We start from the raw sequence: 115343 nt of genomic DNA, 5'->3' as shown, positions 1-115343 counted from the left end.
GGGTGCAACAGGATCAATTGGGATCCAAACACTCGAAGTGATCAGGGAGCATCCTGAGGAGTTCGAACTCGTTTCCATGTCTGCGGGCCGGAACATTGTGCTCTGCAGGAAAATCATCCATGAGTTTCAGCCAGAACTAGTTTCGGTACAGGAAAAAGAGGATGCCGACCGGTTAAAGTCAGAATTTCCATCAGTTAAAATAGTGTATGGACTTCAGGGTCTTGAAGCAGCAGCAGTTTTCGATAAGGCTGATGTTCTAGTCAATGCAGTGCTTGGAAGTGTAGGATTGAAGCCAACACTAGAAGCAATTCGATCAGGCAAAACGATCGCAATTGCCAATAAGGAAACACTTGTCACTGCTGGTCATATTGTTATGGAGGAAGCAATACGAAATAACGTGACGATCTTGCCAGTGGACAGTGAGCACTCAGCAATCTTTCAGGCACTGCAGGGTGAGAAAGAAAAGAATATCGAACGAATCATCCTTACAGCCTCGGGTGGAAGCTTTAGGGACCGGACAAGAGAAGAATTGCATGGGGTGACAAAATCAGCTGCTTTGAACCATCCGAATTGGTCGATGGGAGCAAAAATAACGATTGATTCCGCGACTATGATGAACAAAGGCTTAGAGGTTATCGAAGCGCATTGGCTATTTTCTCTTCCATATGATGCCATTTCGGTTCTGCTCCATCAAGAGAGTATTATCCATTCGATGGTAGAGTTTCATGATACTAGCATCATCGCCCAACTCGGTACGCCGAATATGAAAGTGCCGATTCAGTATGCTCTTACCTACCCAGACCGGCTGCCGCTTTTGTCAGGAAAGAGATTGAACCTGTCTGAAATCGGAAGCCTTCACTTTAAGGATATGGACTTGAACCGATTCCGCTGCCTGAAATTTGCTTATGATGCCGGTCGGGCAGGGGGAACGATGCCTGCGGTGATGAATGCGGCAAATGAAGCCGCGGTTGCTGCCTTTTTACAGGACAGAATCTCTTTTCTCCAAATTGAAGACTTAATAGAGAAAGCAATGGAACATCATATCATCATAGGAACTCCTGACCTCGAAACCATTCAAGAGGCGGACAGAGAGACAAGAAACTATGTGAATTCGGTAATATAAAAGAGAGTTTTACAAAGTTGATTTTATCCTTAAAAAAGGTGGTTTGCTAATTTGAATACAGTTATTGCATTCATTGTCATTTTTGGTGCCCTCGTATTCTTTCATGAACTTGGTCATCTGATATTCGCAAAACGGGCAGGCATCCTTTGCCGGGAGTTTGCGATTGGTTTTGGGCCAAAAGTGTTCTCCCATAAGAAAAATGAAACGGTTTATACGATTCGTCTCCTGCCTATCGGCGGTTTTGTGAGAATGGCTGGCGAAGACCCGGAAATAATAGAAATCAAGCCTGGGCACAGAGTGGGTTTGCTTTTAGAAAAGAATGAAGTGCAAAAAATTATCCTTACGAACAAGGAAAAGTATCCTGATGCAAGAATTATTGAAGTGGAAAAAGCAGATATTGAGCATGAGTTGGTGATAAAAGGATATGAAGAAGGCGAGGATGACAGCCTGCTGAAATCCTATCCGGTCAGCAAAACTGCGGTGATTGTTGAAAATAATACTGAAACACAAATTGCTCCATATGACAGGCAGTTCGCTTCCAAAACACTCGGACAAAGAACCATGGCAATCTTTGCTGGACCGATGATGAATTTTATCCTTGCTATGGTGGTTTTCATCATCCTTGCTTTGTTCCAGGGGATTCCTTCAAATGAGCCCGTTCTTGGGAAGCTGACTGCTGACGGCAGTGCCCTTAAAGCGGGGCTGCAAGAAGGGGATGTAGTCAATAGCATTGAAGGTTCAGAAGTTTCTAGCTGGCAAGATGTTGTTGAGATCATTCGTAAAAATCCCGGGACTGAACTTGATTTCTCAATAAACCGTCAAGGACAAAACTTGGATATGCCGGTGACACCTGAAGTGAAAGACGTCGAAGGGCAAAAAATTGGCTTGATTGGTGTTTACAGTCCTGTTGAAAAATCACCAATCAAATCAATCTCATATGGCGTAAAAGAAACGTATTTCTGGACAACCGAAATTTTCTCGATGCTAGGAAAACTCCTGACAGGCCAATTTTCGATTGACGCGTTGTCTGGTCCGGTAGGAATTTATGTGTCCACAGATACTGTTGCTAAGTCTGGGATATTTTATTTAATGAAATGGGCGGGAATCTTAAGCATCAATCTTGGGATTATGAACCTGCTTCCATTTCCAGCTTTAGACGGCGGAAGGCTGACATTCTTTGCAATTGAAGCGCTCAGAGGAAAACCAATCGATAAGCAAAAAGAAGGAATGGTCCACTTCATTGGTTTTGCGTTATTGATGCTTCTGATGCTCGTCGTCACTTGGAACGATATTCAACGGTTTTTTCTGTAATGTAACATTGTGTAGCAAAGAAACTTCCTGCCCGAAAATTTTCGGTCAGGAATGTTTTTTCAAAAAACGATGAAAAATTCATAACGAGGTGTAAATTAAGATGAAGCAAAGTATGTCGTTTATTCCTACTTTAAGAGAAGTGCCAGCTGACGCAGATGTAAAAAGCCATCAACTTTTGCTAAGAGCCGGATTCATCCGTCAAAATGCTAGCGGTGTTTATACATACTTGCCTTTAGGGAGAAAGGTTCTGCAAAAAGTAGAGGCAATCATCAGGGATGAAATGAACCATGCGGGAGCGGCTGAGCTGTTCATGCCCGCGCTCCAGCAAGCGGAATTATGGCAAGAATCAGGTCGCTGGTATTCTTATGGACCGGAATTAATGAGATTGAAGGACCGGAACGACCGGGAGTTTGCCCTCGGTGCCACTCATGAAGAAGTCATCACCAGCCTTGTACGCGATGAAGTAAAGTCTTATAAGCGTCTGCCGCTAACGCTTTACCAGATCCAAACGAAATACCGTGATGAAAAACGACCAAGATTCGGTCTCCTTCGCGGCCGCGAATTTATTATGAAGGATGCCTATTCTTTCCATGCATCGCAGGAGAGTCTCGATGAGGTATATGAGCGCATTTTTCAGGCGTATTCCAATGTGTTCCGACGCTGTGGATTGAATTTCCGAGCGGTCATCGCTGATTCGGGTGCAATGGGAGGAAAAGATACTCACGAGTTCATGGTCCTTTCGGATATTGGCGAAGATACGATCGCTTATTCGGATACGTCCGATTTTGCTGCTAATATTGAAATGGCACCAGTGACTGCTGTTTACGAAAAGAGCAGCGATCCGGCTAAGGAGCTGGAGAAAGTCCGCACAGAAGGCAAGAAGACAATCGAAGAAGTTTCGAGCTTCTTGAATGTCGAAGAGAAAGATTGTATCAAGTCTCTGCTGTTCAAAATAGATGATCGCTTTGTGCTTGTTTTGGTACGTGGGGACCACGAAGTGAACGATATTAAGTTGAAAAATTATTATGGTGCTGCTACCGTCGAATTAGCCGATACGATTACAACAAAAGAAATACTTGGATGCTCTGTTGGCTCCCTTGGTCCAATCGGAGTGGATGGTGTCGAGGTACTTGCAGATTTAGCGGTGGAGGCAATCGTAAATGGAGTATGCGGAGCTAATGAAGAAGATTACCATTATACAAATGTCAATCCTGATCGTGACTTAAAGGTTTCAACCTACACGGATCTTCGCTTTATTAAAGAAGGAGATCCATCCCCAGATGGACAAGGAACCATCGTGTTTGCAAAGGGAATCGAAGTAGGCCATGTATTCAAGCTCGGCACAAGGTATAGTGAATCGATGAATGCTGAAATTCTCGATGAAAATGGAAGGTCAAAGCCTATGATCATGGGTTGTTATGGGATAGGCGTTTCCCGTACAATGGCTGCAGTTGCTGAACAATTTAATGACGAAAACGGACTAGTGTGGCCGACGAATATTTCGCCATTTGACGTCCATCTAATCGCTGTGAACACGAAAGACAATGCTCAAGCAGAATTGGCTGAAGCGCTGTATTCCAGCCTCCAGCAGGCTGGGATGGAAATCCTGTTGGATGACCGACAAGAACGCCCTGGAGTGAAATTTGCGGATGCTGACCTCATTGGTTTGCCGATAAGAGTCACGATCGGAAAAAAAGCCAGCGAAGGAATCGTCGAAGTCAAAATCCGCAAAAACGGTGAAATGCAAGAAATACACAAAGATGACCTCGCGGATACATTAAAAAATATGCTCAAAGAACTATAAACAGAAAGCGGATCCTTTCATTAGGATCCGCTTTTTGGTGTTTATTAGGAGTTTCCTGCAAGCGTGATAGTCAATGTGCCCAGAATCCTTTTCCTATTGGAACACCAAAATGAAATATCAAACACAGGTAACGGCACAAACATTTTATGGTATAATAACCATTGCTATTAATCACTTAATAAAAAAACTAGAATCACTTTTAACGGGCTTTTCGTCCCGATAGATATTTCAAACTAGATGGGAGAGAAAAAATATGAGTGATCTTTCGTCAGGGAAAAAAGCAAGGTTTCAGCTCCTGCTGCAACAGTTGCAGCTTACAGAAGATGCCATTGTCACCCAGTTTCAAAATGCGCAAATTGACAAGGTCATAATAGAAAAGCAGGCAAGAAAATGGCATTTCTTTTTCCAGTTTGAAAGAATTATTCCTTGTTCGCTGTTTAGTAGCTTCGCAGGAAAATTAGAGCAGACTTTTTCCCACATTGCAAAAGTAGCATACTCGGTAAAAGTATTGGACCAGGCCATTAGCGAGCAGCACATCCTTGATTACTGGAAGCTGTGCATCAAGGAAATCGATGGAATTGCACCGCCATTGTTAAAGCTGCTGAATGAACAGGTACCGAAAATACAGGGGACAAAGATCCTTCTTACAGCCAGGAATGATGCAGAAGGACTAGCCCTTAAAAGGAAATATGGAGGGATGATTGCTGAGATCTACCAAGGTTTTGGATTTCCGCCATTGACGGTGGACACTGTTGTCAGCAGTGATCACACTTCGGATGAATACGAACGATTCTTGAAGGCAAATGAGAAGGAAGATCAGGAACGCGGATTGATGGCGATGATGGAAATGCAGAAAAAGGAAGCGGAAAAAGCCCAGGGTGATGGGTCAGCTCTCGATGGGCCAGTAACCATCGGACTAACAATCAAAGATGATGCCGATTTCCGCAAGCTGGAGGACATTGTTGATGAAGAACGCCGCGTTGCTGTTGAAGGATATGTATTTTTTGCTGAGACAAAGGAACTTCGCAGCGGCAGAACGCTTCTAACATTTAAGATTACCGATTATACCAGTTCCATCATCGTAAAAATGTTCTCACGAGACAAGGAGGATGCTGCCCTATATCAGCGCATTTCAAAAGGGATGTGGTTAAAGGTAAGAGGAAGCATCCAAAATGACACCTTCGTTCGTGATCTTATCATGATTGGGAATGATGTGAACGAAATCAAACCAAAAGGAAGAATCGATTCTGCCCCAGCAGGCGAAAAAAGAGTCGAGCTGCACCTTCATAGTCCGATGAGCCAAATGGACGCGGTCACTCCTGTTAGTGCCCTTGTCGCTCAGGCAGCCAAGTGGGGCCACAAAGCGGTGGCAATTACCGATCACGCAGTTGTCCAATCTTTCCCAGAAGCATTCAGTGCCGGAAAGAAAAATGACATTAAAATCCTTTATGGTGTGGAAATCAACCTTGTGAATGACGGGGTGCCTATTGCCTATAATGAGGCGCATAGATTGCTTGCAGACGCTACGTATGTTGTGTTTGACGTTGAAACAACCGGGTTGTCCGCTGTATACGATACGATCATTGAACTAGCAGCCGTAAAAGTGCGCGGCGGCGAAATCATTGACCGGTTCGAATCGTTTGCGAATCCGCACCATCGATTGTCGGCAACAACAATTAACCTGACTGGTATTACGGATGATATGGTCCAAAATGCCCCGGAGATAAGCGAGGTTTTGAAAAAATTCCATGAGTGGGCAGCTGAGAGTATTTTAGTTGCCCATAATGCCTCATTCGATATGGGCTTTTTGAACACCGGCTATAAAAAAATCGGAATAGGAAAAGCTCCAAATCCGGTAATCGATACACTGGAATTGGGCCGTTTCCTGTACCCGGATATGAAGAACCATAGGTTAAATACCCTTGCAAAAAAATTCGATATTGAATTGACACAGCATCACCGTGCAATTTATGATGCCGAAGCGACAGGGTATCTATTGTTGAGAATGTTGAAAGATGCAGCGGAACTGGGACTGGAATACCATAATCAGCTTAACGACAACATGGGGAAGGGGAAAGCTTTCCAAAGAGCGCGTCCATTTCATGCTACCTTGCTTGCGAAAAATGAAATTGGTATGAAAAACATTTTCAAGCTTGTTTCCATTTCACATATTGATTATTTTTACAGAGTGCCAAGAATTCCGCGATCGTTGCTGAACAAGCATCGTGAAGGCATCCTGATAGGTTCGGGTTGCGACAAAGGAGAAATTTTTGAAGGCATGATGCAAAAAGGCCGGGAAGAAGTCGAAGAAGCAGCGCAGTTCTATGATTATCTAGAGGTCCACCCGAAAGCGGTTTATGCCCATTTGCTGGAGCTGGAATTAGTCAGAGATCAGAAAGCACTAGAGGATATCATTGCCAATATCGTCAAGCTTGGTGAAAAGCTGGATTTGCCAGTAGTTGCTACAGGGAATGTACATTACTTGAATGAAAACGATAAAATATATCGAAAAATTTTAGTAAATTCCCAAGGCGGCGCTAATCCGCTAAACCGTCACCAGCTTCCTGACGTTCATTTCAGGACCACGAATGAAATGCTGGAGGCCTTTGCGTTTTTAGGAGAGAAAAAGGCAAAAGAAATCGTTGTCGAAAATACGAATAAGATTGCTGATAGGATCGAGGTCATCAAACCGATAAAAGACGAGCTTTACACGCCGAAAATTGAAGGCGCGGATGAAGAAATGCGCAGCATGAGCTATGAAATGGCTCGCAGAATCTACGGGAACGAACTTCCAGAAATCGTCGAAGCACGCCTCGAAAAAGAGCTGAAGAGTATTATAGATAATGGTTTTGCTGTTATCTATTTGATTTCCCATAAACTAGTGAAAAAGTCATTGGATGATGGGTATCTCGTTGGTTCACGAGGTTCTGTTGGATCTTCTTTTGTAGCGACAATGACGGAAATCACCGAGGTAAATCCGCTTCCGCCGCATTATGTATGCCCTAAGTGTAAGAAGTCCGAGTTTTTCAATGATGGCTCAGTTGGCTCTGGGTTTGATCTTCCAGACAAGGATTGCCCAGATTGCGGGATCAAATATAAAAAAGATGGCCATGATATTCCGTTTGAAACCTTCCTAGGGTTTAAGGGCGACAAAGTTCCGGATATCGACTTGAACTTCTCGGGTGAATACCAGCCACGTGCCCATAACTACACAAAAAAGTTGTTTGGAGAAGATTATGTGTATCGTGCCGGAACAATCGGTACGGTTGCTGATAAAACGGCTTATGGTTATGTGAAAGGCTATCAGAGTGACAATAACCTGCATTTAAGAGGGGCAGAAATCGACCGACTCGCATCTGGGTGCACGGGAGTAAAACGAACAACCGGGCAGCACCCGGGCGGAATCATTGTTGTTCCAGATTATATGGATATTTATGACTTTACGCCGATTCAGTTTCCTGCAGATAGCAACACGTCCGAATGGAAAACAACTCACTTTGATTTCCATTCGATTCACGATAATTTATTGAAACTGGATATTCTTGGTCACGATGACCCGACAGTGATTAGGATGCTCCAGGATTTAAGCGGGATCGATCCTAAAACCATACCAACCGATGATCCGGAAGTCATGAAGATTTTCAGCGGAACGGAATCGCTTGGTGTGACGGAGCAGCAAATAATGTCAAAGACCGGCTCACTTGGTATTCCGGAGTTCGGCACTAAATTCGTTCGGCAAATGCTTGAAGACACGAAGCCGACGACTTTCTCCGAGCTCGTGCAGATTTCCGGCCTTTCCCATGGTACGGATGTATGGCTTGGAAATGCCCAAGAATTGATCCATAACCATACTTGTAACCTTAGTGAAGTGATCGGTTGTCGTGATGATATAATGGTCTACCTAATTTATCAGGGTCTAGAACCGGCATTCGCTTTTAAGATTATGGAATCTGTCCGTAAAGGGAAAGGCCTGACGGATGAAATGGAAGAAGAAATGCGCAAAAATAAAGTGCCGGAATGGTATATCGATTCTTGTAAAAAGATCAAGTATATGTTTCCTAAAGCTCACGCGGCTGCCTATGTTTTGATGGCAGTCAGGATTGCGTATTTCAAGGTTCACCATCCGCTTATGTATTATGCGGCCTATTTTACAGTTAGGGCAGATGATTTTGAGGTGGACGCTATGGTTCGAGGTTCTGAAAGTATTCGATCGGTCCTTGACGAAATCAATACGAAAGGGCTTGATGCTTCAACAAAAGAAAAGAACTTGATGACTGTTATGGAACTGGCGCTAGAAATGTGCGAACGCGGGTATGAGTTTGCGAAAGTAGATTTATACAAGTCAAGTGCAACGGAATTCATTATTGAAGGAAATAAATTGATTCCGCCATTCAATGCAATCCCAGGTTTAGGTACGAACGCGGCATTTAATATCGTCAATGCGCGTGAACAAGGAGAGTTCCTGTCAAAAGAAGACCTCCAGCAGCGCGGAAAGATTTCAAAGACCATCCTGGAGTATCTCGATAACCACGGCTGCCTGGAAGGAATGCCAGATCAAAACCAATTGTCCTTATTCTAATATCGTACGAAAACGTTCCGTTCGCCTTCGGTTGCAATAAATAGCAGGTTATGTTATATTTTTATTGGAAATACTAAGGATAACTCTGGCAGAGGAGAGTGGGGCAACCCGCTCTTTCTTGTTTGTTAAGCACTTTTTTGTGGAAATTTAACCAAAAATGTAACGGAATGTTATGTCTAAGGAGGGATTTTATGAGCAAGGTTACAGAAACAGTGGAAGAGCTAGTAACTCCCATCTTAATGGAAAACAACTTAGAATTAGTAGACATCGAATACGTCAAAGAAGGGAAGAACTGGTTCCTGCGCGTATACATTGATAAGGACAACGGTATTGATATCGAGGAATGCGGCATCGTCAGTGAACGCCTTAGCGAGAAGCTTGATGCCATTGATCCAATCCCGCATAACTACTTTTTGGAGGTTTCCTCACCTGGTGCTGAACGCCCTTTGAAAAAGGAAAAGGATTATCAAAATGCCATCGGAAAAAATGTCTTTATCAAGACGTATGAACCGATAGATGGAGAAAAGGCGTTTGAGGGGATATTGACCGATTATAATGGTGAAACCGTTACTGTGGAAGTGAAGATCAAAACCCGTACGAAAATAATTCAACTACCTTTTGATAAGATTGCCAGCGCAAGGCTTGCAGTCACTTTTTCATAATCTGTCCAGTAAAATCTTTAGTCATTAGTGTAAAGGCAATTTTGGATTATTCTCGGGTTACATAGTCCCAAAGAAACCTTAAAAAGAGGGTAGTAAAAAAAGGGGGATTCATATCTCATGAGCAGCGAATTGTTGGATGCTCTTACAATTCTTGAAAAAGAAAAAGGAATTTCCAGGGATGTTTTAATTGATGCCATGGAAGCTGCATTAATTTCTGCGTACCGTCGTAACTTCAATCAGGCCCAAAATGTTCGGATCGACTTGAATTTAGGAAGTGGTTCCATGCGTGTTTTTGCCAGAAAGGAAGTAGTCGATGAAGTCTTTGACCCGCGCCTGGAAATTTCACTGGAAGATGCACGGAAAATCAATCCTAATTATGTAGTAGAAGATGTAGTGGAACTCGAAGTCACACCAAAGGACTTCGGACGGATTGCGGCTCAGACTGCCAAACAGGTTGTCACTCAGCGTGTTCGTGAAGCTGAAAGAGGAATCATCTATTCAGAATTCATCGATCGGGAAGAAGATATTATGACGGGCATCGTCCAGCGCCAGGATCCAAAGTTCATCTATGTGAGTCTTGGCAAAATCGAGGCGATCCTGCCAGCGAATGAGCAGATGCCAAATGAACATTATAAGCCTCATGACCGCATCAAGGTTTTTATCACCAAGGTTGAAAAAACCACAAAAGGTCCACAAATTTTCGTTTCCAGAACCCACCCGGGGCTGTTAAAGAGACTTTTCGAAATTGAAGTACCTGAAATTTATGACGGTACGGTTGAAATCAAGTCAGTTGCACGAGAAGCAGGAGACCGTTCAAAAATCTCTGTCCATTCTGATAACAAAGAGGTGGACCCAGTAGGTTCATGTGTTGGTCCGCGCGGAAATCGCGTTCAGGCTGTCGTAAATGAGCTTAAGGGTGAAAAAATAGACATCGTTAAATGGTCTGAGGACCCAGTTGTATTTGTGGCAAATGCATTGAGCCCTTCAAAAGTTCTTGATGTCCTAGTCAATGAAGCAGAAAAAGCAACAACGGTAATCGTTCCAGATTACCAGCTATCACTTGCAATTGGCAAACGCGGACAAAACGCGCGTCTTGCCGCTAAGCTTACTGGCTGGAAAATAGACATCAAGGCAGAAACCGAGGCAAGAGAGATCGGGATTTTTCCACGAGACAATGAGCCGTTGTTATCTGCTGATGATGACTATGAAGAAGACTTCGATTAAGGTGAGGTGAATGATCGTGAACAGCCGCAAAAAGGTTCCTATGCGAAAGTGTGTCGCAACCGGTGAAATGAGGCCGAAAAAAGAACTAGTTCGCATCGTTCGCTCAAAAGAAGGAGAAGTATCAATCGACCTGACTGGGAAGAAGTCAGGACGAGGAGCTTATCTTTCAAAAGATAAACAAGCGGTGGTTTTAGCAAAGAAACGAAATATATTGTCCAAGCAACTTGAAACACAGGTGGACGATGCAATATACGATGAGCTGATTGACCTTATCGAAAAGGAGAGCAGATGATCCTGATGAACGCAAATCAATGGATGTCACTGCTTGGTTTAGCCAATCGAGCGCGGAAAATCATTTCAGGAGAAGAGCTTTCCGTCAAGGAAATCAGAAGCGGGAAAGCGAAACTCATTTTGCTTTCAGCGGATGCATCCGCAAATACTACAAAGAAGATTACCGACAAGTGCAAATCCTATAACGTTCCCTGCAAGATGGTTCCAGACAGGTTTCAGCTTGGCAAGGCGATTGGAAAGGATGCCCGTGTTGTAGTAGCCCTGTTGGACGAGGGCTTTGCAAAAAAACTGTTGACGTTGCTCGATTAATTCTAACGGGGGTGAAAATATGAGTAAAACACGCGTTTATGAATATGCGAAGAAGCATGATTTATCGAGTAAAGACGTGATTATAAAATTAAAAGAAATGAATATTGAGGTTTCCAACCATATGACTACTATTGAAGAAGATACGATCAAGAAGCTGGATGCAATCTACCAAAAGAAAGATCCAAATCAATCAGCTCAGAAGCCAGAACAAAGCCGGCCGAAGGCTTCTCAGGGCAGCAACCAAGGTCAGAACCGTAATCAGAGCCAAAGACCAAGTCAGGGACAAAAGTCAAGCCAAGGTCCAAATCGCAATCAAGGACAAAATCAGCAACGCAACCAAAATGGTCAGGAGAAACCACAACTTAAGACAACCGCAAGCGCATTTTCTGATGATGAGCGCCGTGCGACAACTCCTGAAAAGGTAAAAACTTCGGCGGCAGCTAAAAAGCCTGGTAATTCTCAGCCGTTCAACAAGAACAAACAAAACAACAGAAACAAAAATCAGCAGAATCAAAATAAAGGAAGACAAAACCAACAGCAGGTACAACAACAGCCGAAAAAAGTAAAAGAGCTACCAGTAAAGATTACTTTTACTGAATCCCTTACAGTTGCTGAACTAGCCAAGAAATTGAACCGTGAGCCTTCCGAAATCATCAAAAAGCTCTTCATGCTTGGTGTCATGGCAACGATTAATCAGGAACTAGAAAAAGATGCAATCGAGTTGATCGCCACCGATTATGGCGTCGAAGTAGAAGAGGAAATCAAGATCGATTCAACAGACCTTGAAGTGTACTTTTCGGAGGATGAGGCAGATTCCTTGGTTGAACGACCGTCCGTTGTTACCATTATGGGCCATGTAGACCACGGGAAAACAACACTGCTTGATTCTATCCGAAATACGAAAGTGACAGCAGGAGAAGCCGGTGGAATTACTCAGCATATCGGTGCCTATCAGGTTGAAGAAAATGGCAAGAAAATTACCTTCCTGGATACCCCTGGCCATGCTGCGTTCACTACGATGCGTGCACGCGGTGCGAAAATTACGGATATTACCATTCTGGTTGTCGCCGCAGATGACGGAGTAAAGCCGCAGACTGTCGAGGCAATAAACCACGCGAAAGCGGCCGAAGTGCCAATCATCGTTGCAGTAAACAAGATGGATAAACCAACTGCAAATCCAGATCGCGTCATGCAAGAATTAACAGAGTATGGACTTGTACCGGAAGCATGGGGCGGAGAGACAATCTTTGTACCAATCTCGGCATTGACAGGGGAAGGAATTGACAGCTTACTGGAAATGATTCTTCTTGTCGGGGAAGTGGAAGAATACAAAGCTAACCCAAACAGAAATGCAATGGGTACTGTAATCGAAGCACAGCTTGACAAGGGGCGTGGCTCCGTGGCAACCCTGCTTGTCCAGAATGGCACATTGAAAATTGGAGATCCGATCGTTGTTGGGAACACGTTTGGACGTGTGCGTGCCATGGTGAATGACTTAGGCCGTCGCGTAAAGGAAGCAGGACCTTCCACTCCTGTTGAAATTACAGGATTGAATGATGTACCGCAGGCCGGTGATCGCTTCGTCGTGTTTGAAGACGAAAAAACGGCACGCCACATTGGTGAAAACCGTTCACAGCAGGCATTGCAGGCACAGCGCAGCGAAAAAACACGCGTGAGCCTCGATACATTGTTTGAACATATGAAACAAGGGGAAATGAAAGACCTAAATCTAATTATTAAAGCTGACGTCCAAGGGTCAGTCGAAGCACTTGCTGCGGCATTGCAGAAACTCGAGGTTGAAGGTGTAAATGTAAGGATCATTCACACAGGTGTCGGTGCGATCAATGAGTCTGATATCACCCTTGCAGCAGCTTCAAACGGTATCGTTATTGGTTTCAACGTACGTCCGGATAATAATGCAAAACGTGCTGCTGATTCTGAAAAGGTTGATATTCGACTCCACCGGATTATTTATAAGGTGATCGAAGAAATCGAATCAGCGATGAAAGGAATGCTTGATCCGGTTTATGCAGAAAAAATCATTGGCCAGGCTGAAGTCCGCCAGATTTTCAAGGTATCAAAAATCGGAACGATTGCAGGTTCTTATGTCACTGATGGAAAAATCACTCGTGACAGCGGTGTTCGCTTGATCCGTGAAGGAGTTGTCATTTTTGAAGGGCAGCTTGATGCGTTAAAACGATTCAAGGATGATGCGAAGGAAGTAGCTACTGGTTATGAATGTGGGATTACCATTAAAAACTTCAATGACGTCAAGGAAGGCGATGTTATTGAAGCATATATCATGGAAGAAGTGGAACGTTAATGATAGTAGGCTTAGCAGCCTGTGAGTGCATCATATATGATGCTCATTCTCTAAAAGAAAAGAGAGCTGTACTGCAGCGGATTATCACAAGGCTGAAGCGAAAATTTAATGTCTCTGTTTCCGAAGTTGAGCATCACGATGTCTGGCAGCGGACAACAATTGCGGTTGTAGCTGTTTCAGCATCTAAGGTATCGACCGAAAGGGAGCTTCACAATGCCTTGAAAATGATTGATTCTTTTCCAGAGATCGAACGTACCATCACCGAAATAGAATGGCTTTGATTAATGAGGTGATTAAAAATGGGTCATAGAGTAAATCGTGTTGGCGAACAAATGAAAAAAGAGTTAGGGGATATCATCAGCCGAAAAATCAAAGATCCGCGAGTAGGTTTTGTAACTGTGACAGATGTCCAGGTTACAGGAGACCTGCAGCAGGCGAAGGTTTATATCTCTGTTTTAGGAGACGAACAACAGCGGGAAGATTCGCTTAAAGGGTTAGCGAAGGCAAAAGGTTTCATCAGGACAGAAATTGGCCAGCGAATCCGCCTTAGAAAGACACCGGAGCTGATCTTTGAATTTGATGAAACAATGGCGTACGGAAATCGCATCAACTCACTAATCCATGAGCTGCACAGAGAAGAGCAGCTTGGAGAAGAAGAGCAAGAGAAAAAAGACACGGATTAAAGACAGTATAGTCAAGAAACTTGATCCGATTAAAATGGATAGACAACCCGTCTATCCATTTTTTTCGAATTTATATACTACGTAAGGGGGAAAGGATATGGAAGGAATTCTGCCTCTTTTTAAACCAGCTGGAATGACTTCGCATGATTGTGTGTTTAAGCTTAGGAAGCTGCTAAAGACGAAGAAGGTTGGCCATACAGGCACTCTAGATCCAAATGTAACCGGAGTACTGCCCATCTGTGTCGGCAAGGCAACGAAAATAGCAGAATACATCACAGATGCAGGAAAAGCCTATGAAGGGGAAGTTACCCTCGGGTTCACCACTACCACAGAAGATGCTTCAGGAGAAAAAGTGGAAGAAAAAACAGTAGACCGGCTGATTGCAAGACAGGAAATCGAAAAGATTCTCCAATCACTCGTTGGCGAAATCCAACAAACTCCACCAATGTATTCTGCAGTAAAAGTCAATGGGAAGAAACTTTATGAATATGCAAGAAAGGGAATTGAAGTGGAGAGGCCAACCAGGAAAGTAACGATATACAGCATGGAGCTGCTTGACGAACGAACTGCTTTTGAAGGAGAGCAGGTCAGTTTTAAATTCCGGGTTTTATGCAGCAAAGGCACCTATATTCGGACATTAGCTGTTACAATCGGTGAAAAATTAGGGTATCCAGCGCATATGTCTTCATTGGTTAGAATTCAGGCCGCTTCGTTTTCACTAGCTGACTGCTTTACCTTCGAACAGCTCGAAGAAATGGAGAAGGAATCAAAGCTCGAAACCGCTCTGTTCCCTTTGGAGACTGGTATTTCTTATTTGCCGAAAAATCGCATTAATGATAAAGTAGCAGAGAAAGTGAAAAATGGGGCATTGCTTCAAATTCCGAAAGAACTGGAAGGAGAAGAAGGCCCAATTGTCGTGGAAACAGAAGACGGAAAAGCGCTCGCCATTTACAGGGCACATCCAACTAAAAACGGAATGATGAAACCTGATAAAGTATTGAGAAATGAGCAATAGCTTTATTGCTCCAATAAATACAAAATCAGTGATGAAAAAAAGTCCTGATGAAAAGAGCAGCTTGGTCAGAAAAGGTGAATGAAATCGTGGAATTGATTAGGCTAAACCATCCTCATGGGTATAAAATAGAAGACTTTCCGGCAATGGCCATTGCCTTAGGCTATTTTGATGGTGTTCACCTCGGCCATCAGCAGGTGATCATGGAAGCGAAAAAAGTGGCCAAAACAAACGGAATCAAGAGTGCAGTAATGACATTTGATCCCCACCCTTCCGTTGTGCTCGGTAAAAATGTCCAACATATCGAATATATCACCCCATTAGAAGAAAAGGTACGATTGATAGAAGAACTGGGGATCGATTATTTATTTGTGATCACCTTCACAACTGAGTTCTCTGGTCTATTGCCTCAACAATTCGTCGACCATTATATTATCGGACTGAATGTCCAACATGTCATCGCTGGCTTTGATTACTCATATGGTAAGATGGGCAAGGGAAATATGGAGACAATCCAATTCCATTCCAGAGCGAAATTTCATTTTACTGTCGTTTCTAAACTGTCGACTTCGGAAAATGAAAAGGTTAGCTCTACGTTAATTCGCGGATGCCTGAGAGATGGGAAGGTGGATCAAATGCCACACCTGCTCGGGAGGTATTATACAACAACAGGGATTGTGATAAATGGGGAACGTCGAGGACGAACGATTGGGTTTCCTACGGCAAACGTTCAGATGGAGGAAGACTATATCCTCCCGCCAATAGGTGTCTATGCTGTGAAAATCAAGGTTAATGGCAAATGGCATGAAGGGGTGTGCAATGTAGGCTATAAACCAACCTTCCACGAGGAGAAAAACGCAAAACCATCGATTGAAGTTCATATCTTCCATTTCAGCAGAGAGATATATGGAGAATCAGTCATCATCGAATGGCACCTCCGACTCAGAAATGAGCAGAAATTCGAGGGGATTGAACAGTTGGTTGCCCAAATTGAAAAAGATAAACGAGAAGCAATCCTCCACTTTGAAAAAAACAAGGGTTAAACTTGCTTTTTGTCGTAAAAAGAGGTATTCTTATTATCGTATCAAATACAAACCGTTGCTTGGCAAGTCGAGTCACCGACGCTTGCTAGGAAACAGGGGATTACTAATTGGAGGTGAATCGGATGGCAATCACGAAAGAACGTAAAAATGAACTGATCAACGAATTCAAGACTCACGAAAGTGATACTGGATCTCCAGAAGTTCAAATCGCTGTCCTGACTGCAGAAATCAACACATTGAACGACCACTTGCGCGTTCATAAGAAGGATCACCACTCACGTCGCGGTCTTTTGAAAATGGTAGGTAAGCGTCGTAATCTTCTGACTTACCTTCGTAACAAGGATGTTGCTCGTTACCGCGAGTTAATCAACAAGCTTGGTCTACGTAGATAGTCTGTAAAAGCGGGATTTATCCCGCTTTTTTATTAGGGAATTTTTTTTGAGTGTACATAACATTATATTGTTAGTAAGCGCTTTGTTTTTGGCAAATACTATAACATAAAAGTTTCTTTTGGACAGGCATTTGGTTGTCGAGATTCATCTTATTGTTATAAATCAGACTATGTGATGTTTCCAATAATTATCCCACCCGGGTTGCAAATCTGGTTGGATTTTCATGTTAGAGAGGGGTATAAATGTATGGAACAAGAAAAACAAAGTTTTTCCTTTGACTGGGCAGGGCGCAAGCTTACTGTCGAAATAGGACAGCTTGCTAAGCAGGCAAATGGTGCCGTCCTTGTCCGATACGGAGATACTGCTGTATTAAGCACAGCAACTGCATCAAAAGAACCGAAAAATTTAGATTTTTTTCCTTTAACGGTTAATTACGAAGAAAGACTGTATGCGGTAGGGAAAATTCCGGGTGGCTTTATAAAGCGTGAAGGACGCCCAAGTGAAAAGGCAATCCTTGCCAGCCGCTTGATTGACCGCCCGATCCGTCCATTATTTGCTGAAGGTTTTCGCAATGATGTCCAGGTAATCAGCATTGTCATGAGTGTGGACCAAAATTGTTCCTCCGAAATGGCAGCAATGTTTGGGTCATCCCTTGCACTCTGTGTTTCCGATATCCCTTTTGAGGGACCAATCGCTGGTGTAACAGTTGGAAGATTGGATGGGAACTTCATTATCAATCCTTCTGTTGAAGAGACTGAAAAAAGCGATATGCATCTTATTGTTGCAGGTACAATGGATGCAATTAACATGGTAGAAGCAGGTGCTGATGAGGTTCCTGAAGAAGTAATGCTTGAAGCAATCATGTTTGGACATGACGAAATCAAGCGTCTGATTGCTTTCCAGCAGGAAATTGTCGCACAAGTAGGCAAGCAGAAGCGCGAAATTACTCTCTTTGAAATAGATAAAGAGTTAGAAGCAGAAGTTCGCACAATTTGCGAACAAGACATGCTTGCTGCAATTCAAGTTCAGGAAAAGCATGCTCGAGAAGACGCAATCAAAGAAGTGAAAAATGCTGTTGTTGCTCGATTTGAAGAGCAGGAAGCTGATGCAGACCAGATGAAAATGGTGAAACAAATCCTTGATAAAATTGTCAAAGGGGAAGTACGCCGTTTAATTACCGAAGAAAAGGTACGTCCAGATGGGCGTAAAGTTGATGAAATCCGCCCGCTTTCTTCAGAAGTTGGCCTGCTTCCGCGCACGCACGGTTCCGGTTTATTTACAAGAGGGCAAACCCAGGCGTTAAGCATTTGTACACTTGGAGCAATGGGCGATGTTCAAATCCTTGATGGCCTTGGAATTGAGGAAGAAAAACGTTTTATGCACCATTATAATTTCCCGTTGTTCTCCGTAGGGGAAACGGGACCAATACGCGGTCCAGGCCGACGTGAAATTGGGCACGGTGCTCTTGGAGAACGTGCACTTGAACCTATCATCCCGAATGAAAAAGACTTCCCATATACAGTCCGGCTTGTATCAGAGGTTTTAGAATCGAATGGATCCACTTCACAAGCTAGTATTTGTGCAAGTACCTTAGCTTTGATGGATGCTGGTGTCCCTATTAAAGCGCCGGTAGCTGGCATTGCTATGGGTCTGATTAAATCAGGCGAGCATTACTCCGTTTTGACAGATATCCAAGGAATGGAAGACCATTTGGGCGATATGGACTTCAAAGTAGCTGGAACAGCAAAAGGGGTAACAGCATTGCAGATGGATATCAAGATCGATGGGTTGTCTCGTCAAATTTTAGATGAAGCATTACAGCAGGCAAAAAAAGGTCGTATGCAAATTCTAGAATCAATGCTTGCGACGATCAATAAACCACGTGAACAGCTATCCGAGTATGCTCCAAAAATCATTACTATGTGGATCAAACCGGATAAAATACGGGACGTTATTGGACCAAGCGGAAAACAAATTAATAAAATCATCGAAGAAACCGGTGTGAAGATTGATATTGAACAAGATGGAACGGTGTTTATTGGTTCAGTGGACGAGGAAATGATCCAAAGGGCCAAGAAAATCATTGAGGATATCGTTCGCGAAGTTCAAGTTGGGGAGATGTATCTTGGCAAAGTCCGCCGGATTGAAAAGTTTGGTGCATTTGTGGAACTATTCCCTGGCAAAGATGGTTTGGTCCATATTTCTGAACTTGCAGAAGAACGAGTTGGAAAAGTGGAAGACGTATTGAAGCTTGGCGATGAGCTGCTAGTCAAGGTCACGGAAATTGATAAACAAGGAAGAGTAAATCTTTCACGCAAAGCCGTATTGAAAGAACAGCGTGAAAAAGTTGAAAAACAATAAATTCCAAATGAAAAGATACAAAAGGCCGGGGACCCCCCGGCCTTTTGTATTGCAGTGTCGTTCTACCTTGTCCTTCTGCTTCATAAAGTAAAATAAGGCACTCTCTTTGATGAAAAGCTTTAGAGGCCTAACGGAAGGGGAGGCACAAAAAATGAATGCAAGAAAAATTGCGTTGGTTTCTGTCATGCTGATCACAGCCTGGACAATGGTTAATAATCCAATTTCTCACACATATGTATCAGACCTGAAAACGGAAATAATCGCTGTTTCAGGACAGCAAGACGACTTGCTGGCAGAAATAGAAAAAAGGGCAAAAGAATATGAAATTGAACCTTCTAACGCAAGAATTGATCCGGTCTGGAAGGCAGTTCCTGGCTATAATGGACGAAAAGTCGATGTGAAAAAATCATACGAAAAAATGAAAAAGGATGGAAAATTCAAGGTTGATCAACTCGTCTTTGTTCAAGTGCCGCCAAAAATTCATCTAAGTGACTTGCCGCCTCAGGCTATCTACAAAGGGCATCCCGATAAACCGATGGTCAGTTTTATTATCAATGTCGCTTGGGGAAATGAGTACCTTTCCGAAATACTGGCGACATTAAAAAAACATCATATTACCACAAGTTTTTTTTTGGAGGGCAGATGGGTAAAAAATAATCCAGGGATGGCGAAAATGATTGCCGATGCAGGGCATGAAATTGGCAACCATTCCTTCACGCATCCGGATATGAAACAACTTTCTGCCGCTAAAATAAATGAAGAAATTAGCAAGACGGATGAAGTGATAGAAGCAGTGACAGGAAAAAGAACTAAATGGTTTGCACCGCCAAGCGGCTCCTATAAGGACGAAGTAGTTGACATTGCTGCGGCCCGTAGTTTAGGTACCGTAATGTGGAGTGTAGATACAATCGATTGGCAGAAGCCTACCCCGGAAAAGCTGATAAGCAGAGTGATGGGAAAGGTTCACAATGGAGCACTAATCTTAATGCATCCTACCGAGCCGACTGCATTGTCGCTAGACCAATTAATTACCGAAATCAAGGGGAAGGGTTTGCAAATAGGGACGGTATCAGACATGTTAAGTGAAAATCGCATCCTCCCGGTAAAAAATATGAAAAAATAGCGTTGTATTTGGAAAAAGTAAGTTAAATGAACTATACTTAGTAAATGCAGTAGGTATAGCAGCAGGTACCAGAGGAGGAATAGAATGATAAAGAAATATACATGCCAAAACGGTGTAAGAATTGTTCTGGAAGAAATCAAAACAGTTCGATCCGTAGCAATAGGTGTTTGGATTGGGACTGGATCCCGAAATGAAAATCCTGAAAACAATGGGATTTCTCATTTCCTTGAACATATGTTTTTTAAAGGCACCAAAACCAGGACTGCCAGAGAAATTGCTGAATCATTTGACAGTATCGGTGGTCAGGTGAATGCCTTCACCTCGAAAGAATATACTTGCTATTATGCGAAGGTGCTGGATAACCACGCCCAATATGCTCTCGAGGTATTGGCGGATATGTTCTTTCACTCTACTTTTGACTCTGAAGAATTGAATAAAGAGAAGAATGTAGTCAATGAAGAAATAAAAATGTATGAAGATACGCCGGATGATATCGTCCATGATTTGCTAAGCCAGGCGATATACGGCGAGCATCCACTTGGTTACCCAATCCTTGGTACCGAAGAGACGCTTCAAACCTTTACCGGAGAAAAATTGGAGCAATACATGCATGATATGTACCGCCCGGAAAATGTAGTCATATCAATTGCTGGGAATGTCACAGAATCGTTCATTAAAAATGCTGAACAATTCTTTGGAGCTTACGAAGCAAGCAAAGAAGAAATGGAATATCTCAAACCGAAATTCCATGCGAAACAAATTTCTCGCAAGAAAGAAACGGAGCAAGCCCATCTTTGCCTTGGATTTGAAGGTTTGCAGATCGGACATTCTGATGTATACAACCTGATTGTCTTGAACAATGTGCTCGGCGGCAGTATGAGCAGTAGGTTATTCCAGGAGGTCAGGGAACAGCGTGGATTAGCCTATTCCGTATTTTCCTATCATTCTGCATACCGCGATAGCGGAATGGTGACAATTTATGGCGGAACCGGTGCAAATCAGCTGAATGTTCTTTATGATACAATCCAGGAGACACTTCATAAGCTCCGTGCAGATGGCATTACAGAAAAAGAACTTAATAATAGCAAAGAGCAACTGAAAGGCAGTTTAATGCTAAGCCTTGAAAGCACAAACAGCCGCATGAGCAGGAATGGAAAAAATGAACTTTTACTTGGAAGGCATCGCTCTCTTGATGAAATCGTCGAACAAATCGATCAGGTGACAAAGGAACGTGTAGACGGTATCGCCAATAAAATTTTCACTGACCAGTTTTCCATATCGCTTGTCAGCCCGAGTGGCGAACTGCCAACCATTTAATCAAACTAGCAGCAGCTTTTTGAATAAGCTGCTGTTTTTTCTATTCTAAAAAAGAATTCGTAATGATACATATAGGATAAGGACAAAATGACGAGGAGGAGGGTTACCATGAAGCTGAGTGAACTTGGAGGCAAAGAAATTGTGGACGTGAAAAAGGCGGAAAGGTTAGGAGTACTCGGTCAGACAGATTTGGATATTAACGAGAGAACCGGTCAGATAGAAGCGTTGATCATCCCATCATTAAAATGGTTTGGCCTACGTAAGCAATCCGGCGAGGTAAGGGTGCCGTGGAAGCACATTAAAAAAATAGGTGCAGATATGATCATCATCGATATACCGGAAGAAGAGTGAAGCGGGCATAAATGTCGGCTTATTTTTTTTGCAAATAACAAGCTAATTGGGTTTTGTGTATTTGGTTGTTGGTGCTTTTAACTCACCTATTCTCGATTGAATACATATGATGTGTAAGTAGTTCGTGTTGAATAGAAATTAAGCCAGGATTAATGGAAAAGAAGGTGATTGTTCTCATGCTGACCGAAATGCAAATCGCGGTTATCGGCGGTGATGCAAGACAGCTGGAGATTATTCGCAAGCTAACAGAGCTTGATGCAAAGCTTTCTTTAATAGGCTTCGAGCAATTGGACCATGCATTTACAGGTGCCTCAAAAGAAAAGATAGAGGAAGTTGATTTTTCCGTTCAGGATGCTTTGATCCTGCCTGTTCCAGGAACCAGTCTCGATGGTCAGGTCGAAACCATATTCTCCAATGAAAAAGTAGTTCTCGTACAAGAAATGCTTGAACGGACACCAGAGCATTGCACAGTTTATTCAGGTATTAGCAATGCATACTTGACCGGAATTGCCAAGCAGGCAAACAGGAAACTAGTCCAGCTTTTCTCCCGGGATGATGTCGCCATCTATAACTCTATTCCTACGGTGGAAGGAACAATCATGATGGCAATCCAGCATACAGATTTCACAATCCATGGCTCAAATGTCTCAGTTCTTGGGCTTGGAAGAGTCGGTATGAGTGTTGCAAGAACATTCCACGCACTTGGGGCAAAGGTAAAGGTGGGTGCCCGTAAAAGTGAGCATATTGCTAGGATTATTGAAATGGGTTTAGAAGCTTTCTTTTTATCAGATATAGGTCAGGCAGTTTCTGATAGCGATATTTGCATTAATACCATTCCGTATCCGATTGTAACTGCTTCTGTCATCTCAAGAATGCCTGCCCATACATTGATCATTGACCTTGCGTCCAAACCAGGTGGAACAGATTTTCGTTATGCGGAAAAACGCGGAATCAAGGCTTTGCTTGCGCCAGGGCTTCCGGGTATCGTAGCACCCAAGACGGCAGGTTTTATATTAGCAAATGTTCTTTCTCAATTGCTTATGGAAGATTTCACTAAAAGAAAGGAGATAGAAGAATGAGTTTACAAGGAAAAAAGATTGGTTTTGGATTGACAGGTTCCCATTGTACGTATGATGCTGTTTTTCCAGAAATCAAGAAGTTGGTAAATGCAGGCGCAGAAGTTTTGCCGGTTGTTACATTCACTGTTAAAAGTACGGAAACACGTTTTGGAAAAGGCGAAGATTGGGTAGAGCGAATTGAAGCACTCACGGGCAATAAAGTGATTGACTCCATCGTTAAGGCAGAGCCTCTTGGACCAAAAATTCCGTTGGATTGCATGGTCATTGCGCCTCTTACTGGGAACTCTATGAGCAAATTTGCAAATGCGATGACAGATTCCCCAGTCTTGATGGCGGCTAAAGCTACTTTAAGAAACCAAAAACCAGTAGTGCTCGGCATTTCTACCAATGATGCATTGGGACTTAATGGCATAAATTTGATGAGACTAATGGCAACCAAGAATATTTTCATGATTCCTTTTGGTCAGGATGATCCGATTAAAAAACCTAATTCAATGGTAGCAAAGATGGAGCTGCTCTCCGAAACGGTTCTCGAAGCAATGAAAGGCATACAACTGCAGCCAGTGCTTGTGGAACGTTATAAGGATAACTAGAAGAATACAAGTGATCCTAGACAAACAAACATAAATATTTCAACTGGGAACGCTTTTCTCCGGCAGTGTCGTAAAATGTTTCTTTCCTTAGAGAGTGAATATGATAAAATATAGAATAATATACATCAAATCGATATTGGCAGTGGAAGGGGAAACAAGTATGACAGAGAGAAAAGAATTCCGAGTAGCAGTAGTTGGAGCAACAGGAGCAGTTGGTCAGCAAATGATCAAGACTCTTGAAAACAGAGATTTTCCAGTTTCAGAACTAGTATTGCTTTCTTCAGCGAGATCTGCTGGTTCGAAGGTCATATATAAAGGGAATGAAATAACAGTTGAGGAAGCAAAACCGGAAAGCTTTGCAGGCGTGGATATCGCCCTTTTTAGCGCCGGAGGAAGTGTTTCGAAACAATTGGCACCGGAAGCGGTAAGACATGGGGCAATTGTTGTAGATAATACAAGTGCTTTCAGAATGGATGAACATATCCCACTGGTAGTGCCAGAAGTGAATGAAGAAGATTTGCTTAATCACAACGGAATCATCGCCAACCCTAATTGTTCGACGATTCAGATGGTTGTCGCATTAGAGCCGCTTCGTAAACGCTACGGTCTTGATAAAATTATCGTTTCAACTTATCAGGCAGTATCTGGTGCAGGCGGAGCAGCGGTGAAGGAGATGGAGGACCAAACTCGGGCAATCCTTGATGGCAAAGATATTGATCCTCAAATCCTTCCTGTCAAATCCGGAGAAAAGCACTACCAGATTGCCTTCAATGCGATCCCGCAAATTGATACATTCGTGGAGAATGGATTCACATATGAAGAAATGAAAATGATCAATGAAACGAAGAAGATTATGCACATGCCAGAGCTTCAGATTGCAGCTACATGTGTGCGTCTTCCTGTGGGAACCGGCCATTCAGAATCAGTGTATATTGAAATGACTGAAGGCGGGGTGTCAGCCACAGATGTGAAGGCATTATTGGCAGAATCTCCTGGTGTAGTTCTGCAGGATGATCCGGAGCAGCAATTATATCCAATGCCTGCACTCTGTGTGGGAAAAAGAGATGTTTTCGTTGGCCGGATCAGGAAGGATCTTGATAACGATAAAGGCTTCCACATGTGGGTAGTATCCGACAATCTTCTTAAAGGAGCTGCATGGAACTCTGTTCAGATAGCAGAAAGTCTTGTTAAGCTTGGTCTTGTAAAATAACGCAGTCGGTTAGATGACAGAATTCTGAGGTGTTTTGATGAAAATAATCGTTCAAAAATTCGGCGGTACGTCTGTTCGAGATCAGCAAAGCCGCAGTCACGCTATAGATCATATAAAAAATGCCGTTGCAGACGGATATAAAGCAGTTGTAGTAGTTTCCGCAATGGGCCGGAAGGGTGATCCATATGCGACGGACACGCTCCTCAGCCTGATTGGTGGAAATGGAAGCAAAGTCAGCAAGCGAGAGCTTGACCTGCTGCTGTCCTGCGGTGAAACGATATCGAGTGTGGTCTTTACAAATCTCCTGGTTGAGCATGGCCTTAATGCGACTGCTCTTACTGGTGCACAGGCAGGTTTCAGGACGAACAGTGAGCATACGAACGCCAGGATCATGGAAATGAAATGTGACCGTTTGCTGCAGGAATTAAACAATGTAGATGTAGTGGTTGTCGCGGGATTTCAGGGAGCAGCCAAAAATGGAGATATAACTACGATCGGAAGAGGCGGAAGTGATACGTCCGCCGCCGCTTTAGGTGCAGCTTTGAATGCTGAATGGATTGACATCTTCACCGATGTGGAAGGAATCATGACAGCCGATCCGCGGATTGCTGATAATGCACGACCGCTTTCCGTCGTTACCTATACAGAGGTTTGCAACTTGGCATATCAGGGGGCGAAGGTCATTCACCCTCGTGCTGTTGAGATTGCCATGCAGGCAAAAGTGCCAATCAGGATCAGGTCCACGTATTCGAAAGGCCTCGGGACTTTGGTGACAACCCTGAATCGCGAAAAGAAGGGAACGGATATTAAAGAACGTCCTGTTACAGGGATTGCCCATGTTTCCGACGTCAGTCAAATCAAAGTTTTTGCCAAAAAGGATCAATACAATCTACAATCAGAAGTATTCAAGGCTATGGCCAATGAAAACATCAGCGTGGATTTCATCAATATATCTCCTAATGAAGTAGTATATACTGTAAATGATGAAATGACAGACCGGGCGGTGAAAGTCCTTGAAGGTCTAGGGCACTCTCCACAGGTGGAGAAGCATTGTGCTAAAGTCTCTGTTGTAGGTGCAGGTATGGCGGGTGTTCCAGGTGTGACCTCGAAAATCGTAACGGCATTATCCGAAAAAGGCATTCGCATCCTTCAATCCGCTGACAGCCACACAACTATTTGGGTTCTTGTTAAACAGGAGGATTTGGGAAAAGCGGTGAATGCACTTCATGATGCTTTCCAGCTCGAAGAAGAAACGATAGAATTCGAAAGAAACGATCGATAATATCGCTTGCACCCAGCTTTTAAGAATAGGAGTGAACAGGAATGGTTCAATTCGGAAGAGTATCTACAGCAATGGTGACCCCATTCGATCATAAAGGTCACATTGATTTCGCTAAAACAACCAAACTAGTCAACCATTTGATATCGAACGGCACCGATTCACTAGTTATCGCAGGAACTACAGGTGAATCTCCCACCCTTTCAAAGGAAGAAAAACTCGCATTATTTCAGCATGTCGTGAAAGTCGTTGACAAAAGAGTTCCAGTCATTGCTGGAACAGGCAGCAACGACACATATGCTACGGTCGAGTTGACGAAGAAAGCAGAAGAAACTGGTGTGGATGCGATTATGATTGTCGCACCTTATTATAACAAGCCAAACCAGGAAGGCCTTTATCAACATTATAAAGCGGCAGCGGAAGCTACGGCCTTGCCATTGATGATTTACAATATCCCTTCCAGGACCTCAGTTACTATACAGCCTGAAACGATAATCAGGCTTGCTGACATCCCGAATATCGTGGCTGTCAAGGAAGCGAGTGGCGATCTGAATGCGATGACAAAAATCATTGCCAGCACGCCGGAGGATTTTCTTCTTTACAGCGGAGATGACGGGATGACACTTCCGGTACTCGCGATTGGAGGAGTTGGAATTGTCTCGGTTGCCGCCCATGTGATTGGCAACGAGATGCAAGCAATGGTGGAAGCATTTCTCAATGGTAGAAACGAAGATGCAGCGAAATTGCACCAGCGTCTGCTTCCAATCATGCAAGGGATGTTTGCCGCTCCAAGTCCCGGACCAATCAAAACGGCTTTGCAGCTAAAAGGGCTCGACGTTGGCTCGGTTCGTTTGCCAATGGTACCAATGACAGAGCAAGAAAGAACAGCAGTAGCAAAATTGTTCGAATAAGAAAAGTGAATTTTATACTTTCTTATTCTACAAAGGCTGGCCAAATATGGCTGGCCTTTTTCCTTTACAATTTCTTTCTGCAGCGCTTAGCATTCGAATCAGGTAACTTTTAAAACTGTGCAAAACAGAGAATTAAGTTGTAAGGATTTTCTGCCATCAAGTATAATGGTTTTAATTGATTTCGTTCGGGAGATAACTACATAGGAGGAGCAGACAATTGATAATTAAAAATGAAAACGTTAAAATCATTGCGCTTGGTGGCGTAGGGGAAATGGGAAAAAATATGTATGTCACCGAAGTGGACAATGATATTTTTGTAATGGATGCCGGATTGATGTTCCCAGAAGATGACATGCTTGGGATCGATATCGTCATTCCGGATTTTTCCTATTTAAGTGCCAACAGTAAAAGGGTAAAAGGAGTTTTTCTGACACATGGACATGAAGACCATATAGGAGCGTTAACCTACCTCCTGCGGAAATTAACTGTACCGGTATATGGAACGAAGCTTACTCTTGCGCTTGCAAAAGAAAAAATCAAGGAGCAAGAATTTACCGGAAAAGTTGATTTTCAAGAAATTACAGCAGATACAGAACTGGATTTCGGAAATGTTTCCATTTCCTTTTTTAAGACAAACCACAGTATTCCAGATTCTGTCGGAATTTGTATTCATACATCAGAAGGGGCCATTGTCTATACAGGGGACTTTAAATTCGACCAGGCAGCAGCACGATTGTATAAGCCGGAAATTGGCAGGATGGCATCCATTGGCGAGCGAGGTGTGCTTTGCCTGCTTTCCGATAGTACAGAGGCTGAAAAACCAGGGTATACACCATCTGAATCACTCGTCGTAGAAGAATTATCCCGTGTTTTTTATAATGCCAATGGCCGAATTATCGCTGCTTGCTTTGCTTCAGATTTAAATAGAATCCAGCATCTTATAGATACTGCCATATCTCATGGCCGCAAAGTAGCTGTGGTTGGAGAAAATTTGAAAAGGGTGATAGAAATCGCTTTGGAGCTTGGTTATTTGCAAGTAGAAAGCGATTGCCTCCTTTCGGTTGAGGATATAAAGCGCTTGGCAGATACAGAAGTGGTTTTTTTAATAGCGGACAGCCAAGGCGAGCCTATTGAAGTTCTGCAGAAGATGGCGAAAAAAGCTCATCCACAGGTGAATATCCAGGAAGGGGACACCGTTCTGTTCGCTGCCTCCCCTCTTAGAGGAAGAGAAGTATTCCTATACAAAACAATGGATATGCTTTACCGGGCAGGCGCAAACGTAGTGGCAAGCAAGAATAGCGTCCAGGTTTCAAGCCATGGAAGCCAGGAAGAATTGAAATTCATGATCAATCTGATGAACCCGAAATTCTTCATTCCAGTGCATGGTGAATATAAAATGCTGAAAGCACATAAAAAAGTTGCACAGTCATGCGGAGTCCCGGAAGAAAATATTTTCATTCCTAACCTTGGCGATGTAATCGACCTTTCAGGCGGGATACTCAAGTCAACTCAAAAAGTGCAGGCAGGAAACACATTAATCGATGGAATCGGAGTGGGAGATGTAGGAAACATCGTGCTCCGTGACCGAAGACTGCTTTCACAGGATGGTGTTTTAATTGTTGTTGTGACCCTGAATAAAGCAGACAGAAAAATCATTTCAGGACCGGAAATCCTTTCCCGTGGGTTCGTCTATGTGCGTGAATCAGAAAAATTAATGGTCGATTCAGCCGCTTATATAAAGGAAATCGTCGAAAAAAACCTTCTAAAAGAACAGTTTGACTGGACTGGTTTAAAGCAGGAGATGCGAGATTTCCTTCATCAGTATTTATTTGAAAAAACAAAGCGACGACCAATGATTTTGCCTATTTTAATGGAAGTAAAACGATAAGAGAAAAGGCTGTCTCCATTAGCAGCAGAGATGGAAATCCTGCATAAGGGTATCTTTCCGCTTGAAAGATGCCCTTATGGCAGTTGTTTTAGTAAAAAACCACGAAACATATACTTATGGATTTAGTGAAAGCCAAATAATAATTTTTTACACTCTGTTGATTGGAACGGAAGACACTCGACTCCTGCGGGAATAGCGACAGGAGGCTCGCCTGACACCCCGCGGAAAGCAACAGGCTTCAATTACCGCCAAAAGAAAAAGGGCCGGGCGCAGTTTGCCCGGGTTTTCTTATACTCTCCTAAATTTGCTTCGGAATGAAATGGATGAGGAAGTTCATACTAAAGTTATCATGTCTGAAGGGAGCATAAAAGGATGGATGAGGAAATGAATATAAATCATGCTGAAACACAGGAGGTCGGAAACCAGGAACAACAAACTGAACAGGAAAATAAACCATCGGGTCTTCTTGAAAAAATTCAGCAGTTGGGCCAGACGAATGTGCCTCAGCTGTCCCCAGATTCAAAAATCCATTGCTTGACAATTGTAGGCCAAATTGAAGGCCATATGCAGCTGCCGCCTCATAACAAGACGACAAAGTATGAACATCTTATCCCACAGCTTGTGGCAATTGAGCAGAATCAGAATATCGAGGGACTTCTGGTTATTCTGAATACGATCGGTGGGGATGTAGAAGCAGGACTGGCCATTTCAGAGATGCTTGCTTCCCTTTCCAAACCGTCAGTTTCCATCGTGTTGGGAGGAGGACATTCGATCGGAGTTCCAATCGCCGTTTCCTGTGATTACTCGTTTATCGCCGAAACAGCGACGATGACGATTCATCCTATCAGATTGACCGGTATGGTAATCGGTGTTCCTGCAACCTTTGAATATCTGGATAAAATGCAAGAGCGGGTAGTTAATTTTGTGACAAAACATTCGAACATCCCGGAGGAAAAATTCAAAGAACTCATGTTTGCCAAAGGAAACCTAACTAGGGATATTGGTACAAACGTAGTTGGCCACGATGCAGTGGATATGGGATTGATTCATGAAGTTGGCGGCATTGGAAAGGCAATGAAGAAGCTAAATGAACTGATCGATATCAATAAATCTAAGACAGAAGTGATTGTGCAATGATCTTGTATACAATGGTGCCACTTGAACAAGTATTTCCCTACAGTGAAGAAGAGGGAAACAATCAAGTCATGATTTCCTATAATGGGATTCCGCTTATGGCTGAATGGACAGAGAATCATGAATACCGGATTGTTAGGGTAATGAGTACAGATCCAAATCATTATATGGACCCAGTATGTAAACCTGGGTCCACCATTTCACTTCGCTAGAATATGTGACAATAAAACGAAGTGCCGATTCTGTTTGCGAATATGATATAATATCGATACACACAGCATTTTGGCAGCCGGATCGGGCTGCTTTTCTTCTTGCTTTTTGCTGATGATGCTGAAAGTGAAGCTATAAAGATTCAGGTGATAGTAAAATGGTCAAAAAGAAAAAAAGGCAATCAAGAAAGAAAAGTGATGCGAAAACTACCATAAAATATGAGCTTGCAGGGTTAGCCTTGCTTGCTTTTGCCATCATTGCGATGGCAGATTTGGGAGCTGTCGGAAAAACAATCGTGATGTTTTTTCGCTTTTTCTTTGGTGAGTGGTATATGATCGGTCTCATTGGATTGGTCGTTTTTAGTATTTTTATCATGTGGAAAAGGCAACTCCCGTTTCTTTTTCACACGAAACTGATTGGTACATACTTGATGATTAGTGCAGTTTTGCTGCTAAGTCATGTAACATTATTTGAATTATTGTCCAATGGCGGGAAGTTTGCAGATCCTAGCGTCATCAAGAACACGTTTGAGTTATATGTCATGGAAGCAAAAGGGGAGAGTAGTACTACAGACCTTGGTGGCGGCATGATCGGTGCTGTACTGTTCGCGCTGTTTTATTATTTATTCGATGCAGCAGGCTCGCAGCTCATTGCTTTTCTTTTGATCATCATTGGTGGAATTCTCGTAACAGGCAAAACTTTTACAGAAACTGCAGGCAAAATTACTGCACCGATGGTCGGGTTCATTAAAAACCAGTGGCTTTCATTTATCGAGGACGTGAAACATTGGAAAGAAAAACAACAACAAAAACAGCCATCCAGCAGCAAAGAAGCCAAAACAGAAACACCTCTTGAAGAGGACTCTGTGAATAGAACGATCGATATTCCAGTGGAACCATCTCCAGAACCAATCATCTCAAGTTTTGCAGAGCGAGCATATGCTGCTCCGACTGAACAACCAAGTCAGCAGCCAGGAAAGAAAGCGAAAGCGGAAATGAAGTCCGAAGACGAGGAATTTAAGCAGCCAATCGCTTTTGCAGAGACAGAGAATACCTCATATGAGCTTCCGCCAATGGATTTATTGAAACTGCCGAATAAAACGGACCAGAGCGGTGAATATGAATTGATTCATGCAAATGCGGCCAAGCTTGAGCGGACATTCCATAGTTTTGGCGTGAAGGCAAGGGTTACGCAGGTCCATCTCGGGCCAGCTGTTACTAAATATGAGGTCTATCCCGATGTCGGAGTGAAGGTCAGTAGGATTGTGAGCTTGAATGATGATTTGGCCCTAGCTTTGGCTGCCAAGGATATTAGGATTGAGGCGCCGATTCCAGGTAAGTCTGCTATTGGGATCGAAGTTCCGAACTCAGAGGTGGCGATGGTATCATTACGAGAGGTCATTGAAGCAAACCAACATCAAAAATCCGCTTCCAAGCTGCAGATTGGGCTTGGACGGGATATAACCGGTGAAGCAGTGCTAGCGGAATTGAATAAAATGCCCCATCTCCTAGTTGCCGGAGCGACAGGTAGCGGCAAGAGTGTCTGTATAAACGGAATCATCACCAGTATCCTGATGAGGGCCAAGCCTCATGAGGTGAAACTGATGATGATCGACCCAAAAATGGTCGAGCTGAATGTCTATAATGGTATCCCGCATTTGCTGGCGCCAGTTGTTACCAATGCAAAGAAAGCATCGCAGGCGCTAAAAAAAGTGGTTAATGAGATGGAAAGACGTTATGAACTTTTCTCTCATACCGGAACAAGGAACATTGAAGGCTATAATGAATATATTAAGCGGTATAATAACGAGGAAGAAGCCAGCCAGCCGCTCCTCCCTTTCATTGTTGTCATTGTGGACGAGCTTGCAGACCTGATGATGGTTGCGTCCTCTGATGTCGAGGATTCGATCACGCGTCTAGCACAAATGGCTCGTGCTGCAGGAATTCATTTGATCATCGCAACCCAAAGACCTTCCGTTGATGTCATTACCGGAGTGATCAAAGCGAACATTCCATCAAGAATTGCCTTTGCTGTATCTTCGATGACAGATTCTAGGACGATCCTCGATATGGGTGGAGCTGAAAAGCTACTTGGAAGGGGAGACATGCTATTCTTGCCGGTTGGCGCCTCGAAGCCAGTCAGGGTGCAGGGAGCATTTTTATCAGATGAGGAAGTAGAAAAGGTAGTTAATTATGTAATCGGCCAACAGAAGGCTCAGTACCAGAAGGAAATGATTCCTGAAGATGTGCCGGAGAATACTTCAGTAGTTGAGGATGATTTGTATAATGATGCGGTAGACCTTGTCGTCGAGATGCAGACAGCATCTGTGTCGATGCTTCAGAGAAGGTTCAGAATTGGTTATTCACGTGCTGCCAGACTGATTGATGAGATGGAACTTCGCGGCATTGTCGGGCCATATGAAGGCAGCAAACCACGAACAGTTCTGGTGGCTAAGTCAGAAGAAGCGTAAGAAAAACGCGGATAGGAAAAAAGCTGGGTGAGCACATCCAGCTTTTATAGAGAAATCGCTTTCACAGATAATGAATGTAACTAGAAACTTAGTCAGTTTGTCTTTCCAGCTTTTTTCGACAAAATGTTGAAACGCTATTTATTTATCATTAAAAAAGTGTTATAGTATTTTCGATTAGTAGGAATGCTATACATCAGAGGTCTGATGTCTTTGAGCAATAAGGGTTGGAGGAACGCCTCATGTCGATCAAATCAGATAACCGGCACCTGTATTTACAAGTAATCGATCACTTGAAGCAGGATATTCAAGAAGGGGTTTATAAAGAAAGAGAAAAGCTCCCGTCAGAGTTTGATCTTGCCAAACAGTTAGGCGTAAGCAGAGCCACACTAAGGGAGGCCTTGCGGATTCTTGAAGAAGAAAATGTCATTATTCGCCGGCATGGTGTAGGGACCTTCGTGAACGCCAAACCATTGTTTTCTTCAGGAATCGAACAGCTTAACAGTGTGACCGCTATGATTGAACAAGCCGGGATGAAGCCAGGAACCATCTTTTTGAACTCTACGACGACGGGTCCAACTGAAGAAGATATTCGTCGTTTTTCCTGTTCCATTGATGATGAAATTACTTTGATTGAACGAGTTAGGACCGCAAATGGGGAGCCAGTAGTCTATTGTCTGGACAAAATTCCTGGAACAATTCTGTCTGGAGACTTTTCGTATGGGGACGAATCATTGCTCCATCTCCTTGAAGTCAAATCAAACAGGAAAGTTACCTATGCAGTCGCACAAATCGAGCCGATAGGCTATCATGAAAAGATTTCACCGTTCCTGGAATGTGAACCCGAAACGGCTCTGCTCGTATTAAAGCAGATGCATTTCGATGAAAATGACGAGCCGATTCTTTACTCAGTAAATTACTTTAAAGCCGATAAGTTCAGTTTTCACGTCCTTAGAAAAAGAGTTTAACTTTTTACTGACTTATGAAAACGCTATCGGTTCAGGTTTTCAGAACATTCCTGCTAAATCCTACAAACAATTCTCTAGGGGGTACAGACCTTGAAAAAGCGAAAATTTGGTTTAGCGATGTCTTTGCTATTGGCAGCAGGCACTATGTTAGCTGGCTGTGGCAGCGATAGCAATGGAAGTAGCAGCGACAGTAGCAAGAAATCAGATTTAAAAGTTGGTATGGTTACAGATGCTGGTACAATTGATGACAAATCTTTTAACCAGGGCACATGGGAAGGCATCCTCAAGGCGGAAGATGAATTTGGCGTCGATTCTAAGTACCTTAAGCCTGCAGGAACAACGGAAGCTGAATATTTAAAAGAAATGGGCAATCTTTACGACGCAGGCTATAAGTTCATTGTTACTCCTGGATTTAAGTTCGAAACGGCTGTATTCCAAGCGCAAGATAAATACAAAGATGCTAAGTTCGTCATTCTTGACGGAAATCCACATAATGGAGACTTCAATCCTGTTGTAAAGGAAAACACGGTTGCTGTATTCTTTGCAGAGCACGAATCCGGCTTCCTTGCTGGTGTAGCAGCTGCTCTTGAACTAAAAGAAGGGGAAGCCGGCTTCATCGGCGGGATGGAAATTCCTGCTGTACAGAAGTTCAACTGGGGCTTCCAGCAAGGCCTTAAATATGCGAACGAAAATCTTGGTACAAATGTAGCAATCAAAAAAGAAAACGTTATTTATCAAGGTTCATTTGATAATGCAGCTGCTGGTGGACAAATTGCCGCTCAATACTACGATCGTGGTGTTGATGTAATCTTTACAGCTGCAGGTGGCGTTGGAGTCGGTGCTATTAAAGAAGCGAAGGACCGCGCTAGCGCTGGCGAAAAAATTTGGATTGTTGGCGTAGACGTTGACCAGTATGAAGATGGTAAATATGAAGGTGACAAGTCCGTTATCCTTACTTCTGCAATGAAGAAGCTTGACCAGGTTTCTTATGACATGGTGAAAGCTGAACTGGATGGCAAATTCCCTGGCGGACAAACTCTCACTTTTGATGCCAAAAACGATGGCATCGGTCTTCCTGACAAAAACCCTAACCTAAGCGATGAAACGGTTAGCAAGGTGAAGGAAGTCTACGAAAAGATCAAGTCTGGAGAGATTAAAGTTTCTGGGGAACAAGGAGATTTGTTTAAGTAAAATAGGTGAAAGAGACGGTTCTTTCCGTCTCTTTTGTCTATTGAAATCCAAACGGTAAATTTTTGAAAGATCTTCCTGGAAATTTAATTCGGTATAGGGGGCTCCCTATTTTTTAAAAAGGTATAGAGTCTATTACAAAGGTGAGTGCTACTATGAGTTATGTTGTAGAAATGTTAAATATCCGGAAAGAATTCCCGGGTATCGTAGCCAACGATAATATCACCCTAACATTAAAAAAAGGGGAAATCCATGCGCTGTTGGGAGAAAATGGTGCAGGCAAATCAACCTTGATGGGCGTTTTATTCGGAATGTATCAGCCTGAACAAGGCGTCGTAAAAGTTCATGGAAAAGAAGTGCACATCACAAATCCCAATGTGGCCAACCGTTTAGGGATTGGGATGGTACACCAGCATTTTAAACTGGTAGACAATTTTACCGTCACAGAAAATATTATCCTGGGCAGCGAACCGCTTAAAGGCATGGTACTCGATATCGACAAAGCAGCAAAAAGAATTGAAGAATTATCAAAGTATTACGGATTAAATGTAGATCCTCATGCAAAAATTGAAGAAATTTCCGTAGGGATGCAGCAAAGAGTAGAAATTTTAAAGATGCTTTACCGAAATGCAGACGTCTTAATATTGGATGAACCAACCGCTGTTCTTACACCAGTAGAAATTGAAGAATTGATGAAGATCATGCGCAATCTAATTAACGAAGGAAAGTCAATTATCATTATCACTCATAAATTGAAAGAAATTAAAGCAGTGGCTGATCGCTGTACGGTCATACGCCGTGGTAAGGGGATCGGTACGGTCAATGTGGCTGAAGCGAGTGAAGCTAGCCTTGCAGAAATGATGGTAGGCCGGCATGTTTCATTCAAAGTGGATAAGAAAGAAAGTACTCCTTTAGAGGTAGTACTTAAAATAGATTCTCTATCTGTGAAAAACAATAGAAAAGTTATGGGCTTGAAAGATTTCTCACTTGAAGTTCGTGCTGGTGAAATTGTAGGGATTGCTGGAGTGGAAGGCAATGGCCAAACAGAACTGATTGAAGCAATTACAGGATTACGAAAAGCAGAATCAGGCTCTATCCAGATTGATGGCAACGAAATCAGCAGCCTGCCGGTCCGTGAACGGCTTGAAAAAGGAATGAGTCACATTCCAGAAGACCGCCACAAACGAGGTCTTGTTCTTGATTACACTTTACAAGAAAATATGGTCTTGCAAATTTATAACAAAAAGCCCTTTTCGAAAAATGGGATCCTGAACAAAAAAGCGATGAAAACATATACACAGAATATTTTGACGAATTTCGATGTGCGTTCTGGGGAGGGTGCAGTCTCCATTGCGAGAACACTATCAGGTGGCAATCAGCAAAAGGCGATCATCGGTAGAGAACTGGAATTGGATCCGAAACTGCTCATTTGTGTCCAACCTACTCGCGGGCTCGACGTAGGGTCGATTGAATATATCCATAAAAGAATCGTGGAACACCGTGATAAAGGAAATGCTGTACTGCTTGTATCTCTTGAACTAGATGAAATTCTGCAGCTATCTGATCGCATCGCGATAGTGAATAATGGTGAATTAGTCGGCGTAGTGAATGCTGCAGAAACGAACGAAAATGAAGTTGGTCTAATGATGGCAGGCGTGGCGAAGGAGAAAAGCTTATGAGACATACCATCGTATCGATTATATCCATTCTATTAGGATTGGTCGCTGGAGGAATTCTGATGCTATTCATCGGAAGCAATCCGATTGAAGGTTATTCCTATCTCCTTCAAGGGGCACTAAAAAACCTGGAACGTATTGGGAATACGTTCGCTACGGCAACTCCGCTTATTTTTACCGGATTGTCCGTTGCTTTTGCGTTCCGAACCGGTTTGTTCAATATTGGGGCGTCCGGCCAAATGTTAATTGGCGGGTTAATGGCTTCTGCAGTTGGCCTTACGTATGATTTTTCAAGACCAGTCCTGCTTGCATTGATGATTTTGGTTGGAATGCTTGGCGGAGCGCTATGGGCTTTCGTTCCAGGGTTGTTGAAGGCAAAGTTTAATGTTCATGAGGTTGTTTCGACGATCATGATGAACTGGATTGCCTATTGGACGGTCTATTATGTCATTCCTGGATATTTTAAGGGAGAATTTCTTGAAACGGAATCCAAAAAGCTTTCCGAATCAGCTACCTTGCGTACGCCTTGGCTGACAGATATGTTTCAGGGTTCCTACATTAACCTCGGCTTATTCTTGGGCGTTATCGCGGTAATCATTGTAGCCTTCATTATTGATAAAACGACCTTAGGGTATGAGTTAAAAGCAGTCGGGTTCAACCGATTTGCTGCCGAATATGCAGGTATGAAGGTGAATCGCAATATCATTTTATCGATGCTGATTTCTGGGGGCCTTGCTGGCCTCGGAGGAGTAGTGCTATACACAGGGAATGCTTCCAGTATCCAGATCGGAATTCTGCCAGCTCAAGGCTATGATGGAATTGCGGTAGCGCTGCTTGGAGCCAATAATCCAATTGGCGTGTTCTTCGCTGCTGTTTTATTTGGAATCCTTTATTCCGGGACAGGATTTATGAATGCGATGACGGAAATTCCACCTGAACGGGCTAATACGATTATTGCGATCATTATCTATTTTGCAGCGACAAGTGTACTGATTGAGCGCTCGCTGAACAAGTTGAAAAAGAAAAGCTCTAATCGAAAAGAAAAAAGTGGTCCTGTAGTCGAGAAGGGAGATTCCTAAGATGTGGCATATTATCGAACAAATATTTCCTTACGCGATTGTCTTTACCATTCCACTTCTCATTACAGCATTGGGTGGTCTTTTTAGTGAGCGCAGCGGAATTGTGAACATTGCCCTTGAAGGCTTAATGATTATTGGTGCCTTCTCAGGAGCCTTATCCATCCATTATCTTAGCGGAGTATTCGAAAACAATACGCTCGTGCTTTGGCTAGGATTATTGGCTGCCGTAATAGCAGGCATTCTTTTTTCGGTATTGCATGCATTTGCTAGCATCAACTTAAACGCAGATCAAATCATAAGTGGTACGGCAATTAATTTAATTGCAACCGCGCTGACCATATTCCTTGCAAGAAATATGACAGGAAGCGGGAATATTCGTATTACCAGTGGATTCACGCCATCCAATGTGCCTTTTTTGTCAGATATTCCAATTATTGGGGATCTTTTCTTTACAAAAACGTATCCTACCACTTGGTTTGTTTTGGCAATTCTTTTCATCAGTTCGTTTATCCTTTACAAAACAAGATTTGGCCTTCGTTTGAGATCCTGCGGAGAATTTCCACAAGCTGCAGAGGCAGCAGGAATAAACGTACGAAGAGTGCGCTATAGCGGAGTGCTCATCTCTGGTGCCTTTGCCGGTCTAGGTGGCGCTTTGATCATTGTAACTTATGCTGGTGAGTTTACAGGTACGGTATCCGGTCTTGGGTTCCTTGCCTTGGCATCCTTGATTTTCGGTCAGTGGAAGCCGCTTGGCGTATTGGCAGCCACCTTTTTCTTTGGTTTTGCTAGTACAATTGCGAACGTATCACAGGTAATACCAGAACTGGCTGTCATCCCGCCTATTCTCTTAAAGATTTTTCCTTATGTAGTTACGCTGATTGCACTTGTCATCTTCTCTAAATCATCACAGGCTCCAAAGGCCGTGGGTGAAACGTTTGACAGCGGGAAACGATAAGCTTTTCTTAAAGAATAAGAAGTATAAAATTCACTTTGAGAATTGTCTAGCTCCAGCGCCTAGCCCCTCGAGTCGCTTGTCCAGTGTCGCCTCCTAGAAACTCCGAAACTTCAACTCCACCGGCTGAAGCAAAAAGCGCTTCTTCCGTTGGAGTTTCCAGTTTCTGCGTTTCTGGACAGTCGGCTATACTTTTCGGTTTCGGTCCTGCCAATGAAGTCAAAGAACGACTTCACTGTCAGGACCTCCGAGGCACAGGATGTGCTAGACCCGGCCGCCACAGGACGTGGCGTTCTAGGCGGGAAGCGCTTGTCGGGGCTGACCAAGGCGCTTGCGCTTTTCTTATCAAAAGAGGTTCCTATATAAAAGGTGCCTCTTTTCTTTGCATTTGTCTATGTATGAAAATGATTGGCTGGAATTAACTGAAGGATGTTAAATTTAGAATTTTTCAAACAGTTACTGTAGAATAGAAACAATAACGGATAGGTATATTGAAAGTAGGTTAAAAGGAATATTAAATAGGAGCATCTAAAACGTATACATATAGTAAAGATGTTTTGCACGATTTCAAACAGTGAAAAATGGATAAGGAGTTTAACACGTTCCCATTAAAGGAGGATTTACATGGCTGTCATTTTAGAAACAATCAAGAATTTAAAGGGTTATAAGCTTCACATTGTAAAAACGGCAAAGTTCAAGACGAGCACTATTGTCTGGAAGATGAAAACGCCTTTGACAAGTGAAAACGTAACAAAACGTGCGTTGCTTCCATATGTGCTGCAAAGCAGTTCAAAGGCATATGAATCAACAACAAAGCTGCGCTCCTATTTAGATGAACTTTATGGTGCGAATCTTAATGTTGATGTATCAAAAAAAGGAGAGTTCCAGATCATAAGCTTCTCGCTCGAAATTGCTAATGAAAAATTCCTGAGTGATCCAGCACCGTTGCTGAAAAAGGGAATGGAACTAATCGCTGCTATCCTCGTAAAGCCTTTGACAGAAAATGGAGCTTTTGATAAAGCGACAGTGGAGAAAGAGAAACGCACGCTAAAACAGCGGATTCAGGCGGTTTATGATGATAAAATGCGTTACTCCAATTACAGGCTTGTTCAAGAAATGTGTAAAGGGGAGCCGTATGCATTACATGTGAATGGAGAAATAGACGATATCCCGCAGATTAACCCGGAAAATTTGTATGAGTACTACAAACAGGCTTTTGCTGAGGATGAAATGGATTTGTACATTATTGGCGATGTGAATGAAGAAGAAGTCCAATCCATAGCGGACCATCTGCTCCAATTCGAGGATCGTGTCCCCGTGCAGCTGAAAACAGCTCAAACCGTCAGCAGAGAAGAACAGATCGTAAAAGATCAAGAGGATGTCAAACAAGGCAAGTTGAATATCGGTTACAGAACAAATGTGCTTTATGGCGACCAAGACTATTATGCTCTCCAGGTATTTAACGGCATTTTTGGCGGCTTTTCACATTCTAAATTATTTATAAATGTCCGCGAAAAAAACAGTCTTGCCTACTATGTAGCCAGCCGACTTGAAAGCCACAAAGGTTTAATGATGGTTATGTCCGGGATTGAATTCGAAAATTTTGAGCTGGCCGTTCAAATCATCCGTGAACAGATGGAAGCAATGACAGCAGGCGATTTTACCGAGAAGGAAGTGGAACAGACGAAAGCAGTGATCGAAAATCAAATGCTTGAAACATTGGATACGTCCAGAGGCATAGTAGAGGTACTATATCATAATGTAGTATCAGGTCAAAATGTCAGCCTCGATGACTGGCTTCAGGGCATGAGTACAACCACAAAAGAAGAAATCGTTGATGTTGCTAAGAAGATTCAGCTTGACACGGTTTACTTTTTAACTGGATTGGAGGCGGACAAATAATGGAGATGATTATTTTTGAACAGCTTCAGGAAGAAATGTATTATGAAAAGCTCGATAATGGGCTTGATGTGTATATCCTTCCAAAAAAAGGTTTTAACAAAACATATGCTACCTTTACAACAAAATACGGTTCCATTGACAATCACTTTCTTCCTCCAGGAAAAGAGGAATACGTTAAGGTTCCAGATGGAATTGCTCACTTCCTAGAACACAAGTTATTTGAAAAGGAAGATGGGGATGTATTTCAGCAGTTCAGCAAGCAAGGTGCATCTGCGAACGCATTTACTTCCTTTACACGAACTGCTTATTTGTTCTCCAGTACATCCAATGTCGAGAAAAACCTTGAAACGCTGATTGACTTCGTTCAAGAGCCTTATTTTACCGAAAAAACAGTGGAAAAGGAAAAGGGGATCATTGGCCAGGAAATCACGATGTATGATGATAATCCCGATTGGAGACTGTATTTTGGACTAATCCAGAATATGTATAAAAACCACCCTGTCAGCATTGATATTGCCGGTACCATTGAATCGATCTCCCATATAACGAAAGATATGCTGTATGAATGCTATGAAACTTTTTACCATCCAAGCAATATGCTGTTGTTTGTGGTTGGTCCTGTCAATCCTGATGAAATCATGGGCATGATCAAAGATAACCAGAGCAAGAAAGACTATAAGAACAAGCCGGAAATCCAACGAAAATTCGATGCCGAACCGGCTGGAGTCGCCGAAAAAAAACAAGTTCTTAAAATGAATGTGCAAACCTCAAAATGCCTAGTGGGACTCAAAGCAGCCAACCCGACGGAATCAGGCACCATCATGCTGAAGAATGAACTATCAGTGAACGTACTGCTTGATATTCTATTTGGAAAAAGTTCGGATCACTACACTGAATTGTATAGTTCGGGTCTGATTGACGACACGTTTTCCTACGATTATTCACAGGAACTGGGCTTTGGATTCGCGATGGTTGGCGGAGATACTAATGAGCCAGATCTGCTTGCAAGCAGGCTTAAAGCGATGCTGATGGAGGCAAAATTAGCTCAAAGTTGGACTTCTGATAGCCTTGAAAGGACAAAAAGGAAAAAAATCGGAGCGTTCCTGCGAGCGGTGAATTCTCCGGAATATATCGCAAATCAATTCACACGCTACGCGTTCAATGATATGGATTTGTTTGAAGTGGTTCCAATGTTGGAAAGCCTGACGATCGATGACTTAACTAAGGCAGCAGAAAGACTTATATCAGAAGATCGCTTCACAGTGTGCCAGGTTGTGCCAAAAGGGAAGTAATGGACAAATGAGGTGTATGCTTACAATATTGGAGAGGAAAAAGATATGAAACGATTTGTACTTGTAACTGGGGCAAGTGGAGCGATTGGCAAAGCGATCTCCATCAAGCTGGCATCGTCAGGTTATTCACTCTACCTGCATTACGATCGGAATCAAAAAGAGATGGATGCCCTGCTCCGTGAGATTGACTCATTTGGCGGGGAATATATCCCAATCAAAGCCAATTTTGTCTCTAAGACAGGATACCTCGAATTAGTGGACCAGATTTTTTCAATTGATGCAATCGTCCATAATGCTGGGAATGCCTTATATGGACTTCTAGAGGACTTGGAAGAGGAGGAAGCAGAAGCCTTGATTCGACTCCATGTGACGACACCTCTTCTTCTGACAAAGAAGCTGGTGCCAAAATTACGGCAAAAGCAAAATGGGAATATTGTGATTGTCTCATCCATATGGGGCCAGACAGGAGCATCATATGAGGTGGCCTATTCAACGGTAAAGGGCGCACAGCTAGCATTTGCAAAAGCATTGAGCAAAGAACTGGCACCTTCAAAGATTAGAGTAAATGCAGTTGCTCCCGGAGCAATCCAAACGCCACTGATGGAGAAATTTAGCGAAGAAGAGCTGGATGCAATTGCTACTGAAATTCCCTCAGGCCGTCTTGGAACACCTGAGGAAGTGGCAAACGGAGTGGAATTTCTTTTATCCGAGAAATCTTCCTACATTACCGGGCAGGTTTTGGCCATCAATGGAGGCTGGCTGACATGAATGATTTGTGACAAATTTTTAAAACAAGTTTCTTGATGAATATTTCTCTACAAACGAATGCAAAATAACCTTGTACTATTTTAGACAAGGAGGTTGTCAAATATGTCTGTATTGGAAAATTGGAATCAGTGGAAAGATTTCCTGGGGGACCGACTTAATCAGGCGCAGGATCAAGGAATGAATAAAGAAGCAATGGGTGATCTTGCCTATCAAATCGGCGACTATCTTGCCAAGAACGTCGACCCAAAGAACGAACAGGAAAGAGTTCTTACCGATCTTTGGTCAGTGGCAAGTCCAGACGAACAGCATGCGATCGCGACTATGATGGTAAAGCTTGTTCAAAACAACGGTAGCAAATAAGTAAGTTTTGGAAGAGGGGACCTTACATCCTCTCTTTTTTTATAACATGCTTTATTTTTGGCTGGTTTTTCCTTTCATCTTCGTCAAAAATCATATATTATAGTAGCTAGATATTATGTCAAAATGTGTCGTAATGGCAAGCAAAGGAGGACAAGGATGGAGAAGAAAGAATGGTACTTAGAATATGAAATAATGATAAACCGTCCAGGACTGCTTGGTGATATTTCCTCTTTGCTTGGAATGCTGTCTATCAACATTGTTACGATCAATGGAGTAGACGAGGGCAGGCGAGGTCTTTTGATCCTCGCAAAAGATGATGATCAAATTGAGCGACTAGAGTCTATTTTACATACTATGGAGACAATAAGGGTAATTAAAATTAGAGAGCCGAAATTGCGTGACCGCATGGCAGTTAGGCATGGAAGGTATATACAACGCGATGCTGACGATAAAAAAACTTTCCGGTTTGTGAGGGATGAACTTGGACTGCTTGTTGATTTTATGGCAGAATTATTTAAGATGGAAGGCCATAAACTGATTGGTATCCGGGGAATGCCTCGTGTCGGCAAGACAGAATCTGTTGTTGCTTCAAGTGTTTGTGCTAATAAAAGATGGCTGTTTGTTTCCTCGACGTTATTGAAGCAGACCATTCGCAATCAGTTGATTGAAGATGAGTACAATGCTAATAACTTATTCATCATAGATGGCATTGTTTCAACTAGAAGAGCCAATGAAAAGCATTGGCAGCTCGTCAGGGAAATCATGCGACTGCCTGCAGTCAAGGTAGTGGAACATCCTGATATTTTTGTCCAGAACACGGAATACACATTGGATGATTTTGATTATATTATCGAATTAAGAAATAATCCTGAAGAGGAGATCGTATATGATATGGTCCAGAAGAATCACATGTTTACTGATTCTGATTTTGGAGGATTTGATTTTTAACAGTATTGGAAGGTGTTATCGTGTCTGAGTTAGGAAATATTTTAAAAGAAGCCCGTGAAGCAAAAGGCCTCAGTCTGGACGAGCTGCAATCGATTACGAAAATTCAAAAACGGTATTTGATGGGCATTGAAGATGGCAACTATTCAATCATGCCAGGAAAATTCTATGTCCGGGCGTTCATCAAACAATATGCCGAAGCTGTTGGCCTTGATCCGGATCAGCTTTTTGAACAGTATAAATCCGAAATCCCTACTACCTATAATGAAGAATTGCCGGAACAGCTTTCCCGAGTTCAATCTAGGAAAAGTTTGTCACCAGAAACCTCTAAGATTTTGAATGTTCTTCCAAAAATATTGATTGTCATTTTCATTATTGGCGCAGTTGCTCTCGTCTGGTATTTGATTGTCAAAAATGCAGGCGATGATTCCGGCCAGACCGCTAATACCAATAAAAGCCAGCCAATCGTGGAAGAACCTGCAGGAAGCACAAATGATCCCGCTGCAAATAACACAAGTGAATCTGATGCCCCTGCCCAAGAAAAACCTGCTGACGAAAAACCAAAGCCTGAACCTCCTGCACAGGAGCTTACCGTTGCCTCAAACAATGGAAGCAATACAGTGTATGAACTGAAGAATGCCGATCGATTTGTCATCAAAATTGTTTCGCTTGGACAAACATGGGTTGGACTCTCTAATGGTTCAGGAAAATCGATCTTTGCAGAAACGCTTGTTAAAGGCAAGAATGAAAACCGGACAGAAGATTTAACTGCTGAAACAGAGGCCGTCATTAATATCGGGCGTGCAACGGAAACGGAGATTTACGTAAACGACCAGAAGCTGGAGTACGCCGTTTCCCCGCAAGATGATATGACCCAGCTGATTACGATCAAGTTTGTAAAGTAGTTGAACATAATAAATTGCAGCCCGTATAAAGTCTGCTGCAACAAGAATGCCCGTATGGACGTTTGTTTATACGGGTTATACTTTGAAAGTTATAATGATGTTGTCAGCCTGTGTAATTGACATTTGGAGGAATAGGATATGAACTTGCCCAATAAAATTACGGTTTCACGCATTTTATTGATTCCGTTATTCTTGATTGTGATGATTGTGCCATTTTCCTGGGGGGAGATTACCCTGCTTGGAACGACAATGCCGGTCACTCATTTGGCAGGAGCGTTGATTTATATTTTCGCTTCTGTCACAGACTGGGTTGATGGCTATCTGGCACGAAAACATAATCTCGTTACAAATCTCGGGAAATTTCTTGACCCGCTGGCGGACAAGCTACTTGTCTCTTCAGCGCTAATTGTGCTCGTTGAACTTGGTTATGCTCCGGCTTGGATTGTCGTTGTTATCATCAGCAGAGAATTTGCCGTGACAGGGCTTCGACTATTGCTTGCAGGAGGAGGCGAGGTTGTTGCTGCCAAGATGCCCGGAAAAATCAAAATGTGGGCTCAAACAGTCGCAATTTCCGCTTTGTTGCTGCATAATATCATTTTTGAAGCTTTTTCGATCCCATTTGCTGACATCGCCTTATGGGTGGCAATGTTCTTTACAATCTGGTCTGGATGGGAGTACTTCGCAAAGAACAAACAAATATTCAGCAATTCTAAATAAAGGATTTTCCAGGAGGATGGCACATGAATGCAGAAATCATAGCAGTTGGTTCTGAACTACTTCTCGGGCAAATCGTCAATACAAACGCCCGGTTCCTGTCAAAGCAGCTTGCAGACCTGGGAGTCAATGTATTCTATCACACCGTTGTCGGAGATAATTCAGATAGGCTCAAAAGTGCAATCGCGATCGCCCAGCAACGTGCAGAATTGATAATTTTCACGGGCGGACTGGGACCAACTAAAGATGATCTTACGAAAGACACCATTGCCGGGCAACTCGGTAAAAAGCTGGTACTTGACGAAGAAGCGATGAGATCCATTGAATGGTATTACGAAAAAACGAACAGGGTTATGACCGAGAATAACAGGAGACAGGCGCTCGTAATCGAAGGTTCCCTCATCCTTAAAAACGAAAATGGCATGGCTCCCGGAATGTTCCTTACAACTGCAGACCACAAGTATATGCTACTGCCAGGTCCGCCTTCAGAAATGGAGCCGATGTTCCTAAAATATGGCCAGGCAGCTATTGCCGGGGTAAATGGGAACCAGTCAAGAATTGAATCAAGAGTCCTGCGCTTCTTTGGTATCGGTGAGGCAGCACTTGAGGCGAAGATAGAGGATTTGATTGATCAGCAAAGCAATCCGACCATTGCTCCGCTGGCAGGCGATGGAGAAGTCACCTTGAGATTGACAGCAAGATCAGATGCTAATAGCAACGCGGAGGCAATGATCGATAAAATGGAAGCCGAAATCATCGCAAGAGTTGGCGAGTTTTTTTATGGCTACAATGAAACCTCGTTAATTTTGGAGTTATCCAAACTATTGAAAAGCAGAGATATGACAATTTCAGCAGCGGAAAGCCTGACGGGTGGGATGTTTCAGCAGGAATTGACTTCTGTCTCTGGTGCAAGCAACCTATTCCAGGCCGGCATTGTCTGCTATTCCAATGAGGCCAAAATCGAACTCGTTAATGTGAGACCTGAAATAATAGAAAAACATGGCGCTGTCAGCAAGGAATGTGCAGAAGAGCTGGCAGTCAATATTTCCTCCATTGCCAAATCGGATATTGGCATTAGTTTCACCGGTGTAGCAGGTCCCGACAGTCTCGAGGGCCACCAGGCTGGGACTGTTTTCATTGGAGTGCATATAAAAGGTCAGCCAGTGCATGTGGAGCATCTGAGGATGAGCGGATCTCGAACAGCAATCAGGAGCAGATCAGTAAAGTACGGATGTCAGCTGATTATTAATAGATTAACAGAAACACGGAAGTGACAATGCTTCCGTGTTTTTTCTTAATAATAAATAGGCAGATTTATTGTTGAAAGTGAATTTTAATGGGGAAATGGCAGCTTAATTTTACATAAAAGTGCATCAGAAATTTAGTTTTAATAAGTTTTTTCATCTCAAAAAAACGAATAAACGTTCGATTTTTTGATGGACAAACTATCAGGGAAAAGGTATAGTTATAATAGATTTTAAATAAAAGATTTGCGGGCAAGCAGCATGCTGTTTGTGTTGATATAAAAGGAGGAAGATTGAGTGAGTGATCGTCAAGCTGCGTTAGATATGGCATTAAAACAAATCGAAAAACAATTTGGAAAAGGCTCGATTATGAAGTTGGGAGAGAAGACAGACATTAAGATTTCTACTTCTCCAAGTGGTTCCCTTGCATTGGATGTAGCGCTAGGAATAGGCGGGTATCCTCGAGGACGTGTTATTGAAATCTACGGACCTGAAAGTTCAGGTAAGACAACTGTTGCGCTTCATGCAATTGCAGAAGTTCAGGCTAATGGAGGCCAAGCAGCGTTTATTGATGCCGAGCACGCGCTCGATCCTGTATATGCACAGAAACTCGGTGTTAACATTGATGAACTTCTTTTGTCACAGCCGGACACAGGAGAGCAGGCTTTGGAAATTGCGGAAGCACTTGTACGAAGCGGAGCAGTTGATATTATTGTTATTGACTCCGTTGCAGCTCTTGTTCCTAAGGCTGAAATCGAGGGTGAGATGGGAGATTCCCATGTAGGGCTTCAGGCTCGTCTCATGTCCCAAGCATTGCGCAAACTTTCAGGTGCGATCAACAAATCAAAAACGATCGCAATCTTCATTAACCAGATTCGTGAAAAAGTCGGCGTTATGTTCGGTAACCCTGAAATTACACCTGGCGGACGTGCGTTGAAGTTTTATTCAAGTGTTCGTCTTGAAGTACGCCGTGCTGAAACATTGAAGCAGGGCAATGATATGGTCGGCAATAAAACGAAGATCAAAGTGGTCAAGAATAAGGTTGCACCTCCGTTCCGTACAGCGGAAGTGGATATTATGTACGGTGAAGGTATTTCCAAAGAAGGTGAAATCATTGATATGGGATCAGACCTTGATATTGTTGATAAGAGCGGTTCCTGGTATTCCTACAATGGGGAACGCCTTGGACAAGGTAGGGAAAACGCAAAGATTTTCCTAAAAGAAAATCCGTCCATTCGGCTTGAAATCCAGAAGAAGATCCGTGATCACTACAGTCTTGATGGAGAAATCGTAGTTACTGAAGTGGACGAAGATCAGGAAGAACTTAAATTGGATTAATCAGATTCGATCGACCAGCAAAGGTCTCCTTCATGAAGGAGACCTTTTTCGATATATAAAACAGAGGTTTAAAAGAAGGATTGATTGATCATGAATTAAAATCGTTAGTATCCTTACCGGACAAACCCTTGACAATAAAATTAGGCAGCTTTACAATTAAAAATGTATATTTTACATTTTCATGGTATTAAAAACGTTTAAAAGCAATAGAGCTGTATATTGATGCTTATAACAATGTACATGCCGATACTTTAAAAAACGTATCACAAGTTCATAGCAAGAGGAGGTGAAAATGATGGATCTACTTATTTCAATCATCTCCATTTTGCTTGGTCTAATCGTCGGTGCAGTTGTTGGCTATTTTTATCGTAAATCCGTTGCGGAAGCAAAAATTGCAGGTGCCAAAAACGCCGCAGAACAAATTGTTGAAGATGCGAAGCGTGAAGCAGAGGCAATGAAGAAGGAAGCCTTGCTAGAGGCTAAGGATGAAAATCACCGACTGCGTACGGAAGCAGAACGTGAGATTCGTGAACGAAGAAATGAACTGCAAAAACAAGAAAATCGTTTATTGCAAAAAGAGGAGAATCTTGATCGTAAGGATGAGTCGTTGAACAAACGCGAGATTCTTTTAGAGAAAAAAGATGACGCTCTTACCAAAAGACAACAGCATATTGAAGAGATGGAAAGCAAAGTGGACGAGATGGTACAAAAACAGCAGGCTGAACTGGAACGCATCTCGAGCTTAACACGTGATGAGGCTAAATCCATCATTTTGGAGCGGACTGAGCAAGAACTTGCTCACGACATTGCAATAATGATTAAGGAAAGCGAAAACAGGGCAAAAGAAGAATCCGATAAGAAAGCGAAAGAGGTACTTTCCATTGCCATCCAAAGATGCGCTGCAGACCATGTCGCTGAAACGACTGTGTCAGTTGTAAATCTTCCGAATGATGAAATGAAGGGACGCATTATCGGACGTGAGGGACGGAATATCCGCACCCTGGAAACGTTGACGGGAATAGACCTTATAATTGATGATACTCCGGAAGCGGTAATTTTATCCGGATTTGATCCAATTAGACGTGAAACAGCCCGATTAGCTCTTGAAAAGCTTGTTCAGGATGGACGTATTCATCCGGCACGAATCGAAGAAATGGTAGAGAAGGCACGCCGAGAAGTGGATGAACATATTCGTGAGGTTGGGGAACAGACAACCTTCGAAGTGGGAGTTCACGGGCTGCATCCGGACCTGATCAAGATTCTTGGCCGCTTGAAGTACCGTACAAGCTACGGACAGAATGTTCTTAAACATTCAATCGAAGTAGCCCAGTTGTCCGGATTGCTTGCTGCAGAGCTTGGTGAAGACGAAACATTGGCTCGCCGTGCAGGACTCCTGCATGATATCGGAAAGGCGATTGACCATGAAGTAGAAGGCAGCCACGTTGAGATCGGCGTAGAGCTGGCGACGAAATACAAGGAACATCCTGTTGTTATCAACAGTATTGCTTCCCACCATGGTGATACGGAGCCAACTTCGATCATCGCAGTTTTAGTTGCTGCTGCCGATGCATTATCCGCTGCAAGGCCTGGTGCCCGCAGCGAAGCACTGGAAAACTATATCCGCCGTCTTGAAAGACTCGAAGAAATCTCTGAATCCTATGAAGGAGTCGAGAAATCCTTCGCGATTCAGGCGGGAAGAGAAATCAGGATCATGGTTAGACCTGATCAAATTGATGACTTGCAGGCACACCGCCTTGCTCGTGATATCCGCAAAAAAATTGAGGAAGAGCTTGATTATCCTGGGCATATCAAGGTTACAGTCATCCGTGAAACACGTGCAGTTGAATACGCAAAATAAAGCGGTGCTTAGGCGCCGCTTTTTGTATTAGAGCTACTTTGCTGGTTTTCATCAAATGACGATGCTATGATACAATTTTTACATAAATAACTTGAAGGCAGGAATGAAAACCAATGAGAATTTTATTTGTAGGAGATGTTGTAGGCTCTCCTGGCAGGGATATGGTTACAGAATACCTACCAAAGCTAAAGGGAAAGTTTCGTCCGACTGTTACGATCATTAATGGGGAGAATGCAGCGAGCGGAAAAGGGATAACCGAGAAGATTTACCGGCAGTTTCTTGAGCAGGGAGCACAGGCAGTTACATTAGGAAACCATGCATGGGATAACCGCGATATTTTTGAGTTTATTGATGCAGCTAAATATTTGATAAGACCCGCTAATTTTCCGAAAGAGGTACCCGGAAAAGGGATTGTATATTTAAAGATTAATCAGGAAGAACTGGCAATAATCAATTTACAGGGACGGACATTTTTAACGCCAATTGATTGCCCTTTTAAAAAAGCAGATGAACTGATTGAAGAAGCGAAAAAGCGCACCTCGTTCATTTTTGTCGATTTTCATGCAGAGGCGACTAGCGAAAAGCAGGCAATGGGCTGGTATCTTGATGGCAAAGTTTCCGCTGTTGTCGGTACGCATACTCATGTCCAGACTTCTGATGAGCGGATTTTACCATCTGGGACTGCGTTTTTGACCGATGTAGGCATGACCGGACCATATGATGGGATATTAGGGGTAGAAAAAGACGCGGTTCTCCGAAGGTTTCTCACAAGCTTGCCGACCCGTTTTGAAGTTGTCAAGGACGGAAGGAGCCAGCTATCAGCAGTATTGATCGATTTAGATAAAAAGACCGGTAAAGCAGTAAAGATTCAGAAAATCCTTATTAATGAAGACCATCCTTTTTATGAATAGAACATCAGATTTACCATCTTTAGAATGGAGACTAACGTATGCTACTTTGTCTGCAGTCTTTATTATGCTGTAATTTGGTTTTTTGGCGATGGATTAAGGGATTCCCTGTCTTATGAAGACACCATTCCACCCGAAAGATGCCCTTATGTAGAGGAACGGGTGCACATAAGGGTACCATTCCACCCGAAAGATACCCTTATGAAGAGGAAAGGGTACGCATAAGGCACCATCTTCCGCCGGAGAGATATCATTGCTTTTTTTTACTGAAGGTCATATGTGGGATTTCTCCTGAATATAGTAGCAGTGGAACAGACTAAACTGGATGTCCACACGGGCATTTGGTACGGGATAAATAAGGAGGAGCCAGGAATGGATATCTTAAAAGTTTCAGCAAAATCTAATCCTAATTCTGTAGCTGGTGCGCTTGCTGGAGTACTGCGCGAGAGAGGGAACGCAGAGATTCAGGCAATTGGGGCGGGTGCATTAAATCAAGCCGTGAAGGCAGTAGCGATCGCAAGAGGGTTCGTAGCTCCTAGCGGCGTTGATTTAATTTGCATCCCGGCATTTACTGATATTCTGATTGATGGCGAAGAGCGGACAGCCATAAAATTAATTGTTGAACCACGATAAAAGAAACCCATATGAAATTGCTATATTCCCTGTTTGCATGTGCAAGCAGGTTTCTTTATTTCTCTTGTGAAATTGCTAGAGGGGGGATTTTAGTGAAAATCTATGATGCTCATTGTGATGTTCTCTATAAACTATTAATGAATCCGACACTTGATTACATTCAAGCAGCGGAATTACAGGTCAACTTGGAAAAGTTAAAAGCTTCCGGAACGAAAGTCCAATTGTTTGCCATTTACGTGCCTGAATCGGTACATCCTGATTTGAAATTCATGGCAGCACTTAGGATGGTGGATTTGTTTTACGAAAAAGTTTTATTGCCGAGTCCGCAAATGAAGCTGATAACGAATAGAAAACAGATTAGGGAACTTGCTGAAAATGAAATAGGTGCTGTCCTAACGCTAGAAGGGTGCGATGCCATAGGACAGGACTTATTGAAATTGCGGACGCTTTTACGGCTTGGAGTCCGGTCAGTAGGGCTGACGTGGAACTTTGGTAATTATTGCGCTGACGGGGCGTTAGAAGAAAGGGGAGCAGGACTGACAAAATTCGGGCGCCAGGTTGTTCAGCTTCTGAATGAAACGGAAACGATCTGTGATGTCTCCCATCTATCGGAGAGGGGGTTCTGGGATGTGCTGGAAGTATCAGACCGCGTGTTTGCGTCTCATTCCAACTGCTATTCGAAATACCAGCATCCGAGGAATTTAAGGGACGATCAAATCGAAGCGCTGATCAGCTTGGATTCTGTTATGGGTCTCACCTTTGTTCCAAAATTTTTGTCAGGTAAAAAAGAATCAGCGTCGATCGATGATATCATCCGCCATTTGGAGCATGTCTGTACTCTCGGAGGAGAAAATCATGTTGGCTTCGGTTCAGACTTTGATGGGCTAGAGTTTACGGTGATGAAGCTTTCTGGAAATGATCAATATGAAAATCTTTGGAACGAGTTGCAAAAATATTATTCTGATATACAAGTTAAGAAATTCTTTTTTGATAATATGGCATCAAGACTTCCATTGCAAAATGGCTAAAATCAATAGACGCAATCGAATTTTAAATAGGAAAAAAGGTGCTGGAAAAACAAAGAACTTTAAATATTTTAACAAATAAAAAAATATTCATATTTTCGTCAATAATTATTCTGAAAGGGTTGCTTTTTTTTTCACATAGGTCTAGAATTGAAAGCGTTTAGTACGATACATTTTACTAGATTTGACAGGGGATTGAAGAAATAACCATTCTAGTGAATATGTTGGATACGTGCTACACTTAAAAACAAAGCGTTTTTACATATCTAAAGGGGTGTAAGAGATGATCAATCAACTTTCATGGAAAGTTGGCGGACAGCAGGGAGAAGGAATTGAATCTACCGGGGAAATTTTCTCTATTGCATTGAACCGTCTAGGCTACTACTTGTATGGCTACCGTCACTTTTCGTCACGTATTAAGGGTGGCCACACAAACAACAAGATCCGGGTAAGCACTAAAGAGGTTCGATCTATTTCTGACGATTTAGATATTCTAGTAGCTTTTGATCAGGAAACGGTTGATGTTAACTACAAGGAATTGCATGAGAAAGGCGTCATTTTAGCTGATGCGAAGTTTGACCCTAAGAAGCCAGAAGATACTCAAGCTGCATTGTATGCGGTTCCATTTACAGAAATGGCTTCTGAACTAGGGACATCTCTTATGAAAAACATGGTTGCAATTGGTGCGACTAGTGCCATCCTAGACTTGGATATCCAGGTTTTCGAGGAAGTTGTTCAGGAAATTTTTGGACGAAAAGGACAACAAGTAGTTGATAAAAACATGGAAGCCATTAAGGCTGGCTACGAATATACAAAGGAAAAATTGGCTGGAGCAGAGCCGATGCATCTTGAGAAGGCTGATGGTCAGAAGCGTCTATTTATGATTGGCAATGATGCAATTGCCATGGGAGCACTTGCAGGAGGCTGCAGATTCATGGCTGCCTACCCGATCACACCTGCTTCAGAAATTATGGAATATTTGATCAAGAAACTGCCTGCTCTTGGCGGAACTGTCATTCAGACTGAAGATGAAATCGCTGCTGCTACAATGGCAATCGGCGCCAACTATGGCGGTGTCCGTGCGATTACAGCTTCTGCGGGACCTGGCCTTTCACTGAAAATGGAAGCAATCGGCTTGGCCGGAATCACGGAAACGCCAATCGTTATTGTCGATACCCAGCGTGGCGGTCCATCAACAGGGCTTCCTACCAAACAGGAACAATCTGATCTTATGGCAATGATCTACGGAACGCATGGTGAAATTCCTAAGATTGTCATGGCTCCAAGTACGGTCCAGGAAGCATTTTATGATGCAGCAGAAGCATTCAACCTTGCTGAAGAGTATCAGTGCCCAGTGATCGTTTTGACTGACCTACAGCTTTCACTTGGAAAGCAAACAGTCGAGCCGCTTAACTTTGATAAAGTGGAGATTCGCCGAGGCAAGCTGAAGGCAGATGATCTTCCTGAGATTGAAAACAAAGGGTACTTCAAACGTTATGAAGTAACAGAAGATGGCGTTTCACCACGTGTTATTCCAGGAATGAAAAACGGCATCCACCACGTAACAGGTGTCGAGCATGATGAAACAGGAAAACCTTCAGAATCTGCAGCGAACCGCATTGCCCAAATGGATAAGCGTTTCCGCAAAATTAGCCATCTGAAGTTTGATACGCCAATCCATAAAAATGCTCCACATGAGGAAGCTGATCTTTTGATCGTAGGTTTCAACTCTACACGAGGCGCAATCGAAGAGGCAATGGGAAGACTGGAGAAGGACGGATTGAAAGTAAACCACGCCCATGTTCGTCTGATCCACCCATTTCCGGCTGAGGAAATGATGCAGCTTGTAAAATCTGCGAAGAAAGTGGCAGTGATTGAAAACAATGCGACAGGACAGCTGGCAAACATCATGAAGATGAATGTCGGAGGACATGAGAAGATTCACAAGATTCTCAAGTACGACGGAAACCCATTCTTGCCGCAGGAAGTCCACACAAAATGCAAGGAGTTGTTCTAGGATGGCGACTTTTAAAGAATTTCGTAACAATGTAAAACCAAATTGGTGCCCAGGCTGTGGCGACTTCTCTGTACAGGCTGCCATGCAGCGTGCAGCAGCTAATGTTGGCCTGGAGCCAGAAAATCTGGCTGTAATCTCAGGTATCGGCTGTTCTGGCCGTATCTCTGGATATATTAATTCCTACGGCTTCCACGGAATCCATGGCCGTTCTCTTCCAATCGCACAAGGAGTGAAGATGGCAAACCGTGATTTAACGGTTATTGCTTCCGGCGGTGACGGGGACGGATTCGCCATTGGAATGGGGCATACCATCCATGCAATCCGCCGTAACATAAACATTACTTATATCGTCATGGATAACCAAATTTACGGTCTGACGAAGGGGCAAACGTCCCCGCGTTCAGCTGCTGGTTTCAAAACAAAGTCAACTCCAGCAGGTTCAATTGAACAAGCCATTTCTCCAATGGAAATGGCATTGACAGCTGGCGCTACTTTTGTGGCGCAAAGCTTCTCAACTGATCTGAAAGACTTGACTGCCCTAATTGAAGCAGGTATTAAGCACGAAGGTTTTTCATTAATCAACGTTTTCAGTCCGTGCGTAACTTATAACAAGGTTAACACCTACGATTGGTTTAAAGAAAACCTGACAAAACTTAGCGATATCGAAGGATATGATCCATCAAATCGTGAAGCAGCAATGCAGACGTTGATGAAACATAACGGATTGGTTACAGGCTTAATCTATCAAAACACAGAGCGCAAATCATATCAGGAACTGGTAAACGGTTATTCAAAAACACCGCTTTCTAAAGCAGACCTTAAGCTTGATCAAGCTCATTTTGATAAGCTAGTTGCTGAATTTATGTAATAAATCTGTACTTTTTACATAAAACCCCAATCATCTAATGATTGGGGTTTTATTGTACAAAGTTGTATTTAAACAATAAGGATCACTACGAAAATGAGAGCAATTTTTTCATAAAGCCAGTATCAGCAATACTACTATTGTTTTCATTGATTCAAGAGTTTATACTAGTATAATGTGTATATTTCATATTTTCAGGGCGAAATATTCCCTTTTTTCAACGAATGCAGTTTAGGAATTTTTCGCTTAATGCACGTTTTTTTATGAAAGGAGATTGGTCGTCATGAACGAAAATCAACGCTTGGAAGGTCAACAAGTAGCAACAAATAATTCTTCGGACAAAAAATCCAGTAAGGATTATAGCAAGTACTTTGAAACAGTATATACTGCTCCTTCTTTGAAGGATGCCAAAAAGCGCGGAAAAGAAGAGGTTACGTATCATAAGGATTTCGATATTCCTGAAGAGTTCTTAAAAATGGGAAATGGCCGAAAATTTTATATTCGTACGTATGGCTGTCAGATGAATGAACATGATACGGAAGTGATGGCGGGTATTTTCCTTGGTTTGGGCTATGAACCTACTGATAGTGTCGAGGAAGCGAATGTCATTCTCCTGAATACATGTGCGATTCGGGAAAACGCTGAAAACAAGGTATTTGGTGAACTAGGTCATTTGAAGCATCTGAAACGAGAAAATCCAGATTTGCTCTTGGGTGTTTGTGGTTGCATGTCACAGGAAGAATCAGTCGTCAACAAAATTCTGAAAACCTATCACCAGGTGGATATGATTTTTGGTACGCATAATATTCATCGCCTTCCAAATATTCTAAAGGAAGCATACATGTCTAAAGAAATAGTCGTCGAAGTTTGGTCAAAGGAAGGAGATGTAATTGAAAACCTTCCTAAAGTCCGCAGAGGGAATATTAAAGCATGGGTTAATATTATGTATGGCTGCGATAAATTCTGTACGTACTGCATCGTTCCTTATACACGGGGCAAAGAACGAAGCCGCCGTCCTGAAGATATCATCCAGGAAGTCCGCTTGCTTGCATCACAGGGCTATCAGGAAATTACCCTGCTAGGCCAGAACGTAAACGCATATGGAAAAGACTTCACTGATTTAAAATATGGTTTAGGAGACTTGATGGAGGAAATCCGTAAAATCGATATCCCAAGGATCCGATTCACTACGAGCCATCCACGTGATTTTGATGATCACTTGATTGAAGTCTTGGCAAAAGGCGGAAACTTGATGGACCATATCCATCTTCCGGTCCAATCCGGTTCTTCTGAGGTATTGAAAATCATGGCGCGGAAGTATACTCGTGAACAATATCTAGAACTTGTACACAAGATCAAGGCGGAGATTCCAGATGTTACTTTGACAACAGACATCATCGTCGGATATCCGAATGAAACAGATGAACAATTCGAGGAAACATTGTCGTTAGTCCGTGAGGTAGGCTATGAATCTGCGTACACCTTCATTTATTCTCCAAGAGAAGGAACTCCGGCGGCAAAAATGCAGGATAATATTCCTATGGAAGTGAAGAAGGAACGTCTTCAGCGTTTGAATGCACTTGTGAATGAACAGTCGGCTCAGTCGATGAAGAAGTATCAGGATCAAATTGTCGAAGTATTGGTTGAAGGCGAAAGCAAAAACAATCCTGATGTACTTGCAGGATATACAAGCAAGATGAAGCTTGTCAACTTTGTCGGGCCAAAGTCTGCAATCGGAAAAATCGTCAAGGTAAAGATCACCGATGCAAAAACTTGGTCTTTAAACGGGGAAATGGCAGAAGAAAACGAACCAGTTGAGGTGAAGTAAGTTGGTCAAGTACAATAAAGATGACATTATTTTGCGTTCCAGAGAAATCGCACGGATGATTGCAGAAACAGAAGAAGTAGACTTTTTCAAGCGAGCAGAAGCGCAAATTCATGAAAATGAAAAAGTAAGAACGCTTATTTCTTCGATAAAAGGTCTCCAAAAACAAGCGGTGAACTTTCAGCATTACGGGAAAACGGAAGCGTTGAAGAAGACGGAAGAAAAAATCGCCGCTCTAGAAGCAGAGCTTGACGCAATTCCGGTTGTACAGGAATTCAAGCAATCCCAAATTGATGTGAATGATCTGCTGCAAATGGTTGCGACAACTATTTCCAATACCGTGACAGACGAAATCGTCGTATCAACAGGAGGAGATCTCCTCAGCGGTGAAACTGGTGCAGCACGGAAGAACGGAAAGAGCTGCCATACCCATGATCATTAAGCATTGAGTTAAAACAAGGCACCTGTTTCCTTCAGGTGTCTTTTTTATTCCAATCAATTGTTTCAACTTCTACATCAGTTTCTCCCTAAATACATATGAAATCTCCCCTCGCTTGCTATCAATCGGGAACATTCATCTCCTGTGGGCATACAATGAACTATGCCTAAGTTTTTCACAGCGGTTCTAATTTTATCGCACACTAGTCTAATATCACGCATAGGATGAATTGAAAAAGATTGAGGAGGTTTCGCTCGCATGGGAGATTACAGAGAGATTATCACGAAAGCAGTTGTAGCGAAAGGACGTAAATTTACACAGTCCAATCATACGATCACCCCAGCGCATAATCCAAGCAGCATTCTTGGCGCTTGGGTCATAAACCATAAGTACAAGGCGAAAAAAGTAGGGAAAGTGGTGGAGGTAAACGGGTCATACGAGGCAAACATCTGGTACTCCTGTGATGATAACACAAAAACAGAAGTAGTCACCGAGAAAGTAACTTATTGTGATGTCATCAAGTTAAAGTACCGCGATCCGGATTGCATGGATGACCATGACGTACTCGTTGAAGTTCTTCAGCAGCCTAACTGCATCGAAGCCGTCATTTCTCCAAATGGCAATAAAATCATTGTTCACGTCGAACGGGAATTCCTAGTCGAAGTTATCGGTGAAACAAAGGTTTGTGTCGTTACTCACCCAGACGGATGCGACAGTGACGAAGACGAGTGGGGACACGGAATCGATGATGAAGAATTTGAAGACTTGAACCCAGACTTCCTGCTTGGTGAGGAAGAATAACAACGAACTAGGAAGCTTCTACTTCCTAGTTTTTTTTTTAAAAAAGTCGTTTACGCTTTCGATCCATCTGGAAGCCGCTTCTTTTCTCGAATAGGTGCTTACAGAAAGAAATTCGGTTTATCACCAGAGCTACAAATCGGACATAATTCTTCTGCCCCTTTCCAGGAAGGGAAGTTAGTGTGACATTTTTTACAATTAGCTTGGACGAGCGAAAAACTTTCTTCCTCACTTATGTGAACATTATCAGTGATTTGCACCGCTTTTTCTCTGCAAATATCGCTGCAAAGTCGGCATCCACAGCAGTTATGGTCTGTTAGCTTGAGTGAGTCTTCAGCAATGCGGAATACATCAGAAGGACAAATCATAAAACAGGCTTTGCATAATGTACAATCTTCATGATTCAACTTTATCTTAAAAAATGACCAACCTTTAAATAGGTTTGAAGTTTTGAAACTGTGTTCATTGAACCGCCATTTAATTGGCGTCAAAGATGTAAGAACGGTATTTTTGCTATTGGAACCAATTCTGGCAAAAAAAGCACGCCTTGATATCATTTGCGGATGTTCGCTCTCTGCTTCCACATGTTCTACAAAGGATAGTTGCTCAAGCTCCATTTTCGCAAGTATGTTATTTACCCGGCTCACTACCTCGCTAAGTTCTTCGTTAACAGAAGATTCATGGATAGATCGTATTCCTTTTTTATGATAATAAAGGAGCTCTGCGACTGTGGGTAATACATAGCCATTCTCCAGCAATACATAATTCCGGATGATTCTCCTGGATGGAGATTTGCCTTTGATCGCCTGTACCGGACAAACCGTGGTACAAACACCACAGATTGTGCACAGGTGGTTGCTAATAGTTATTTCTCCATTAACAACTCTTATTGCTTCAGTTGGACATTTGTCTATGCAGGTTGTACAGGAACTCATAGGACTGATTTTTCTTGTACACGAGTAAGAAATTTCCAATTCATAACTTAAGCTCTCAATCCAATTGCCAATTAGCGACATGGAAGGTCACCCCAATATTCATTTTAAGTATCATTCCTTTCGCTGCGCTCAAGGCACAATACTACTTCCTTATTATTTTACGATGAAAGTCTGTTAAAAAAGGCGTGTTCGTCAGAAATTCATCTAGATGTAAAGGAATGTTCACAAAACAACTAACATGAATTTGAAAAAAAAAGCAGAAAATATCGGGTTTAACACAGGAAATGATGGGCCGATCAGTGAAAAACCCTATGACTGATTAGGTGAAATCCTTCACATAGTAAGTGGTCATTCTCCACATAATGTTTATTGTTTCACAAACTTTGTTGCCATATAGTGAAGATGTAATCGAAAGGTGGTGTAATCAGATGATAGCGTCAATGGAAAAAAGAGCAGGATCGGCGATGATTTTCACTATTATTGCAGACTTATTTAAGCCGCCTACTATGGAGACATGGCAAGAAATCGAGGATAACCAGCTACTGAATAAGCTGGAGAGAATGGCCAGGGATTTATATGGTATCGAATTCCCATTAGACGGAATCTTACCTGAAGACTTTGAGCATTTTTGCGAATTACATAAAAAGGTGATTGGGTCTGTAGCAGAGAAAGCAGTTCTCCCGGTAGAGTCGCTGTATAAACCGTGGACACAGGATGAAACTTGTACTCTTCCATTCGCCCGAGAAAAAGGCTATCTGCAAGGGGATCCTACCATGCATATTGCCTTCCTTTTAAATGAGCTGCAAATAGAAATTCCTAGACAGTACAATGGTATCCCCGATCATTTGTCTATTTTGCTTGAGCTGGCAGCGTATTTCCTAGAGCATGCTCCAGAAAAATTCAGTAGGGAGTTCATGGAGGACCACCTGGACTGGCTACCTGATTTTAAAACAAAGCTGAAGGAAAAATCGGCCCATCCTTTCTATGAAGGGATTACTGATTTTTTAATAAAAGTAATAGAAGCACAGAAAAATGATTGATGGAAAAGGTCAATGAAGGTGGTGGTGCTTTCTGTGCGAGCAATGATGCAATTGCCAGAGGGAGAGGCCAGTTTGAATTTGTACGAGGCTGTCTGCCTAACGGAAGGCGGGGACGGGTCAAGAGAAAAAGGAGGGCTAGTATCATGCTAGAAACAAAACTATCAAGGCGAGGATTCATTAAAGCTTCTGCCGCAACAGCTGTCCTGGCATCAGCGGGGACGGTTGGTTTTAATGAGTGGTCGAAAGAATATGTGAAAGCAAGTGCTAACACGAAAATTAAAGAGATTCCTAGTACTTGCAATGCATGCTCAAGCAAATGCGGAATGGTTGGACATGTAAAGAATGGACGATTATGGAAGCTTACCGGGCATCCAGATCATCCTTATTCCAAAGGAAAACTTTGTGCCAGAGGCCATGGATATGCAACAGTTGTATATTCTCAAGACAGGCTGACCCAGCCATTGAAACGATTAGGAGAGAATAAATTCGAGCCGATCACCTGGGAGCAGGCCTATAAAGAGATTGCTGGAAAATTGACACAGATCATCAAAGAGCATGGTCCCCAGGCAGTTGCGTTAACAGAAGATCCAAGAGCTTCAGGGAAATTCTATTCGCCAAGATTCATTAATGCGCTTGGCTCAGCCAATTATTATACACATCATGTAGTTTGTTCCAACTCAAGAGATGCAGGTTTTCTTCATACGGTTGGTGTAACTGCAACAAGTGCTGACATCAGCAATGCAAAATACATCATGTTCATTGGCAGGAGCTATGGAGATGGGATTCGTCCGAGTTCGGTCCAGTCTTTGGCAGCCGCCCGGGACAATGGGGCAAAGATAGTCATCGTGGATCCTCGATTGAATAATACGGCTAATCTCGCAACAGAATGGCTGGCAATTCGTCCAGGAACCGACCTTGCCCTCGTGCTGGCAATGTCACATGTTTTAATCAAGGAAAATCTCCACGATCTGAATTTTATTAAAACATACACCGTTGGTTTTGAAGCATATGCCAAAGAATTAGCAAAATATACTCCGCAATGGGCAGAGGGCATCACGGGAATTCCGGCTGCTGATATTAGCCGTATCGCAATTGATATGGGCAAAGCAAAACCAAAAGCCCTGATTGAACAATCCTGGAGAGGTGCATTTGGCTGCAACTATGAAAATAGCACAGAAACCGGCCGTGCGGTGGCCATGTTCAATGCGTTACTAGGAAATTACCAGCAAAAAGGCGGAAGTATCTTTGGAGTTAAACCGCATTTAGGAAAACTGGATGAGCAAAAATACCCTAATCCAAAGGAACCAGAGGCACCAAAAGCAGGCAAAAAGGAATTCCCTCTTGCCTACGAGGGTAGTGGTGTTGCCACGATCGTCGCGAAAGAAGCACTGGAAGGAAAAATGAAGGCGGCTATTTACTACCATTCCAATGCTGCCCTTGGTTATGGGAATCCTAAAGTGATGAAAGAAGCATTTTCAAAACTGGACCTTGTTGTCGCGATAGATGTGCAAATGTCTGAAACAGCTCAATTAGCTGATTATGTTCTGCCAGAGGTAACTTATATTGAACGGGATGAAGTTATCGAGAGTCTTTCAGGTAAGGTGCCTGGAATTGCCTTAAGACAGCAAATGGTTGAAAAGGTTCACCCTGACACAAAGCCAATTCATGAGATTTACACAGAGTTAGCAAAAGCATGCGGTGTTGGTCAATACTTTAATTTTTCTCTAGATGAATTGAACGAAGCAAAGCTTGCACCGACTGGTATAACCTATAAACAGCTTAAAGAAAAAGGCACCATTATGTTTCCTGCGGAGGAAATTACAATAGGTGAAATGCCAAAAGTAAAGACCCCATCCGGAAAAATTGAGTTTTACAGTGAAACGTATAAAAAAGCGGGTTATAATCCAATTGTCGAATGGATTGAGCCTAAAGTGAGTCCTGCGAATGATTCATTCCGGCTAATCACGGGAAAACAGGCGATTCACAGCCACACTCAAACTGCGAATTTGCCAATTTTAATGCAAATTACAAAAGATTATGATTTAGAAAGAATCTGGATCAATCCTGTTCGTGCTAAAGAACTAGGAATAAAGGATGGCGACCTTGTTGAAGTGAAATCTAGTGAGGCTACCAGCAAAATCCGCGTTAAAGTAACAGAACGAATCCATCCTGAGGCAATTTTTGTTCCGAGCCACTACGGAATCACATCTAAGGATTTAAGGACTGGTTACGGTGTGGGCTTTAGCTACATGGAGCATGTACCGTTCGATTTTGAGAAATGGAGCGGAGCAGGAAATATTCATGAAGTCATCGTTAAGGTTAGGAAGGTGAATAGCTGATGGCACGCTATGGAATGATGATAGACACTAGAAAATGTGTCGGCTGTTATGCATGCCGGGTAAGCTGCCAGATGCAGAATGAACTCCCGGTGGAAGAGTCGTTTATTAAATTTTATGAAAAAGAAACGGGTATTTTCCCTAACGTCAAAAATGAGATTATCCCAGTGCAGTGCCAGCATTGTGAGGATGCACCATGTGTAAGTGTGTGCCCGACAAAGGCTACCTACACGACTGCAGAAGGCATCGTCCTTGTTGATTCTGAGAAATGCATAGGCTGTAAATATTGTATGGTAGCGTGCGATTACGGAGCAAGAACACAGAATCACGAAACCGGAGTAGTAGAAAAATGCCGATTCTGTTCTGAGCTTGTGGCGGAAGGGAAACAGCCGGCATGCGTAACGACATGCATCAGCAATGCCAGGATTTTCGGTGACCTTGATGATGCGAACAGTGAGGTATCAAGGGCTATTGTCCGATTGAATGCTCAGCCTTTAAGACCGGATTTAGGAAAGGCAAAAATTTATTACGTGAGGTGAATATAAATGGTTTGGGGAACGATTATCGCAGCTTATTTATTCCTAGCTGGTCTCAGCGCCGGCGCGTTTTTAACTTCTTCCTATTCAGCGAGGAGATATCCAAATTCTGCTGCCGTCCGAATTGTTGGCAGACTCATTAGTCCAATCTTGATGGGAATTGGCCTTTTGCTTCTCATTTTAGATGCCGAGGCTGGTCTAAAGAATCCATTACGCTTCCTTTATTTGTTTACAAATTTCAAATCAGTTATGACGATCGGTACGTATTTCATTAGTTTTTTCATGATGGCTGCCGCTTATATTGCCTTAATGGAGCTGTTGAAAAAAGAGATAAACAAAGTCATCGAATATGTAGGCATCGTTTTTGCTGTAGCAACTGCCATTTACACAGGATTTCTGATTGGTGTAATCGGTGCCGTTCCGCTATGGAATACAGCTATCTTACCAATCTTGTTCGTCGTTTCTGCACTTTCAACAGGAATTGCTGGCACAATGCTCGGGGCAGCTTTGGTTGATAAGAAGGTCATCCATCAAGTATTGTCCATTAAAAAAATTCACTTAACATTGCTTGTTACGGAAGTCTTCCTGCTTTTCACCATGTTTTTGGTCACTTCTTCCACCAATGAATCGGCCGCCCAATCTGTATCTAAGCTGTTGACTGGCGAATACAGTGCAATCTTCTGGGTTGGCTTGGTGATCATCGGACTTCTGGTGCCAATCATTATCGAAGGACTAGAGTTGTTTTCATATAAAAAACTGAGTAATAGCCGCGCTGGACAAGAAGTTGCAGCAGGAGGTACAAGCGGAATTACATCCACCCTCCTAACTGAAAGCGCCGTTCTTGCCGGCGGATTTATCCTGCGTTATCTTTTGCTCGCCGCTGCAGTGCCTATCATCTTTTTATAAAAGATGTTTCTTGAAGTAATATTAAAAGAAAAACGAATCAACGTGAAGTCGTGGGAGAAGACTTCACGTTTTTTTGCGTAATGTCACTCAATGTTAATAAACAAACCACGTTACTCTTAAAATCGGAGGTTACAATGGAGTTGTATAGAGATCGCGGTGGTGAGGGATTGCAATGTTAATGCAAACAGAATATTTGGCAGAAATTGTCGATGATCTGCCTGAAGGCATGATTATCATGGATGAAGAGCGGATAATTCATTACCTTAATAAAAAGGCCAGCAAAATGACTGGCTGGAAGCTAGGAGAGAAGGTGCCATACTGCTCTTATTGCCAGGGAAGAGCAGTGAACGAGGATGAGAATCGCTGTATTCTTACTGCGGATAACCCCATTCCATCTTTTAACTCCCACCTAGCTGTGTATGAAGGCCTTGAAGAGTTTGAAATGTCCTTGAAAAAACGGAAGAATTATTATGTTCTCCGGATACAGAAGCCTGTGCATAATGAAAACAGCGAACGTGCCCGGTTCCATGAGCTACTAGTCCGCGAGACGCTGCTAGCCCAGGAAGCGGAACGGAAGAGGATTGCTAGGGAATTACATGACCATATTGGACAAAGTGTGTATAGTATTTTCCTTGGTCTGGAGGTTATAAAACAGGGGATTTTCGATCACAAATACCAGCAACATCTATTCAATATGATGAACGTTATTGAGAAAACACTTGAAAATATTAAACAGCTGACCAAAAGCCTTCGTCCAGAAATGATCCATGATATTGGCCTCGAAAAATCGCTTCGTCAGGCAGTAAGGGACTGGAGAAAACTGTATCAGATCGAAATCTTCCTTGAAATGGAGCTGGATAACGAACAGAAGTTTGACCCGGAAAAGGAGCTTCATTTATTCAGAGTCATACAAGAAAGTATTTCTAATTCGGTTCGCCACGGACAAGCATCCTATATCTCCATTCATTTAAAAACCTATTATCAATATGTCTTCTTTGATTTTTACGATAACGGAAACGGATTTAAACTAGAAGCAGGGAAAAAGAAAGGCCTAGGTTTAAAGCATATGTATGAGCGTTGCAAAATGCTTGATGGAGATATCAAATGGCTTAGCAAAGAGGGAGGACCAACCAGAATCGAAGGGTTTGTATCTTTGATCAAAACGGAGGGAGAGAGGGAAAGTGAATGTAATGATCATCGACGACCATGAGATTGTCAGGGATGGATTAAGCATGCTGCTTCAACAATCTTTTTGTATTGACGGAAGGATCTGTGCCTGTGATGGGTATGAGGCTGTAAAAGCTGCCGAAAATTTTCCAGCAGATCTCGTCCTCTTAGATCTTTCAATGCCTGGTGGATTGGATGGGATGTCAACCCTGGAAAGACTAAGGAAATTGCTTCCAGAGGCTAAAATTGTCATCTTCTCAATGCACGATGATATCGGCTACCAGAAACAAGCATATGAGGCAGGAGCGGACGGCTTTTTAATTAAACAGTTGAAGCGGGATCATCTTATCCAATCCCTTGACCAGATCTTGGCAAACCAGAAGGTATTCGATACGCATATTTGGGAAAACGGTTCACAAGGTGTTGGTTTCAATTTGGTCGATCTTCCGATTACCAAACGTGAAAAAGAAGTTTTTGTCCTGACAGTTAAAGGATATTCACAAAAAGATATTGCAGAAAGACTGGACATATCAGTAAAAACAGTCGAAAACCACCGGCAGAAAATTGGCGAGAAGCTCGGTACCCACAAGCGTTATGAATGGGTAGAAACCGCCAGGAAATACAATATATTCTATTCTTAGTAACAGGGCCGATAAGTGTCCTGTTTTTTTCTGAGGTTTGATATTTAGACAGGTTAGAGGTTAGGAGGGACAAAGTTGTCAAAAAAGCGACGTTATTTTGACAGGTTTGGAAGTGAGAGGGGAAAAGTTGTCAAGAAACCCCTATCACACGGATCCTTGCCGGATTTATGGGCTGGTCATTCTTTTTAAGTGGATTCTATCGAAAATTATTTTGTGTCGAGTTATAATAGATATTTAGAGTAGGAGTCGAAACTGTTTCCTTGAAACCTGGAAAGAGTCGGTGCTACAACGACAAATGCAATATAATGCAGAATAAAAACGCAAAAAGAATGTTGGAGGATAATATGGCTACATATACCCCTATGATCAAGCAATACCTGCAAGTGAAGGCGGATTACCAAGATGCCTTTTTATTTTTCCGACTGGGAGATTTTTATGAAATGTTCTTTGAGGACGCGCTCAAGGCATCCCAGGAGCTAGAGATCACACTTACAAGCAGAGAGGGCGGCGGGGAGGAACGGATTCCGATGTGCGGGGTGCCGTACCATGCTGCTCCAAATTATATTGAGCAGCTGATAAATAGAGGCTATAAAGTGGCTATCTGTGAACAAACGGAAGACCCAAAGACAGCCAAAGGCGTCGTAAAGCGTGAAGTAGTCCAGTTGATCACACCTGGAACAGTGATGGAAGGGCATGGACTTCTGGAAAAAGAGAATAATTTTATTGCCACGGTAACTGTCTTTTCTAATAATCAATACGGTTTTGCCTGCAGCGATCTTTCAACAGGAGAAAGCAGGGCTACCTTAATTAAAGGAAGTATGGATGAGCTAATCAACGAACTATCGATTTCTGGCGCAAAAGAAGTTGTCATCGAAAGCACGCTATCGCCGGAAATCCAGCAAAAACTAAAGGAACGCTCCATTCTGGCCTTTTCCATTGAAGATAACAGCGACGTGAATGAGAATTTTTCAGCGTTATTTTCGGAACTGGATGAGGAGGCGCTGATCACAACCACTTCCAGATTGTTCCATTATCTTTACCGAACCCAAAAGCGAAGTCTTGACCATTTACAAAAAGTGACCGTTTATCAAGTGCAGCAATATATGAAGATTGATTATTTTTCCAAGCGGAATTTAGAACTAACGGAAACAATCCGTTCGACAGCGAAAAAAGGCACGCTTTTGTGGCTGCTGGATGAAACGATGACAGCGATGGGCGGAAGGATGCTGAAACAATGGATCAACCGGCCGCTGATTGACAAAACAGATATCGGCCGCCGACAGGAGCTAGTTCAATTATTCGTTGGCCAGTTTTTTGAACGCCAGGAGTTGCGGGAAAAATTAAAGGAAGTATACGATTTGGAACGATTGGCAGGCCGTGTTGCTTTTGGCAATCTGAATCCAAGAGACTTGATGCAACTGAAAAGATCATTGCTTCAGGTGCCTGTGCTGAAGGACATACTGGTGAATCTCGATCACAATGAAGCAAAAAGAATGGCAGAAAGGCTTGATCCCTGTGAGGAAGCTGCCGATTTGCTCGAGACGGCAATCGTCGACCATCCTCCTATCTCTGTAAAAGAAGGAAACATCATCCGAGACGGTTATGACCATCAGCTGGACCAGTATCGGGATGCCAGTCGGAATGGGAAGACATGGATTGCGATGCTGGAGCGCGAGGAGCGGGAAAAGACGGGCATTAAATCACTAAAAGTTGGTTATAATCGAGTGTTTGGCTACTATATTGAAGTGACCAGAGCGAATTTGCATTTGCTGCAGGAAGGGCGATATGAAAGAAAGCAGACTCTTTCCAATGCAGAGCGGTTCATTACTCCTGAGCTAAAGGAAAAGGAAGAATTGATCCTTGCTGCCGAGGAAAAAAGCATCGAGCTAGAGTACCAGCTATTTACCGGCATTCGCGAGACGATCAAAGAATATATTCCGAGATTGCAGGCCCTTGCCAAGGCGCTCAGTGAACTCGATGTCCTGCTAGGCTTTGCAGAGCTTAGTGAGCAAAGGCATTATGCCAGACCTGTATTTTCCCCTGACCGGAAAATACACTTGAAGGATGGACGCCATCCGGTGGTCGAAAAAGTGATGGATGCGCAAGAATACGTGCCTAATGACTGCTATATGGACAAGGATCGTGAAATCCTGTTGATTACAGGTCCGAATATGTCCGGGAAAAGCACCTATATGCGCCAGATTGCATTGACCGCCATTATGGCTCAAATTGGCTGCTTCGTTCCTGCTGATGAGGCCGAACTGCCGATTTTTGACCAAGTGTTCACTAGAATCGGGGCCGCAGACGATCTTGTTTCCGGTCAAAGTACGTTCATGGTCGAAATGCTCGAGGCGAGGAACGCGATCATGAATGCCTCCGGAGACAGCTTGATTTTATTCGATGAAATCGGCCGGGGAACTTCCACCTATGACGGCATGGCACTCGCTCAGGCAATGATTGAATACATCCATAATAAAATTGGTGCGAAAACATTGTTCTCAACGCATTATCATGAACTGACCACCTTGGAAAAGGATTTACGGAAATTGAAAAATGTTCATGTCAGCGCAGTGGAACAAAACGGCAAGGTCGTGTTCCTTCATAAAATCAGAGAAGGTGCAGCTGATAAGAGTTACGGTATCCATGTTGCCCAGCTGGCTGAATTGCCGCAGGAACTGATTGAACGCGCTGCGGAAATCCTGCAGATCCTCGAGCAGACGGACAATCAGAGTTCTGATGTCCACGATTTGAAAAATGGATTGAATACCATTCGACCATCTGCGGAAGAAAATCTTCAGGCAAGGGAAACAGCAGCGGCAGCACAATTGTCCTTTTTCGATGAAGAGCCTGGACAGCCAAAAAACAATAAAGCAAGCAAGAAGGAAAAGCAGATCCTCGAGCAATTAAGTGAACTGGAAATTCTCGATATGACCCCGTTACAGGCGATGAATATGCTCTATGACTTGCAAAAAAAGCTTCGTAAGTAATACTAAATATACCAGCTGGAGGGAAGAAAATTGGGGAAGATCATTCAGCTTGATGATGCACTATCGAATAAAATTGCTGCCGGTGAAGTGGTTGAACGGCCGGCTTCTGTTGTAAAGGAGCTGCTTGAGAACGCGATTGATGCCAACAGTTCGGTAATTGAAATTGATTTGGAGGAAGCAGGACTAGCGAAGATAAGGATTACAGATAATGGCGATGGCATCGAGGAAGAAGACGTTCTGATTGCTTTCCAAAGGCACGCTACAAGCAAAATCAAGAATGAAAATGACTTGTTCCGGATCAGAACTCTCGGGTTCAGGGGAGAAGCCTTGCCAAGTATCGCCTCTGTTTCCAGGCTCGAAATGAAGACATCTACCGGATTAGAAGGCAATAAAGTGTTGATTGAAGGCGGCAAAGTTGAAACGATTGAAAAGGCAGCCAGCCGAAAAGGAACGGATATCACGATCTCTGACCTATTTTTTAACACTCCTGCACGCCTTAAATATATGAAGACCGTCCATACTGAGCTTGGCAATATCACCGATGTTGTGAATCGCCTGGCACTTGCAAATCCGAGTATTTCATTCAGGCTTGTTCATAATGGACGTCAACTTTTGAAGACGACCGGAAATGGAGACGTTCGCCAGGTGCTAGCTGCTATTTACGGCATCAATATGGTCCAATCAATGATCCCGATTTCCGGAGAGTCATTAGATTATAAAATAACTGGCTATATTTCGATGCCTGAGATTACACGGGCATCAAGAAACTATATATCGACGATGATCAACGGACGGTTTATCAAGAACTATGCGCTGGTGAAGGCGATCCAAGAAGGGTACCATACCCTGCTCCCGATTGGCCGATATCCTGTTGTCCTGCTTACCATCGAAATGGACCCGTTGCTCATTGATGTGAACGTCCATCCTTCAAAAATGGAAGTGCGATTGAGCAAGGAACAGGAACTTAATCATCTTGTCACCAGTGTGATTAAGGATGCTTTTAAAACAAAAGAGCTGATCCCAGCAGGGGTTGCACAGAAACAGGAAAAGGCCAAATCAGAACAATTCTTCTTGGAACTGGACCACACGGAAGATGCTGACCACAAGCAGGATAACGGATCAACACCTGGGGTCAGCAAACCTTTCGTCGAGGAAAAAGCAGCAGAGCTGAGCGAGCGCTATAAAGCAGCAGGACAGCAGGAATTCACTAAAAATGAGCTGCCAGACTGGCAAAATGCCATAGTGGCCCAGGAGCCCTTCATGGAGCCGAAGTTCAAAGTGCAAGAGGAACAGCATAATGTTCCGATCAATAGCCAATTCGGTACAGAGGACGTTAAGGACGATTCTGAAATTCAAGCAGAGGAAAAAGCATTACGCGTTCCTCCTTTATACCCAATCGGGCAAATGCACGGAACGTATATTCTTGCCCAAAATGAACGTGGCTTATACATCATTGACCAACATGCTGCTCAGGAACGGATTAAATATGAATATTTCAGGGAAAAAGTAGGCCAGGTGACGACTGAGCTGCAGGACTTGCTGGTGCCGATCACCCTTGAGTATTCTGCCGATGAATGCCTGAAAATCAGCGAATATCAGCATGAGCTTGAGCGAGTTGGTGTCATTCTAGAGCCATTTGGCTACAATAGTTTCATTGTCCGCTCACACCCTCAGTGGCTCCCTAACGGCGAGGAAAAAGAGTTAATTGAAGACATGATTGAACAGCTTTTGCTAATGAAAAAGGTGGATATTAAAAAGCTGAGAGAGGAAGCGGCGATCATGATGAGCTGCAAGGCATCGATCAAAGCGAATCATTTCTTACGTATTGATGAAATTCAGGCTTTGCTGGATGAACTCCGCCGTGCGTCTGATCCATTCACTTGCCCACATGGCAGACCAATCATCGTTCATTATTCAACCTATGAAATGGAGAAAATGTTCAAAAGAGTGATGTAGTCTGAGAAAACAGTGTTCCTAAAAGAGGACACTGTTTTTTTAACTCTTTAAAAAGTATGTTTATTAGTGTAAAATTACACTAATAGAAATTTTTTTCAAGGAGATCATTCTTACTACTTGATTTTTATAGGATAATAGGAGAGGGGATTCTATGGTGGTCTTTTTGTTACTGATTTTAGTTATGCCAATAGTGATACTCGTTTTTATTGTAGCTTTTGCAGTGAAAAATAAGGAGCAGGGGGGAGAAAAAGTGGTTAGACATATTTACACTTACCTAGTTTTATTTGCGACATTGATGATGGTTATAGGCGGAGGGGTGTCCATTTTTATGGCGGCAGCAGACCTTGCAAGCCCGACAGGTTATTATCAAAGTTTTACAGACTATAAGCAAATGACGATAGCTGGTAAAATAGAAGGTTCAAAAACGGAAACAAGCGATGATGAACTGCGAAGGAATTACGAGATCTATGTAAAAGAGGAAAAATTACGTCAAAAAGACGGGGCGATCAATCAAATCATTAAGAGTCTTGGTTTTATTGTCATTCCACTTCCGGTTTTTCTTTACTTCAACAGACTGAGGAAGCATCAATCTGAGTGAAGAGAATTTTTCGGAATATGGGAAAGACCGCTATAATAGCGGTCTTTTCATCAAAAGGAGTTTACCTGACTGCCGGCTGAAGTTTATGGATATACTGCAAGGCTTTCCCTGTACCAATGGCAACAGATTCCAGTGGGTTTGGAGCGATATGCACTGGGACAACCATTTCGCTCCCAAGCCATTCCTGCATGCCGTTCAGCAGGGCGCCGCCACCAGAAAGGATTACGCCGCGATCAACTATATCGCCGCTCAGCTCTGCTGGGCAATCTTCCAAAGTCGCGCGGATTGCTTCCATGATATGTAGCAGAGCTTCCTTAATAGCATCTCTAATCTCATAGGAATGAAGAGTAATCGTTTTTGGAAGCCCAGTTACGAGGTCACGGCCGCGAATGTCCATTTCCAATTTCTCATGGTCTATAAGCGCGTAGCCAATTTCTATTTTGACTTTCTCCGCGGTTCTCTCACCGATCAGAACATTGTATTCCTTGCGGACATATTGAATGATATCCTCGTCCAGTCTGTCGCCGGCGATTCGAATGGAGTGGCAGGCGACTACGCCCCCATAAGAGATAATTGCCACTTCCGTCGTACCTCCGCCAATATCGACAACAACATTTGCGACGGGTTCATCGACAGGAAGTCCAGCCCCAATCGCTGCGGCTATGGGCTCCTCTATTAGATGGACTTTTTTTGCGCCCGCGTTTCTGACGGCATCCTGAATTGCGCGGCGCTCTACACTAGTTGCACCAGAAGGTGTGCAGACAACAACATCTGGTTTACGAAGGGAGAAACCGCCTTTTTTGGAGGCTTTTTTCATTATTTGTTTCAGCATTTCTGTCGTCATATCAAAATCGGCGATCACTCCGTCTTTCAATGGTCGGATGGCAACGATTTTACCAGGTGTCTTTCCGATCATTTCCTTTGCTTCTTTGCCAACCGCAAGAACCTGCTTCGTTTCTGTGTCAATTGCTACAACGGAAGGCTCGTTTAGGGCAATCCCCTTATTTTTACTATAAACTAGAATATTGGCAGTACCTAAGTCAATTCCGATTTCTGTTGTTGATAACATAGTTTGTTCACCCAGTTCCTTCATAATTATTAAACCATCATAAACTTCTATTAACCTATCATGATTTTGGGGGTGGGAAGGCTTTTGTTACCGAATCGTTATGGAACTGTAAAGGTTGAGGAAATTTTTCTCATTATAGGAAAGGAGAGAATAATACTTAGAAAGAAGGGTATAATGCATAAATGTTCAACTGCTTCTTATTTAATGGTAAACTAACTATAAGATGTCCTAATTTAAAATCGGACCCATCCGTAAAAAGGCAGTGTGAATTTTTTGAAAGAAAAACAGAAATTACTTGTACTAATTGGGCCAACTGCTGTTGGCAAAACAAAATTAAGCATGGAACTGGCGAAAAAATACGATGCAGAAATAATCAGCGGCGATTCCATGCAAATTTATAAAGGGATGGATATCGGCACGGCTAAAATCAGCCCCGAAGAGATGGAAGGCATCCCACATCATTTAATCGATGTGAAAGAAGCGGAGGAAAGTTTCTCAGCCGCTGAGTTTCAGGAGATTGTCAGAAGAAAAATAGTGGAAATCAGCGAACGTGGAAAGATGCCAATGGTTGTTGGTGGTACAGGCTTATATATTCAGTCTGCTATCTATGACTATCATTTTAGTGAGGCCCCTTCCGACCCAGCATTCCGACTGAGGCTAGAGAAAGAAGCAGAAGAAAAAGGCCCGAACTCTCTCCATAAGGAACTGAAAAGAATCGACCCGGAAAGTGCAGCCAGGATTCATCCCAATAATGTCCGCCGTGTGATCAGGGCGCTTGAAATGAATCATTGCACTGGAAAGACAGCAGGCGAGCTGCGGGCCAATCAGTTGCCAGAACTAGTGTATGATACGGCACTCATCGGACTAACGATGGAGAGAGAGTTGCTATACAGCCGGATTAACCTTCGTGTCGATCTTATGTTGAAACAGGGGCTCCTTGATGAGGTAAAGTATTTTTATGACAAAGGATTGCGAGACTGCCAATCGATCCAGGCAATTGGCTACAAAGAGCTCTACGAATACTTTGATGGGAAAGTTCTGTTGAGTGAAGCGATTGAAAATTTAAAACAAAACTCACGTCGCTATGCAAAAAGACAGCTTACCTGGTTTCGAAACAAGATGAATGTGGAATGGTTTGATATGACAGACTGTAATGATGCGGGAAAAAAAATCGCTGAAATTTCCCTCTTTATTGAAGGAAAGCTTAATATAAAAGCGAATACATAATAATAGAGATAAAAGAGGAGGATTCCACCCATGAAACAAGTGAACATTCAAGACCAGTATTTAAACCAGCTGCGCAAAGATAACATCAATGTGACCGTATTTTTATTAAACGGCTTTCAACTAAGGGGCCAAATAAAAGGATTTGATAATTTTACTGTTTTGTTTGAGTCAGAAGGGAAACAGCAGCTTGTGTATAAGCATGCTATTTCAACCTTTGCGCCGCAAAAAAATGTTCAAATTGATTTTGAAGCTCAGGCTTAATCTAATATTGAAAGAAGAAAACCCGCTGATTGCGGGTTTTTTCTTGTGGAGTTGCAATAGTCCTGTATGGGAGCGAAAAAGAAAATGAAAAGTTTATTTTAAAAATGAATTCCAAGGTTGTTGAATACATATAAATATAGGAGTTTTCTTTCTTGGGAAACCAACAAAATACGACAAGATAAAATTGTCTGGCATTATCTGAAAAAACCGAATGAATGGCACCTATACAGCGTTATGCTGTTATTGTTTTGAGAATGAGAGGTGTAATTTTTGGACCAACCGCTACGCAAGAAAAACAATGGTCAAATCAGCATTGTACTAAATGCACAAAAAAGAAAAGCGTTGACGAAGGATTTGCCAGAGTCGCAGCTGGTTCCAAAGTCGATCCCGCAGGAGCATACCGCTTTAAAGGAAATTGAAGAAGAGCTCGGAGCACTGGTTGGTATGGAAGAAATGAAAAGAATCATCAAAGAAATCTATGCCTGGATCTATGTGAACAAAAAGCGGGAAGAGATAGGACTAAGAGCTGGAAAACAGGCTCTCCATATGATGTTCAAAGGGAATCCAGGAACCGGAAAGACAACGGTGGCGAGGATTATTGGGAAGCTTTTTCTCAAGATGAATGTCCTCTCAAAAGGGCATTTGATTGAAGCCGAAAGAGCGGACCTAGTAGGGGAATACATTGGACACACGGCGCAGAAAACAAGGGATCTGATAAAGAAAGCAATGGGGGGAATTCTGTTCATTGATGAAGCGTATTCACTTGGCCGTGGAGGAGAGAAAGACTTCGGCAAAGAAGCGATTGATACTTTGGTAAAGCATATGGAGGATAAGCAACATGAATTCATCTTAATTCTTGCAGGCTACTCGCGGGAAATGGATTTTTTCTTGACCTTGAATCCTGGGCTTCAATCAAGATTTCCGCTGGTTATTGATTTTCCTGACTATACCATCGACCAGCTCATGGAAATCGGCCAGCAGATGTTGAAAGAAAGAGAATACAGCTTGAGCCATGAAGCCGAACGGAAACTGAGGGAACATCTAGTAACAGTGAAATCGACGCTTAGTGCTGTAGCTTTTTCAAACGGACGATACGTAAGAAATATTATTGAAAAATCGATTAGGGCCCAGGCGATGCGTTTACTGCTGCAAAACCAATATGATCGCCATGAACTGATGACTTTAAGGAGCAATGACCTTGTTTTTTCGGATGGCAGAAGGGGAAAATAATGTCAGCACATATTGTTGACATTGTTTTTTGAAGTTGTTAATATACCCATATAGGTATATTAAACGAAACGGAGGAATGCAAAATGAACGAAATTACGGTATACACAACGAACACATGTCCTTATTGCACGATGTTGAAGAATTTTCTTGATGATAAAGGACTTTCATACAAAGAAGTGAATGTCCAGCGTGATCCGATCGCAGCGCAAAGATTGGTGGATGCAACCGGACAAATGGGAGTGCCACAATCCAATGTCAATGGAAACTGGGTACTGGGATTTGATCCGAATTCCATTATGTCCTTCCTGAAATAATAGAATGAAAAAAGGATTCCTGTACTACTGGAATCCTTTTTTCATTTTCTCTGTATTTTTCTTTGCCGATCTATTTTGGTATGATTACTTTAGTTATCTAAGGAGAGAAGGGTACGATGTGGAACAGGATACTGTTTTTGAAAAAGTTATTCTTGTAGGCTGCCAGACGACGGAGGATGAGGACCTTCGTTTTCAATACTCGATGGAGGAGCTTGAGTCGCTAACGGAAACTGCGAAGGGAAAAGTCCTGATGCAGATTGTCCAAAAGCGGCCTAAGATCCATCCTGCTACATACATAGGGAAAGGCAAGGTGGAAGAACTGCAGGCACTTGTAGACGAACTTGAGCCGGATTTGATCATATTCAATGATGAGCTTTCCCCTAGCCAAAATCGGAATCTGTCATCTGGATTGAAGGCGAGGATCATTGATCGTACGCAGCTGATTCTTGATATATTCGCACAAAGAGCAAGGTCGAAAGAAGGGAAGCTTCAGGTTGAGCTTGCACAGCTGCAATATTTGCTTCCGCGTCTTAGTGGACAGGGGATTGAAATGTCGCGGCTTGGTGCCGGCATCGGGACAAGGGGTCCTGGTGAAACAAAGCTTGAATCGGACCGCCGCCATATCCGCAAGAAGATCGATGATATTAAAAGTCAGCTGTCCGTTATCGTTCAGCATCGTGATCGTTACAGAGAAAGAAGGAAAAAGAACAAGGCTTTTCAAATTGCTCTTGTCGGTTACACGAACGCCGGAAAATCAACCTTGTTCAATCGATTGACTGAAGCAGATTCATTCGAGGAAAACCGACTGTTCGCAACGTTGGATCCAATGACTAGAAAGACGATTTTGCCAAGTGGCTTTACTGCGCTGCTAACAGACACAGTCGGATTTATCCAGGATTTGCCGACGACTTTGATTGCCGCATTTCGTTCCACACTTGAAGAGGTGGGGGAAGCGGATTTGCTTCTTCATGTTGTCGATATGTCGAACGAGGATTATTTTTCCCATGAACAGACAGTCAACAAGCTGCTGGAGGATCTCGATGTTCATCAAATTCCCCAGATTACCGTGTACAATAAACGGGATATTGCCCATCAAGATTTCGTGCCTAACGCAAGGAACGAGACGGCATTCATCAGTGCGTTCAGTGAGGAAGATCGGAAGAATCTGCTCATCAAAATGGAACAGTCTATTATAGGTTTAATGGAGCCTTACCATGTCATGGTGCCATCTGATGAGGGCAAACTGCTGGTTCAACTGAAAAATGACACCATTCTCCGTGAGCTCCGCTTTGATGAGGAAAAACAACACTATGAATGCAAAGGATTCTCTTTAACTGACCATCAAATAACAGGGCAGCTAAAGCGATTTTCAAAGTGAAAATGAGATATTAGATAGGAGAACAGCATGTTTACACAATTGAAGAACGGGCCTTTGCTGCAGCCGCTTGTAAGGGAAGTGGAGCAGCAAATTGCCGGAGTACACAGGAAATTGGAAGAACGAATCGATACCAATCAATTCAGGGTGCTGCGAAGCTTCCAGAAACATCGCGTGAGCGACTCTCATTTTATCCCGACGACAGGCTATGGGTATGATGATGCAGGACGCGAGACGCTTGAAAAAATATACGCAGACGTGTTCGGTGCTGAAGCAGGACTTGTCCGCCCGCAAATCATATCAGGAACGCATGCGATCTCTATTTCTTTGTTTGGAATCCTGCGTCCTGGAGACGAGCTCTTATATATTACTGGAAAGCCATATGACACTCTGGAGGAGATTGTTGGAATTCGCGGAACCGGGAATGGTTCCTTGAAGGAATTCGGGATTAGCTACAATTCGGTTAGTCTCACAGAAAAAGGCGAGATCGATTGGATGGCAGTAAAACAAGCAATAAAGCCTGAAACGAAAATGATAGGCATACAGCGTTCAAAAGGCTATGCAACGAGGCCTTCATTCACTGTAGAACAAATTGGCGAAATGATCAGGTTTGTGAAGGAAATCAAAACGGAGCTCATCGTTTTTGTCGACAATTGCTATGGCGAGTTTGTCGAAGAGCTGGAGCCCTGTCATGTCGGTGCAGATTTGATGGCAGGTTCATTGATCAAAAATCCCGGGGGTGGTATTGCTAAAACAGGCGGATATATTGTCGGCAAGGCGCAATATGTCGAGTCCTGTGCCTACCGGATGACTTCTCCGGGAATTGGTGCAGAAGCTGGAGCATCCTTGTACTCTCTACAAGAAATGTATCAGGGCTTCTTTCTGGCGCCGCATATTGTTGCCCAGGCACTAAAGGGAGCAGTGTTCACAGCTGCATTGCTAGATCGTTTAGGAATGAATTCTTCTCCGAAATGGGATGCAGGGCGAACCGATTTAATCCAGTCTGTCCAATTCGATGACCGCGACAAAATGATTGCCTTTTGCCAGGCGATCCAGTATGCATCCCCAATCAATTCCCATGTAACTGCATACCCGGCCTATATGCCTGGATATGAAGATGATGTCATCATGGCTGCTGGTACATTCATCCAGGGTGCAAGTATCGAATTGACCGCGGATGGGCCTATTAGGCCACCGTATACAGCGTATGTACAAGGTGGCTTGACCTATTCCCATGTGAAGATAGCGGTTCTTACTGCAGTCGATTCTTTAATAGAGAAAGGTTTAATCCTAGTAAAATAGGGAACGATACAAAAGATGAATATTTTTATGTAAGAAAATCTAACATGCATTTGACAACATATCTTACATTGATTATAATAAAAATATCTTAAGGAAGGGAGGAGAAATCATAATGGACGGTAGTGAAATTCGCCGGAATATGCCACTTTTCAGCATCGGAATTGTCATGCAGCTGACAGATTTGACTGCCAGGCAAATCCGTTACTATGAAGAGCATGAATTGATTTCTCCAGCTAGAACCGAGGGAAACAAACGGCTCTTTTCCTTAAACGATATAGACAAACTCTTAGAAATCAAAGATTTGATTGATCAGGGTGTCAACATGGCAGGCATCAAGAAACTATTTCATGTAAAACAAGAGGCACGCATGAAGGATACGGAGACGTCAAATGTGGAAAAAACGAGGCCAAATCTTTCCGATGCAGACTTAAGAAAATTGCTTCGCAAAGAATTGCTACAGGCAGGCCGCTTCCATCGTTCAACAGACAGAGGAGACATGTCGAGGTTTTTTCATTAAAGGTATTTTAGTAAATTTCGTTGCGTGCACAAAAAAAGAGGATGTAGGAGGAAAGCAAGGATGGCGAAAACATACACTAGAGAAGATATTATCCGATTGTCAAAAGAAGAAAACGTGAAATTTATTCGATTGCAGTTCACTGATATTCTGGGAACAATCAAAAACGTAGAAATTCCGATCAGTCAACTTGAAAAAGCTCTTGATAATAAAATGATGTTTGACGGATCTTCAATCGAAGGGTTCGTTCGAATTGAAGAGTCTGATATGTATCTAATCCCTGATTTTGACACATGGGTCATATTCCCATGGACAGCAGAAAAAGGGAAAGTTGCTCGCTTAATCTGTGATATCAATAATGCGGATGGCACACCTTTCGCAGGTGACCCTCGAGGAAACCTGAAGCGAGTTTTGAAAGAAATGGAAGAAATCGGATTCACTAATTTTAATCTTGGACCAGAACCGGAATTCTTCCTGTTCAAGCTTGATGCAAATGGCGAGCCAACACTCGAGTTAAATGACAATGGTGGATATTTCGACCTTGCACCTACAGATCTTGGGGAAAACTGCCGCCGCGATATCGTCCTTGAACTGGAAGAGATGGGCTTTGAAATCGAAGCATCACACCATGAGGTAGCTCCTGGCCAACATGAAATCGACTTTAAATATGCAGATGCATTAACTGCATGCGACCGAATCCAAACTTTTAAGCTTGTTGTCAAAACAATTGCAAGGAAACATGGACTGCATGCAACCTTCATGCCAAAGCCGTTGTTTGGCGTGAATGGATCTGGTATGCACTGCAATTTGTCATTATTCAAAAACGGCGAGAATTCATTCTATGATCCATCCAATGAAAAACTGGAACTAAGTGAAACTGCTTACCAGTTTATCGCAGGAACACTAAAGCATGCTTCTGGATTCACTGCAGTAACCAACCCTACTGTAAACTCCTATAAGCGTCTAGTTCCTGGCTATGAAGCACCTTGTTATGTAGCGTGGTCCGCTAAGAACCGCTCTCCATTGATCCGAATTCCGGCATCACGCGGTCTGAGCACACGGATTGAGGTGCGCAGTGTGGACCCGTCTGCTAACCCATACCTTGCGATGGCAGTATTGCTGGCTGCAGGACTTGATGGAATTAAAAAGAAGATGGCACCTCCTGCATCAGTTGACCGCAACATCTATGTAATGAACAAAGAAGAGCGTATAGAGGAAGGGATCAACGATTTGCCGCCAACTCTAATAGCTGCACTTGATCTGCTGAAGAAAGATGAAGTCATCAGCGCGGCATTGGGCGACCATATCCTTGACCACTTCATCGAAGCAAAAGAAATCGAATGGGATATGTTCCGCACACAAGTACACCCTTGGGAACGCGAGCAGTATATGAGCATGTACTAACAAGATTAACCCTTCATACCATTGGTATGAAGGGTTTTTTGCTTTTTGGGACGATTTTCTATGGATGTACAAACTGCTACAGAAAAAATTCTTTTCAGAGTGCCCTTTTACCTAGAAAATTTACGTTGGTTGCATCAAAATGTTTGTCGGCAATTTTCTTTTTTAATAGAATTTTCGGATCAAAATATGATAAGTTAATACAAAGTGATGGTAGGAAAGGGAGGATATTGATGATCGATAAAGGGATGGTTAAACAAGAAATTTTGGATGCATTCCATTTTAGGCATGCAACAAAGGAATTTGACCCAAATAAGAAAATCCCGGAGGAGGACTTTCGTTTTATTCTCGAGATAGGGCAGCTGTCCCCTAGTTCTTTTGGATTTGAACCATGGCGTTTCCTTGTCGTTCAGAGTGCAGCTCTCCGCGAAAAAATTAAGAATACAGCCTGGGGGGCATATAGCAAGCTTCCGGAAGCAAGCCACTTTGTCGTGATTCTCGCAAGAACAAAGCTTGACACAAAATATGATTCTGAATACTTGCAAGATCATTTCAGAAATAAAAAAAAGATGCCAGAAGATTTCATGGCCAATTACCTAAAGCGCATCGAGGAATTCCAAAAGTCTGATTTTCAATTGCTCGATGGGGATCGCCCGCTTTTTGATTGGGCATGCAGGCAAACTTATATTGCCCTTGCTAATATGATGACCGCAGCAGCGCAAATTGGCATTGATTCCTGTCCAATTGAAGGGTTTAATTTTGAAAAAATGAACAAACTGCTCGAAGAGGAAGGGTTGCTAGAAGATGGGCATTTTGGCATTTCCGTTATGTGCGCGTTTGGCTACCGAATGAATGAGCCAAAGCCGAAAACAAGAAGGCCGCTTGATGACATCGTTAAATGGGTGTAAAGGGAATTCGAATGCCTGGCTAATGCCAGGCTTTTTTCAGTTACTGTGATTCTTCCAGCGTTTCGCGATACTCCTTGCCTTTTTGGACATATGTTTCGATGGAAAGCTGAATGAGCTGCAAATCTTTTTCACCAATTTCCCGAACTACTTTACCAGGTGCACCCACTACAAGAGAACGTGGCGGAATCTTCTTCCCCGATGGTATCAAGGTGTTGGCTCCGATGATGCATTCCTCCCCGATTTCTGCTCCGTCCAGGATTGTCGATCCCATTCCGATAATACATCTTTTCTTGATCGTACAGCCATGGAGAATTGCATTGTGGCCAACAGTCACCTCGTCCTCAATAACAAGAGGTGAGCCTTCATACAAATGGCAGGTAACATTATCCTGAATGCTGCACCTTTCACCTATTGTAATCGTATCTTCATCCCCTCGCAAAACGGCATTGAACCAGACAGTCGAATTTTTTCCGATTTTCACATCTCCGATAATATAGCTTCCAGGTGCTTGGAACACTGTTTCATGAACTGCAGGTTTTTTTTCTAAATAAGATAGAATCATGTGAGCCTCTCCTTATCTTAATTGTCTTAATTATAAAAAAATTATAACATGAATCAAGGCTTATTTTGTGAATTTTGTATGGAGAGCTTCCCCATAACTTTCTATAAAATGAGGCATGCTCATTCTTTTGATAAAAGTTAATAAATCAGAAAAAAATGATAAAATACATCTTTACTTTTATGCATAAAAGCGGTAAAGTAACCAAAAGACCTTATAATAAAACATACATAAATCAAAGCCGGTTTTTAAAAAAATCTAGGGGGATTACCATGAAAAAACCAGGAAAAGCAATTTCTCTTATTTTAGCTAGTGCTCTGCTAATGGCTGGCTGCGGAGGAAAGGAAACATCCAATGGCTCAGCAGAAAAACAATACAAAATCGGTTTGACACAATTCGCAGAGCATCCATCTCTTGATGCTGCAACAGACGGATTTAAAAAAGCACTTGAAGAAAAAGGCTTCAAGGAGGGGGAGAATGTCACTTTTGACTTTCAGAACGCTCAGGCTGATATGAACAATACAGCAACCATTGCCAATAATTTCGTTGGTGATAAGGTGGACCTGATCTTTGCCAATGCAACTCCAAGCGCTGTAGCCGCACTTAATGCAACAAAGAATATCCCAATCATTTTCACATCCGTGACAGACCCGGTGGGAGCGGGCCTTGTAGAAGCATTTGACAAGCCAGGCGACAATATTACTGGTACAACCGATAACCATCCAGAAGCGACGAAAAAGACCATTGATTTCATGACGAATGAAATTGGTGCTAAGAAAATCGGTGTGATTTATAATGCAGGTGAACAGAACTCCGAAGTTCAGCTGAAGGAAGTGAAGAAGCTTGCGGAAGCAAATGGAGCGAGTGTAGTCGAAGCATCGATTTCAACATCTGCTGAAGTTAAACAGGCAGCTGAATCACTTGTGGGTCGTGTGGATGGAATTTACATACCAACAGATAACACAGTCGTTTCTGCGCTTGAATCGGTTATCTCTGTCGCAAACGACAAGAAGATTCCATTGTTTGTCGGCGAACTTGATTCAATGAAGCGTGGAGCAGTTGCTGCCAGCGGGTTTAGCTATTTTGACATTGGCTATCAGTCGGGGCTTATGGCTGCTCAAATTTTAGCAGGTGACAAGAAAGCTTCTGAAATTCCTGTAGAACTTCCAAAATCTTTGACATTAACCATCAATAAAAAGGCTGCGGAAGCACAAGGAGTTGTAGTCAAGGAAGAATGGGGAGACAACGCAGAGTTTTACGAAGAATAAGGGAAAGGATGATTCAACTTGTTTACATCAATATTTGGAGCATTTGAGTCGGGCATTATCTATGCCATTATGGCTCTAGGCGTATACCTGTCCTTTCGGATACTTGATTTTCCAGATTTGACGGTAGACGGCAGCTTTGTAACAGGAGCGGCCGTTGCCGCGATTATGATCGTGAATGGCTCTAATCCGTTTGCTGCTACGTTGACGGCTCTTGTTGCGGGATTTATTGCAGGCAGCCTGACAGGCTTGATTCACACTGTCGGCAAAGTCAATGCGCTCTTATCAGGTATTCTGATGATGATTGCTTTGTATTCTATCAACCTAAGAATAATGGGTAAATCAAATGTGCCGCTGCTGAATACCGATACTGCAATGACCTCCGTAAGGGGCTTTTTCGAAAAAACTGGCATCGATGGATTTATGAATGGGTTGCTGACAGCAGTAGGACTGGGAGACAGCCTCCCTCAGACTTGGGGAATTTTGCTGTTCATGCTTATCGTGACATTTGCGATAAAATTCCTTACTGATGCATTTTTAAAAACAGAAGTAGGCCTTGCGATCAGGGCTACTGGAGATAACAAAAGGATGATTCGCAGCTTTTCTTCCAATACAAATTTGATGATTATTCTTGGTCTTGGTCTTTCGAATGCGATGGTAGCATTTTCGGGTGCACTGATTGCCCAGCAGGGTGGATTTGCGGATGTTGGCATGGGAATTGGGATGATTATCATTGGACTTGCTTCTGTTATTATTGGTGAAGCATTGTTCGGAACTAAATCAATCGCCAGGACAACGCTTGCTGTTATTGGCGGATCGATTATCTATCGCATTGTGGTTACTCTGGCGCTAAGAGTGGAGTTCCTTGAACCAGGTGATATGAAATTGATCACAGCCGTGATCGTCATTCTGGCGCTGACTGCTCCGAAGATGATCGAAAGCTATAGAGAGAAAAAGCGGAAGGTCAAAAGACAGCTTGACAATCTGCAAATGGTTGTTGTTTCTTCTGAAGGAAGGGGGAAGGCTGGTGCTGCGCTTAAGTCAGATTCATAGAATTTTTAATGAAGGCACTCCAGATGAAAAAACAGCCCTGGATAATATCAATCTTACATTAAATAAAGGAGACTTTGTTACCGTAATTGGCAGTAATGGGGCAGGTAAGTCTACTTTAATGAATGTCATTTCCGGTGTTATGCTCCCTGACCACGGAAGGGTGGAACTGGATGGAAAGGATGTTACCAATATATCTGAGTATAACCGGTCGAAAATGATTGGCCGAGTCTTTCAAGATCCAATGGCCGGCACTGCTCCGAGCATGACCATCGAAGAAAACTTGGCGATTGCCTTTTCGCGGAACAAGCGACGGACGCTTGCCCGTGGAGTCACCAAGAAACGACGTGATTTTTTTAAAGAAGTATTGGAATCCCTCCACCTTGGCCTTGAAAACCGCTTGAATGCAAAAGTCGGAATGCTGTCAGGTGGAGAGCGACAAGCCCTATCCTTGCTGATGGCTACCTTCACCGAGCCATCGATCCTCCTTTTGGATGAGCATACAGCAGCACTTGATCCGTCACGGGCAGAACTTATTACCAATTTGACAAAAGAAATTGTGGATAAATACAACCTTACAACTCTGATGGTCACGCACAATATGCAACAGGCACTAGATCTTGGCAACAGGTTGATCATGATGGACAACGGGCAGATTATCCTTGAAGTAGATGAAGATCAAAAAGCGAAGCTGACAATCGAAGACTTGCTGAAAGAATTCCAGCGTATTCGCGGAACGAAAATGGCTAGTGACAGGGCATTGCTTAGCTAAAAAAATCAACCAGCTTATATGCTGGTTGATTTTTTTGTGTCTTTTTAAAAACAGAAATTGGTATCAGCTGTGGAGAATGGAGGGCAATCTGCTCAAGGAACAACTGGCAAGCTTCAGTAAGACTGATACAGTGTGTAAAAACGGCATTGAATGTTCTGGAAAATGCTGAAGCGTTAATTGTTCCTGTTGTTGGGAGCGTGCGAACCCTGGAAAATGTGGTAAATAAAATGGCGGTTACTGGTTCTGATCCAGCAGGTTGAATAACTGATCAAGATGGATTGGCTTTTGCAAGATAAAGAGTTAGTAAGGCTGCGAAAAGTTCGGAAGCAGGTTCCGAACAACTGGTTGCGAAGGATTCGGAAGTAGGTTCTGAACGATAGCTTCGAGTCTCGGGAGTGGGTTCAGCTGGTTGAAGATAAGGCAGCCGACAGTCTGCTTCCGAGCGGTTCAAAAGCAGGTTTCGAAGCGGATCCAAGAGTTGCTTCCAACAACATCTCATTGATGCTTGCATTCCGTGGACGACTGAAGCAGATTGCCAAAAGGATGGTTTAATTCTTGTATACCTGGATCGAGAGATAGAAAGAGTAGGCCGAATGAATTGGCCTTTTATACGAGAGTGTAAAAACTGCTGGAAAAAATACGCATTTTTTTCCAATTCGCCAATAAAAATAAATTATCGCCAATAAAAAAAATTTATCGCCAATAACTATAGCATTATCGCCAATAAAATGGTGAACTCCGCCAATAAAATGAAATTTTCGCCAATAAACGGATTTCCATCTACTTAATGGGTATAGAAAAGATGAGATATTCTACTCCAAACGAAATAATCGGAATTATAGTGGGCAATACTAACAAAATCGACTACGGTTTAGGAGGATATGACGTGACTTTATCGATCTTCGCCTTGGGAGGAATCAATGAAATCGGCAAAAATATGTATGTAATCCAATATGAGGACGATATTTTTGTGATTGATTGCGGCGGAAAATTTCCTGATGAGAGTCTGCTTGGAATCGATTTGATTATCCCGGAAATGACTTATCTAGAAGAAAACCGCGAAAAAATTCGCGGCTTGATCGTGACCCATGGACATGAGGACCATATCGGGGGCATTCCCTATTTTTTCAAAAAGCTAAAAGCGCCTGTGTATGCTACTAATTTCACGCTTGGCTTGATCGAGTTAAAATTAAGGGAGCATAAGCTGTTGCGAGATACAGAGCTGAAGAAAATCAATTCAGATTCAGAATTAAATTTCGGCAAGGTAAAGGTTTCGTTTTTCAAAGTAAGCCATAGTATTCCGGATTGTCTCGGGGTTGTTTTCCACACTCCAGAGGGGAATATTGTCCATACAGGAGACTTCAAATTCGATCTGACCCCAGCAAATGATGGACAATCAGAAATTCATAAAATGGCAAGAATCGGAACCGAAGGAGTTCTGGCCATGCTGTCTGAAAGTACGAATGCGGAGCGGATAGGGCTCACGCCATCAGAGCGAATGGTCGCCGGTCATTTGGAAGAAGCATTCATGAAGGCGGAAGGGAAAATTTTTGTCTCTACTTTTGCCTCAAACGTGAACAGGATTCAGCAGGTTGTCGAGGCGACAGTCAAAACAGACAGGAAGCTTGCTTTGCTTGGTAGGAGCATGGTGAATGTTGTAGATGTTGCGATAGAAAGAGGCTACCTCGATGTTCCAGAGGGAATGCTAATTGAACCGCATGTTGTCGACCAGCTGGACCCTGGAAAGGTTACAATTTTATGTACGGGCAGTCAAGGTGAACCGATGGCAGCACTTGCCCGTCTTGCAACCGGGAATTTTCGAGATGTATCGGTCTATCCTGGAGATACGGTCATCATGGCTGCGTCACCGATTCCAGGCAATGAAAAAGATGTATCAAAAATCATTGATAACCTTTTTAAGCTCGGAGCCAATGTGATTTACGGCTCAGGTAGCACGACCGGTATGCATGTTTCCGGTCATGGCTACCAGGAAGATCTCAAATTAATGTTGACACTGATGAAACCGAAATATTTCATCCCGATCCATGGGGAATATCGCATGCTCCATCATCATCGCTTGCTTGCAGAATCAGTTGGCGTAGAAAAAGGGCATACATTCATCATTAGAAATGGAGACATCGTTGATCTTGCAAATGGAGAAGCAAGACAGACTCGAAACATTCCGGCAGGTGACACTTATGTAGATGGTATAAGTGTCGGAGACGTCGGCGAAATCGTGCTAAGAGACAGAAAGCAGCTTTCTGAGGATGGAATGCTTGTGATCGTCCTGACTTTGAGCAAGTCGGAACGGAAAATTATCTCGGGGCCAGATACGATTTCCCGCGGGTTCGTATTCGTGAAAAACTCTGAAGATCTTATGCGCGACGTAAATAACCTAGTTGCTAAAACGGTAACGGAATTGCAGGAGGATAATGTCCATCGTTGGAATGCCATCAAGCAGGGAATCAAAAAAGCGGTGGGACAGCATATTTTCCAGCAAACGAGAAGAAAGCCGATGATCCTGCCGATAATTATTGAAATCTAACCAGATGTGAATTCGTTTCTGTTTTTTTTATGGCATAACACTTATTGCAGGAGTATCTCTCCTTTTTATCTGCACTTAAAAAATTTTTGAAAAATAGTTGCTTGAAATGGGCAACCACGTGAGGCAAATGGAAGGATGATTCTCCTTCGTTTCCTTTGACGAGCACGTCTTGACTAAATACTAGAGCATGGAGCTTTCTCCATGCTTTTTTACATTCCTGCTTAACAAATGCTGTGAGAAAGTATACTATTAATTATTGATTCACGCATCTGCCAGGAGGGGAGCAGGCCATGGATATCAAACTGAGTCACAAAGCGATCAAAGATTTATGCGGAACTGTTTCCTTCAAGCGCGGGGATGCATTTTACCGAGCGGATAAAGTGAAGTTTATTGAATACCATTCTGAACGTGTAAAAGCAATCGTGACAGGCGCAGATGACTTCTCTGTCACTGTAAAAAAAAGCGGAGATGGGCGTTTCCAGACTGAATGCACTTGTCCGAAGCTTTCCTCTGTCAAACATGAGTGCCAGCATGTAGCTTCTGTCCTGCTGGCGATTTTCGATGAGCAAAAACGGAGAGTTTCAAGTTTATCAAATAGGATGGACGAACCGAATCAGGACCTTGTAGAAGGAGTGCTGGCTATTTTCAATGAAGAGTCCCGTAGAACCAGTGGCCACCAACGGCACTTTGAAACGAGGAAGGTATTGCATGCTCAGTTTAGGGTTAAGCCGGTTGCTAACAGGAATCAGGAACTACTGCTTGGTGTTTCCATGAGTATTGATTTCGTCAGCGTACAGGATATTTCTTCCTTTTTGCTAAGTGTAGCTAATCGGAATCCAGCAACGCTTTCAAATGGATTTCTGTATGATCCGAAACTTCATTGTTTTCAAACGGAAGCTGATGAAGTAATCATGCTTCTTACTCAAATTGTCTTGGATGCTGAATTCGTCATCGAAGAAGACCACGACGATTCCATCTTGATCATTTCGCCATTCTTTTGGCAGCAACTCTTGCCGCTGTTTCAGAAGATGCCAGATGTAAAACTGGAAGCAAGTGAAAATCTGGCCGATTTATCTGTAACAAACAAAACGCTTCCACTGAAATTCAATTTTGAAAAAAGCACAGGGCATGATTATGCTTTAAGAATTTCAGGGATCAATAGGTTAACTGTCTTGACCAAATATAATCTAGTCCTATCGAATGCCCAATTGGTCGAGCTAAGCACGGAGGATTCAAGCAGAATTTGTGAGTTGAAAAACATGCTTGCAAAGTCTAACGCAGACAGTATCCCAATTTTACAAGAACAAATGGGATTCTTTGTCGAAAAAGTCGTTCCCGGCCTTCGCCGTATTGGCGAGGTGCAAATTCATGGCGATGTCGCAAAGCTCTTCCTGAATGAACCTCTAGTTGCAAAGCTTTATCTGGACCGGGTCCATAACCGTTTGCTGGCAGGGCTGGAATTCCAGTACGGCAACATGGTGTTCAATCCCCTCGAACAAAGGGAACCGAGAGTGAATTTTTTATTGATTAGGGAAATGGAAAAAGAAGAAGAAATTATGGAAATGCTGGATGACAGTTCATTCGCAAAAACAGATGGCGGCTATCTTTTGCATAATGAAGAACTTGAATATGAATTTCTTTATCATGTCCTGCCGAAGTTACAAAAAATGACTCAGGTTTATGCTTCTACAGCTGTCAGAAACCGAATTTTCAGAGAGCCTGCCAGGCCGCAAATCCGTGTGAAAGTAAAAAAAGAACGGACAAACTGGCTAGAATTCAAATTTGAAATGAATGGAATACCGGAAAAGCAAATTCGTGAGATCCTTGAAGCGCTAGAGGAAAAGCGGAAGTATTTCCGCTTGCGCAATGGGGCACTTATGTCGCTTGAAACACGAGAATGGGAGGAAATCCAGCGCTTCCTGAAAGCTGGTCCAATTCAAGCAGAGGACCTGGAAACAGGGTTAAATATGCCAATTGTCCGCGGAATGCAGATGGTGGATTCTTTCGAGGGTGAATCTGTCTTTAAAACAGAAGAATCATTCCGGCAATTTTTAGAAGAAATGACCAGCCCTGGTAAAACAAAATTCAAGATTCCTGAAAAATTGGAGCCTATTTTGCGTGATTATCAGAAACAGGGCTATCAATGGCTGAAAACATTGGCGAGTTATCGGTTTGGCGGCATACTGGCTGATGATATGGGGCTAGGAAAAACGCTTCAAAGCATCACCTATATTGCATCCGAACTCGCAGATGGAAGAGATAGGAACCTTCCATTCCTGATTGTATGTCCCTCGTCCCTCGTCTACAACTGGCTAGGAGAATTCCTGAAATTCACCCCGGAAATAGAGGCTGTGATCATCGACGGCAACAGGACCGAACGAACAAGGTTGTTAACCGACATGTCGGGAATTGATGTGGTTATTACATCGTACATGCTTTTGAGGAGAGATATCCATTTGTACGAAAAAACCCATTTTCACACTGTTTTTTTTGATGAAGCACAGGCTTTCAAAAATCCGCTGACACAAACAGCAAAGGCCGTCATGAATATCCAGGCAGAGCACCGTTTTGCGCTGACCGGAACGCCGATTGAAAACGCAACAGAAGAATTATGGTCGATTTTCAGGGTGGTTTTTCCGGAGCTTTTTCATGGATTAAAGCAGTATAGCCAGCTGACAAGCAAAGCAATAGCTCGCAGGATTCAGCCTTTTTTGCTGCGAAGGATGAAAGAGGAAGTCCTTGGAGAGCTCCCAAAGAAAATCGAATCGATCGAGATGGTAGACTTGCTACCTGAACAGAAAAAGCTATATGCAGCTTATTTGGCTAAGCTCCGTCATCAAACATTAAAGCAGCTTGATAAGGCTACAATCAGGAAAAATCGGATTAAAATCCTTGCTGGATTGACAAGGCTCCGGCAAATATGCTGCCATCCTGCCTTATTTGTTGACGGTTATGAAGGTACCTCGGCTAAGTTTGAAGAATTGAAGAAAATCGTTGCTGAAGCAAGATATGCCGGCAGGAGAGTGCTTATTTTTTCACAGTTTACAAAAATGCTCCACTTGATAGGTAGGGAGTTAGCAAATCAGGGCATACGATATTTTTATCTGGACGGACAAACGCCATCCGAAGATCGGGTGGAAACATGCGAAAAGTTCAATTCTGGAGAACGTGACTTCTTCCTCATATCCTTAAAAGCCGGGGGAACAGGCTTGAATTTAACTGGAGCCGATACAGTGATCCTCTATGATTTATGGTGGAATCCAGCGGTAGAACAGCAGGCTGCTGATAGAGCACATCGAATGGGCCAGAAAAACAACGTCCAGGTTATTAAGCTCATTTCTCGCGGGACTATTGAAGAAAAGATGAATGAACTCCAGAATAAAAAGCGTAATATGATAGAAGAAATTATAGAAGAGCAGTCCTCATCAACCATGACAGAGGAAGATATCCGCGAGATTCTTATGTTGTAGCTTCTAAGAGTTAACAATAAATGGGATAGTTTCCGGATCGCGATTCCAAGCACCTATGTTTTGGATGAAAAGCATGTGATCCGCTACAGCTATATAGGCGATTCGCAATTTGACCGTCCAGCACTTGATGAAATTTTCAAGATTGTCGAGGAAGTCCAGCATTTAAGTGAAGATGGGTGATTTTATGGGAGAGCATTATTTTTCGGACAAACAAGTCGAGGAACTAATAAGATATCCTTTTGTTGACGTCAGGAAGAGTCCGGGGTATCGATCCTTTGGAGTGTGAGCAGAAAATGAGGGAGTATTTATAAAAGGTAAGGAAGTTTCCGAACGATGCAAAAAGCCTTTATGTAGCATAAAAGACTGCCTCGCAAGGCAGTCTTTTAGATGAGATTATAAGTCGTCCAAGTAAACTTTCTCCTCTAGGCCAGTTTTGGCTGAAATAAATTTCCCTTCTTCAAAATGCTCCAAATCAGGTTTCATGTAGACCAATTCGAAATTTCCGCTTAAAGCGGAGTAAATGACAACTGCTTGTTTGTCACCATTATTGTTGAAGGAAGCTGTTAGGTCTACTTGATCCAGCTTGTCAAAGGAAGGAATATGGCGATTGTGATAAAAGCTTTCAAGTTTACCATTCCTGGCATTAACATGCAGAAATGTTTCAGTTTCTAATGGTGTAAAAAATGTATAACCTTCAACCTTAGGGATCGCTTTGAAGCTATAAACCTTATATCTGGAATCATCTGAAAAAGAATGATAATTAAAACCTAAAGATATGATTTCCAGCTTTATATCTTTTCCATAAATTTTTTCTAAATAATACCTGGCTTTCTCTTCCGCTTTTCCTTCTTTCATAATAGGCCCGTCAGATAACGGGCCAGTATCCCCGTTATAATGAGTGATTTGGCCGGTGATTGCATCGATTTCTCCGCCAAATCCATTTTTATTCTCAAAATGGTAGACGTATAGGTTATTGATAGGGCTTTCCTTTACTAGTTCGATTTCCCCTTTATTGATATCCAGAGCGTCGGCGATCCTATTTTTCAACTCCGACTCCTTCAACGGCTTGATTTGATCTGGTAGTTTGTGGAAACGAGTATAGCTGTAGCTTAATGAATTAACATTCTCATAAAATTTATCTATTTCTTTTACATCTAGTGTATAAAGGTATGAGCTGTACCCATGGTGGGTTTTTTCATAGGCCTCTCTAAAATCTTGTCTGTGACTTTGAATATCCTTCTTTAACGCCTGAAATGCTGCTTCGTCCGTTTCAGACCACCTGCCCTGATTGTACCGGATTTTCATCACCTTAAGCATCTCATTCAGCTTTTGAGTATTCAGGATTAGTTTGAATTCTGTTGAATTCCTGCTATAATCCTCAATGACGTTCATATTCTCTTTAAGCGCGTTATTATATTCAATGAAACGCCCCATTTCATAGGATTCAAAGCCCATTTGTTCTTTATTTTTAACTGCCTCAATTACTATGTCCATTTGCTCCAGAACATCATAATAACCATCTGTCGCCATGAATAATTGTTCCCGCTCATTGATGTAATCTGTCAATATTATCGAAAAAAGAATTCCGGCAAGAACAACAGAAAGGAGCCTTAGACGATTCAGCTTCATTTTTAAAATGATTTTTTCATCAAGAGACTTTGATACGAAAGGCTTCTCCATATCAGTCAACTGGATCGTTTTCTCCCCAGTTTCGTAGAACTTCTGGCATGCCTCACAATCCTTCAGATGCTCATCCACTGCTGTTTTTACGGAAGGGCTTAAATCATTTTCTACATACAACGGATATAGATCCTGGACAATTTCATGTTCCAAATTCATTCCCGTTCCCCCAAATCCCTGTAGATTTCCTTGAATTTCTTACGGGCCCTATACAAGCCAACTTTTACCTGGCCGATTGTTTCGTTTGTGATGGCCGCAACTTCCCCATACGTAAGATCGTTCACGTCACGCAAAATAATATATGTCCGGTAATTTTCCGGCAGTCTCATCAAGGTTGATTCAATCGCACATTGTTCATCTGCGCGTTTGTATGGATCATGTTGCTGGATTAATTGCTGATTTATCCTATCAGTCTGAAACTCCATGCTGGTTTGTTTTTTTCTGCTGTAATTGATATAAGTGTTCCTGGCAATCTTAAAAAGCCATGTTTTCAAGGAGGAATCTCCCCGAAACCTGGCTAATGACTGGAAAGCTTTCAAAAAAGTATCCTGAGTCAGGTCTTCTGCAACATGTTTATTTAACGTGGAACGGTAAAGATACAAGAAAATCGCATTTTTGTAGGTTTCATATAATTCAATCCGCGGGTCCGACATTCCATCCCCCTCTCTCTGGTAAACATAGACATTTGATAATGGTAAAAGTTACACCTTATTTTATAAAAATTTTTATCAGGAAGGTTGAGAATGTTTGAATAAATGGTAAAATTAGTTAAAATACCAACGATAATATCATCGGATAAGTTTTATATTTTTAATGAAAAAAGTTACCTTTATAATTTTTTGGATTGGTGAAAGCGCCCCTGCGGAAACAGGGGCGCTTTCACTTTTGTTTTTAAATGCCTCACATAATTCAGTTTGCTAAATTACCAACAAATAGTATAAAACTAATACTTAAAATTAATAAGATACTTAACACTAAAGCTAAAAGGCTACTTAAAGCAAATTTCCAATTGTGGATATTTTTCAACCCTAAAATTGAGAAATATATAACCAAAACAGCAATTATTAAATCTATTCCCAACATGTTGATTCTAATTGTTTCTGAAACTTTAAAGAAAAATGCAACTAATAAAAATAATATCCAGGAGCATATTGATAATATTAAAGAAAAAGTATTCCAATTTATCCTCATGCTGTCTCTCCTCGTGGTTTAATAAGAATATTCTCCAAAATTATATTAAATCCTCTTTTTATTAAAACAGCTTTTCCATAACTTTGAAAGAGCTGAGGAAGCCGAGAGGTCAACCTGTTAACAACTATGAATAGGTCCTAGAGTAATTTCAGAGGATCCGGATCTACTGGAAATTTTTCTAGAAAGAGCTCTTACTACTAATGTACGAGGAGTAATTTCATGATGCTAAATTTACAACTCATATAACCGGGAAAACGAAGGAGTAAGAGCAGTAAACAAGAGGGCTGGATTTGTCGGGACAGAAATTTCACCCTGGTGGAGGACAACTTGTAGCATTTAAGCTGAAGGTTTGAGTGAAGCAGGGTTTTTCCTTTAACTTATGTAGAGTATGGAAAACTTCCTGACTGCGGTCATAAAGCAAAAAAAATAGTCAACAGGGTCCCTGTTGACTATTGCTAAATTTAGGAAGCTTTCGTTATTGCAGCTGATTGCTTTCTTGGCTTGAATACGCCTTCCCATTTTGCGATTACATTCGTTACAAGAGAATTTTCGACTATATTTACGGCAGTGCGACCCATATCAAGATTTCTGTCAATACCGGCAATGAACGCTAAACCTTGAACAAGCAATATAACAATGCGTCAGCTGTTCCTTGGAAGAAGCAATCACTTGTATTTCTTTTTCGCCGATTGCCGAAATTCCTAAACCAAATACAAGGAAAAAAAAGATGATGATTGCAAGCATATCGCCATCTGCAAAAACAACGAAGTGGATTTCGCTTTCCATTTGATTTGAATTCGTGAGGAGGTAGCTTAATCGGGAACAAAAGTGTTTGCATAAATATAAATAGAAACGAAGTGCAGGCGAGATACGTACTCTTCATACAAGTTGCAGCATCAATGGTTTAATTTATTTCACTTAATGATCTATTTTCTGTTATGATAAGAGTTGGCTTTTTGCCCGAATCAATTCATTGAGGAGAACTTGAATGACAAATAACCTTCCATTTACCATCACTAAAAATGATACGTTCTTTGATTTATTAGGAGATTATATTGGGGATGTATTTTATGATATTTTGCCGGAAAAAGGCTATGAACTGCGTGACGAACAGATTTATATGGCATTTCAGGTAGAGCAGGCCTTTAAGAACAAAGGAATTGTTTTCGCGGAAGCGGGGGTTGGAACAGGGAAGACATTCGTCTACCTTATTTATGCCATCCTATATGCACGCTATATGGGAAAACCTGCTATCGTTTCCTGTTCAGATGAAACGTTGATCGAACAGCTTGTTAAAGAAGACGGAGATATCCAAAAACTTGAGCAGGCACTGGGACTGAAAGTAGATGTCCGTCTGGCAAAGGCTAGAGAACAGTATGTTTGTATTAAGAAGCTGGATGAGCTTTCAAATACGTCAGACGATCTCGATATCCTGGCCGTCCATGATCAGCTTCCTGATTTTATTTTTGATGAAGGCATTTCCATGAATTCGTTTACCCGTTATGGTGATCGAAAGGAATATCCATGGGTGACAAATGAAAAATGGTCACAGCTAGCCTGGGACCCACTTCAGCAATGCTCGACATGCAGCTGGCGCCATCGCTGTGGACAAACACTCAATCGGGATTACTATCGACATGCCGGGGATTTGATTATCTGTTCCCATGATTTTTATATGGAGCATGTTTGGACAAAAGATTCGCGGAAACGAGAAGGGCAGATGCCCCTGCTGCCCGAAGCAAGCACTGTCATTTTTGATGAAGGCCATCTGCTTGAATTTGCGGCACAAAAAGGGTTGACTTACAGATTTAATTCACATACTCTGGCGACGGTGTTAACAGGATATATGCATCAGGATGTCAGAGAGGAATCTCTTTATTTAATTGAAGATATAATAGAACTTCATGATTCATGGTTCGATCTTCTAGTCGAAAACGCCACTGCAGTGGAAGGTTCAAACAGAAAAGAAGTAGCGATGCACCCATCTATCAGGAAAACGGCTGAGACACTGGAGAAGAAGGTCAGCGAATTAATGGACCAGCTCGTTTTTGATGCGGAAATGTTCCTGATTGATGAATATCATTTGAAGATCATGGAGGAATATCTTGAGTTTTTTGCTTATGGATTATCCATATTCTTGAAGAATGAAGAAGGTATCTTCTGGCTTGAGGAAAATGAAGTCCAATCTTCTCTTGTCATTATGCCTCGACTGGTGGAGGACATTTTGAAAAAGGAAGTTTTCTCACAGAACATCCCGTTTGTGTTTTCATCAGCAACTTTATCGCAAGCTGGGAATTTCCACTATATAGCGAAAAGTCTTGGAATTGAAAAATATTCCTCCTTCACTGTCGCGTCCCCATTTGATTACGCAGAGCAGATGGATGTGAAAATTCATGTTCAAGATGATGAATGCATTAAATGGATAAAGATAGGGGAAGACCTGCGAACAACCAATGGAAGCACCCTTGTATTGTTTTCTTCCATACAAGAAATGGAGCGTTTTAGAATCTGGTCGAATGATCAAAAATGGGATTTTGCCATTCTGTTCGAAGGAGACCGAGAGATTAGTGAAACGGTTAAAGACTTCCAGAATGTTACTAGTACGGTGCTTTGCTCATACAGTTTATGGGAGGGTCTAGACGTCCCTGGAGAACCTCTTATTCAAGTGATCGTTGCCTCCTTGCCGTTCCCACCTCATGACCCCGTCTTCCAAGCAAAACGAAAGCAAGCAGAAAATCCTGCAGCAGAAATTGACATACCATATATGCTGCTTCGATTAAGACAGGGAATTGGCCGTTTGATTAGGAACAGCCAGGATTATGGCACGGTTCATTTGTGGCTTACGAAAGCGCAAGAAGAAAAATTCATGGGAGAGATAAGAGAAGTGCTTCCTGCTGCAAATATTCATTAATCAGGGAAAATCCCGACAGGCTTAGGCTTGTCGGGATTTTTTGATACAATTAGTTTCTGCACTTGCACTTTTTATAGCCGCAACCACATTCAGAATTTTCATCTTGAGCATCGGCAACCAAATCATTGATGATGCAACGTCGAACTGCTCTGCAAAGGTCCTCAAAATCAATCGTTGCTTTTACTTGATTGTTGTTGTGGTTAGGATAATAAACCCCTGCAACGTCATTGCCATTTCGTTTGTATCCCATCTATGACTCAACTCCTTCCCTTCTAAAAATGCTTACACCTCATCTTATTCGGAAAGGGACAAGTTGGTAGTAATTCTACCTATTTCGTACGAAAATGTGCACTTCTCATAGTCTTTCACATAAAAAAGAATAATAGAACGAAAAAAGCAAGCGGTGTCCGCTTGCTTTTAGTGCATATGACGATATACACCGATCACCTTACCGAGAATGGATACATTTCGAAGGATAATTGGATCCATCGATGAGTTTTCCGGCTGAAGTCGGAAATGGTCTTTCTCCTTAAAAAAACGTTTTACCGTCGCTTCATCCTCCTCTGTCATGGCAACAACAATGTCACCATTATTGGCAGTTTTTTGCTGCTTGACGATAACATAATCTCCGTCGAGGATCCCAGCTTCAATCATACTGTCCCCCATAACTTCCAGCATAAAAACCTGTTCATCATGCGGAACCAGGCGATCTGGAAGTGGGAAGTATTCTTCAACATTTTCAATTGCAGTTATCGGCACACCAGCAGTAACTTTCCCAACCACGGGAACATTTACGACATTGTATTTAGGAATTCGCGTTTCTTCGTCCAGCTCAAGAATTTCTATCGCACGCGGTTTTGTGGGGTCACGTCTGATCAGCCCTTTGCTTTCAAGCCTTGCCAGGTGGCCATGTACGGTTGAACTAGAGGCCAGTCCAACTGCTTCGCCAATTTCGCGAACGGATGGCGGATACCCTTTTTTCTTGACTTCAGCTTTTATGAATTCAAATATATCTTGTTGCCTCTTAGATAACTTTGTCATATTCACGCACCTCGTATATTTTCTTGTCCTTATTATACCATGTCCGGTCAGTAGATACAAACATAAGTTCGAATTTTTCTGTTGACATGAAACGGATGTTCGCATTATAATAAATTCAAATAAGCGAACGTATATTCGATAAGGGGTGTCAAAGATGAAAAAAATTTGGGATGGCTATTCATACACTTTTATTCTGATTGCTGTCAGTCTGATTTTTTCACTTGTAGCAAAAGCACATTTCAATAACAGTGAACAATACATAACTGTTACTATAGAAGAAGGGCAATCCTTATGGGAGATCGCTGAAACTTATGCAGCTGAGCATCATTTATCTGAAAATGAATTCGTGAGCTGGGTGGAAAAGGAAAATGGAATTATCGGTGAGAGGATTTTTCCGGGAGATGAGCTTGTTATTCCTGTGACGGCTGAATTTGGACAACCAACTCAAATCGCTGGCGCGGAAAGATAACTTAGACGTAGAATAAGGTGATGACAACATGAAAGCGATTATTTATTGCCGCGTAAGTACAACTAAGGAAACACAGGAAACATCGCTTGCCAGGCAAGAGGAGGAATTGTGCCATCTTGCGGATGAATATGGGTTTGAAGTAGTGAACATAATTAAAGAACAGGCAAGCGGTTATGACCTTGAAAGAGATGGCATACTGGAGCTGTTAGAATTGATAAAAGACAAAGCGATCGGTACGCTGTTGATTCAGGATGAAACCAGACTTGGCAGAGGGAATGCAAAAGTCGCAATCCTTCATTGCATCCTTAAGGAGAATGTAAAGCTATATAGCATCTCACACAATGGGGAGCTTCAACTATCTGAATCCGATTCTATGGTACTCCAGATTGTCAGCATGGTAGAAGAGTACCAGAGGAAAATCCATAATATTAAGATTAAACGCGGAATGAAACGAGCGGTGGAGCACGGTTACCAGCCGCAGCAGAATCTCAAAAATCAGGGTGTGCATTCCGGCAGAGACAGGAAGGACATGCCGGTAGGGGAAATCGTAAGGCTGCGAAATAATGGCCTAACATTTTCAGAAATCGCCGCTACCCTTAAAGGATTTGGCTATAATGTATCCAAAGCAACCGTGAATAGAAGATATCTGGAGTATATAGAGTCGGAGGAAGAGTAAAGCTCCTTTCTTGTAATACATTATGCTTTTTAGTAAGATGACAGTTGATATAATTTTTTACAAAGGAGCTTTACTATGCTATCAAGTGATAAGATTGCTAGGATCAATGAACTGGCAAGGAAAGCAAAATCATCCATGTTGACTGAAGAAGAAGCAAAGGAGCAAACTAAGCTTCGTGCCGAATACCTCCAGTCATTTCGTTCTTCGATGCTTAATACCCTAAAGGGAGTTACCATTGTTGACCCAGAGGGCAATGATGTAACACCTGAAAAATTAAAAGAAGAAAAAATGAAGAGTAAACTTCATTGATATATTCAATTTGGGATACAGAAGAGGATGTATCCCTTTTTGATTTCGACAGCATCGTAGAAAACACTAACAGCAGAAATAGGTTAAATGAAAGACCCTTCCGCCTTCATCGTTTGGTTACATAAGGGTAGCGAGTATGAGACAAAATAAATAATGATACAGCCTTTCCATCTCTCTCAGGCATAATTTGTTGTATAATATTTTCTCGCGCTATAATATTAAGGGTGTAGTTAGTACTTATAGAAAGGATGTATTTAATGTTTAAAGAAATTGATATGCTTTCCATTGATTCCGTTCGTACATTATCTATTGATGCGATTGAAAAGGCAAATTCTGGTCACCCTGGCATGCCGATGGGTGCAGCTCCAATGGCTTATACATTGTGGACACGTTACATGAACATCAATCCTAAAAATCCCCAATGGTTCAATCGCGACCGTTTCGTCCTGTCTGCTGGACATGGATCCATGTTGTTATACAGCTTGCTGCATCTTTCAGGATACGATTTATCCATGGAAGATATTAAGCAATTCCGTCAATGGGGAAGTAAGACCCCTGGACACCCTGAGTTTGGACACACTGCTGGTGTGGATGCAACTACTGGGCCGCTTGGTCAGGGGATTGCCATGGCAGTTGGTATGGCAATGGCAGAGCGTCATCTTTCAGCAGTTTACAACAAGGATAACTATAACATCGTTGACCACTATACATATAGCATTTGTGGCGATGGCGATTTAATGGAAGGCGTTTCAGCTGAAGCCGCTTCTCTAGCAGCACACCTTAAATTAGGGAAAATGGTTGTCCTTTACGATTCAAACGATATTTCACTGGATGGGGACCTTAATAAGTCATTCTCCGAGAGCGTGGAAGGCCGTTTCAAGTCGTACGGATGGCAGTACATCCGTGTTGAAGACGGCAATAACCTGGAAGAAATCTCGAGAGCAATTGAGGAAGCAAAAACAGATGCAGACCGCCCGACTATGATCGAAGTCAAGACAATCATCGGATATGGTTCTCCTAATTTATCTGGTAAATCAGATGTTCACGGTGCTCCACTTGGTGCGAATGAATCGAAACTAACAAAAGAAGCTTATAAATGGACCTTTGAAGATGATTTCTATGTTCCAAATGAAGTTTATGAGCATTTCAAACAGCAAATTGCTGAAAAAGGGGAACGAACAGAACAGGCATGGAATGAAATGTTCTTACAATATAAGAGTGACTATCCTGAACTGGGTTCCCAGTTTGAAAAAGCATTGAAGGGTGAACTAGTGGAAGGATGGGATAAGGATATCCCTGTTTACGAAGAAGGAAAGAGCCTTGCGAGCCGCGCATCATCCGGTGAAACACTAAATAAAATCGCTAAAAACCTGCCTTATTTAATCGGTGGATCAGCTGATCTTGCTGGTTCAAACAAGACAATGATCAAAGGATCAGGTGACTTCTTCCCAGGTTCATTCGAGGGCCGGAACATCTGGTTTGGTGTACGTGAATTCGCAATGGGCGCAGCCATGAACGGTATGGCACTTCATGGCGGTTTAAGAATTTTTGGTGGCACTTTCTTTGTGTTCTCTGATTACTTAAAGCCTGCAATCAGACTTGCTGCATTAATGGGCTTGCCTGTGACCTATGTATTTACTCATGACAGCATTGCAGTAGGGGAAGATGGTCCTACACACGAGCCTGTTGAGCAACTGGCTGGGCTGCGCGCAATGCCAAACTTGTCAGTGATTCGTCCTGCTGATGGAAACGAAACAGCAGCTGCTTGGAAGCTAGCAGTTGAATCAACAAAGAATCCGACTGCTCTAGTGCTGACTCGCCAAAACTTGCCGACCATTAAGAACACGGACAAGAATGCATATGAAGGTGTGTCAAAAGGCGCTTATGTCATATCTCCGGCAGGGAAAGAAAGTGCAGATGCCATGATTCTTGCAGCTGGTTCAGAAGTCGGCCTAGCTGTCAAAGCACAAGAAGCTTTAGCTTCCGAAGGCATTAACGTGTCTGTTGTCAGCATGCCATCATGGGATCGCTTTGAACAGCAATCAAAAGAATACAAAGAATCTGTCATTCCGAAATCTGTCAAGAAACGCCTTGGAATCGAAATGGGATCTTCACTCGGCTGGCACCGTTATGTCGGCGACGAGGGAGAAGTACTTGCAATCGATACATTTGGTGCATCTGCTCCAGGTGAAAAAATCATGGAAGAGTATGGATTTTCTGTAAATAATGTCGTATCACGTGTAAAAGCAATGCTGAAGCAAAACTAAAGGATAAGAAGATAAAAAGTAATCATGAGCTGGACTGCAATTGCAGTCTGGCTTATTTAATACAAAAGAGAGGGAGGATCTATTTATGGCAGGGAAGTTTCAGGGCAAGACCATTATCATAACCGGTGGATCTAATGGTATAGGAGAAGGAATCGCAGAAGCATTTGCGAAAGAGCATGCGAATGTATGTATTGCTGACATAGATGAAGCAAAGGGAAAGAAATTGATTGGCAGGCTAAAAGAGTTCGGAGCACAAGCTGCTTTTTATAAAACAGATGTTAGGAAAGAAGAAGATATTCTCAGCCTACTAGATAGGATTATGAATGATTTCGGGCAAATCGATGTATTGATTAATAATGCAGGGGTGTCTCGGTTCAAACCTCTATTTGAATTAACAACAGAAGAATGGGAGGATGTCATTTTCACGAACCTTAGGAGCGTCTTCATTGGCTCCCGTGAAGCCGCGAAAAAGATGAATAAAGGGGGACGGATTATCAACATGGCATCAACTAGGGCAATAATGTCTGAACCAAATTCAGAAGCATATGCCTCCTCTAAGGGAGGAATCGTTGCCTTAACACATGCACTTGCTGCTTCGCTTCAAGAGAAAGGAATCACAGTGAATTCTATTAGCCCAGGCTGGATCCAGACATCAAACTATGATAAACTGCGGGAAAAAGATCATCATCAGCACTGGTCAAACCGGGTCGGGAAACCGGAAGATATAGCCAGGGCATGCATGTATTTGGCGGATCCTGACAATGATTTTACCAATGGGCAAAACTTGATTATCGATGGCGGCATGACTCGTAAAATGATCTATGAAGAATAGGGGAAAGGGAGCTGCAAAAAATTGCAGCTCCCTTTATTCTTTTGATGTTTTCTATTAAAATAGAGGAAGAAGATCATTTAGGAGAGAAGTCATAAAATGAAATCCACGAAAAAGAAGCCAAAAAAGAAAAAGCAAATCCAAAGAAACTTTAATCTGGTAATGTTATTGTTTTTGTTCTTCATAGCGTTATTCCTATTTGATAGATTCTTTGATTTATATAATGAAAGTTTAAAGAAAATTAATGTTGGTGCAAATAGTTCGATTGGTGAGGTTGCAAAGTATACGCCAGTCATAAAAAAAGAATTGGAAAAGGTTGATTTGGAGGAGTATACCGTTACCGTTGCAGCTTTAATGATGCAGGAAAGCAAAGGGAAGGGTGGTGATCCCATGCAAGCCTCTGAATCTTTGGGATTAGCCCCTAATACCATTCAAGACCCGCAAAAAAGCATACAGCAGGGTGTAAAGTATTTTCAACAGGTTATGAGTTATGGAGAAAAGATGCAAGTTGATTTTCCTACAGTTATTCAGTCATATAACATGGGAATCGGCTATATCGACTATGTAGCCAAAAACGGGAAAAAGCACAGCGAGGAACTCGCAAAGAAGTTTTCAAAAATTCAGGTAGATAAAAATCCGCAAACTTATAATTGCGGAGGAAATAAGAATAATTTTCGCTATCCTTATTGTTATGGAGATTTTACCTATAGCACAAAGGTTGCTAAGCATATGGAAACTATTTCTGTCAACAATCCTGCGAATTTAATCGACGAGCCCACTAAAATTTCCTTTTAACTCTATATACTAATCAAGGATTATGGAAATACTCTGCTTGCCACAGGGCGTGACGTTATAGCTTTTCTTAATAAAAAATGTCGCAGGTTTGACAAGAAAAGGGAAATATATTAGGAACAAATGCCCATAATAATAGTAAGGAGGTGTAAAGAATGTTTGAGTATGGCAAGGATATTCCTTTGGAAGGTGCTATGGTAAATCAGGCTGCTCAACAAGGTAATGAAGAGAAAAGGCAAATTAGTGAAGGTACATCTTTTAATTTTGACCACCGCAAGGATATCCCATTAGACGGAGTAAAATAAGCCTGGAATTTCAGGCTTTTTTTTAAACTAAAATTGTTTTGCCAGTTTGTAAGCGTGCTGGATTGCCTGCTGCTTAATTTCCTGGGCTTTATCAGGAGTAGCTGCCATACCTTCTACCGCTAGTGTTTCAATATCTGTCACTCCCATGAACGCAAGTACTGCACGAAGATAGCGATCACCAAATTCCCATTCTTTTGCCGGCCCCTCAGAGTATACTCCACCACGAGCCTGGATATGAAGGGCTTTTTTATTACCTAACAAGCCAACCGGTCCCTCGGCTGTATACTTAAATGTTTTTCCGGCAATGGCGATGTTATCAATATAAGCTTTCATTTTTGGCGGAATGCTGAAATTCCACAAAGGAGTCGCAAAGATGTATTTATCTCCAGAAATAAATTGGTCAGTAAGTTGATTGATTGAGCTCACTTTCTCTTTTTCATCGTCACTAAGCTGTTCGAAAGCAGTTCCTTGCTGTAATTTGCCCCAGCCGCTGAAAACGTCCGTATCTATAAACGGAATGTCTATTCTATAAATATCCAGTCTTACAATTTCATCATTAGGGTTATTCTCACGGTAAGCCTTAATAAACTCTTCTCCCACCGACAAACTGAATGATTCCTCAACTGGTTTAGGATTTGCTGTAATATAAAGTACTGTAGCCATGTATATTCATCCTTTCTCTTTCAAAGTAACATTGATATATTCCCCTCAATACAAAACAGTATTCGCTTATTATGAACATCGAGATTCGTGACAATGTGTTAAGTATTATTTATAATAAAGAGTAAGAAAGTTTTGAATTCGACAAAATTAGTGAAAATTATCGTCATCATTAGACAAACGCAGATCAAATGTTTTTCTATAATTAAAACAAAAGCTTGTCTGCAGAGGAGGGGATCAAGTGCGATCCTACCAGCTATATTTAATAGAAGATGAATTCGCCTCCCATTATTTAGGAAGAGAGCGGATGTTTTACCAATTATTTTTAGAATATAGACAAACGAAAGGGTATCTGAAGTCAATCATTTCAAAACAGGTTGACTTCGTAACTAGGCCCATCCCTGTACTTCGCATCCATCAGCTTTTGCATCAGCAACTCCAAAAAACTCAAGGATTCTATGTCGATAACGGATCATATGTATATAAAAACAAAACAAACAATAGTTCAGCCATACTAAAAGTCCATGAACGGTGGCTAGAGCTAGAATCGGATGGACAGATTGACACGGAAACAGTCTTTTTTGAAATCCTTCGGAAATGTGAATCTGCTTTCCTTGCGATCGATCTTGAATCAAACAAATATGGCTGGCTGAAGCCGATAAAAGAGCGCAAATTCGTATGAAAAAAAAGATTTTTCTAGATCGAAGTAAAGATTGATTCATCTTTGTTGGAAAACTTACAAAAACTATCGAAAATAGGGTTTGGATAGACAAAAAAATGCACACAGATATTGTATAATAGCTGCTGGTTTAGTACACTGTATGTTAGACAACACGAAGGAGGAAGTTTTATGTGGACAATAATTCTAGTTGGTATACTGGCATTGGTTGTCGGTGTAGCGCTAGGATTTTTCATTGCTCGTAAATACATGGAGAGCTACTTAAAGAAAAATCCGCCAATCAACGAACAAATGCTTAAAATGATGATGATGCAGATGGGTATGAAGCCATCGCAGAAGAAAATCAATCAAATGATGTCAGCAATGAACAAGCAGTCTGGTAAATAATAAAGATGGACAAGCACTTACCTCATGGATGGGTGCTTTTCTTATTTTTGAGAGGATCGAAACAGATTGACGCAAACAAAAACAACGCCAACTACGGCGTTATTTTTGTTTGTCATTGCCCCTCTTTTCTGGTCTTTGTTGGAAAATGGAATCAAAAAATTCATCTGCTGTTTCTAACGTTCCGCCGTGCAATTGACCGTCTCTGCCCCGTTTGTTTTTATCTAGGGTTACAGGATTATGGATTCTAACCATCTATAAGCACCTCCATTAAATAGAGTTTCTCATAATTGCTTCATTTATCCGAAATAGAAATTGTGAATGAATGCCAAAACCCGTTCAGACTGAAAAAAGGGTGAATGGTAACTTGTGTAACCATGAATAAATTCCACGGAAAAATAAAAATTACGTATCAAGCTTTTACATTCAAGCAGTCGAGCTCATTTATATTTTCCTTATACCCTTTATGGTATAATGAAAAAATCAATGAACAGAAAGAGAGAGTTGCAAAAATGTCAAATCAAAATAATCAAGCAGTTCCCGGTGAGGATCAGCCGGAGTGGCTGCAAGCCTATGTCGAATCTCCTGATAAGCAGAAGGCTTTATATAAGAAAACGTTACTCATCGTTGTCTTGTCACAGATTTTTGGCGGTGCCGGTCTTGCTGCCGGAATTACAGTAGGAGCATTGTTAGCAAAGGATATGCTTGGCACAGACACGGTTGCCGGACTCCCAACCGCTCTTTTTACCTTAGGTTCAGCCGGTGCAGCGCTTGTAGTTGGCCGGTTATCACAACGGTATGGCCGGCGCCCCGGATTAGCTTCGGGATTTTTGACAGGAGGAATCGGTGCAATTGGCGTTATCATTGCAGCCGTTACTAATAATATATATATTCTGTTTGCGGCTTTGTTGGTTTATGGTGCCGGAAGTGCGACGAATTTGCAGGCTCGATATGCAGGTACTGATTTGGCAACCACGAAACAGCGGGCAACAGCTGTCAGTATTGCGATGGTGTCAACAACTTTTGGTGCAGTAGCCGGGCCGAATTTGGTCAATGTGATGGGAGATTTCGCTGTCTCGATCGGATTTCCGCCTTTATCCGGACCATTCTTTTTGGCTGCAGCAGCCTATATTGTTGCTGGTTTGATTTTGCTAATTTTCCTTCGTCCTGATCCATTTGTCGTTGCACGCGCAATAGCGTTAGCAGAACGGAATGCCAGAGTCTTGAGCCATGAATTTAGTGAGGAAGAAGAAGCAACAGATAAACGGGGCATTGCTGTCGCTGCACTGATCATGGTATTGACCCAAATGGTAATGGTGGCGATCATGACTATGACCCCAGTCCATATGGGGGCGCATGGTCATGGTTTGAGTGCTGTTGGGATGGTTATCGGTTTTCATATTGGAGCGATGTACCTTCCGTCCTTAATGACAGGTGTGCTTGTAGATAAAATAGGGCGCGGCGCAATGGCTGTTGCCTCAGGGGTTACATTACTCGCAGCAGGAATAATGGCTGCTGTTGCACCGGGTGAGTCCATGCTTTGGATCACATTGGCTCTGATTTTGCTGGGCCTAGGCTGGAACTTTGGATTGATCAGCGGAACAGCATTGCTAGTCGACGCAACCAATCCGACCAACCGGGCAAAAATGCAAGGAACGATTGATGTTATGGTCGCATTGTCAGGAGCGTCAGGGGGAATGTTATCAGGCATGGTTGTCGCTAATTCGAGCTTTGCATTTTTATCTTTAGCAGGTGGAGTTCTTTCGCTAATATTGATCCCATTTGTGATTTGGTCGCAGAGGAAATGAGGAGTCTGGTTTTTTTCAGGCTCTTTTTTTTAAAAAAAAATCTTTCGTTTTTAGAGGAGAATCCTTGGAAGTGTCTTTTCTTGTACGCATGGGAAGGATAGAATCATAATGGACGACCTGAAGTTTTCAATTGTTTTAAGAATACTGTTATAATAAACAAAAAGTATTGAGGAGTTGCAGCAATGAGAATCGGAATTATCGGTGCAATGGATGAAGAAGTGGATTTGCTTCGCAGTAAAATCACAGAAATAGATGAGATGAATCTTGCAGGAAGCGAATTTTACAAAGGTTATATTGGTCATCAGGAGGTAGTGCTGCTTAAGTCTGGAATTGGGAAAGTAAACGCTGCAATGGGAACAGCATTGATGATTGAAAAGTTTCAACCTGATGTCATCATCAATACAGGGTCTGCTGGAGGATTCCATGGCGAGTTGAGTGTCGGTGATATCGTCATTTCGACAGAGGTGAGACACCATGACGTAGACGTGACCATTTTTGGATATGAATATGGCCAGGTGCCAAAAATGCCTGCATCTTTTTCACCGGATGAAAACCTCGTGAGAGTCGCGGAAAAAAGTGCAGTAAAAATTAAGGGAATTCAAGTCGTAAAGGGCCTGATTGCATCTGGGGATTCATTTATGAACGATCCTGAAAAGGTTGAGTTTATCAGAAACAAGATGCCTGATTTGTTTGCTGTGGAAATGGAAGCAGCTGCAATTGCCCAGGTGGCGTATCAATTTAAAGTGCCATTTGTGATTATCAGGTCTTTATCCGACATTGCAGGGAAAGATTCGAATGTATCATTCGATCAATTCCTTGAAACGGCCGCTAAAAATTCGGCAGAACTAATATTATTAATGGTAGAGGAGCTGAAGAAGTAATGGTTAAGAAAATGAATGTGGAAAGCTTTAATTTGGACCACACAAAGGTCGCAGCCCCGTATGTCAGGCTTGCTGGGACAACTCGAGGTGCGAATGGGGATGTGATTCATAAGTATGATATCCGCTTCTGCCAACCAAACAAGGGGCATATGGAAATGCCAGGCCTCCATTCATTGGAACATTTAATGGCTGAAAATATCCGCAATCATCATGATACTGTTGTCGACATTAGCCCTATGGGATGCCAAACAGGTTTTTATCTTTCGGTAATTAACCACGATGATTACGATCATATCCTCGAAGTATTGGAAAAAACTTTACATGATGTACTGGAGGCAGATGAGGTACCTGCATGCAACGAAATTCAGTGCGGCTGGGCAGCAAGCCACAGCTTAGAGGGAGCTAAAGAAATCGCTGCGAAAATGCTGGAAAAGAAAGAGGAATGGAGCCAAGTTTTCGCTGAAAAACAATAACTAGTATCTATATGGAAAAAAGAGCAACCAAATAGATTGCTCTTTTTCCTAGTTTCTCACAATATATCCTATATAATTACTACTTTCGTAAATTTGTAAACTTATGATACTTTTCGTCCGGCAAATGACGTTTGCTGAGCTTCTTCCTCCGCTTTAAAGACATTAAAAACTAAATTTAAAGCAATGGCTGTCAAGCTTCCTGCGACAATTCCGTTGTCTGTCAATATTCGGATGCTGGAGGGCATTTGTGAAAATAATTCTGGTACTGCTGTAACCCCGAGGCCCATTCCAACAGAACAGGCAATAATTAATAGGTTTTCTTGTGAAGAAAACTCCACCTTGCTGAGCATTTTAATTCCGTAGGCAACGACCATGCCAAACATCGCTACCATTGCTCCGCCTAGCACAGGTGTTGGGATGATTGTTGTCAGCGCACCAACTTTAGGCATTAATCCGAGGAGGACCAAGAAAAAACCCGCTGTGAAAATGACATTTTTGGACTTCACCCCTGACATTTGAAGAAGGCCAACGTTCTGCGAATAGGTGGTATAGGGAAACGCGTTAAAGATGGCACCAAGAATGATCGCGATCCCTTCTGCACGGTACCCATTCTCCAAATCCTTTTCCTCTAGTTTTTCTTCGCATATATCTCCTAGTGCAAAGTAAACTCCTGTGGATTCCACTAAACTAACCAGCGCGACTAGAATCATTGTCAGGATGGCGGATAGCTCAAATGTCGGGAGGCCGAAGTAAAATGGAGCTGGCATGTGGAACCAGGAGGCTTCTGTAACAGCAGAAAAATCAACCATTCCCATAAAATAGCCAACAATCGTTCCTGCTCCCAGTCCAAGCAGAATAGCGATAGCTCGGATAAAGCCTTTGAAAAAACGGAAAAGAACGATAATGAAAAGCAAAGTTCCAAAAGCAAGTCCGATATTTGAAAGCGAACCGAAGTCAGGACTACCCTGACCACCAGCCATATTATTCATGGCAACTGGTATAAGGGTAATTCCGATGATGGTGACAACAGATCCGGTTACTACCGGTGGGAAAAATCGGACTAATTTCCCGAAGTATTTTGAAATAGCAACAACAAAAATTCCTGAAATAAGGATCGATCCATAGATAGCTGAAATGCCATACTGTCCACCAATGGCAATCATCGGTCCTACAGCTGTGAAAGTGCAGCCCAGCATGACAGGAAGGCCAATTCCAAAAAATTTGTTCCGCCAAACTTGAAGGAGGGTAGCGATGCCACACATGAAAATATCGATTGAAACTAAATAGGTTAGTTGTTCCCCTGATAGCCCGAGTGCGCCTCCGACAATTAGCGGTACGATGACCGCACCAGCGTACATGGCCAATACATGTTGGATTCCTAATGAAGCAATTTTAAACATATTCTGTTGTTTCATCGTATTCGTTCCGCCTTTCGTTCTGCCGCATTTTCAAATTCGACGCTGCCGTTTTCAAGTGAATGAATGACTGCAAGTGACTCTACCCGGTAGCCCTTTTCACGCAATAAACGTCCGCCATCCTGGAATCCCTTTTCAATCACGATTCCAAAACCTGCAATCGATGCTTTGGTTTTGCTCACTATTTCTTCCAGTCCTAATGCTGCTTGTCCGTTTGCCAGAAAATCATCAATAATAAGTACCGTATCATTATCGTTCAGGAATTTGCGGGATACTGAGATCTCGTTGCTCTCTTTTTTGGTAAAGGAGTAAACAGAAGCTGTAATCAGATCATTTACGAGCGTCAGAGACTTCTGTTTTCTAGCAAAAACAACCGGTACATGTAAGTGCAGACCTGCCATGACGGCCGGTGCTATACCGGATGATTCAATCGTTACTATTTTCGTAACTCCTGATTCAGAAAATTTTTTTGCAAACTCTAAACCAATATTATTCATAAGCTGGGGATCAATCTGATGATTCAGAAAAGCGTCCACTTTTAGAATAGAGGATGAAAGCACACTCCCATCGGTTTTGATTTTTTTTCTTAGCTGTTCCATGGTAACACTCCTCTTTTTATCCGAGCCAATAAAAAAAAGCCCGAAGTCCATGCATTCACGTCATAACTGAGTGAAGCAATGGTCTTTGGGCTTTTGAAAATAGCTGAAGACAAGAAGAGGAAAAATCCGCCTCTGGCATTGCTCACTCATAGTCAGATCATTTACGGTAATCCGGTAGATACTTGCAGGCCATATCCCTGCGATTATATGAGTGAATAAATTAAGTTAAAGTCATTATACCACCATTTTTATTTTCTTCAACCATAAAATCCGTATTTTCTTAATCATTAATCCGGATTTCGTTCGCTTTTTTAACAGAATCTATAAACCAAAGTAAAAAAGAAAAAATCTTTCCAGTTTTAAAAATATTTGATAAACTATTTAAGCATTTGAAGTGTTTGGGGGATCTATATATGAGTGTCTTTAAGGATTTACTTTGGTATTTTAAAGAAGAGAAAAAAGCGTACTTAACGGGGATTATTCTGTTGCTGTTCGTAGCATTTCTCCAGCTGGTGCCGCCCAAGGTGATCGGGATGGTCGTGGATGAAATCACGGATGGGACGCTTACGGCAGGAAAGTTGGGAAAATGGATCATCTTGCTGGCAACTTCGGGATTGGTGATGTATTCGCTCCGTTATTATTGGAGAATCATGATATTCGGTTCCGCGGTAAAACTGTCTAGACTGTTAAGGAACCGCTTGTATGCGCATTTCACCAGTATGTCCCAGTCTTTTTACCAAAAGACAAGGACAGGGGATTTGATGGCACATGCCACCAATGATTTGTCGGCAATTCAGCAAACGGCTGGTGCCGGGGTTCTTACCTTCGTTGACTCAGTTTCAACCGGAGGGTTTGTGATAATTGCTATGGCAGCGACCATCAGCTGGAAGCTGACCCTGATCGCCTTGATTCCTATGCCGTTAATGGCGATGCTGACAAGCTGGTACGGCACGATGCTGCATAAGAGATTTCACAAGGCTCAGGAAGCATTTTCCGCATTAAATGATAAGACGCAAGAAAGCATCACGGGTATAAAAGTAATGAAAACCTTTGGGCAGGAGAAGGAAGATATCGAGGATTTCAGGAAGCAGTCAGAGGATGTTGTAAACAAGAATATCTCGGTTGCAAAAGTAGACGCCCTGTTTGACCCAACGATTTCCATTATTGTCGGGATTTCTTTTTTCCTGTCGATTGCGTTTGGGTCAAGGTATGTCGTGAATGAGGAGTTAACAATCGGGCAGCTTGTTTCCTTCACATCCTATCTCGGGCTGTTGGTGTGGCCGATGCTGGCATTTGGTTGGTTTTTCAATATTGTCGAGCGTGGGAGGGCGTCGTATGACCGAGTAACAACCCTGCTTGCTGAAAAGATCGATATTCAGGACAAAGCAGATGCCCTGGATGTAGTGCCAGATGGCGATATTCAATATGCTATTGAATCATTTGTTTATCCTGGCGAACAAGACCCTGTTTTAAAAGATATCAATTTTAGGATTGGAAAAGGACAGACACTTGGTATTGTTGGGAAAACGGGAGCAGGAAAGACGACACTGCTTAAGCTTCTGGTCCGGGAATTCGATCTTTCGGATGGAAGCATCACCATTGGCGGCAGGAAGATTGAGGATTATAAGATGGATCGGCTGAGGCAGGCAATCGGCTATGTTCCTCAGGATCACTTCCTTTTTTCGGCCACAGTAGAGGAAAATATCGCTTTTGCGAATCCAGCTGTCGAGAAGGATATCATCCATCATTCAGCCAGAGTGGCGAACATCCACGATGACATTCTTGAGTTTACGGATGGATACAAGACGATTGTCGGAGAGCGCGGCGTTTCTTTATCAGGCGGGCAAAAGCAACGGATTTCTATAGCGCGTGCTCTCGTCATGAATCCTGAAATCCTAATCCTCGATGATTCCTTGTCAGCTGTCGATGCTAATACCGAAGAACAAATTCTCTCCGCATTAAAAAAGAATCGAAAAGATAAAACAACGATTATCACTGCTCATCGCTTAAGTGCCATTCATCATGCGGACTTGATTATTGTTTTGGAAGAAGGACGGATTGCTGAACGAGGCACACATGACCAGCTAATGGGACAAGAAGGCTGGTATAAAGACATGTATTGGAGACAGCAGCTTGAAGAACTCGTCGAGCAAGGAGGATGAATATGGAATCTCCACCTGTACTAAACGCAAAGGAACAGCGGTCGGTGCTGTTCCGGCTTCTAGCTTATGCTAAGCCACATATGAAAATGATTTCGATCGCATTTGGATTCCTGCTGCTTGCGACGGCTGGGGATGTACTTGGGCCAATTTTGGTTAAGATTTTTATCGATGATTATTTAAGGGAAGGAATTTTTCCATTTCAACCTTTAATGCTACTTGGCTCCGCATATATTGGCATCCAAATCCTCAACGTGCTTGTTTCCTATTTTCAATTGCTGAAGTTTCAGGAAATTGCGCTGAAAATCATCCAGCAGATGAGAATTGATGTCTTCACGAAGGTGCAGCAGTTAGGGTTGAAGTATTTTGATAAAACACCAGCAGGCTCACTAGTATCAAGGGTCACGAACGATACGGAAGCGATAAAGGATATGTTTGTCAGCGTGATCGCGACCTTTATTCAGAGCGGCATCTTGTTGTTTGGTATTTTTGTCGCGATGTTTTTCCTGAACGTCAAACTGGCCCTATTCACGATGCTGATTTTACCGTTCATTGTGCTCATCATGAGTTTATATCGTAAGTTGAGCTCGAGGTTTTATCAGGAAATGCGTGAGCGGCTCAGCCAATTAAATGCGAAGCTCAGTGAATCTCTTCAGGGAATGTCCATCATCCAGATGTTTCGCCAGGAAGAAAGGCTGAAAAGGGAGTTTGGTGAAATCAATGACCAGCATTTCGAGGCAGGGATGAGAAACATCAAGGCTGATGGACTGCTATTGCGCCCAGCAGTTGACTTGGTATACATTCTTGCATTGATCATCGTACTCAGCTTTTTCGGGATCACTTCCTTCGACAGCACGGTTGAAATCGGAGTTCTTTATGCTTTCATCAATTATTTGGATCGTTTTTTTGAGCCAGTGAACAATATGATGATGCGTCTTTCCTTGTATCAGCAGGCAATCGTTGCAGCTTCACGGGTGTTTAAGCTACTCGATGAAAAGGAACTGGCACCAGAACAGACTGAAACGGAAACAGATAAAATCACTGTTGGCAAAATCGAATTCAAGGACGTCAGTTTTTCTTATGATGGCAAGCGCGATGTCCTAAAAAATATTAGTTTTACCGTAAATTCAGGAGAGACCATCGCATTTGTCGGCCATACAGGCAGCGGCAAAAGCTCCATCATAAATTTGTTGATGCGCTTCTATGAATTTGAGCGGGGCGAAATTTTGATCGATGACCATTCCATCAAGAATTATCCGGTGAAAGAGCTTCGCGATAAAATGGGCCTCGTACTGCAGGATCCATTTTTGTTCTATGGTACGATCGCGGATAATATTAGGCTTCATAATCAGAGTTTGGATGAGGAGGATATTCGGCAGGCGGCTGAATTCGTCCAGGCAGAGGCTTTCATCCGGAAGCTCGAAAATGGGTATGGGCACAAGGTGACAGAGAGGGGATCGACATTTTCGAGCGGGCAGAGACAACTGATCGCTTTTGCCAGAACAATTGCTACGAATCCGAAAATTCTTGTTCTCGACGAGGCGACAGCAAATATTGATACAGAAACAGAAGAAGCCATCCAGGTGGCACTTGCCAAAATGAGACAAGGGCGGACAACGATTGCGATTGCTCACAGGCTTTCCACGATCCAGGATGCAGATCAGATCATCGTCCTTCATCACGGGGAAATTGTAGAACGCGGAACCCATCAGGAATTGATATCCCAACAAGGTCTTTATCAAAAAATGTATCTTCTTCAAAATGGTTCAGTAGAACGTTTAGAAGATGTGGTAGGATAATATAAGAAAAACCGGGCGCAGTTTGCCCGGTTTTTCTTTGGGTTAGGCGGATAATCGATTTTCACTCCAGACACTCGCTTTCCGCAGGGCGACTGGTGAGCCCTCTCCTCGCTTCGTTCAAACCTATTCCGATAGCAACCGAGTCTATCACCATCCTAATACACCCCAAACCTGTCAAAATAAATAACGTCGGTCCAGCATTAGCACATAGCCCAACGCTTAGGCAAGCCGTTTGCCGCTAACTCCTCGAGACGTTTTTCGCCTTCGGTTCTGCCAAATGAAGTCAAAGATGTATTGAGATAAAAAATGGAAACAATTTTACTTATTTGGGTATCTTTCCGCAAGAAAGGTGCCCTTATGGAGGTGAAAATGCTCGCATAAGGGTATCTTTCCGCATTTGGATGCATTTTAGATAATAGTTCCAGTTTTTTTCTTTTGTATAAAGAATGTTCTCTTTTCAGAATAAGCTGTATCTCCAATGACTGTTTCCATTTCCATGCCTGTGGCTTCGCCTGTTGCTACAATGGCCGCAGTGATAATTCGTTCGTCTCTCATTGCGATATAGGTTTTGTATCCAAGGAAGGAAGAATCCATTGCCTTATGCCCAACACGTGCAGCTGAATCAGTTGAAAAGCAAAATAAAAAAACATAAGTTTTTCAGTGCCCTTAGCAAAGTGACGAGGAGGATCTCATTTGACGCCCTGCAGAAAGCGAGTGTCATCCGTTCTAATCAACAGCCCGATGATCAGCAAAATCAAAAAAGGACCGGGCGCAGTTTGCCCGGTTTTTCTTACTTGGCTGCCTTTTTGAGATAGAGGCGATTGTATTCATTCAGCAGTTTATCAAGTTCTTGGCTATAGTGAATGGCAATAGTGGAATTTAAACCGTTCTTAGCGGTGATTTCTATCAGTTCAACTCGCTTCTTCTCTATATTGGTGATCATTTGCTCTTTTGACAAGGTGAAAATCCTTTCTATTATGTGTTTCGTTAGCATTTTTATGTAAAATCGTTATAAATATAGAAATTATTACAAGTACTATATTAGTATATAACATAGACTGGAAAATTTCAAAAGGAACATTGGTAAAATAGTTTCATAAATAATAGAAACTGTTTGGGAGAATTTTGTCGGTGTCTTTACATTGAAAATAATGACTATTTATAGTTATATAGTAATTAACTTGAGTCTTGCATTTTTTGAAATATCACCTAAAAAAGGCCGCACTAAAATAAGGTTAAAGCTATGTGGTTTTTAAGCCGACAATTTTAGACAT

Annotated in this window: 101 protein-coding genes, 3 pseudogenes and 1 riboswitch (1 of these 105 running past the window's edge); of the genes and pseudogenes, 88 read left to right on the top strand and 16 right to left on the bottom strand. The window is 42.4% G+C overall.

The window, feature by feature from the left end; genetic code table 11:
• The 50 genes from J2S25_RS03190 to J2S25_RS02945 all read left to right on the top strand — a co-directional run.
• Positions 1-1123: the 3' portion of a 1-deoxy-D-xylulose-5-phosphate reductoisomerase gene (locus J2S25_RS03190; protein ID WP_307191208.1), read on the top strand. Its footprint begins 20 nt before the window's first position; 1123 of the gene's 1143 nt are visible here — the last part of the coding sequence; the start codon falls outside the window, past its left edge; it ends in the stop codon at positions 1121-1123.
• Between the two features lie 51 nt (positions 1124-1174).
• Complete coding sequence (rseP, locus tag J2S25_RS03185) at positions 1175-2434, top strand: RIP metalloprotease RseP (RefSeq protein WP_044394435.1); 1260 nt, start codon at positions 1175-1177, stop codon at positions 2432-2434.
• Between the two features lie 100 nt (positions 2435-2534).
• Positions 2535-4238 carry a proline--tRNA ligase gene (locus J2S25_RS03180; RefSeq protein WP_307191207.1) on the top strand — a complete coding sequence of 568 codons (1704 nt, stop codon included), beginning with the start codon at positions 2535-2537 and terminating at the stop codon, positions 4236-4238.
• A gap of 253 nt (positions 4239-4491) precedes the next feature.
• Entirely contained in the window at positions 4492-8817 is a 4326-nt protein-coding gene (locus J2S25_RS03175; RefSeq protein ID WP_044394433.1) for a PolC-type DNA polymerase III, read from the top strand.
• A 191-nt stretch (positions 8818-9008) separates the two neighbouring features.
• Positions 9009-9479, top strand: a complete 471-nt coding sequence (rimP, locus tag J2S25_RS03170; protein WP_044394432.1) for a ribosome maturation factor RimP — start codon at positions 9009-9011, stop codon at positions 9477-9479.
• A gap of 117 nt (positions 9480-9596) precedes the next feature.
• Positions 9597-10703, top strand: coding sequence for a transcription termination factor NusA (nusA, locus tag J2S25_RS03165; RefSeq protein WP_044394431.1), 1107 nt, complete (start codon positions 9597-9599; stop codon positions 10701-10703).
• Between the two features lie 16 nt (positions 10704-10719).
• Entirely contained in the window at positions 10720-10995 is a 276-nt protein-coding gene (rnpM, locus tag J2S25_RS03160; RefSeq protein WP_044394475.1) for an RNase P modulator RnpM, read from the top strand.
• Positions 10996-11000: 5 nt separating this feature from the next.
• Positions 11001-11303 (top strand): YlxQ family RNA-binding protein, encoded by a 303-nt coding sequence (locus J2S25_RS03155; RefSeq protein ID WP_307191243.1) that lies wholly within the window; start codon positions 11001-11003, stop codon positions 11301-11303.
• A 19-nt stretch (positions 11304-11322) separates the two neighbouring features.
• Positions 11323-13626: a translation initiation factor IF-2 gene (infB, locus tag J2S25_RS03150; RefSeq protein WP_044394430.1), complete on the top strand. Its 2304-nt coding sequence runs from the start codon at positions 11323-11325 to the stop codon at positions 13624-13626.
• Positions 13626-13907: a DUF503 domain-containing protein gene (locus J2S25_RS03145; protein ID WP_084221840.1), complete on the top strand. Its 282-nt coding sequence runs from the start codon at positions 13626-13628 to the stop codon at positions 13905-13907. Before infB ends, J2S25_RS03145 begins: the two co-directional genes overlap by 1 nt.
• 18 nt (positions 13908-13925) lie before the next feature.
• On the top strand, positions 13926-14309 hold the full coding sequence (gene rbfA, locus J2S25_RS03140) for a 30S ribosome-binding factor RbfA (RefSeq protein WP_044394429.1): 384 nt from the start codon (positions 13926-13928) through the stop codon (positions 14307-14309).
• A 97-nt stretch (positions 14310-14406) separates the two neighbouring features.
• The gene (truB, locus tag J2S25_RS03135; protein WP_307191206.1) at positions 14407-15324 is read left to right on the top strand and encodes a tRNA pseudouridine(55) synthase TruB; all 918 of its coding nucleotides are present in this window, start codon (positions 14407-14409) and stop codon (positions 15322-15324) included.
• A gap of 47 nt (positions 15325-15371) precedes the next feature.
• Positions 15372-16364: a bifunctional riboflavin kinase/FAD synthetase gene (gene ribF / locus J2S25_RS03130; RefSeq protein WP_307191205.1), complete on the top strand. Its 993-nt coding sequence runs from the start codon at positions 15372-15374 to the stop codon at positions 16362-16364.
• A 122-nt stretch (positions 16365-16486) separates the two neighbouring features.
• Positions 16487-16756 carry a 30S ribosomal protein S15 gene (gene rpsO, locus J2S25_RS03125; RefSeq protein WP_023614845.1) on the top strand — a complete coding sequence of 90 codons (270 nt, stop codon included), beginning with the start codon at positions 16487-16489 and terminating at the stop codon, positions 16754-16756.
• 246 nt (positions 16757-17002) lie between these two features.
• Entirely contained in the window at positions 17003-19117 is a 2115-nt protein-coding gene (pnp, locus tag J2S25_RS03120) for a polyribonucleotide nucleotidyltransferase (RefSeq protein WP_044396182.1), read from the top strand.
• 151 nt (positions 19118-19268) lie between these two features.
• On the top strand, positions 19269-20240 hold the full coding sequence (locus J2S25_RS03115) for a polysaccharide deacetylase family protein (RefSeq protein WP_044396184.1): 972 nt from the start codon (positions 19269-19271) through the stop codon (positions 20238-20240).
• 84 nt (positions 20241-20324) lie between these two features.
• On the top strand, positions 20325-21557 hold the full coding sequence (locus J2S25_RS03110) for a M16 family metallopeptidase (RefSeq protein ID WP_307191204.1): 1233 nt from the start codon (positions 20325-20327) through the stop codon (positions 21555-21557).
• A gap of 108 nt (positions 21558-21665) precedes the next feature.
• Positions 21666-21908 (top strand): YlmC/YmxH family sporulation protein, encoded by a 243-nt coding sequence (locus J2S25_RS03105; protein ID WP_044396188.1) that lies wholly within the window; start codon positions 21666-21668, stop codon positions 21906-21908.
• A gap of 176 nt (positions 21909-22084) precedes the next feature.
• Entirely contained in the window at positions 22085-22987 is a 903-nt protein-coding gene (gene dpaA, locus J2S25_RS03100) for a dipicolinic acid synthetase subunit A (RefSeq protein WP_044396190.1), read from the top strand.
• Complete coding sequence (dpaB, locus tag J2S25_RS03095) at positions 22984-23580, top strand: dipicolinate synthase subunit B (protein ID WP_044396193.1); 597 nt, start codon at positions 22984-22986, stop codon at positions 23578-23580. The genes dpaA and dpaB overlap by 4 nt, the downstream gene beginning before the upstream one ends.
• Positions 23581-23740: 160 nt before the next feature.
• Positions 23741-24790, top strand: a complete 1050-nt coding sequence (gene asd, locus J2S25_RS03090) for an aspartate-semialdehyde dehydrogenase (RefSeq protein WP_044396195.1) — start codon at positions 23741-23743, stop codon at positions 24788-24790.
• Positions 24791-24827: 37 nt separating this feature from the next.
• The gene (gene dapG / locus J2S25_RS03085; protein ID WP_044396198.1) at positions 24828-26072 is read left to right on the top strand and encodes an aspartate kinase; all 1245 of its coding nucleotides are present in this window, start codon (positions 24828-24830) and stop codon (positions 26070-26072) included.
• A gap of 41 nt (positions 26073-26113) precedes the next feature.
• Positions 26114-26980, top strand: a complete 867-nt coding sequence (gene dapA / locus J2S25_RS03080; protein WP_044396200.1) for a 4-hydroxy-tetrahydrodipicolinate synthase — start codon at positions 26114-26116, stop codon at positions 26978-26980.
• A gap of 271 nt (positions 26981-27251) precedes the next feature.
• Entirely contained in the window at positions 27252-28868 is a 1617-nt protein-coding gene (locus J2S25_RS03075; protein WP_044396223.1) for a ribonuclease J, read from the top strand.
• 384 nt (positions 28869-29252) lie between these two features.
• Positions 29253-30005 carry a ClpP family protease gene (locus J2S25_RS03070; protein WP_044396226.1) on the top strand — a complete coding sequence of 251 codons (753 nt, stop codon included), beginning with the start codon at positions 29253-29255 and terminating at the stop codon, positions 30003-30005.
• Positions 30002-30214 (top strand): YlzJ-like family protein, encoded by a 213-nt coding sequence (locus J2S25_RS03065; RefSeq protein ID WP_044396204.1) that lies wholly within the window; start codon positions 30002-30004, stop codon positions 30212-30214. The genes J2S25_RS03070 and J2S25_RS03065 overlap by 4 nt, the downstream gene beginning before the upstream one ends.
• A 155-nt stretch (positions 30215-30369) precedes the next feature.
• Positions 30370-32682 carry an FtsK/SpoIIIE family DNA translocase gene (locus J2S25_RS03060; RefSeq protein WP_307191203.1) on the top strand — a complete coding sequence of 771 codons (2313 nt, stop codon included), beginning with the start codon at positions 30370-30372 and terminating at the stop codon, positions 32680-32682.
• 239 nt (positions 32683-32921) lie between these two features.
• Positions 32922-33647, top strand: coding sequence for a GntR family transcriptional regulator (locus J2S25_RS03055; protein WP_044396208.1), 726 nt, complete (start codon positions 32922-32924; stop codon positions 33645-33647).
• 90 nt (positions 33648-33737) lie between these two features.
• A complete protein-coding gene (locus J2S25_RS03050) occupies positions 33738-34838 on the top strand; it encodes a BMP family lipoprotein (RefSeq protein ID WP_044396210.1) in 1101 nt (366 codons plus the stop codon).
• A 152-nt stretch (positions 34839-34990) separates the two neighbouring features.
• Positions 34991-36514 (top strand): ABC transporter ATP-binding protein, encoded by a 1524-nt coding sequence (locus J2S25_RS03045; protein WP_044396213.1) that lies wholly within the window; start codon positions 34991-34993, stop codon positions 36512-36514.
• A complete protein-coding gene (locus J2S25_RS03040) occupies positions 36511-37590 on the top strand; it encodes an ABC transporter permease (protein ID WP_307191202.1) in 1080 nt (359 codons plus the stop codon). The genes J2S25_RS03045 and J2S25_RS03040 overlap by 4 nt, the downstream gene beginning before the upstream one ends.
• Position 37591: 1 nt before the next feature.
• Positions 37592-38545: an ABC transporter permease gene (locus J2S25_RS03035; protein ID WP_044396217.1), complete on the top strand. Its 954-nt coding sequence runs from the start codon at positions 37592-37594 to the stop codon at positions 38543-38545.
• Positions 38546-39166: 621 nt separating this feature from the next.
• Positions 39167-40444, top strand: coding sequence for an EF-P 5-aminopentanol modification-associated protein YfmF (gene yfmF / locus J2S25_RS03030; protein WP_307191201.1), 1278 nt, complete (start codon positions 39167-39169; stop codon positions 40442-40444).
• Positions 40444-41736 carry an EF-P 5-aminopentanol modification-associated protein YfmH gene (gene yfmH, locus J2S25_RS03025; protein WP_044396666.1) on the top strand — a complete coding sequence of 431 codons (1293 nt, stop codon included), beginning with the start codon at positions 40444-40446 and terminating at the stop codon, positions 41734-41736. Before yfmF ends, yfmH begins: the two co-directional genes overlap by 1 nt.
• A 45-nt stretch (positions 41737-41781) precedes the next feature.
• A complete protein-coding gene (ymfI, locus tag J2S25_RS03020) occupies positions 41782-42504 on the top strand; it encodes an elongation factor P 5-aminopentanone reductase (RefSeq protein WP_307191200.1) in 723 nt (240 codons plus the stop codon).
• A gap of 102 nt (positions 42505-42606) precedes the next feature.
• Positions 42607-42864: a DUF3243 domain-containing protein gene (locus J2S25_RS03015; protein WP_044396663.1), complete on the top strand. Its 258-nt coding sequence runs from the start codon at positions 42607-42609 to the stop codon at positions 42862-42864.
• A gap of 156 nt (positions 42865-43020) precedes the next feature.
• Positions 43021-43812: a DUF3388 domain-containing protein gene (locus J2S25_RS03010; RefSeq protein ID WP_044396661.1), complete on the top strand. Its 792-nt coding sequence runs from the start codon at positions 43021-43023 to the stop codon at positions 43810-43812.
• A gap of 20 nt (positions 43813-43832) precedes the next feature.
• The gene (locus tag J2S25_RS03005) at positions 43833-44714 is read left to right on the top strand and encodes a helix-turn-helix domain-containing protein (protein WP_044396670.1); all 882 of its coding nucleotides are present in this window, start codon (positions 43833-43835) and stop codon (positions 44712-44714) included.
• A gap of 138 nt (positions 44715-44852) precedes the next feature.
• Entirely contained in the window at positions 44853-45431 is a 579-nt protein-coding gene (gene pgsA, locus J2S25_RS03000) for a CDP-diacylglycerol--glycerol-3-phosphate 3-phosphatidyltransferase (RefSeq protein WP_307191199.1), read from the top strand.
• 23 nt (positions 45432-45454) lie between these two features.
• Positions 45455-46702 (top strand): competence/damage-inducible protein A, encoded by a 1248-nt coding sequence (locus J2S25_RS02995; protein ID WP_044396656.1) that lies wholly within the window; start codon positions 45455-45457, stop codon positions 46700-46702.
• A gap of 267 nt (positions 46703-46969) precedes the next feature.
• Positions 46970-48010 (top strand): recombinase RecA, encoded by a 1041-nt coding sequence (gene recA / locus J2S25_RS02990; protein ID WP_044396654.1) that lies wholly within the window; start codon positions 46970-46972, stop codon positions 48008-48010.
• A 295-nt stretch (positions 48011-48305) separates the two neighbouring features.
• Positions 48306-49868, top strand: a complete 1563-nt coding sequence (gene rny / locus J2S25_RS02985; RefSeq protein WP_044391801.1) for a ribonuclease Y — start codon at positions 48306-48308, stop codon at positions 49866-49868.
• A gap of 113 nt (positions 49869-49981) precedes the next feature.
• Positions 49982-50779 (top strand): TIGR00282 family metallophosphoesterase, encoded by a 798-nt coding sequence (locus J2S25_RS02980; protein WP_044391805.1) that lies wholly within the window; start codon positions 49982-49984, stop codon positions 50777-50779.
• A 369-nt stretch (positions 50780-51148) separates the two neighbouring features.
• Positions 51149-51409, top strand: coding sequence for a stage V sporulation protein SpoVS (spoVS, locus tag J2S25_RS02975; protein WP_044391806.1), 261 nt, complete (start codon positions 51149-51151; stop codon positions 51407-51409).
• Between the two features lie 92 nt (positions 51410-51501).
• Positions 51502-52437, top strand: a complete 936-nt coding sequence (locus J2S25_RS02970; protein WP_044391808.1) for a dipeptidase — start codon at positions 51502-51504, stop codon at positions 52435-52437.
• A gap of 280 nt (positions 52438-52717) precedes the next feature.
• Positions 52718-54451 (top strand): 2-oxoacid:acceptor oxidoreductase subunit alpha, encoded by a 1734-nt coding sequence (locus J2S25_RS02965; protein ID WP_044391810.1) that lies wholly within the window; start codon positions 52718-52720, stop codon positions 54449-54451.
• A 1-nt stretch (position 54452) separates the two neighbouring features.
• Positions 54453-55319 carry a 2-oxoacid:ferredoxin oxidoreductase subunit beta gene (locus tag J2S25_RS02960; RefSeq protein ID WP_044391812.1) on the top strand — a complete coding sequence of 289 codons (867 nt, stop codon included), beginning with the start codon at positions 54453-54455 and terminating at the stop codon, positions 55317-55319.
• Positions 55320-55599: 280 nt separating this feature from the next.
• Complete coding sequence (gene miaB / locus J2S25_RS02955) at positions 55600-57144, top strand: tRNA (N6-isopentenyl adenosine(37)-C2)-methylthiotransferase MiaB (RefSeq protein ID WP_044391814.1); 1545 nt, start codon at positions 55600-55602, stop codon at positions 57142-57144.
• 1 nt (position 57145) lies between these two features.
• Complete coding sequence (locus J2S25_RS02950; RefSeq protein WP_044391816.1) at positions 57146-57583, top strand: YlbF/YmcA family competence regulator; 438 nt, start codon at positions 57146-57148, stop codon at positions 57581-57583.
• 255 nt (positions 57584-57838) lie between these two features.
• Positions 57839-58381, top strand: coding sequence for an outer spore coat protein CotE (locus J2S25_RS02945; protein WP_044391818.1), 543 nt, complete (start codon positions 57839-57841; stop codon positions 58379-58381).
• A gap of 98 nt (positions 58382-58479) precedes the next feature.
• On the opposite strand, the gene J2S25_RS02940 is transcribed toward J2S25_RS02945, so the two are convergent.
• On the bottom strand, positions 58480-59394 hold the full coding sequence (locus J2S25_RS02940) for a 4Fe-4S binding protein (RefSeq protein ID WP_128721494.1): 915 nt from the start codon (positions 59392-59394) through the stop codon (positions 58480-58482).
• Positions 59395-59741: 347 nt separating this feature from the next.
• On the opposite strand from J2S25_RS02940, the gene J2S25_RS02935 reads away from it, so the two are divergent.
• The 9 genes from J2S25_RS02935 (at position 59742) to J2S25_RS02895 (ending at position 71480) form a co-directional block, all read left to right on the top strand.
• Positions 59742-60353, top strand: coding sequence for a TorD/DmsD family molecular chaperone (locus J2S25_RS02935; RefSeq protein WP_052806960.1), 612 nt, complete (start codon positions 59742-59744; stop codon positions 60351-60353).
• Positions 60354-60496: 143 nt separating this feature from the next.
• Positions 60497-62692 carry a molybdopterin-containing oxidoreductase family protein gene (locus J2S25_RS02930; RefSeq protein WP_044391822.1) on the top strand — a complete coding sequence of 732 codons (2196 nt, stop codon included), beginning with the start codon at positions 60497-60499 and terminating at the stop codon, positions 62690-62692.
• Entirely contained in the window at positions 62692-63228 is a 537-nt protein-coding gene (locus J2S25_RS02925; RefSeq protein WP_307191198.1) for a 4Fe-4S dicluster domain-containing protein, read from the top strand. The genes J2S25_RS02930 and J2S25_RS02925 overlap by 1 nt, the downstream gene beginning before the upstream one ends.
• A 6-nt stretch (positions 63229-63234) precedes the next feature.
• Positions 63235-64131 carry an NrfD/PsrC family molybdoenzyme membrane anchor subunit gene (gene nrfD / locus J2S25_RS02920; RefSeq protein WP_307191197.1) on the top strand — a complete coding sequence of 299 codons (897 nt, stop codon included), beginning with the start codon at positions 63235-63237 and terminating at the stop codon, positions 64129-64131.
• A gap of 172 nt (positions 64132-64303) precedes the next feature.
• Entirely contained in the window at positions 64304-65341 is a 1038-nt protein-coding gene (locus tag J2S25_RS02915) for a histidine kinase (protein WP_307191196.1), read from the top strand.
• Complete coding sequence (locus J2S25_RS02910; RefSeq protein ID WP_241768426.1) at positions 65322-65939, top strand: response regulator transcription factor; 618 nt, start codon at positions 65322-65324, stop codon at positions 65937-65939. The genes J2S25_RS02915 and J2S25_RS02910 overlap by 20 nt, the downstream gene beginning before the upstream one ends.
• Before the next feature lie 344 nt (positions 65940-66283).
• The gene (gene mutS, locus J2S25_RS02905; protein WP_307191195.1) at positions 66284-68926 is read left to right on the top strand and encodes a DNA mismatch repair protein MutS; all 2643 of its coding nucleotides are present in this window, start codon (positions 66284-66286) and stop codon (positions 68924-68926) included.
• 30 nt (positions 68927-68956) lie between these two features.
• Entirely contained in the window at positions 68957-70882 is a 1926-nt protein-coding gene (gene mutL, locus J2S25_RS02900; protein WP_307191194.1) for a DNA mismatch repair endonuclease MutL, read from the top strand.
• Positions 70883-71033: 151 nt separating this feature from the next.
• A complete protein-coding gene (locus J2S25_RS02895) occupies positions 71034-71480 on the top strand; it encodes a hypothetical protein (protein WP_307191193.1) in 447 nt (148 codons plus the stop codon).
• A gap of 61 nt (positions 71481-71541) precedes the next feature.
• Here J2S25_RS02895 and mreBH read toward each other — a convergent pair whose 3' ends face one another.
• Positions 71542-72549 carry a rod-share determining protein MreBH gene (gene mreBH / locus J2S25_RS02890; protein ID WP_044391829.1) on the bottom strand — a complete coding sequence of 336 codons (1008 nt, stop codon included), beginning with the start codon at positions 72547-72549 and terminating at the stop codon, positions 71542-71544.
• 273 nt (positions 72550-72822) lie between these two features.
• On the opposite strand from mreBH, the gene miaA reads away from it, so the two are divergent.
• From miaA to J2S25_RS02845, 9 genes are all read left to right on the top strand, one after another.
• Positions 72823-73776: a tRNA (adenosine(37)-N6)-dimethylallyltransferase MiaA gene (miaA, locus tag J2S25_RS02885; RefSeq protein ID WP_439117482.1), complete on the top strand. Its 954-nt coding sequence runs from the start codon at positions 72823-72825 to the stop codon at positions 73774-73776.
• A 30-nt stretch (positions 73777-73806) separates the two neighbouring features.
• The gene (gene hfq, locus J2S25_RS02880; protein ID WP_044391830.1) at positions 73807-74037 is read left to right on the top strand and encodes an RNA chaperone Hfq; all 231 of its coding nucleotides are present in this window, start codon (positions 73807-73809) and stop codon (positions 74035-74037) included.
• Between the two features lie 270 nt (positions 74038-74307).
• Positions 74308-75267, top strand: a complete 960-nt coding sequence (gene spoVK, locus J2S25_RS02875; protein WP_044391831.1) for a stage V sporulation protein K — start codon at positions 74308-74310, stop codon at positions 75265-75267.
• Between the two features lie 83 nt (positions 75268-75350).
• The gene (locus J2S25_RS02870) at positions 75351-75581 is read left to right on the top strand and encodes a glutaredoxin family protein (protein ID WP_044391833.1); all 231 of its coding nucleotides are present in this window, start codon (positions 75351-75353) and stop codon (positions 75579-75581) included.
• Between the two features lie 118 nt (positions 75582-75699).
• On the top strand, positions 75700-76959 hold the full coding sequence (hflX, locus tag J2S25_RS02865; RefSeq protein WP_044391835.1) for a GTPase HflX: 1260 nt from the start codon (positions 75700-75702) through the stop codon (positions 76957-76959).
• Positions 76960-76986: 27 nt separating this feature from the next.
• Entirely contained in the window at positions 76987-78258 is a 1272-nt protein-coding gene (locus tag J2S25_RS02860; RefSeq protein WP_044391837.1) for a methionine gamma-lyase family protein, read from the top strand.
• A gap of 112 nt (positions 78259-78370) precedes the next feature.
• On the top strand, positions 78371-78775 hold the full coding sequence (locus J2S25_RS02855) for a MerR family transcriptional regulator (protein WP_044391839.1): 405 nt from the start codon (positions 78371-78373) through the stop codon (positions 78773-78775).
• A gap of 60 nt (positions 78776-78835) precedes the next feature.
• Positions 78836-80176, top strand: coding sequence for a type I glutamate--ammonia ligase (gene glnA / locus J2S25_RS02850; protein WP_044391841.1), 1341 nt, complete (start codon positions 78836-78838; stop codon positions 80174-80176).
• Between the two features lie 230 nt (positions 80177-80406).
• Complete coding sequence (locus J2S25_RS02845) at positions 80407-81081, top strand: NAD(P)H-dependent oxidoreductase (RefSeq protein WP_044391843.1); 675 nt, start codon at positions 80407-80409, stop codon at positions 81079-81081.
• A 40-nt stretch (positions 81082-81121) separates the two neighbouring features.
• Here J2S25_RS02845 and J2S25_RS02840 read toward each other — a convergent pair whose 3' ends face one another.
• Complete coding sequence (locus tag J2S25_RS02840) at positions 81122-81643, bottom strand: gamma carbonic anhydrase family protein (RefSeq protein WP_044391845.1); 522 nt, start codon at positions 81641-81643, stop codon at positions 81122-81124.
• A 269-nt stretch (positions 81644-81912) separates the two neighbouring features.
• Here J2S25_RS02840 and J2S25_RS02835 point away from each other — a divergent pair, with 269 nt between their 5' ends.
• From J2S25_RS02835 to J2S25_RS02815, 5 genes are all read left to right on the top strand, one after another.
• On the top strand, positions 81913-82908 hold the full coding sequence (locus tag J2S25_RS02835) for an ABC transporter substrate-binding protein (RefSeq protein ID WP_044391848.1): 996 nt from the start codon (positions 81913-81915) through the stop codon (positions 82906-82908).
• A gap of 18 nt (positions 82909-82926) precedes the next feature.
• Positions 82927-83958, top strand: coding sequence for an ABC transporter permease (locus J2S25_RS02830; protein WP_044391850.1), 1032 nt, complete (start codon positions 82927-82929; stop codon positions 83956-83958).
• Positions 83933-84727 carry an ABC transporter ATP-binding protein gene (locus tag J2S25_RS02825; RefSeq protein WP_044391852.1) on the top strand — a complete coding sequence of 265 codons (795 nt, stop codon included), beginning with the start codon at positions 83933-83935 and terminating at the stop codon, positions 84725-84727. Before J2S25_RS02830 ends, J2S25_RS02825 begins: the two co-directional genes overlap by 26 nt.
• Positions 84728-85613: 886 nt before the next feature.
• Positions 85614-87272 carry a ribonuclease J gene (locus J2S25_RS02820; RefSeq protein ID WP_307191192.1) on the top strand — a complete coding sequence of 553 codons (1659 nt, stop codon included), beginning with the start codon at positions 85614-85616 and terminating at the stop codon, positions 87270-87272.
• Positions 87273-87562: 290 nt separating this feature from the next.
• The gene (locus J2S25_RS02815) at positions 87563-90742 is read left to right on the top strand and encodes a DEAD/DEAH box helicase (RefSeq protein WP_307191191.1); all 3180 of its coding nucleotides are present in this window, start codon (positions 87563-87565) and stop codon (positions 90740-90742) included.
• Positions 90743-91135: 393 nt separating this feature from the next.
• Here the strand turns inward: J2S25_RS02815 and J2S25_RS02810 are convergent, their stop codons facing one another.
• The 5 genes and pseudogenes from J2S25_RS02810 to J2S25_RS02790 form a co-directional block, all read right to left on the bottom strand.
• Positions 91136-92581: a zf-HC2 domain-containing protein gene (locus tag J2S25_RS02810; RefSeq protein ID WP_044391860.1), complete on the bottom strand. Its 1446-nt coding sequence runs from the start codon at positions 92579-92581 to the stop codon at positions 91136-91138.
• Complete coding sequence (locus tag J2S25_RS02805) at positions 92578-93075, bottom strand: RNA polymerase sigma factor (protein WP_307191190.1); 498 nt, start codon at positions 93073-93075, stop codon at positions 92578-92580. The genes J2S25_RS02810 and J2S25_RS02805 overlap by 4 nt, the downstream gene beginning before the upstream one ends.
• Before the next feature lie 256 nt (positions 93076-93331).
• A complete protein-coding gene (locus J2S25_RS02800; protein WP_128721496.1) occupies positions 93332-93613 on the bottom strand; it encodes a hypothetical protein in 282 nt (93 codons plus the stop codon).
• A 461-nt stretch (positions 93614-94074) separates the two neighbouring features.
• Positions 94075-94236 (bottom strand): annotated as a pseudogene (locus J2S25_RS02795) (glutamate:protein symporter); the annotation flags it as partial.
• Between the two features lie 5 nt (positions 94237-94241).
• Positions 94242-94369 (bottom strand): annotated as a pseudogene (locus J2S25_RS02790) (glutamate:protein symporter); the annotation flags it as partial.
• 232 nt (positions 94370-94601) lie between these two features.
• Here J2S25_RS02790 and J2S25_RS02785 point away from each other — a divergent pair.
• Positions 94602-96524 carry an ATP-dependent DNA helicase gene (locus J2S25_RS02785; RefSeq protein WP_307191189.1) on the top strand — a complete coding sequence of 641 codons (1923 nt, stop codon included), beginning with the start codon at positions 94602-94604 and terminating at the stop codon, positions 96522-96524.
• Positions 96525-96573: 49 nt separating this feature from the next.
• Here the strand turns inward: J2S25_RS02785 and J2S25_RS02780 are convergent, their stop codons facing one another.
• Both J2S25_RS02780 and lexA read right to left on the bottom strand, forming a co-directional pair.
• Entirely contained in the window at positions 96574-96774 is a 201-nt protein-coding gene (locus J2S25_RS02780) for a hypothetical protein (protein ID WP_044391869.1), read from the bottom strand.
• A 167-nt stretch (positions 96775-96941) separates the two neighbouring features.
• On the bottom strand, positions 96942-97565 hold the full coding sequence (lexA, locus tag J2S25_RS02775) for a transcriptional repressor LexA (protein WP_044391870.1): 624 nt from the start codon (positions 97563-97565) through the stop codon (positions 96942-96944).
• Between the two features lie 154 nt (positions 97566-97719).
• On the opposite strand from lexA, the gene yneA reads away from it, so the two are divergent.
• From yneA to J2S25_RS02740, 7 genes are all read left to right on the top strand, one after another.
• Entirely contained in the window at positions 97720-98034 is a 315-nt protein-coding gene (gene yneA, locus J2S25_RS02770; RefSeq protein WP_044391871.1) for a cell division suppressor protein YneA, read from the top strand.
• A gap of 28 nt (positions 98035-98062) precedes the next feature.
• Positions 98063-98710, top strand: a complete 648-nt coding sequence (locus tag J2S25_RS02765; RefSeq protein ID WP_044391872.1) for a YneB family resolvase-like protein — start codon at positions 98063-98065, stop codon at positions 98708-98710.
• A gap of 75 nt (positions 98711-98785) precedes the next feature.
• Complete coding sequence (locus J2S25_RS02760) at positions 98786-99019, top strand: DUF896 domain-containing protein (RefSeq protein WP_044391874.1); 234 nt, start codon at positions 98786-98788, stop codon at positions 99017-99019.
• Between the two features lie 257 nt (positions 99020-99276).
• Positions 99277-101286: a transketolase gene (tkt, locus tag J2S25_RS02755; protein WP_307191188.1), complete on the top strand. Its 2010-nt coding sequence runs from the start codon at positions 99277-99279 to the stop codon at positions 101284-101286.
• An 85-nt stretch (positions 101287-101371) separates the two neighbouring features.
• A complete protein-coding gene (locus tag J2S25_RS02750) occupies positions 101372-102118 on the top strand; it encodes an SDR family NAD(P)-dependent oxidoreductase (protein WP_307191187.1) in 747 nt (248 codons plus the stop codon).
• A gap of 159 nt (positions 102119-102277) precedes the next feature.
• On the top strand, positions 102278-102910 hold the full coding sequence (locus J2S25_RS02745; protein WP_307191241.1) for a lysozyme family protein: 633 nt from the start codon (positions 102278-102280) through the stop codon (positions 102908-102910).
• Between the two features lie 152 nt (positions 102911-103062).
• Positions 103063-103212 (top strand): hypothetical protein, encoded by a 150-nt coding sequence (locus J2S25_RS02740; protein ID WP_157841614.1) that lies wholly within the window; start codon positions 103063-103065, stop codon positions 103210-103212.
• Positions 103213-103239: 27 nt separating this feature from the next.
• On the opposite strand, the gene J2S25_RS02735 is transcribed toward J2S25_RS02740, so the two are convergent.
• Complete coding sequence (locus J2S25_RS02735) at positions 103240-103875, bottom strand: FMN-dependent NADH-azoreductase (RefSeq protein WP_044391880.1); 636 nt, start codon at positions 103873-103875, stop codon at positions 103240-103242.
• Between the two features lie 238 nt (positions 103876-104113).
• On the opposite strand from J2S25_RS02735, the gene sirA reads away from it, so the two are divergent.
• Positions 104114-104554 (top strand): sporulation inhibitor of replication protein SirA, encoded by a 441-nt coding sequence (gene sirA, locus J2S25_RS02730; RefSeq protein ID WP_307191186.1) that lies wholly within the window; start codon positions 104114-104116, stop codon positions 104552-104554.
• 168 nt (positions 104555-104722) lie between these two features.
• A complete protein-coding gene (locus tag J2S25_RS02725) occupies positions 104723-104938 on the top strand; it encodes a YneF family protein (RefSeq protein ID WP_044391884.1) in 216 nt (71 codons plus the stop codon).
• Positions 104939-105037: 99 nt separating this feature from the next.
• Here J2S25_RS02725 and J2S25_RS02720 read toward each other — a convergent pair whose 3' ends face one another.
• Positions 105038-105190 (bottom strand): hypothetical protein, encoded by a 153-nt coding sequence (locus J2S25_RS02720; RefSeq protein WP_307191185.1) that lies wholly within the window; start codon positions 105188-105190, stop codon positions 105038-105040.
• Positions 105191-105447: 257 nt separating this feature from the next.
• Here J2S25_RS02720 and J2S25_RS02715 point away from each other — a divergent pair, with 257 nt between their 5' ends.
• The 3 genes from J2S25_RS02715 (at position 105448) to J2S25_RS02705 (ending at position 108097) form a co-directional block, all read left to right on the top strand.
• On the top strand, positions 105448-106743 hold the full coding sequence (locus J2S25_RS02715; protein WP_044391907.1) for an MFS transporter: 1296 nt from the start codon (positions 105448-105450) through the stop codon (positions 106741-106743).
• A 182-nt stretch (positions 106744-106925) separates the two neighbouring features.
• Positions 106926-107624: a 5'-methylthioadenosine/S-adenosylhomocysteine nucleosidase gene (gene mtnN, locus J2S25_RS02710; RefSeq protein WP_044391886.1), complete on the top strand. Its 699-nt coding sequence runs from the start codon at positions 106926-106928 to the stop codon at positions 107622-107624.
• Entirely contained in the window at positions 107624-108097 is a 474-nt protein-coding gene (locus J2S25_RS02705) for an S-ribosylhomocysteine lyase (RefSeq protein WP_044391888.1), read from the top strand. The genes mtnN and J2S25_RS02705 overlap by 1 nt, the downstream gene beginning before the upstream one ends.
• Positions 108098-108198: 101 nt before the next feature.
• Here the strand turns inward: J2S25_RS02705 and J2S25_RS02700 are convergent, their stop codons facing one another.
• Positions 108199-109512, bottom strand: coding sequence for a nucleobase:cation symporter-2 family protein (locus tag J2S25_RS02700; protein ID WP_307191184.1), 1314 nt, complete (start codon positions 109510-109512; stop codon positions 108199-108201).
• Positions 109509-110111 (bottom strand): xanthine phosphoribosyltransferase, encoded by a 603-nt coding sequence (locus tag J2S25_RS02695; protein ID WP_307191183.1) that lies wholly within the window; start codon positions 110109-110111, stop codon positions 109509-109511. Before J2S25_RS02695 ends, J2S25_RS02700 begins: the two co-directional genes overlap by 4 nt.
• A 129-nt stretch (positions 110112-110240) precedes the next feature.
• Positions 110241-110342, bottom strand: a riboswitch (purine riboswitch).
• Positions 110343-110524: 182 nt separating this feature from the next.
• Here J2S25_RS02695 and J2S25_RS02690 point away from each other — a divergent pair.
• A complete protein-coding gene (locus tag J2S25_RS02690) occupies positions 110525-112273 on the top strand; it encodes an ABC transporter transmembrane domain-containing protein (RefSeq protein ID WP_307191182.1) in 1749 nt (582 codons plus the stop codon).
• Positions 112274-112275: 2 nt separating this feature from the next.
• Positions 112276-114069, top strand: a complete 1794-nt coding sequence (locus J2S25_RS02685; protein ID WP_307191181.1) for an ABC transporter ATP-binding protein — start codon at positions 112276-112278, stop codon at positions 114067-114069.
• A 459-nt stretch (positions 114070-114528) separates the two neighbouring features.
• Here the strand turns inward: J2S25_RS02685 and J2S25_RS02680 are convergent.
• Positions 114529-114699: pseudogene (locus J2S25_RS02680) on the bottom strand (IS5/IS1182 family transposase); the annotation flags it as partial.
• 160 nt (positions 114700-114859) lie between these two features.
• Positions 114860-115027, bottom strand: coding sequence for an aspartyl-phosphate phosphatase Spo0E family protein (locus J2S25_RS02675; RefSeq protein WP_084221848.1), 168 nt, complete (start codon positions 115025-115027; stop codon positions 114860-114862).
• Positions 115028-115343 lie beyond the last annotated feature (316 nt).

The organism is Mesobacillus stamsii (assembly GCF_030814065.1).
In the GTDB taxonomy this organism is placed as follows: domain Bacteria; phylum Bacillota; class Bacilli; order Bacillales; family Cytobacillaceae; genus Mesobacillus; species Mesobacillus stamsii.
The sequence above is the reverse complement of the archived record's forward strand: the minus strand, read 5'-3'. Positions and strand labels throughout refer to the sequence as shown.

Bases quoted from the DNA above. Each gene is read 5' to 3' on its own strand.
- J2S25_RS03175 (WP_044394433.1), top strand. From the start codon at position 4,492: ATGAGTGATCTTTCGTCAGGGAAAAAAGCAAGGTTTCAGCTCCTGCTG.
- dpaA (WP_044396190.1), top strand. From the start codon at position 22,085: ATGCTGACCGAAATGCAAATCGCGGTTATCGGCGGTGATGCAAGACAG.
- J2S25_RS03040 (WP_307191202.1), top strand. From the start codon at position 36,511: ATGAGACATACCATCGTATCGATTATATCCATTCTATTAGGATTGGTC.
- J2S25_RS03075 (WP_044396223.1), top strand. From the start codon at position 27,252: ATGGGAAAAAATATGTATGTCACCGAAGTGGACAATGATATTTTTGTA.
- yneA (WP_044391871.1), top strand. From the start codon at position 97,720: ATGAAAAAAATTTGGGATGGCTATTCATACACTTTTATTCTGATTGCT.
- J2S25_RS02940 (WP_128721494.1), bottom strand. From the start codon at position 59,394: ATGTCGCTAATTGGCAATTGGATTGAGAGCTTAAGTTATGAATTGGAA.
- J2S25_RS03115 (WP_044396184.1), top strand. From the start codon at position 19,269: ATGAATGCAAGAAAAATTGCGTTGGTTTCTGTCATGCTGATCACAGCC.
- J2S25_RS02835 (WP_044391848.1), top strand. From the start codon at position 81,913: ATGAAAAAACCAGGAAAAGCAATTTCTCTTATTTTAGCTAGTGCTCTG.
- J2S25_RS02915 (WP_307191196.1), top strand. From the start codon at position 64,304: ATGTTAATGCAAACAGAATATTTGGCAGAAATTGTCGATGATCTGCCT.
- hfq (WP_044391830.1), top strand. From the start codon at position 73,807: ATGAAACAAGTGAACATTCAAGACCAGTATTTAAACCAGCTGCGCAAA.
- J2S25_RS02845 (WP_044391843.1), top strand. From the start codon at position 80,407: ATGATCGATAAAGGGATGGTTAAACAAGAAATTTTGGATGCATTCCAT.
- J2S25_RS03055 (WP_044396208.1), top strand. From the start codon at position 32,922: ATGTCGATCAAATCAGATAACCGGCACCTGTATTTACAAGTAATCGAT.
- dapG (WP_044396198.1), top strand. From the start codon at position 24,828: ATGAAAATAATCGTTCAAAAATTCGGCGGTACGTCTGTTCGAGATCAG.
- asd (WP_044396195.1), top strand. From the start codon at position 23,741: ATGACAGAGAGAAAAGAATTCCGAGTAGCAGTAGTTGGAGCAACAGGA.
- J2S25_RS03060 (WP_307191203.1), top strand. From the start codon at position 30,370: ATGGTCAAAAAGAAAAAAAGGCAATCAAGAAAGAAAAGTGATGCGAAA.
- J2S25_RS03145 (WP_084221840.1), top strand. From the start codon at position 13,626: ATGATAGTAGGCTTAGCAGCCTGTGAGTGCATCATATATGATGCTCAT.
- tkt (WP_307191188.1), top strand. From the start codon at position 99,277: ATGTTTAAAGAAATTGATATGCTTTCCATTGATTCCGTTCGTACATTA.
- J2S25_RS02945 (WP_044391818.1), top strand. From the start codon at position 57,839: ATGGGAGATTACAGAGAGATTATCACGAAAGCAGTTGTAGCGAAAGGA.
- yfmF (WP_307191201.1), top strand. From the start codon at position 39,167: ATGGCTGTCATTTTAGAAACAATCAAGAATTTAAAGGGTTATAAGCTT.
- infB (WP_044394430.1), top strand. From the start codon at position 11,323: ATGAGTAAAACACGCGTTTATGAATATGCGAAGAAGCATGATTTATCG.
- J2S25_RS02800 (WP_128721496.1), bottom strand. From the start codon at position 93,613: ATGAGGATAAATTGGAATACTTTTTCTTTAATATTATCAATATGCTCC.
- J2S25_RS02700 (WP_307191184.1), bottom strand. From the start codon at position 109,512: ATGAAACAACAGAATATGTTTAAAATTGCTTCATTAGGAATCCAACAT.
- J2S25_RS02855 (WP_044391839.1), top strand. From the start codon at position 78,371: ATGGACGGTAGTGAAATTCGCCGGAATATGCCACTTTTCAGCATCGGA.
- J2S25_RS02910 (WP_241768426.1), top strand. From the start codon at position 65,322: ATGATCATCGACGACCATGAGATTGTCAGGGATGGATTAAGCATGCTG.
- J2S25_RS02715 (WP_044391907.1), top strand. From the start codon at position 105,448: ATGTCAAATCAAAATAATCAAGCAGTTCCCGGTGAGGATCAGCCGGAG.
- nrfD (WP_307191197.1), top strand. From the start codon at position 63,235: ATGGTTTGGGGAACGATTATCGCAGCTTATTTATTCCTAGCTGGTCTC.
- rbfA (WP_044394429.1), top strand. From the start codon at position 13,926: ATGGGTCATAGAGTAAATCGTGTTGGCGAACAAATGAAAAAAGAGTTA.
- J2S25_RS02870 (WP_044391833.1), top strand. From the start codon at position 75,351: ATGAACGAAATTACGGTATACACAACGAACACATGTCCTTATTGCACG.
- mreBH (WP_044391829.1), bottom strand. From the start codon at position 72,549: ATGTTATCAACAACAGAAATCGGAATTGACTTAGGTACTGCCAATATT.
- spoVS (WP_044391806.1), top strand. From the start codon at position 51,149: ATGGATATCTTAAAAGTTTCAGCAAAATCTAATCCTAATTCTGTAGCT.
- J2S25_RS02765 (WP_044391872.1), top strand. From the start codon at position 98,063: ATGAAAGCGATTATTTATTGCCGCGTAAGTACAACTAAGGAAACACAG.
- J2S25_RS03035 (WP_044396217.1), top strand. From the start codon at position 37,592: ATGTGGCATATTATCGAACAAATATTTCCTTACGCGATTGTCTTTACC.
- mtnN (WP_044391886.1), top strand. From the start codon at position 106,926: ATGAGAATCGGAATTATCGGTGCAATGGATGAAGAAGTGGATTTGCTT.
- mutS (WP_307191195.1), top strand. From the start codon at position 66,284: ATGGCTACATATACCCCTATGATCAAGCAATACCTGCAAGTGAAGGCG.
- miaB (WP_044391814.1), top strand. From the start codon at position 55,600: ATGAACGAAAATCAACGCTTGGAAGGTCAACAAGTAGCAACAAATAAT.
- J2S25_RS02995 (WP_044396656.1), top strand. From the start codon at position 45,455: ATGAATGCAGAAATCATAGCAGTTGGTTCTGAACTACTTCTCGGGCAA.
- dapA (WP_044396200.1), top strand. From the start codon at position 26,114: ATGGTTCAATTCGGAAGAGTATCTACAGCAATGGTGACCCCATTCGAT.
- J2S25_RS03045 (WP_044396213.1), top strand. From the start codon at position 34,991: ATGAGTTATGTTGTAGAAATGTTAAATATCCGGAAAGAATTCCCGGGT.
- J2S25_RS03105 (WP_044396188.1), top strand. From the start codon at position 21,666: ATGAAGCTGAGTGAACTTGGAGGCAAAGAAATTGTGGACGTGAAAAAG.
- rpsO (WP_023614845.1), top strand. From the start codon at position 16,487: ATGGCAATCACGAAAGAACGTAAAAATGAACTGATCAACGAATTCAAG.
- truB (WP_307191206.1), top strand. From the start codon at position 14,407: ATGGAAGGAATTCTGCCTCTTTTTAAACCAGCTGGAATGACTTCGCAT.
- yfmH (WP_044396666.1), top strand. From the start codon at position 40,444: ATGGAGATGATTATTTTTGAACAGCTTCAGGAAGAAATGTATTATGAA.
- J2S25_RS02725 (WP_044391884.1), top strand. From the start codon at position 104,723: ATGTGGACAATAATTCTAGTTGGTATACTGGCATTGGTTGTCGGTGTA.
- ribF (WP_307191205.1), top strand. From the start codon at position 15,372: ATGAAAAGAGCAGCTTGGTCAGAAAAGGTGAATGAAATCGTGGAATTG.
- pnp (WP_044396182.1), top strand. From the start codon at position 17,003: ATGGAACAAGAAAAACAAAGTTTTTCCTTTGACTGGGCAGGGCGCAAG.
- dpaB (WP_044396193.1), top strand. From the start codon at position 22,984: ATGAGTTTACAAGGAAAAAAGATTGGTTTTGGATTGACAGGTTCCCAT.
- J2S25_RS03015 (WP_044396663.1), top strand. From the start codon at position 42,607: ATGTCTGTATTGGAAAATTGGAATCAGTGGAAAGATTTCCTGGGGGAC.
- J2S25_RS03070 (WP_044396226.1), top strand. From the start codon at position 29,253: ATGAATATAAATCATGCTGAAACACAGGAGGTCGGAAACCAGGAACAA.
- J2S25_RS02760 (WP_044391874.1), top strand. From the start codon at position 98,786: ATGCTATCAAGTGATAAGATTGCTAGGATCAATGAACTGGCAAGGAAA.
- J2S25_RS02780 (WP_044391869.1), bottom strand. From the start codon at position 96,774: ATGGGATACAAACGAAATGGCAATGACGTTGCAGGGGTTTATTATCCT.
- J2S25_RS02685 (WP_307191181.1), top strand. From the start codon at position 112,276: ATGGAATCTCCACCTGTACTAAACGCAAAGGAACAGCGGTCGGTGCTG.
- J2S25_RS02980 (WP_044391805.1), top strand. From the start codon at position 49,982: ATGAGAATTTTATTTGTAGGAGATGTTGTAGGCTCTCCTGGCAGGGAT.
- glnA (WP_044391841.1), top strand. From the start codon at position 78,836: ATGGCGAAAACATACACTAGAGAAGATATTATCCGATTGTCAAAAGAA.
- J2S25_RS02745 (WP_307191241.1), top strand. From the start codon at position 102,278: ATGTTATTGTTTTTGTTCTTCATAGCGTTATTCCTATTTGATAGATTC.
- rimP (WP_044394432.1), top strand. From the start codon at position 9,009: ATGAGCAAGGTTACAGAAACAGTGGAAGAGCTAGTAACTCCCATCTTA.
- J2S25_RS02860 (WP_044391837.1), top strand. From the start codon at position 76,987: ATGTTTACACAATTGAAGAACGGGCCTTTGCTGCAGCCGCTTGTAAGG.
- J2S25_RS02925 (WP_307191198.1), top strand. From the start codon at position 62,692: ATGGCACGCTATGGAATGATGATAGACACTAGAAAATGTGTCGGCTGT.
- J2S25_RS03180 (WP_307191207.1), top strand. From the start codon at position 2,535: ATGAAGCAAAGTATGTCGTTTATTCCTACTTTAAGAGAAGTGCCAGCT.
- J2S25_RS02735 (WP_044391880.1), bottom strand. From the start codon at position 103,875: ATGGCTACAGTACTTTATATTACAGCAAATCCTAAACCAGTTGAGGAA.
- J2S25_RS02720 (WP_307191185.1), bottom strand. From the start codon at position 105,190: ATGGTTAGAATCCATAATCCTGTAACCCTAGATAAAAACAAACGGGGC.
- lexA (WP_044391870.1), bottom strand. From the start codon at position 97,565: ATGACAAAGTTATCTAAGAGGCAACAAGATATATTTGAATTCATAAAA.
- J2S25_RS02690 (WP_307191182.1), top strand. From the start codon at position 110,525: ATGAGTGTCTTTAAGGATTTACTTTGGTATTTTAAAGAAGAGAAAAAA.
- J2S25_RS02740 (WP_157841614.1), top strand. From the start codon at position 103,063: ATGTTTGAGTATGGCAAGGATATTCCTTTGGAAGGTGCTATGGTAAAT.
- J2S25_RS02840 (WP_044391845.1), bottom strand. From the start codon at position 81,643: ATGATTCTATCTTATTTAGAAAAAAAACCTGCAGTTCATGAAACAGTG.
- J2S25_RS02750 (WP_307191187.1), top strand. From the start codon at position 101,372: ATGGCAGGGAAGTTTCAGGGCAAGACCATTATCATAACCGGTGGATCT.
- ymfI (WP_307191200.1), top strand. From the start codon at position 41,782: ATGAAACGATTTGTACTTGTAACTGGGGCAAGTGGAGCGATTGGCAAA.
- J2S25_RS02965 (WP_044391810.1), top strand. From the start codon at position 52,718: ATGATCAATCAACTTTCATGGAAAGTTGGCGGACAGCAGGGAGAAGGA.
- J2S25_RS02695 (WP_307191183.1), bottom strand. From the start codon at position 110,111: ATGGAACAGCTAAGAAAAAAAATCAAAACCGATGGGAGTGTGCTTTCA.
- J2S25_RS02805 (WP_307191190.1), bottom strand. From the start codon at position 93,075: ATGTCGGACCCGCGGATTGAATTATATGAAACCTACAAAAATGCGATT.
- J2S25_RS02810 (WP_044391860.1), bottom strand. From the start codon at position 92,581: ATGAATTTGGAACATGAAATTGTCCAGGATCTATATCCGTTGTATGTA.
- J2S25_RS02935 (WP_052806960.1), top strand. From the start codon at position 59,742: ATGATAGCGTCAATGGAAAAAAGAGCAGGATCGGCGATGATTTTCACT.
- J2S25_RS02785 (WP_307191189.1), top strand. From the start codon at position 94,602: ATGACAAATAACCTTCCATTTACCATCACTAAAAATGATACGTTCTTT.
- nusA (WP_044394431.1), top strand. From the start codon at position 9,597: ATGAGCAGCGAATTGTTGGATGCTCTTACAATTCTTGAAAAAGAAAAA.
- J2S25_RS03065 (WP_044396204.1), top strand. From the start codon at position 30,002: ATGATCTTGTATACAATGGTGCCACTTGAACAAGTATTTCCCTACAGT.
- J2S25_RS03010 (WP_044396661.1), top strand. From the start codon at position 43,021: ATGGAGAAGAAAGAATGGTACTTAGAATATGAAATAATGATAAACCGT.
- J2S25_RS02815 (WP_307191191.1), top strand. From the start codon at position 87,563: ATGGATATCAAACTGAGTCACAAAGCGATCAAAGATTTATGCGGAACT.
- J2S25_RS02960 (WP_044391812.1), top strand. From the start codon at position 54,453: ATGGCGACTTTTAAAGAATTTCGTAACAATGTAAAACCAAATTGGTGC.
- J2S25_RS02895 (WP_307191193.1), top strand. From the start codon at position 71,034: ATGGTGGTCTTTTTGTTACTGATTTTAGTTATGCCAATAGTGATACTC.
- J2S25_RS02705 (WP_044391888.1), top strand. From the start codon at position 107,624: ATGGTTAAGAAAATGAATGTGGAAAGCTTTAATTTGGACCACACAAAG.
- J2S25_RS03110 (WP_307191204.1), top strand. From the start codon at position 20,325: ATGATAAAGAAATATACATGCCAAAACGGTGTAAGAATTGTTCTGGAA.
- J2S25_RS02930 (WP_044391822.1), top strand. From the start codon at position 60,497: ATGCTAGAAACAAAACTATCAAGGCGAGGATTCATTAAAGCTTCTGCC.
- rny (WP_044391801.1), top strand. From the start codon at position 48,306: ATGGATCTACTTATTTCAATCATCTCCATTTTGCTTGGTCTAATCGTC.
- pgsA (WP_307191199.1), top strand. From the start codon at position 44,853: ATGAACTTGCCCAATAAAATTACGGTTTCACGCATTTTATTGATTCCG.
- J2S25_RS03155 (WP_307191243.1), top strand. From the start codon at position 11,001: ATGAACGCAAATCAATGGATGTCACTGCTTGGTTTAGCCAATCGAGCG.